This window comes from Erwinia sorbitola, assembly GCF_009738185.1.
Classification (GTDB): Bacteria; Pseudomonadota; Gammaproteobacteria; order Enterobacterales; family Enterobacteriaceae; genus Erwinia; species Erwinia sorbitola.
In genome coordinates, this window is sequence record NZ_CP046509.1 from 3,029,663 (window position 1) to 3,145,005 (window position 115,343).

Annotated in this window: 105 protein-coding genes (2 of these 105 running past the window's edge); 61 read left to right on the forward strand and 44 right to left on the reverse strand. The window is 53.6% G+C overall.

All coding sequences use genetic code 11. From position 1 onward, the window contains the following. The 3 genes from focA to pflA all read left to right on the forward strand — a co-directional run. On the forward strand, window positions 1-677 hold the 3' portion of the coding sequence (focA, locus tag GN242_RS13615; RefSeq protein ID WP_156287661.1) for a formate transporter FocA. It extends 184 nt beyond the left edge of the window; 677 of the gene's 861 nt are visible here — the last part of the coding sequence; its start codon lies off the left edge, out of view; it ends in the stop codon at window positions 675-677. Between the two features lie 85 nt (window positions 678-762). Further along, window positions 763-3,045: a formate C-acetyltransferase gene (gene pflB / locus GN242_RS13620; protein WP_154751942.1), complete on the forward strand. Its 2,283-nt coding sequence runs from the start codon at window positions 763-765 to the stop codon at window positions 3,043-3,045. A gap of 135 nt (window positions 3,046-3,180) precedes the next feature. Then, a complete protein-coding gene (gene pflA, locus GN242_RS13625) occupies window positions 3,181-3,921 on the forward strand; it encodes a pyruvate formate lyase 1-activating protein (protein ID WP_154751943.1) in 741 nt (246 codons plus the stop codon). A 62-nt stretch (window positions 3,922-3,983) separates the two neighbouring features. On the opposite strand, the gene GN242_RS13630 is transcribed toward pflA, so the two are convergent. From GN242_RS13630 to lrp, 6 genes are all read right to left on the reverse strand, one after another. Next, the gene (locus GN242_RS13630) at window positions 3,984-5,135 is read right to left on the reverse strand and encodes an MFS transporter (protein WP_156287662.1); all 1,152 of its coding nucleotides are present in this window, start codon (window positions 5,133-5,135) and stop codon (window positions 3,984-3,986) included. Between the two features lie 334 nt (window positions 5,136-5,469). Beyond that, entirely contained in the window at window positions 5,470-6,762 is a 1,293-nt protein-coding gene (gene serS, locus GN242_RS13635) for a serine--tRNA ligase (RefSeq protein ID WP_154751945.1), read from the reverse strand. Between the two features lie 92 nt (window positions 6,763-6,854). Continuing rightward, window positions 6,855-8,198, reverse strand: coding sequence for a replication-associated recombination protein A (locus GN242_RS13640; RefSeq protein WP_156287663.1), 1,344 nt, complete (start codon window positions 8,196-8,198; stop codon window positions 6,855-6,857). Between the two features lie 7 nt (window positions 8,199-8,205). Next, window positions 8,206-8,817 (reverse strand): outer membrane lipoprotein periplasmic chaperone LolA, encoded by a 612-nt coding sequence (lolA, locus tag GN242_RS13645; RefSeq protein ID WP_154751946.1) that lies wholly within the window; start codon window positions 8,815-8,817, stop codon window positions 8,206-8,208. Window positions 8,818-9,013: 196 nt separating this feature from the next. Then, window positions 9,014-12,421, reverse strand: coding sequence for a DNA translocase FtsK 4TM domain-containing protein (locus GN242_RS22015; RefSeq protein WP_156287664.1), 3,408 nt, complete (start codon window positions 12,419-12,421; stop codon window positions 9,014-9,016). Window positions 12,422-12,540: 119 nt separating this feature from the next. Further along, window positions 12,541-13,035: a leucine-responsive transcriptional regulator Lrp gene (gene lrp, locus GN242_RS13655; RefSeq protein WP_006118610.1), complete on the reverse strand. Its 495-nt coding sequence runs from the start codon at window positions 13,033-13,035 to the stop codon at window positions 12,541-12,543. Between the two features lie 528 nt (window positions 13,036-13,563). Here lrp and trxB point away from each other — a divergent pair. From trxB to GN242_RS13690, 7 genes are all read left to right on the forward strand, one after another. Then, complete coding sequence (gene trxB / locus GN242_RS13660; RefSeq protein WP_154751948.1) at window positions 13,564-14,529, forward strand: thioredoxin-disulfide reductase; 966 nt, start codon at window positions 13,564-13,566, stop codon at window positions 14,527-14,529. A gap of 147 nt (window positions 14,530-14,676) precedes the next feature. Next, entirely contained in the window at window positions 14,677-16,446 is a 1,770-nt protein-coding gene (gene cydD, locus GN242_RS13665) for a heme ABC transporter permease/ATP-binding protein CydD (RefSeq protein ID WP_156287665.1), read from the forward strand. Further along, on the forward strand, window positions 16,443-18,179 hold the full coding sequence (gene cydC, locus GN242_RS13670; RefSeq protein WP_156287666.1) for a heme ABC transporter ATP-binding protein/permease CydC: 1,737 nt from the start codon (window positions 16,443-16,445) through the stop codon (window positions 18,177-18,179). Before cydD ends, cydC begins: the two co-directional genes overlap by 4 nt. A 31-nt stretch (window positions 18,180-18,210) precedes the next feature. Then, window positions 18,211-18,903, forward strand: a complete 693-nt coding sequence (gene aat / locus GN242_RS13675; protein WP_154751951.1) for a leucyl/phenylalanyl-tRNA--protein transferase — start codon at window positions 18,211-18,213, stop codon at window positions 18,901-18,903. Between the two features lie 359 nt (window positions 18,904-19,262). Continuing rightward, entirely contained in the window at window positions 19,263-19,481 is a 219-nt protein-coding gene (infA, locus tag GN242_RS13680) for a translation initiation factor IF-1 (protein WP_002211347.1), read from the forward strand. A 204-nt stretch (window positions 19,482-19,685) separates the two neighbouring features. Beyond that, window positions 19,686-22,160: an autotransporter family protein gene (locus GN242_RS13685; RefSeq protein WP_154751952.1), complete on the forward strand. Its 2,475-nt coding sequence runs from the start codon at window positions 19,686-19,688 to the stop codon at window positions 22,158-22,160. Window positions 22,161-22,167: 7 nt separating this feature from the next. Continuing rightward, window positions 22,168-22,995 carry a lipase family protein gene (locus GN242_RS13690; protein ID WP_231617100.1) on the forward strand — a complete coding sequence of 276 codons (828 nt, stop codon included), beginning with the start codon at window positions 22,168-22,170 and terminating at the stop codon, window positions 22,993-22,995. Between the two features lie 58 nt (window positions 22,996-23,053). Here the strand turns inward: GN242_RS13690 and clpA are convergent, their stop codons facing one another. Beyond that, entirely contained in the window at window positions 23,054-25,330 is a 2,277-nt protein-coding gene (gene clpA / locus GN242_RS13695) for an ATP-dependent Clp protease ATP-binding subunit ClpA (protein WP_154751954.1), read from the reverse strand. 28 nt (window positions 25,331-25,358) lie between these two features. Further along, a complete protein-coding gene (gene clpS, locus GN242_RS13700) occupies window positions 25,359-25,679 on the reverse strand; it encodes an ATP-dependent Clp protease adapter ClpS (RefSeq protein ID WP_156287668.1) in 321 nt (106 codons plus the stop codon). Between the two features lie 321 nt (window positions 25,680-26,000). Here clpS and cspD point away from each other — a divergent pair, with 321 nt between their 5' ends. The 5 genes from cspD (at window position 26,001) to ltaE (ending at window position 32,183) form a co-directional block, all read left to right on the forward strand. Continuing rightward, window positions 26,001-26,228, forward strand: a complete 228-nt coding sequence (cspD, locus tag GN242_RS13705) for a cold shock-like protein CspD (protein ID WP_154751955.1) — start codon at window positions 26,001-26,003, stop codon at window positions 26,226-26,228. Between the two features lie 391 nt (window positions 26,229-26,619). Continuing rightward, complete coding sequence (hcp, locus tag GN242_RS13710; RefSeq protein ID WP_154751956.1) at window positions 26,620-28,272, forward strand: hydroxylamine reductase; 1,653 nt, start codon at window positions 26,620-26,622, stop codon at window positions 28,270-28,272. 3 nt (window positions 28,273-28,275) lie between these two features. Further along, window positions 28,276-29,262, forward strand: coding sequence for an NADH oxidoreductase (gene hcr, locus GN242_RS13715; protein WP_156287669.1), 987 nt, complete (start codon window positions 28,276-28,278; stop codon window positions 29,260-29,262). 131 nt (window positions 29,263-29,393) lie between these two features. Next, the gene (gene poxB / locus GN242_RS13720) at window positions 29,394-31,115 is read left to right on the forward strand and encodes a ubiquinone-dependent pyruvate dehydrogenase (protein WP_154751958.1); all 1,722 of its coding nucleotides are present in this window, start codon (window positions 29,394-29,396) and stop codon (window positions 31,113-31,115) included. Window positions 31,116-31,178: 63 nt separating this feature from the next. After that, on the forward strand, window positions 31,179-32,183 hold the full coding sequence (gene ltaE, locus GN242_RS13725) for a low-specificity L-threonine aldolase (RefSeq protein WP_154751959.1): 1,005 nt from the start codon (window positions 31,179-31,181) through the stop codon (window positions 32,181-32,183). Window position 32,184: 1 nt separating this feature from the next. Here ltaE and GN242_RS13730 read toward each other — a convergent pair whose 3' ends face one another. Both GN242_RS13730 and GN242_RS13735 read right to left on the reverse strand, forming a co-directional pair. Beyond that, on the reverse strand, window positions 32,185-33,027 hold the full coding sequence (locus GN242_RS13730) for an N-acetylmuramoyl-L-alanine amidase (protein WP_154751960.1): 843 nt from the start codon (window positions 33,025-33,027) through the stop codon (window positions 32,185-32,187). Beyond that, entirely contained in the window at window positions 33,027-33,350 is a 324-nt protein-coding gene (locus GN242_RS13735; RefSeq protein WP_154751961.1) for a heavy metal-binding domain-containing protein, read from the reverse strand. The genes GN242_RS13730 and GN242_RS13735 overlap by 1 nt, the downstream gene beginning before the upstream one ends. Before the next feature lie 100 nt (window positions 33,351-33,450). On the opposite strand from GN242_RS13735, the gene GN242_RS13740 reads away from it, so the two are divergent. The 8 genes from GN242_RS13740 (at window position 33,451) to artJ (GN242_RS13775) (ending at window position 42,679) form a co-directional block, all read left to right on the forward strand. Beyond that, the gene (locus GN242_RS13740) at window positions 33,451-33,981 is read left to right on the forward strand and encodes a lipoprotein (RefSeq protein WP_154751962.1); all 531 of its coding nucleotides are present in this window, start codon (window positions 33,451-33,453) and stop codon (window positions 33,979-33,981) included. A 528-nt stretch (window positions 33,982-34,509) separates the two neighbouring features. Further along, on the forward strand, window positions 34,510-35,625 hold the full coding sequence (locus GN242_RS13745) for an efflux RND transporter periplasmic adaptor subunit (RefSeq protein ID WP_154751966.1): 1,116 nt from the start codon (window positions 34,510-34,512) through the stop codon (window positions 35,623-35,625). Further along, entirely contained in the window at window positions 35,618-38,698 is a 3,081-nt protein-coding gene (locus tag GN242_RS13750; protein ID WP_156287670.1) for an efflux RND transporter permease subunit, read from the forward strand. Before GN242_RS13745 ends, GN242_RS13750 begins: the two co-directional genes overlap by 8 nt. A 247-nt stretch (window positions 38,699-38,945) precedes the next feature. Further along, window positions 38,946-39,674 carry an arginine ABC transporter ATP-binding protein ArtP gene (gene artP, locus GN242_RS13755; protein WP_154751968.1) on the forward strand — a complete coding sequence of 243 codons (729 nt, stop codon included), beginning with the start codon at window positions 38,946-38,948 and terminating at the stop codon, window positions 39,672-39,674. Window positions 39,675-39,689: 15 nt separating this feature from the next. Then, a complete protein-coding gene (gene artJ, locus GN242_RS13760; RefSeq protein ID WP_154751969.1) occupies window positions 39,690-40,421 on the forward strand; it encodes an arginine ABC transporter substrate-binding protein in 732 nt (243 codons plus the stop codon). Window positions 40,422-40,424: 3 nt separating this feature from the next. Beyond that, window positions 40,425-41,141 (forward strand): arginine ABC transporter permease ArtQ, encoded by a 717-nt coding sequence (gene artQ / locus GN242_RS13765; RefSeq protein WP_154751970.1) that lies wholly within the window; start codon window positions 40,425-40,427, stop codon window positions 41,139-41,141. Then, the gene (artM, locus tag GN242_RS13770) at window positions 41,141-41,809 is read left to right on the forward strand and encodes an arginine ABC transporter permease ArtM (protein ID WP_154751971.1); all 669 of its coding nucleotides are present in this window, start codon (window positions 41,141-41,143) and stop codon (window positions 41,807-41,809) included. The genes artQ and artM overlap by 1 nt, the downstream gene beginning before the upstream one ends. A 138-nt stretch (window positions 41,810-41,947) precedes the next feature. Further along, the gene (gene artJ / locus GN242_RS13775) at window positions 41,948-42,679 is read left to right on the forward strand and encodes an arginine ABC transporter substrate-binding protein (RefSeq protein ID WP_154751972.1); all 732 of its coding nucleotides are present in this window, start codon (window positions 41,948-41,950) and stop codon (window positions 42,677-42,679) included. A gap of 70 nt (window positions 42,680-42,749) precedes the next feature. Here the strand turns inward: artJ (GN242_RS13775) and rlmC are convergent, their stop codons facing one another. Then, window positions 42,750-43,877: a 23S rRNA (uracil(747)-C(5))-methyltransferase RlmC gene (rlmC, locus tag GN242_RS13780; protein ID WP_154751973.1), complete on the reverse strand. Its 1,128-nt coding sequence runs from the start codon at window positions 43,875-43,877 to the stop codon at window positions 42,750-42,752. Window positions 43,878-43,932: 55 nt separating this feature from the next. Then, on the reverse strand, window positions 43,933-44,406 hold the full coding sequence (locus tag GN242_RS13785) for a YbjO family protein (RefSeq protein WP_154751974.1): 474 nt from the start codon (window positions 44,404-44,406) through the stop codon (window positions 43,933-43,935). Window positions 44,407-44,788: 382 nt separating this feature from the next. Here GN242_RS13785 and GN242_RS13790 point away from each other — a divergent pair, with 382 nt between their 5' ends. From GN242_RS13790 to GN242_RS13800, 3 genes are read left to right on the forward strand one after another with little or no spacing between them, the layout of a single operon-like run. Continuing rightward, window positions 44,789-45,460, forward strand: a complete 672-nt coding sequence (locus GN242_RS13790) for a nucleoside recognition domain-containing protein (protein ID WP_154751975.1) — start codon at window positions 44,789-44,791, stop codon at window positions 45,458-45,460. Next, window positions 45,450-45,923 carry a YjiG family protein gene (locus GN242_RS13795; RefSeq protein ID WP_154751976.1) on the forward strand — a complete coding sequence of 158 codons (474 nt, stop codon included), beginning with the start codon at window positions 45,450-45,452 and terminating at the stop codon, window positions 45,921-45,923. The genes GN242_RS13790 and GN242_RS13795 overlap by 11 nt, the downstream gene beginning before the upstream one ends. 24 nt (window positions 45,924-45,947) lie before the next feature. Beyond that, window positions 45,948-47,051 carry an amidohydrolase gene (locus GN242_RS13800; RefSeq protein ID WP_156287671.1) on the forward strand — a complete coding sequence of 368 codons (1,104 nt, stop codon included), beginning with the start codon at window positions 45,948-45,950 and terminating at the stop codon, window positions 47,049-47,051. Window positions 47,052-47,104: 53 nt separating this feature from the next. Here GN242_RS13800 and potI read toward each other — a convergent pair whose 3' ends face one another. The 8 genes from potI to GN242_RS13840 form a co-directional block, all read right to left on the reverse strand. Then, complete coding sequence (gene potI, locus GN242_RS13805) at window positions 47,105-47,950, reverse strand: putrescine ABC transporter permease PotI (protein ID WP_156287672.1); 846 nt, start codon at window positions 47,948-47,950, stop codon at window positions 47,105-47,107. After that, entirely contained in the window at window positions 47,947-48,906 is a 960-nt protein-coding gene (gene potH, locus GN242_RS13810; RefSeq protein ID WP_156287673.1) for a putrescine ABC transporter permease PotH, read from the reverse strand. The genes potI and potH overlap by 4 nt, the downstream gene beginning before the upstream one ends. A 2-nt stretch (window positions 48,907-48,908) precedes the next feature. Then, window positions 48,909-50,042 (reverse strand): putrescine ABC transporter ATP-binding subunit PotG, encoded by a 1,134-nt coding sequence (gene potG / locus GN242_RS13815; protein ID WP_197094798.1) that lies wholly within the window; start codon window positions 50,040-50,042, stop codon window positions 48,909-48,911. Between the two features lie 127 nt (window positions 50,043-50,169). Next, the gene (gene potF / locus GN242_RS13820; RefSeq protein ID WP_154751980.1) at window positions 50,170-51,279 is read right to left on the reverse strand and encodes a spermidine/putrescine ABC transporter substrate-binding protein PotF; all 1,110 of its coding nucleotides are present in this window, start codon (window positions 51,277-51,279) and stop codon (window positions 50,170-50,172) included. A gap of 463 nt (window positions 51,280-51,742) precedes the next feature. Continuing rightward, window positions 51,743-52,222, reverse strand: coding sequence for a YbjN domain-containing protein (locus GN242_RS13825; RefSeq protein WP_154751981.1), 480 nt, complete (start codon window positions 52,220-52,222; stop codon window positions 51,743-51,745). Between the two features lie 150 nt (window positions 52,223-52,372). After that, on the reverse strand, window positions 52,373-53,275 hold the full coding sequence (gene rimK / locus GN242_RS13830; RefSeq protein WP_156287674.1) for a 30S ribosomal protein S6--L-glutamate ligase: 903 nt from the start codon (window positions 53,273-53,275) through the stop codon (window positions 52,373-52,375). A gap of 24 nt (window positions 53,276-53,299) precedes the next feature. Next, window positions 53,300-54,022 carry an oxygen-insensitive NADPH nitroreductase gene (gene nfsA, locus GN242_RS13835; RefSeq protein ID WP_156287675.1) on the reverse strand — a complete coding sequence of 241 codons (723 nt, stop codon included), beginning with the start codon at window positions 54,020-54,022 and terminating at the stop codon, window positions 53,300-53,302. Further along, window positions 54,006-54,293, reverse strand: a complete 288-nt coding sequence (locus tag GN242_RS13840; protein ID WP_154751983.1) for a YbjC family protein — start codon at window positions 54,291-54,293, stop codon at window positions 54,006-54,008. Before GN242_RS13840 ends, nfsA begins: the two co-directional genes overlap by 17 nt. A 202-nt stretch (window positions 54,294-54,495) precedes the next feature. Between GN242_RS13840 and GN242_RS13845 the strand changes: the two genes are divergently transcribed. Further along, a complete protein-coding gene (locus tag GN242_RS13845) occupies window positions 54,496-54,762 on the forward strand; it encodes a GrxA family glutaredoxin (RefSeq protein ID WP_154751984.1) in 267 nt (88 codons plus the stop codon). Between the two features lie 88 nt (window positions 54,763-54,850). On the opposite strand, the gene ybjM is transcribed toward GN242_RS13845, so the two are convergent. Further along, window positions 54,851-55,231 (reverse strand): inner membrane protein YbjM, encoded by a 381-nt coding sequence (gene ybjM, locus GN242_RS13850; RefSeq protein WP_154751985.1) that lies wholly within the window; start codon window positions 55,229-55,231, stop codon window positions 54,851-54,853. Window positions 55,232-55,535: 304 nt separating this feature from the next. On the opposite strand from ybjM, the gene GN242_RS13855 reads away from it, so the two are divergent. The 4 genes from GN242_RS13855 to GN242_RS13870 all read left to right on the forward strand — a co-directional run bounded on the left by GN242_RS13855 (window position 55,536) and on the right by GN242_RS13870 (window position 60,634). Continuing rightward, window positions 55,536-57,221 carry an aspartate:alanine antiporter gene (locus tag GN242_RS13855; protein WP_156287676.1) on the forward strand — a complete coding sequence of 562 codons (1,686 nt, stop codon included), beginning with the start codon at window positions 55,536-55,538 and terminating at the stop codon, window positions 57,219-57,221. 221 nt (window positions 57,222-57,442) lie between these two features. Then, window positions 57,443-58,180 (forward strand): phosphatase PAP2 family protein, encoded by a 738-nt coding sequence (locus GN242_RS13860; protein WP_156287677.1) that lies wholly within the window; start codon window positions 57,443-57,445, stop codon window positions 58,178-58,180. Continuing rightward, window positions 58,180-58,785 (forward strand): undecaprenyl-diphosphate phosphatase, encoded by a 606-nt coding sequence (gene ybjG / locus GN242_RS13865; RefSeq protein WP_154752521.1) that lies wholly within the window; start codon window positions 58,180-58,182, stop codon window positions 58,783-58,785. Before GN242_RS13860 ends, ybjG begins: the two co-directional genes overlap by 1 nt. A gap of 565 nt (window positions 58,786-59,350) precedes the next feature. Then, complete coding sequence (locus GN242_RS13870) at window positions 59,351-60,634, forward strand: HAAAP family serine/threonine permease (protein ID WP_156287678.1); 1,284 nt, start codon at window positions 59,351-59,353, stop codon at window positions 60,632-60,634. A 61-nt stretch (window positions 60,635-60,695) separates the two neighbouring features. Here the strand turns inward: GN242_RS13870 and GN242_RS13875 are convergent, their stop codons facing one another. Continuing rightward, entirely contained in the window at window positions 60,696-61,901 is a 1,206-nt protein-coding gene (locus GN242_RS13875; protein WP_156287679.1) for a serine hydrolase, read from the reverse strand. A 274-nt stretch (window positions 61,902-62,175) separates the two neighbouring features. On the opposite strand from GN242_RS13875, the gene GN242_RS13880 reads away from it, so the two are divergent. Further along, on the forward strand, window positions 62,176-62,832 hold the full coding sequence (locus GN242_RS13880; RefSeq protein ID WP_156287680.1) for an HAD family hydrolase: 657 nt from the start codon (window positions 62,176-62,178) through the stop codon (window positions 62,830-62,832). A 129-nt stretch (window positions 62,833-62,961) separates the two neighbouring features. On the opposite strand, the gene GN242_RS13885 is transcribed toward GN242_RS13880, so the two are convergent. The 6 genes from GN242_RS13885 to GN242_RS13910 all read right to left on the reverse strand — a co-directional run bounded on the left by GN242_RS13885 (window position 62,962) and on the right by GN242_RS13910 (window position 70,016). Next, complete coding sequence (locus GN242_RS13885) at window positions 62,962-63,627, reverse strand: DUF3313 domain-containing protein (protein WP_156287681.1); 666 nt, start codon at window positions 63,625-63,627, stop codon at window positions 62,962-62,964. Window positions 63,628-63,762: 135 nt separating this feature from the next. Next, window positions 63,763-64,668 (reverse strand): glutathione ABC transporter permease GsiD, encoded by a 906-nt coding sequence (gsiD, locus tag GN242_RS13890; protein WP_154751990.1) that lies wholly within the window; start codon window positions 64,666-64,668, stop codon window positions 63,763-63,765. Between the two features lie 9 nt (window positions 64,669-64,677). Continuing rightward, window positions 64,678-65,598, reverse strand: a complete 921-nt coding sequence (gsiC, locus tag GN242_RS13895) for a glutathione ABC transporter permease GsiC (protein WP_156287682.1) — start codon at window positions 65,596-65,598, stop codon at window positions 64,678-64,680. Between the two features lie 41 nt (window positions 65,599-65,639). Next, window positions 65,640-67,178 carry a glutathione ABC transporter substrate-binding protein GsiB gene (gsiB, locus tag GN242_RS13900; RefSeq protein ID WP_197094733.1) on the reverse strand — a complete coding sequence of 513 codons (1,539 nt, stop codon included), beginning with the start codon at window positions 67,176-67,178 and terminating at the stop codon, window positions 65,640-65,642. 31 nt (window positions 67,179-67,209) lie between these two features. Then, window positions 67,210-69,060 (reverse strand): glutathione ABC transporter ATP-binding protein GsiA, encoded by a 1,851-nt coding sequence (gsiA, locus tag GN242_RS13905; protein ID WP_156287683.1) that lies wholly within the window; start codon window positions 69,058-69,060, stop codon window positions 67,210-67,212. Next, window positions 69,060-70,016: an isoaspartyl peptidase/L-asparaginase family protein gene (locus tag GN242_RS13910; protein WP_156287684.1), complete on the reverse strand. Its 957-nt coding sequence runs from the start codon at window positions 70,014-70,016 to the stop codon at window positions 69,060-69,062. Before GN242_RS13910 ends, gsiA begins: the two co-directional genes overlap by 1 nt. Window positions 70,017-70,280: 264 nt before the next feature. On the opposite strand from GN242_RS13910, the gene moeA reads away from it, so the two are divergent. Genes moeA through GN242_RS13925 form a run of 3 tightly spaced genes read left to right on the forward strand, consistent with a single transcriptional unit; the run spans window position 70,281 to window position 73,877 of the window. Beyond that, window positions 70,281-71,516 (forward strand): molybdopterin molybdotransferase MoeA, encoded by a 1,236-nt coding sequence (moeA, locus tag GN242_RS13915; RefSeq protein ID WP_156287685.1) that lies wholly within the window; start codon window positions 70,281-70,283, stop codon window positions 71,514-71,516. A gap of 1 nt (window position 71,517) precedes the next feature. Next, window positions 71,518-72,288, forward strand: coding sequence for a molybdopterin-synthase adenylyltransferase MoeB (gene moeB / locus GN242_RS13920; RefSeq protein ID WP_156287686.1), 771 nt, complete (start codon window positions 71,518-71,520; stop codon window positions 72,286-72,288). Between the two features lie 35 nt (window positions 72,289-72,323). After that, on the forward strand, window positions 72,324-73,877 hold the full coding sequence (locus GN242_RS13925) for a sensor domain-containing diguanylate cyclase (protein WP_230320672.1): 1,554 nt from the start codon (window positions 72,324-72,326) through the stop codon (window positions 73,875-73,877). Window positions 73,878-73,909: 32 nt separating this feature from the next. On the opposite strand, the gene GN242_RS13930 is transcribed toward GN242_RS13925, so the two are convergent. From GN242_RS13930 to mntR, 6 genes are all read right to left on the reverse strand, one after another. After that, window positions 73,910-75,502, reverse strand: coding sequence for an ABC-F family ATPase (locus GN242_RS13930; RefSeq protein ID WP_156287687.1), 1,593 nt, complete (start codon window positions 75,500-75,502; stop codon window positions 73,910-73,912). Between the two features lie 653 nt (window positions 75,503-76,155). After that, window positions 76,156-77,706, reverse strand: a complete 1,551-nt coding sequence (locus GN242_RS13935) for an efflux transporter outer membrane subunit (RefSeq protein WP_156287688.1) — start codon at window positions 77,704-77,706, stop codon at window positions 76,156-76,158. Between the two features lies 1 nt (window position 77,707). Then, entirely contained in the window at window positions 77,708-79,276 is a 1,569-nt protein-coding gene (locus tag GN242_RS13940; protein WP_154751997.1) for a DHA2 family efflux MFS transporter permease subunit, read from the reverse strand. Further along, window positions 79,273-80,400, reverse strand: a complete 1,128-nt coding sequence (locus tag GN242_RS13945) for an HlyD family secretion protein (protein ID WP_156287689.1) — start codon at window positions 80,398-80,400, stop codon at window positions 79,273-79,275. The genes GN242_RS13940 and GN242_RS13945 overlap by 4 nt, the downstream gene beginning before the upstream one ends. 110 nt (window positions 80,401-80,510) lie before the next feature. Beyond that, window positions 80,511-81,626: an SLC13 family permease gene (locus GN242_RS13950; protein WP_154751999.1), complete on the reverse strand. Its 1,116-nt coding sequence runs from the start codon at window positions 81,624-81,626 to the stop codon at window positions 80,511-80,513. Between the two features lie 127 nt (window positions 81,627-81,753). Further along, window positions 81,754-82,203 (reverse strand): manganese-binding transcriptional regulator MntR, encoded by a 450-nt coding sequence (gene mntR / locus GN242_RS13955; RefSeq protein ID WP_154752000.1) that lies wholly within the window; start codon window positions 82,201-82,203, stop codon window positions 81,754-81,756. Between the two features lie 207 nt (window positions 82,204-82,410). On the opposite strand from mntR, the gene GN242_RS22020 reads away from it, so the two are divergent. Together GN242_RS22020 and GN242_RS13960 are read left to right on the forward strand one after the other, a co-directional pair. Next, window positions 82,411-82,518: a hypothetical protein gene (locus GN242_RS22020; RefSeq protein ID WP_508610811.1), complete on the forward strand. Its 108-nt coding sequence runs from the start codon at window positions 82,411-82,413 to the stop codon at window positions 82,516-82,518. 233 nt (window positions 82,519-82,751) lie between these two features. Beyond that, entirely contained in the window at window positions 82,752-84,332 is a 1,581-nt protein-coding gene (locus tag GN242_RS13960; protein WP_154752001.1) for a phosphoethanolamine transferase, read from the forward strand. A gap of 77 nt (window positions 84,333-84,409) precedes the next feature. Here GN242_RS13960 and ompX read toward each other — a convergent pair whose 3' ends face one another. Then, the gene (gene ompX / locus GN242_RS13965; protein ID WP_154752002.1) at window positions 84,410-84,919 is read right to left on the reverse strand and encodes an outer membrane protein OmpX; all 510 of its coding nucleotides are present in this window, start codon (window positions 84,917-84,919) and stop codon (window positions 84,410-84,412) included. Window positions 84,920-85,295: 376 nt separating this feature from the next. On the opposite strand from ompX, the gene rhtA reads away from it, so the two are divergent. The 5 genes from rhtA (at window position 85,296) to glnQ (ending at window position 89,638) form a co-directional block, all read left to right on the forward strand. Further along, window positions 85,296-86,192 (forward strand): threonine/homoserine exporter RhtA, encoded by an 897-nt coding sequence (rhtA, locus tag GN242_RS13970; protein ID WP_154752003.1) that lies wholly within the window; start codon window positions 85,296-85,298, stop codon window positions 86,190-86,192. 368 nt (window positions 86,193-86,560) lie between these two features. Next, on the forward strand, window positions 86,561-87,064 hold the full coding sequence (gene dps, locus GN242_RS13975; RefSeq protein WP_154752526.1) for a DNA starvation/stationary phase protection protein Dps: 504 nt from the start codon (window positions 86,561-86,563) through the stop codon (window positions 87,062-87,064). A gap of 355 nt (window positions 87,065-87,419) precedes the next feature. Continuing rightward, window positions 87,420-88,166 carry a glutamine ABC transporter substrate-binding protein GlnH gene (gene glnH / locus GN242_RS13980; RefSeq protein ID WP_154752527.1) on the forward strand — a complete coding sequence of 249 codons (747 nt, stop codon included), beginning with the start codon at window positions 87,420-87,422 and terminating at the stop codon, window positions 88,164-88,166. A 93-nt stretch (window positions 88,167-88,259) separates the two neighbouring features. Next, window positions 88,260-88,919 carry a glutamine ABC transporter permease GlnP gene (gene glnP / locus GN242_RS13985; RefSeq protein WP_154752004.1) on the forward strand — a complete coding sequence of 220 codons (660 nt, stop codon included), beginning with the start codon at window positions 88,260-88,262 and terminating at the stop codon, window positions 88,917-88,919. Then, complete coding sequence (gene glnQ / locus GN242_RS13990) at window positions 88,916-89,638, forward strand: glutamine ABC transporter ATP-binding protein GlnQ (RefSeq protein WP_156287690.1); 723 nt, start codon at window positions 88,916-88,918, stop codon at window positions 89,636-89,638. The genes glnP and glnQ overlap by 4 nt, the downstream gene beginning before the upstream one ends. A 230-nt stretch (window positions 89,639-89,868) precedes the next feature. Here the strand turns inward: glnQ and rlmF are convergent, their stop codons facing one another. After that, window positions 89,869-90,798, reverse strand: coding sequence for a 23S rRNA (adenine(1618)-N(6))-methyltransferase RlmF (rlmF, locus tag GN242_RS13995; protein ID WP_154752005.1), 930 nt, complete (start codon window positions 90,796-90,798; stop codon window positions 89,869-89,871). Window positions 90,799-90,901: 103 nt separating this feature from the next. Here rlmF and GN242_RS14000 point away from each other — a divergent pair, with 103 nt between their 5' ends. Continuing rightward, window positions 90,902-91,531 (forward strand): flavin reductase family protein, encoded by a 630-nt coding sequence (locus GN242_RS14000; RefSeq protein ID WP_156287691.1) that lies wholly within the window; start codon window positions 90,902-90,904, stop codon window positions 91,529-91,531. A gap of 103 nt (window positions 91,532-91,634) precedes the next feature. Then, entirely contained in the window at window positions 91,635-92,156 is a 522-nt protein-coding gene (locus GN242_RS14005; protein WP_154752007.1) for a 5' nucleotidase, NT5C type, read from the forward strand. Between the two features lie 48 nt (window positions 92,157-92,204). On the opposite strand, the gene hutG is transcribed toward GN242_RS14005, so the two are convergent. Continuing rightward, a complete protein-coding gene (hutG, locus tag GN242_RS14010) occupies window positions 92,205-92,993 on the reverse strand; it encodes an N-formylglutamate deformylase (protein WP_156287692.1) in 789 nt (262 codons plus the stop codon). Continuing rightward, window positions 92,990-94,207, reverse strand: a complete 1,218-nt coding sequence (gene hutI / locus GN242_RS14015) for an imidazolonepropionase (protein ID WP_156287693.1) — start codon at window positions 94,205-94,207, stop codon at window positions 92,990-92,992. The genes hutG and hutI overlap by 4 nt, the downstream gene beginning before the upstream one ends. A gap of 81 nt (window positions 94,208-94,288) precedes the next feature. Between hutI and GN242_RS14020 the strand changes: the two genes are divergently transcribed. Next, window positions 94,289-95,644 carry a formimidoylglutamate deiminase gene (locus tag GN242_RS14020; RefSeq protein ID WP_156287694.1) on the forward strand — a complete coding sequence of 452 codons (1,356 nt, stop codon included), beginning with the start codon at window positions 94,289-94,291 and terminating at the stop codon, window positions 95,642-95,644. After that, window positions 95,641-96,186 (forward strand): HutD/Ves family protein, encoded by a 546-nt coding sequence (locus tag GN242_RS14025; RefSeq protein WP_154752011.1) that lies wholly within the window; start codon window positions 95,641-95,643, stop codon window positions 96,184-96,186. Before GN242_RS14020 ends, GN242_RS14025 begins: the two co-directional genes overlap by 4 nt. Window positions 96,187-96,744: 558 nt before the next feature. Here GN242_RS14025 and hutC read toward each other — a convergent pair. Beyond that, complete coding sequence (gene hutC, locus GN242_RS14030) at window positions 96,745-97,500, reverse strand: histidine utilization transcriptional repressor HutC (protein ID WP_154752012.1); 756 nt, start codon at window positions 97,498-97,500, stop codon at window positions 96,745-96,747. Window positions 97,501-97,801: 301 nt separating this feature from the next. Between hutC and hutH the strand changes: the two genes are divergently transcribed. The 3 genes from hutH to GN242_RS14045 all read left to right on the forward strand — a co-directional run bounded on the left by hutH (window position 97,802) and on the right by GN242_RS14045 (window position 102,331). After that, entirely contained in the window at window positions 97,802-99,346 is a 1,545-nt protein-coding gene (gene hutH, locus GN242_RS14035; protein ID WP_154752013.1) for a histidine ammonia-lyase, read from the forward strand. A 23-nt stretch (window positions 99,347-99,369) separates the two neighbouring features. After that, entirely contained in the window at window positions 99,370-101,055 is a 1,686-nt protein-coding gene (gene hutU / locus GN242_RS14040; RefSeq protein WP_154752014.1) for a urocanate hydratase, read from the forward strand. 121 nt (window positions 101,056-101,176) lie between these two features. After that, the gene (locus GN242_RS14045) at window positions 101,177-102,331 is read left to right on the forward strand and encodes a M20 aminoacylase family protein (RefSeq protein WP_154752015.1); all 1,155 of its coding nucleotides are present in this window, start codon (window positions 101,177-101,179) and stop codon (window positions 102,329-102,331) included. A gap of 70 nt (window positions 102,332-102,401) precedes the next feature. Here GN242_RS14045 and ybiB read toward each other — a convergent pair whose 3' ends face one another. The 4 genes from ybiB to GN242_RS14065 form a co-directional block, all read right to left on the reverse strand. Further along, complete coding sequence (gene ybiB, locus GN242_RS14050) at window positions 102,402-103,373, reverse strand: DNA-binding protein YbiB (protein WP_154752016.1); 972 nt, start codon at window positions 103,371-103,373, stop codon at window positions 102,402-102,404. 28 nt (window positions 103,374-103,401) lie between these two features. Further along, the gene (dinG, locus tag GN242_RS14055) at window positions 103,402-105,564 is read right to left on the reverse strand and encodes an ATP-dependent DNA helicase DinG (RefSeq protein ID WP_154752017.1); all 2,163 of its coding nucleotides are present in this window, start codon (window positions 105,562-105,564) and stop codon (window positions 103,402-103,404) included. A 102-nt stretch (window positions 105,565-105,666) separates the two neighbouring features. Next, entirely contained in the window at window positions 105,667-106,194 is a 528-nt protein-coding gene (locus GN242_RS14060) for a GNAT family N-acetyltransferase (protein WP_154752018.1), read from the reverse strand. Next, entirely contained in the window at window positions 106,191-106,754 is a 564-nt protein-coding gene (locus tag GN242_RS14065) for a helix-turn-helix domain-containing protein (RefSeq protein WP_154752019.1), read from the reverse strand. The genes GN242_RS14060 and GN242_RS14065 overlap by 4 nt, the downstream gene beginning before the upstream one ends. A 150-nt stretch (window positions 106,755-106,904) precedes the next feature. Here GN242_RS14065 and GN242_RS14070 point away from each other — a divergent pair, with 150 nt between their 5' ends. The 12 genes from GN242_RS14070 to GN242_RS14125 all read left to right on the forward strand — a co-directional run bounded on the left by GN242_RS14070 (window position 106,905) and on the right by GN242_RS14125 (window position 115,240). Next, window positions 106,905-107,636, forward strand: a complete 732-nt coding sequence (locus GN242_RS14070) for a MerR family transcriptional regulator (RefSeq protein ID WP_154752020.1) — start codon at window positions 106,905-106,907, stop codon at window positions 107,634-107,636. 10 nt (window positions 107,637-107,646) lie between these two features. After that, window positions 107,647-108,078 carry a nuclear transport factor 2 family protein gene (locus GN242_RS14075; RefSeq protein WP_154752021.1) on the forward strand — a complete coding sequence of 144 codons (432 nt, stop codon included), beginning with the start codon at window positions 107,647-107,649 and terminating at the stop codon, window positions 108,076-108,078. Next, a complete protein-coding gene (locus GN242_RS14080) occupies window positions 108,075-108,791 on the forward strand; it encodes an SDR family NAD(P)-dependent oxidoreductase (protein WP_154752022.1) in 717 nt (238 codons plus the stop codon). Before GN242_RS14075 ends, GN242_RS14080 begins: the two co-directional genes overlap by 4 nt. A gap of 3 nt (window positions 108,792-108,794) precedes the next feature. Beyond that, window positions 108,795-110,060 carry an NAD(P)/FAD-dependent oxidoreductase gene (locus tag GN242_RS14085; protein ID WP_156287695.1) on the forward strand — a complete coding sequence of 422 codons (1,266 nt, stop codon included), beginning with the start codon at window positions 108,795-108,797 and terminating at the stop codon, window positions 110,058-110,060. Beyond that, window positions 110,057-110,773 (forward strand): DUF1365 domain-containing protein, encoded by a 717-nt coding sequence (locus GN242_RS14090; RefSeq protein WP_154752023.1) that lies wholly within the window; start codon window positions 110,057-110,059, stop codon window positions 110,771-110,773. Before GN242_RS14085 ends, GN242_RS14090 begins: the two co-directional genes overlap by 4 nt. A 3-nt stretch (window positions 110,774-110,776) precedes the next feature. Continuing rightward, window positions 110,777-112,006, forward strand: coding sequence for an SAM-dependent methyltransferase (locus GN242_RS14095; protein WP_154752024.1), 1,230 nt, complete (start codon window positions 110,777-110,779; stop codon window positions 112,004-112,006). Then, window positions 112,003-112,485 (forward strand): DUF2878 domain-containing protein, encoded by a 483-nt coding sequence (locus tag GN242_RS14100; protein ID WP_154752025.1) that lies wholly within the window; start codon window positions 112,003-112,005, stop codon window positions 112,483-112,485. Before GN242_RS14095 ends, GN242_RS14100 begins: the two co-directional genes overlap by 4 nt. After that, window positions 112,482-112,991, forward strand: a complete 510-nt coding sequence (locus GN242_RS14105; RefSeq protein WP_154752026.1) for a hypothetical protein — start codon at window positions 112,482-112,484, stop codon at window positions 112,989-112,991. The genes GN242_RS14100 and GN242_RS14105 overlap by 4 nt, the downstream gene beginning before the upstream one ends. Window positions 112,992-112,993: 2 nt before the next feature. Then, the gene (locus tag GN242_RS14110) at window positions 112,994-113,527 is read left to right on the forward strand and encodes a DUF3833 domain-containing protein (RefSeq protein ID WP_154752027.1); all 534 of its coding nucleotides are present in this window, start codon (window positions 112,994-112,996) and stop codon (window positions 113,525-113,527) included. A 73-nt stretch (window positions 113,528-113,600) separates the two neighbouring features. Next, window positions 113,601-113,705, forward strand: coding sequence for a protein YohO (locus GN242_RS14115; protein ID WP_154752028.1), 105 nt, complete (start codon window positions 113,601-113,603; stop codon window positions 113,703-113,705). Window positions 113,706-113,856: 151 nt separating this feature from the next. Further along, a complete protein-coding gene (locus tag GN242_RS14120; RefSeq protein WP_154752029.1) occupies window positions 113,857-114,588 on the forward strand; it encodes a DUF2384 domain-containing protein in 732 nt (243 codons plus the stop codon). Further along, entirely contained in the window at window positions 114,581-115,240 is a 660-nt protein-coding gene (locus GN242_RS14125; protein ID WP_154752030.1) for an RES family NAD+ phosphorylase, read from the forward strand. The genes GN242_RS14120 and GN242_RS14125 overlap by 8 nt, the downstream gene beginning before the upstream one ends. Window position 115,241: 1 nt before the next feature. Here the strand turns inward: GN242_RS14125 and idi are convergent, their stop codons facing one another. Further along, on the reverse strand, window positions 115,242-115,343 hold the final stretch of the coding sequence (gene idi, locus GN242_RS14130; protein ID WP_154752031.1) for an isopentenyl-diphosphate Delta-isomerase. It continues 432 nt past the right edge of the window; 102 of the gene's 534 nt are visible here — the last part of the coding sequence; its start codon lies beyond the right edge, outside the window; its stop codon occupies window positions 115,242-115,244.

Sequence of the window (115,343 nt, forward strand, 5' to 3'; positions counted from 1 at the left end):
TCCCCTGGGGCCTGGCTAAACTGGTTGGTGGTATCTGCTTTTCACTGGGTCTGATGTTAGTTGTTGTGTGCGGTGCTGACCTGTTTACTTCTACCGTTCTTACGGTGGTTGCTAAAGCAAGCGGTCGCATCACATGGGCGCAGCTCGCCCGCAACTGGATTATCGTCTATGTGGGCAACTTTATCGGCGCCATCTTCTTTGTCGCTCTGATATGGTTTGCCGGCCAATATATGGCCGCCAACGGTGCCTGGGGACTGAATGTCCTGCAAACCGCTGACCACAAGATGCACCATACTTTCATCGAAGCAGTTTGCCTTGGCATTCTGGCAAATCTGATGGTCTGTATGGCGGTATGGATGAGTTACTCCGGCCGTAGTCTTCTGGACAAAATGTTTGCCATGGTGTTGCCCGTTGCGATGTTTGTTGCCAGCGGCTTTGAGCACAGCATCGCCAACATGTTCCTTATTCCCATGGGTATTATCATTAAAGAGTTTGCTACCCCTGAGTTCTGGCAAGTTACCGGGGCTAGTGCAGAACAGTTTTCACATCTGACCGTAGGCCATTTTATTACTGATAACCTGATCCCGGTGACAATCGGCAATATTATCGGTGGTGGTTTAATGGTTGGTTTAACCTACTGGGTGATTTATCTACGTGATGGCGACCATCACAACTAACCCATAGACAGATTATTGCAACCGTCGGTGTGATTTCACCCGGCGGGAACGTACAACGAACTTCACGTTATAAGGTAGGTATCAAATGACCGAGCTTAATCAAAAAATGGCGAAAGCCTGGGAAAGCTTTGCACAGGGTGAATGGCAGACCAGCGTTAACGTCCGTGACTTCATTCAGAAAAACTACACACCGTATGAAGGCGACGAAGCGTTCCTGGCCGGTGCCACAGAGGCAACGACTGCTCTGTGGGACAAAGTTATGGAAGGCATCAAACAAGAAAACCGCACTCACGCGCCGGTTGACTTTGATACTGACCTGCCATCTACCATCACTTCACACGATGCAGGCTATATTAATAAAAGCCTGGAAAAAATTGTTGGTTTACAGACTGAAGCCCCACTGAAACGTGCCCTGATTCCTTTCGGCGGCATTAAAATGGTTGAAGGTTCATGCAAAGTGTATGGCCGTGAACTTGACCCATCAGTGAAAAAAATCTTCACCGAATACCGCAAAACTCACAACCAGGGTGTTTTCGATGTCTATACTCCAGACATTCTGCGTTGCCGTAAATCAGGTGTGCTGACTGGTCTGCCAGATGCATATGGTCGTGGTCGTATCATTGGTGACTACCGTCGCGTAGCACTGTACGGCATCGACGCTCTGATGAAAGACAAATTCGCTCAGTTCACTTCGCTTCAGAGCGATATGGAAAATGGCGTTAACCTGGAAGCGACTATTCGCCTGCGCGAAGAGATTGCTGACCAGCATCATGCCCTTCAGCAGATTAAAGAGATGGCAGCGAAATATGGCTGCGATATCTCTGGCCCGGCTACCAGTGCGAAAGAAGCTGTACAGTGGACTTACTTCGGCTACCTGGCTGCGGTGAAATCACAGAACGGTGCTGCCATGTCCTTTGGTCGCGTTTCTACCTTCCTGGATATCTACTTTGAGCGCGACCTGAAAGCAGGCGTAATCACTGAACTGGAAGCACAGGAACTGATCGACCACCTGGTAATGAAACTGCGTATGGTGCGCTTCCTGCGTACCCCTGAGTACGATGAACTGTTCTCAGGTGACCCAATCTGGGCAACAGAATCTCTGGGCGGTATGGGTGTTGACGGACGTACTCTGGTAACTAAAAATACCTTCCGCTTCCTGAATACCCTGTACACCATGGGGCCTTCACCAGAACCAAACATGACTATTCTGTGGTCTGAAAAACTGCCACTGAACTTCAAAAAATACGCGGCTAAAGTTTCCATCGATACATCATCTCTGCAATACGAGAATGATGATCTGATGCGCCCTGACTTTAACAACGATGACTACGCCATCGCCTGCTGTGTTAGCCCGATGATTGTCGGCAAACAGATGCAGTTCTTCGGTGCACGTGCTAACCTGGCAAAAACCATGCTGTATGCAATCAACGGCGGCGTGGATGAAAAAATGAAAATGCAGGTTGGCCCGAAAGAAGCGCCAATGATGGATGAAGTGCTGGACTACGATAAAGTGTTGGCCCGTATGGATCACTTTATGGATTGGCTGGCAAAACAGTATGTGACTGCGCTGAACGTTATCCACTACATGCACGACAAATACAGCTATGAAGCTTCGCTGATGGCGCTGCATGACCGTGATGTTTACCGTACTATGGCTTGTGGTATCGCTGGTCTGTCAGTTGCTGCTGACTCACTGTCTGCCATTAAATATGCCAAAGTATCCACCATTCGTGATGAAGATGGCCTGGCGGTTGACTTCAAAATTGAAGGTGAATATCCGCAGTTTGGTAATAACGACTCACGCGTTGATGACATTGCCTGCGACCTGGTTGAACGTTTCATGAAAAAAATTCAGAAACTGCAAACCTACCGTAATGCGGTGCCAACTCAGTCCGTGCTGACCATTACCTCTAACGTGGTGTATGGTAAGAAAACAGGTAACACTCCGGACGGACGTCGTGCTGGCGCACCATTCGGCCCAGGCGCAAACCCAATGCACGGTCGCGACCAGAAAGGTGCTGTTGCCTCTCTGACCTCCGTTGCTAAACTGCCGTTTGCCTACGCGAAAGATGGTATCTCTTATACCTTCTCCATCGTGCCAAATGCTCTGGGTAAAAACGACGATGTGCGTAAAACCAACCTTGCCGGTCTGATGGATGGTTATTTCCATCACGAAGCCAGCATTGAAGGCGGCCAGCACCTCAACGTTAACGTGATGAACCGTGAAATGCTGCTTGAAGCAATGGAGAACCCGGAAAAATATCCGCAGCTCACCATCCGCGTATCAGGCTATGCAGTTCGCTTCAACTCACTGACTAAAGAGCAGCAGCAGGACGTGATTACACGTACCTTTACACAGTCAATGTAAGACTCGCGCGCTCTGACAGGCTCCCTCACGGGAGCCTGTTCACCACAGCCGGTTTTGTCAGTCGCCTGATACGGACTACTGCCAAAACAGACTTAACACAGCTAAAGACTGTGTCACCGTGGAGAATTCATCGCAATGTCAGTAATCGGTCGCATCCACTCTTTTGAATCGTGCGGGACTGTAGATGGCCCCGGCATCCGTTTTATCACCTTCTTCCAGGGCTGCCTGATGCGCTGCCTGTATTGCCATAACCGTGATACCTGGGATACGCACGGTGGCAAAGAGATCACCGTTGAAGAGCTAATGAAAGATGTGGTGTCCTATCGCCACTTTATGAACGCTTCTGGCGGTGGCGTAACCGCATCCGGAGGAGAGGCTATCCTGCAAGCCGAGTTCGTGCGTGACTGGTTCCGTGCATGCAGAGCCGAAGGGATTAACACCTGTCTGGATACCAACGGCTTTGTTCGCCGCTATGATCCGGTGATCGACGAACTACTGGACGTTACTGACCTTGTGATGCTCGACCTTAAGCAGATTAATGATGACGTACACCAGATTCTGGTCGGCGTCTCCAACCACCGTACGCTCGATTTCGCCCGTTATCTCTCCAAGCGTAATATTCGTACCTGGATCCGCTATGTGGTGGTACCTGGCTACTCAGATGATGATGATTCCGCTCACCGTCTGGGTGAGTTTACGCGCGATATGGGCAACGTGGAGAAAATCGAACTGCTGCCGTATCACGAACTCGGCAAGCATAAATGGGTGGCAATGGGAGAAGAGTACAAGCTGGACGGCGTTCACCCACCAAAAGCCGATACCATGGAGCGAGTGAAAGGTATTCTCGAAAGCTACGGTCACTACGTGATGTATTAAGCCGCAGACAGTACAGAAGATCAGAGCTGACCTTTGCAGGTCAGCTTTTTTTTGTACTGAGTTTATGCATGAGCCACTGGATTAGCATGGTGATCGGCTTTACGCAGCAGCATCACCAGATAGACCAGCGCGACCCCGGCAATCATGACAAATAATAACCGGTCGGAGTAGCTCTGCATCAGCATTGAAGTCATCGTCGGGCCTGCGAGGCTGCCCAGGGTATAACTCAGTAGCAGCGCCTGATTCATGGCCACCAGTTCATGGTGAGCGACAGTTTCGCAAGCCCAGGACATTGCGACCGGATAAAGGGTAAATCCGGCGCAGCCAAGAATGAACAGCGCAGGTGCCATGGCGGCATTACTCAACATCGCCAGCGCCCCCAGGATAACGACAAATACCTGTACCCGCAGCGCCAGCAGCCGTCCATAACGATCGGCAAGCCGCCCTACCGGCCATTGACCAAGAATCCCCGCACTGACCAGCAGAGCCATCCAGTAGCCAACAGTTGAGTCACTCATACCCTGATGAGAGAGATAGAGAGGCATCAGACCATATAACGAACCCAACACAATGCCCGATATAATACAGCCGTTAATACCCAGACGCGCATTGCGTCGGCGCAGCATCGGCCACAGCCGCCCTGCCGGAGTCTCTTCATTTTCCTGACGCGCAGTCACGCGGCAGAACACCAGAGGCAGAACTGCCGCCAGTATCACACTGCTTACCCATGGCAACACGTGCATCAATTCAGTGGAGACTTTACTGACCAGTAATTGCCCTGCCACGGTACCAATGTAATAAATGATCATATATGCAGCCAGCAGGCGTCCACGGTTTTGCAGCGTTCCGTTACACAGCAATGCGCTTTCCACAACGACCCAAATCAAAGCACAGCCGATACCAGCAACAAACCGCCACAGCGCCCACGACCAGAAGCCCGTCCCCAGCGCCAGGGCAAGAGTAGCCAGAGCAAATATCAGCGATGCCAGATAGTAACTGTGGTTAAAACCAACGCGTTTAATCAGCCAGCCAGCAACCAATGTACCCAGCAGGTTCCCACAGTAGTAAGAGGAGCTGACGATCCCTACCTGCCACGTCGGCAGTGCATCATGCGTGAGCCAGAGCGGCACCAGCGTATTGAGCACGGCAATTGAAACTGTCAGCAGCAGCAAGCCGCACAGCAGCACCAGAACAGGACGTGACCAGATGGACATAATGATGGGGAACCAAAACGAGGGAGATTTTGCGCGCATCATGCCACTCAGCAAGCATTTGGAAAAGCACTATAAAATCCGATCGCACGATTTGCCGCTAACCGATTTAAATTTTTTATCTTCAACAGGTTAGAGCTATTTGACCTCACCCGGTGTGCAAATTTATCTTATTGAATTTACATATAATTAATCGGCGGTTAACGCTTTTGTCCATGATCAATTTTGCTTAATCGCAGACAATAAAAAACCCGCCAGCGGCGGGTCTTTCGATCATACTCTCTTTAGCTATCCTGACCGCCAGTAACTTATATGCGGCACGATTACACTGGAGAGTTTAGCCAATAAATTCCAGGCCTTTCATATAAGGGCGCAGAACTTCCGGCACTTCAATACGACCGTCCGCCTGCTGATAGTTTTCCAGCACCGCAACCAAAGTACGACCCACGGCCAGACCAGAACCATTAAGGGTATGTACCAGGCGAGTCGCTTTTTCACCGCGTGGACGGCAGCGTGCTTTCATCCGGCGGGCCTGGAAATCACCCATATTTGAGCAGGAAGAGATCTCGCGATAAGTGTCCTGCGCAGGCAGCCACACTTCCAGATCGTAGGTTTTGTGCGAACCAAAGCCCATATCACCGGTACACAGCAGAACTTTACGGTATGGCAGGTTGAGCAGTTGCAGCACTTTCTCTGCATGACCTACCAGCTCTTCGAGCGCATCCATCGAATCTTCCGGACGCGTTATCTGCACCATTTCAACTTTATCAAACTGGTGCATACGGATCAGGCCGCGCGTATCACGCCCATATGCCCCGGCTTCGGAACGGAAGCATGGGGTGTGAGCAGTCATTTTGATCGGCAGTGATTCTTCTTCCAGAATCTCATCGCGCACCAGGTTGGTCAGCGGAACTTCTGAAGTCGGGATCAGCGCATAGTTGCTGCTGGAGGCTTCTTCTTCCAGCGGGCGGGTATGGAACAGATCTTCGCCAAACTTAGGCAGCTGCCCCGTACCGTACAGGCTGGCATGATTTACCAGATAAGGTACGTAGGTTTCCTGGTAGCCATGCTGTTCGGTATGCAGATCAAGCATAAACTGGCTCAGAGCGCGATGCATCAGCGCAATCTGGCCCTTCATCACGATAAAGCGTGAACCGGTCAGTTTTACCGCTGCGGCAAAATCAAGGCCTGCGGCCATTTCACCCAGCTCTACGTGGTCACGCACCGCAAAGTCAAACTTGCGCGGTTCACCCCAGCGGCTGATTTCCAGGTTTTCACTGTCGTCTTTGCCGAGCGGAACCACATCCGCAGGGATGTTGGGGATCGCCAGCGAAAAGTCATTGATGCTGGTCAGCAGCGCATCCAGCTCTGCTTTAGCAGCGTCCAGGCGCTCGCCCAGAACATTCACTTCCTGACGCAATGGCTCGATATCTTCCCCACGTGCTTTGGCCTGCCCGATGGATTTGGATCGAGAGTTACGCTCAGCTTGCAGGTTTTCAGTTTCAACCTGCAGTACTTTACGACGCTCTTCATGTGCGCGCAGCGTATCAACGTCCAGCTTATAGCCACGGCGTGCCAGTTTTTCAGCGACTGCGTCTGGCTCAGTACGCAGTAGATTGGGATCGAGCATGCTTGTCCTGTGATGATTGAGTGAATAAAGAAGGGACGCACCGACATATCGAATGCGTTGAATTCATTGCTAACCTTACCGCAACGTCACTGTTAGCGGTAGCGCTTTGTCGGACTATTTTGATCCTGTTCAACCAACCAGGCGAGCTTTTCACCAATCTTACCTTCCAGCCCGCGTGAGGTCGGACGGTAATAGCGGGTTTGCGCCATTTGCTGCGGGAAATAATCCTCACCGGCGGCATAAGCATTAGGCTCATCGTGAGCGTAGCGGTATTCCGCGCCCAGCCCCATTTCCTTCATTAGTTTGGTGGGTGCATTGCGCAAATGCTCGGGAACATCATAATCAGGGTTTTCTCGCGCATCACGCATCGCCGCTTTAAATGCGGTATAAACAGCGTTACTTTTTGGCGCACAGGCCAGATAAACAATCGCCTGCGCTATCGCTCGCTCACCTTCCGCAGGGCCAACGCGGGTAAAGCAATCCCATGCAGAAATCGCTACCTGCATCCCTCGCGGATCGGCATTGCCGACATCTTCTGAAGCAATTGCCAGCAAACGTCGTGCGACATAGAGGGGATCACCACCAGCGGTGATAATACGCGCATACCAGTAGAGGGCGGCATCAGGTGCCGATCCGCGTACCGATTTATGCAGCGCTGAGATCAGATCGTAGAAACGGTCGCCTTTGTTATCAAAGCGCGCGCTCCGTTCGCCAGACACTTCATTAAGCAACTGCGGTGTCAGTTCACGCTTGCCGTTACTGTTCACCTCGGCCATATCTGCCATCATTTCCAGCGTGTTCAGCGCGCGACGGGCATCGCCGTTAACCAACTCGGCGATCATATTGCGGGTGTTTTCCGGCAGGATAATGTTCTCACTGCCGTAGCCGCGCTCACTGTCGTGCATCGCCTGATCAAGCACTGCGGCGATATCTTCGGTGGCAAGGGATTTCAACAAATAGACACGGGCGCGGGATAACAGCGCAGAGTTCAGCTCAAATGAGGGATTTTCCGTGGTAGCACCAATAAAAGTAATAGTGCCGTCTTCTATATGCGGGAGAAAGGCGTCCTGCTGACTTTTATTAAAGCGGTGGACTTCATCAACAAACAGGATAGTACGGCGTCCGGCATTGCGATTCTGTCGCGCACGCTCGATCGCTTCGCGGATCTCTTTGACGCCGGAGGTAACAGCCGAAATACGTTCCACATCAGCCTGACCGTAGTGGCCGATGATCTCTGCCAGCGTGGTTTTCCCCGTCCCCGGAGGCCCCCAAAGAATCATCGAGTGAAGATGACCGGCCTCAATCGCACGCGGCAGCGGTTTACCCGCAGCCAGCAGATGCTGCTGGCCGATATACTCGGCCAGAGTTCGTGGCCGCATACGCGCGGCCAGAGGCTGAAACTCATTGCGGGAAAAATCGAGGGACAGGTTACTCACGCAAACCTCACTGACGCTGGTCGTCCACGGTCACGCCTTTAGGTGGAGTGAACTTGAACTTATCGGCGCTGATACTACCGTTTTGCTGGCTCTTCAGCGTATAGCTGCTGCGCTGTCCGTCCTGCTCAACCGCGCTAAACTGGTTGATGGTTCCGTTGGGTGCCACGTTGATGGTGAACTGCTTCAGATTACCATCGGCATTTTTAGGCGTCAGTGAGAAATCGTCACCTTTCTGAGCAATATTATACTGTTTCCAGTCACTCGACTGGTTACGGGCAATCAGCATAAATGGCGTATTGCTGGTGGCATCTTTCAACCAGCTGGCGCTGACCTGCTCGACAAATGGGTTATAGAACCAGAGTGTTTTACCATCAGAAATCAGGGTACTTTCATCCGGCGCAGTCATATGCCAGTTGAACAGATTCGGGCGCTGAACCCACATTTCCCCTTCCCCGTCCTGTACAGAAGCGCCGCTGCTGTCGGTCACCTTTTGATTAAAGGTGGCATGGAAGCTTTTCACCTTATCAAGGCGCTGTTGTAAATCGCCGGAAGCATCAGCCCAGGCAGCAACAGAAGAAAAAGCAGCCAGCACACAGCAGGAAATCATTAATTTTTTCATTACGGCATCCTTATTGAAACTCTTGTATCCCGTTTCGGGTTAAGCGTGACGTGGATAACTTTAGCCAGGTGCTGATAACAACAACAGGAGAAAAAACCTAATTCCCCCTGGCCGCATCATGCAAATATTGGGGCTGCTATCAGGAATTCAACGGGCCAGGCAATGCCTGGCCCTTGGGTCGTTATCTCTGCAATTTTTAACGCTCGTGCGGTGGTGGTGCCAGCACCTCACGATTACCGTTATGCCCCGGTGACGAGACAATCCCCTGCGCTTCCATCTGTTCAATGATACGCGCAGCACGGTTATAGCCAATACGGAACTGCCGCTGAACACCGGAAATAGAGGCCCGGCGCTTGTCGACCACAAACTCTACAGCCTGATCGAACAGCTGATCCAGCTCTTCATCGCCATCTACACCACCCGCGCCGGACTCAGAGTCTTCACCGCCGCTCAGGATGCCCTCTTTATACTGAGGTCGTTCACGCGCTTTCCAGTCTTTAACTACCGCATGCACTTCCTGGTCACGTACAAATGCGCCATGCACACGAACCGGTATGGATGAGTTCGGTGCCAGATAGAGCATATCCCCCATGCCCAGCAGCGATTCTGCGCCACTCTGATCGAGGATGGTGCGGGAGTCAATTTTGCTGGATACCGTAAAGGCAATACGCGTCGGGATGTTAGCCTTAATCAGACCGGTAATCACATCAACCGATGGCCGCTGCGTTGCCAGCACCAGGTGAATACCTGCCGCACGTGCTTTCTGTGCCAGGCGGGCGATCAACTCTTCAACCTTTTTACCCACCGTCATGATCAGATCGGCAAATTCATCCACCATCACCACGATATAAGGCTCTTTTTCCAGAACCGGTGGCGTCATCTCCATGCTATCGGTTGGCTTCCAGAACGGATCGGGGATTGGCCGCCCCATTGCCTCAGCCATATCTACTTTTTCGTTATAACCCGCAATATTACGCACGCCCAGAGCTGACATCAGCTTATAGCGGCGCTCCATCTCCACCACGCACCAGCGAAGCGCATTAGCCGCATCTTTCATGTCGGTGACCACATCGGTTAACAGATGTGGAATTCCTTCGTACACTGACAGCTCAAGCATTTTCGGGTCGATCATAATAAAGCGCACTTCTTTCGGCGTGGCTTTATAAAGAATACTGAGGATCATGGCATTCACGCCCACCGATTTACCGGAACCGGTAGTACCGGCAACCAGCAGGTGAGGCATTTTGCCTAAATCGGCGACAACCGGATCCCCGGAAATATCTTTCCCCAACACAATCGACAAAGGTGACGGGTTATCACGGAATGCTGGACAGTCCAGCACTTCACGCAGATATACCGTCTGACGGTTAAGATTAGGCAGTTCCAGCCCGACATACGGGCGGCCTGGAATGACTTCCACCACACGCACGGCTACTGCTGACAGTGAACGAGCCAGATCGCGTGAGAGGTTGGAGATACGCGCCGCTTTAACCCCCGGTGCCAGATCGAGTTCAAACCGTGTAATGACCGGGCCTGGTGAATACCCCACGACTTCCGCCTTAACACGATAGTCGGCCAGACGTGCTTCGATCAGACGCGCAGTCTGTTCCAGTGCAAACTGGTCTACCGGCTCAGTTTCGGCTGGCGGCGATGCTAACAGATCGAGCGTTGGCAATGGAGTCGTCGGTTTATAAGTTGGACGTTCATCGCGCATCAGGAACGGGTGAATCAGACTGTCCATATCCGGTTCCTGCGGCCTGACTGGCTGCGTTACTGGAGCAGGAGTGACAGGAGCCGCTGCGGGCTGCCAGGCAGGCGCGGCAGGCTGCACAACAGGTGCCGGTGCAGGAGCGGGCGTCTGCACTGCTTCAGGCTGTTGCCACTGCGACTGCACCGGAGCAGCAGGTTCTGCCTCAGGAGCTGCCGACAGGGTGAATAGCGGCTCTACAGGGCCATCATCCACCAGGTCGTCCATCGGTGAGAAATCAAATGCGCCGGATGTGTCGAGCGTAAAGGCCGGAAGAGGGGTTTGTGCTTCAGACGCATAACGCTGTTGCTGCTGTTCCGCAAACTGACGGGCAAGCGCTGCCTGTTGCAACGCCTCTTCATCTTCGGGAGCAAATTCTTCTCCGTAGCGCTGCTGTTCACGCGCCAGGAATGCTTCGCGCAGCTGGGCCTGCTCTGCTTCATCCTGTTCATCCGGCGACGCAGCCTGCCAGGAAGTGTTATCAGGCACTGCTGCAATTTCAGGTTGGCGCATCTCTTGCTCTTTAGCTTTTTCTTCCGCCATACGCTGAGAAGGTAGCTTAATACCGTAGGAGGCCAGTTCGCGACGGGTAGGCAATTTAACCGGGTTCGGGCGCGGCAGCTCAGGGCCAATCCCCTGCTTAACCTGCGGATTGAGATCGTCACCGCTGGTTGCCGTAAAGCCCGGCATAAACGGCGTGTTACTACTGGCAGAGTGAGCGACAGCACCAATAGCAGCACCAGTCGCGGCAGCTGCTACAGAAGCAGGATGCGATGCATGTTGGGTAGAGAAATCAAACGGTGATGTTGATGCATTCTGCCAGTTGCCCATCTTAGGGCCATCATCATCAATTGTATGATCCGGGGCTGGTGTTTCAGCTTCCGCCGGAACTTCGAAGCGATACAGCGAGGGCTGCGGCGGTGCTACCGGAGTGGAAACCTGAACATCGGCAGGTGCGGCATGCTCCTGAACCGGCGCTGTGACCGGAGCAGCAGGTGCGGCAGGTGCGGCAGGTGCAACAGCAGCAGGCTGCGAGGCAGGAGCTGAAGGAGTGACGCTGACTGAGGGTTTAGCCAGCAGCGGGTCACCCTGTTCTTCTTCATCATCTTCCGCATACAAAGGCTGGGGTTTGGTTAGCAGCACGTCGTCGCTGTCGTCAGTACGCGTCTGCGCACTACGTTTCGCCACCGGCTCTTCAACTTCATCATCGTAGTCATCTTCATGCCACTGTTCATCGGCACGTGAGCGGTTGCTGGCAAAAGTCAGAACGCCCATCACCACTCCACCAATTTTTTCAGCGATGGTAAGCCAGGACCAGCCGGTATAGAGAGTCAGCCCGGCAGCCCAAATACACAGCAACGTCAGTGTGCCGCCTGGCCCGCTAAAGTACGGAGCCATTGCACTGCTTAACAGGCTGCCGATCACCCCGCCAGAGGCGAAGTACCAGATATCATCAGCATTCAGTGCGGCAAGACCACATGAGGTTACCACCAGCGCCAGCACGCCAATCAGACGCAGGGCGACAGCAAAGTAATCGATGTATTCCTGGAAATGGCGGCGGCTGAAGGTGATCCAACAAAGACCTAATATTACCGGGGGAAGGGCGTAAGCCATCACGCCAAAAATAAAGAATAGCGTATCTGCCAGCCACGCGCCCACCCCACCACCGAGGTTGTGAATAGGTTCGTGCCAGGCGGTTTGTGACCAACTGGGATCGGACGGATTGAAGCTCACCAGTGCCACCATCAGATAGATGGCGAAAAGAGCAACAACAATTAATAACGCTTCCAGCAGGCGACGCCCGCTGCTCAACGGTTCTAATGAAACGTCTTTATCTTCTGTGTATTCCTGGCTCAAGAGTACTCTCCAGGTGCCTGTAAACTATGGAGGCAACAGCGCCGGGCATGCCCGGCGCTGAACCTGTATGAATTCACAGGAGTGTACCGAAAACTAACAGGTTTTGCACCTGCCCTGTGTTACCGAGTTTTAATCACTAACCGGTTACTTTGTTTCACTTCTTCCATCACTACGTAGGTACGGGTATCGTTCACACCCGGCAGACGCAGCAAGGTTTCACCAAGCAACTTGCGGTACGCAGACATATCCGGCACACGCGTTTTCAGCAGATAGTCAAAATCACCGGAAACAAGGTGACACTCTTGAGTTTCCTCAAGTTTTTGTACAGCGGCGTTAAATTGCTCAAACACATCCGGCGCACCACGATTCAGAGTAATCTCAACGAATACCAGCAGTGACGCATCCAGATAATGCGGGTTTAACTGCGCGGTATATCCGAGAATAAAGCCCTGACGCTCCAGACGACGAACACGTTCCAGGCATGGCGTTGGTGATAAGCCTACGCGCTTGGAAAGCTCGACGTTCGAAATTCGCCCATCCTTTTGCAGTTCATTCAGGATATTGCGGTCAATTCTATCGAGGTCTTTACCCGGCCGTTTTTTATTGTCTACCATTATTATTGTCTCTCTTAAATTCCTTCCCTTTACCCGCCATACCCTGAACGACTTAATGTAACAGGGTTGATCTAAGTGAAGACATTGAGCCTGTGACGTTGTTAAACGCCCTATCTGCATGACGCATGTTGTCTGTCCACACCATGCGTCATTCCAAATAACAGGCTAAGTATATCGGGCAATAAGTGCAAAATTCGGGATGAAACCCTGCTATGCACGACCAGATACACCCTGCTCCCCATAATGTTTTCGCAAAAGCGCAGCCGATTGTCAAAGCAAAACAAACAAAATCAGTACAACATGCCAAAGTGAATGCTGTCTGTCTGTTTTTTAATGACAATTTAGCCGCTTAAAATGCCCGTACGTCAGCAAAATGCAGCTTTTTTCAGCAGTACTGTCTCCTGCCCTCACTGTTGATTGATGAAACCTTTTTCATTAATTGTTAACAAAATCGCAGAACGCTTTTTTTGCCTCGCCAAATTCCCTACAATCCAGAGATAGGTTCGCCAGTTAATTAATGAGGGTTTCATGGGTACGGCTAAACACAGTAAATTACTGATTCTGGGTTCAGGACCGGCAGGCTATACCGCCGCCGTGTACGCAGCCCGCGCTAACCTGAACCCGGTGTTAATCACCGGTCTGGAAAAAGGCGGTCAGTTGACCACCACCACAGACGTGGAAAACTGGCCTGGCGATGCTAACGAGCTTACCGGGCCACTGCTGATGGAGCGTATGCACGAACATGCGGTGAAATTTAACACCGAGATCATCTTCGACCATATCCACAGTGTTGATCTGCAAAACCGTCCATTCCGCCTGACCGGCGATGAAGGCGAGTACACCGCAGATGCACTGATCATCGCTACAGGAGCTTCAGCACGTTACCTGGGGCTGCCGTCTGAAGAGGCGTTCAAAGGTCGTGGGGTCTCAGCCTGCGCCACCTGTGACGGTTTCTTCTACCGTAATCAGAAGGTCGCGGTGATTGGCGGGGGCAACACCGCAGTGGAAGAGGCACTTTATCTGGCAAATATCGCAGCCGAAGTGCACCTGATCCACCGCCGTGACAGCTTCCGTGCGGAAAAAATTCTGATTGATCGTCTGAATGAGAAGGTCAAAAATGGCAATATCGTGCTGCATACTGACCACACGCTGGATGAAGTGCTGGGCGATCAGATGGGCGTCAGCTCTCTCCGCCTGCGTTCAACCAAAGACGATCAGACCAAAACGCTGGACGTCGCGGGCCTGTTTGTTGCCATCGGCCACAGCCCTAACACCGCAATTTTCAACGGTCAGTTAGCGCTGGAAAATGGCTATATCAAAGTGCAGTCCGGTATTCAGGGGAATGCTACCCAGACCAGCATCCCAGGTGTCTTCGCCGCAGGCGATGTGATGGATCATATCTATCGCCAGGCGATTACCTCTGCCGGAACCGGCTGTATGGCCGCTCTGGATGCCGAGCGCTATCTGGATGGTTTAGTTAAAAATAATAAGTAAGTTGTTAAAACTCTGAGCTAATATTGCCAAAGGCGACGTACAACTGTCGCCTTTTCACCCTCCGCATTGTAACATTGCCACGCTTGACACCAATCTTCCAGGGGCCTTTGCCTCTCTACTGTTTACGTCAGGGCAATCCGGCAACAGATGAATAAAACACGACAACAACAACTCACCCGCTGGCTGAAAAGTCAGAGTGTGCATGGCCATCGCTGGCTACGCCTCTCATTCCTGCTGGGCACCTTAAGCGCTCTGCTTATCCTCGCTCAGGCCTGGTTTCTGGCCTCGCTGCTTCAGGCGCTGCTGGTAGATCACCAACCCCGGGACAGTCAGCTACTGCATTTCATTCTGCTGCTTGCCTGCTTTGCTGCACGTGCCCTTCTGGCATGGCTGCGCGAAAAAATCGGCTTCAAAACCGGTCAGGCTATTCGTCAGACTTTGCGCCACCAGGTGCTGAACCGTCTGTCAGATCTCGGCCCGGCCTGGATTCAGGGTAAACCTGCCGGCAGTTGGGCTACGCTTTTGCTGGAACAGATTGAAGAGATGCAGGATTACTATTCGCGCTATCTGCCACAGATGATGCTGGCCGGCGTCATCCCGCTGCTGGTGCTGATCCTGCTGTTCCCGGTTAACTGGGCTGCATCGTTGATCCTGCTGGCGACTGCGCCATTAATTCCGCTATTTATGGCGATGGTTGGCATGGGAGCTGCCGATGCTAACCGCCGTAACTTCCAGGCGCTGGCGCGTCTGAGCGGTCAGTTCCTCGATCGCCTGCGCGGGCTGGAAACACTACGTCTTTTCCACCGCGCTACGGCTGAAACTGCCTCAATTGCCGAAGCATCCGATCAGTTTCGTCAGCGTACAATGGAAGTGCTGCGAATGGCATTCCTGTCATCGGCAGTACTTGAGTTCTTCGCATCCATCTCGATTGCGCTGATCGCTGTTTATTTTGGTTTCTCTTATCTCGGCGTCTTTGACTTCGGCCACTACAGCGGCCCGGTTACGCTGTTTGCCGGGTTCCTTGTATTGATACTCGCCCCTGAATTTTACCAACCGCTGCGCGACCTCGGTACTTACTACCATGCCAAGGCACAGGCAATTGGCGCTGCGGATGCGTTGCAAACCTTCCTTGAGGAGAGCGAAACCGCTTCTGTTGAGCGTGGCTCCCTGACGCCGGAGCTGGGTGAGGGTTTCAGCCTCGTGGCTCAGGATCTGGTGATCGCTACGGCCGACGGCACCACGCTTGCCGGCCCGCTGAATTTCACTTTAGAACCAGGAAAGCGCGTAGCGCTGGTCGGGCAGAGTGGCGCCGGTAAAACATCCCTGATGAATGTGCTGCTGGGCTACCTGCCCTACCGGGGTTCTTTGCTGATTAACGGTATCGAACTGCGTGATATTGCTCTGCCGCACTGGCAGCAACAGCTGGCATGGGTGGGGCAAAACCCGCACCTTCCAGCCGGAACAATCAGGGAAAATATTCTGCTGAGTGGTAATAACGATGAAGCGCGCCTGCAACAGGTGCTGGAGCTGGCGGGAGTGAATGAATTCCTGCCACGGCTTCCTGCGGGTCTGGACAGTGAAACGGGCGACCAGAGTAGCGGCCTTTCGGTTGGTCAGGCACAGCGTATTGCTGTCGCGCGCGCCCTGATGAAACCGTGCAAACTACTGCTGCTGGATGAGCCAGACGCCAGTCTTGATGCCCATAGCGAGCAGCACGTTAACCACGCACTGTTACAGGCCTCTCATAATCAAAGCACGCTGCTGATCACCCACCAGCTCGACCGTCTCGATCAGTGGGATGAAATCTGGCTGATGCGTAAAGGTGAAATTGTTCAGACTGGTCGCTATGAAGAGCTGGCTCATCAGCCGGGGCCGTTTGCCGACCTGATGGCCCAGCGAGGAGGATCGCTCGAATGAAAAGCCTGCTGCCGTTTTTAAAACTCTATCGCCGCCATATTGTGCGATTGCTTGCCGGTATTCTACTGGCAGTAGTGACGCTGCTGGCGAGCATCGGTCTGCTGACGCTGTCCGGATGGTTCCTCGCCGCCACCTCACTGGCGGGTGTTGCTGGAATCTACTCCTTCAACTATATGCTGCCTGCTGCCGGAGTACGCGGCGCGGCCATCAGCCGTACCGCTGCGCGCTATCTGGAGCGTCTGGTCAGCCACGACACCACCTTCCGCGTTCTGCAACATCTGCGGGTATTCACCTTCAGTAAGCTGCTGCCGCTCTCCCCTGCCGGAATTGCCCGTTTTCGCGAGGGGGAGTTGCTCAACCGTCTTGTCGCCGATGTAGATACGCTGGATCATCTCTATCTGCGCGTGATTTCTCCGCTGGCTGGCGCGCTGGCAGTGATTGCCGTGGTAACCGTGGGCCTCAGCTGGCTGGATAGCAGCCTGGCACTGACGCTTGGCGCACTGATGCTGTTAACGCTGCTCGTGATACCGCCGGTGTTTTACCGCGCCGGACTGCCGGTTGGCGCTGATTTAACCCGCCTGCGAGGCGAGTATCGCAGCACTCTGACACGCTGGCTTCAGGGGCAGGCAGAGTTAAGCCTTTACGGGGCCGCCAGCAAGTTCCGTCGCGGTATGGACGCCACTGAACAGGCGTGGCTCGCCGCGCAACAGCGCCAGGCCAGCCTGACCGGGATGTCTCAGGGCCTGGTTATGCTGATGGGTGGTATCGCCGTTACGCTGCTGCTGTGGCTGAGTGCTGCTGGCATCGGGGGCGATCCCTACCCCGGTGCCTATATAGCGCTCTTTGTCTTTTGTGCACTGGCAGCTTTTGAAGCGCTCGCTCCGGTCGGAACCGCATTCCAGCATCTCGGCCACGTGATGGCCTCCGCCAGTCGTGTTTCGCAGATTATTGAACAGCGTCCGGCCGTCAGTTTCCCGGCAGCGAGTGCAGCATCGCAATCGCACCCTACAGGCGCATCTATTACCATCAAAGATGTGAGCTTCCGCTACGGTGATGGCCCATGCGCCATTGATGGATTGACGCTTGAGATTGGCGCGGGCGAACATATCGCCCTGCTTGGCCGTACCGGCTGTGGCAAGTCTACTCTGCTGCAACTCCTGACCCGTGCCTGGGATCCGCAGCAGGGCACCATCCAGCTGAACGGTCAGCCGCTGGCTAACTGGAGCGAGGCCGATCTGCGCGCCCGCACCTGCGTAGTGACTCAGCGTGTGCATCTGTTTAGCGCCAGCCTGCGGGATAACCTGCTGCTGGCAGCGCCAGGTAGCCACGATGGGCATCTGTGTGACGCGCTACGCCAGGTCGGTTTGGAGAAGCTGCTGGATAACGATCAGGGACTGAACGCCTGGCTGGGTGAAGGGGGTCGCCAGCTTTCTGGTGGTGAACTGCGTCGCCTGGGCCTGGCGCGTGCGATATTGCACGGCGGCGACCTGATGCTTCTTGATGAGCCAACCGAAGGACTGGATGCTGAAACCGAGCAGCAGATCCTCGCGCTGTTGCGTCAGGTGGCTGGGGGGAAAACCCTGATTATGGTGACTCACCGTCTGCGCGGTCTGGCATATTTCGATCGAATTTGTGTTATGGACAATGGCCAGGTTATCGAACAGGGAAATCATCAGGAATTAGTCTCAAAACGGGGCCGATACTGGACATTTCTGCAACGCTTTGCGCTATAGTCATTAGCTCTCGTGTTATTGAGACCGCCCGATGCGCCTGATACAACTTTCACGTGAATCTCTTAATTTCCCGCCGCCAGAAATGGCGCTGCGGGAACCGAATGGTCTGCTGGCTATGGGAGGCGACCTCAGCCCTCAGCGGCTGCTTAACGCCTATCATCGGGGTATCTTTCCGTGGTTCTCACCCGGCGATCCTATTCTCTGGTGGTCACCCGATCCGCGCGCGGTTCTGCTACCGGAAAACTTCCATCTCAGCCGGAGCATGAAGCGCTTCCATCAAAAATCACCTTATCAGGTCACCCTGAATCAGGGGTTTCAACAGGTGATCGAAGGCTGTGCCAGCGATCGTCAGGAAGGCACCTGGATCACCAATGAGGTGAAACGAGCCTGGCAGAAGCTACATGAAATGGGTCATGCGCACTCCGTAGAGGTATGGCGCGCCGGTGAACTGGTGGGCGGGATGTACGGACTGGAACTGGGGCAGATATTCTGCGGTGAGTCGATGTTCAGCCGTAGTGAAAACGCCTCAAAAACGGCGCTGCTGGTTTTCAGCAATTACTTTCAGCAGCAGGGCGGTAAGCTGATTGACTGCCAGGTGTTAAATCCTCACACCTTCTCTCTGGGCGCGCAGGAGATCCCTCGCGTTGACTACCTGCACTATGTCCATTCCCTCGCAAATCAGCCACTTTCGGCTGACTGCTGGCTGCCGGGCCAGCTTTTTTAATGCGATCTTTCGATGTTTTCCACGCAACGCCGTGAGAACAGTGATATAATATGCGCGTTTGGTATGTCGTCCGCCTTTCACCGGTACAAGATGGTGATGCGGAATACCAGGCTGGGAATCTCAACGCACCTTTTCAGAACTGTTTTAATCGTGCGACTAAAGCATATTTAAACAGATTCTTAGCCCGCTGTTCCCCCACGCTGACGTCATTGACTCCAGATTTTTTCGTAATCCGTCTGCGCCAGGTGTGCGTGTGAGGGGTTGATGTGGATGAATTCATCCGCAATTCTTTACTTAATACGTGAAATTCGGCATTATCTTGCCGGTTCAAAACTAAGGTAGTCCACCTAGAGGATTCGATGGCCAAAGAAGACAATATTGAAATGCAGGGTACCGTACTTGATACGTTACCTAACACCATGTTCCGCGTTGAATTGGAAAACGGTCACGTGGTTACCGCTCATATCTCCGGTAAAATGCGCAAAAACTATATCCGCATCCTGACGGGCGACAAAGTCACTGTAGAGCTGACCCCGTACGACCTGAGCAAAGGCCGCATTGTCTTCCGTAGTCGCTAAGTTACCCATTTTATCGTGCTGCCGTCTTCGTTGCCCGCAGCACCTGTAATCCAAACCGGACTGATTTCAGTCCGGTTTTTTTATGCGCAAAAATATATTATTCAGCCCCTCTAAAGTGCCTATTTGCCCTGCCGATAAATCAGAATACTCCTAAAAAAAACGACTGATTCAATCAGTTCTGATAACTCAGATGGTGGCAAATCAATGAATAAATCGCTGTATTCTTTCCCACTAAAGCCGCTGGTTGTTGCACTGGCTGCCGCACAATGCTTTACCTCTCTTGCACACGCTGACCCGGCACAGACCACGCAGACGGTTGATGGAAGCTACACCACCAGCATGCCTCTGACTATCAGTACCGACGTGCTGAATATCACCAGTGAGGGCATTATTGACACCACCGGCGATGCTGTTCTTAACAATCGCGCTACTACGCTGATAGATAATCAGGGGAAGCTTACCTCGCAGCTCTTTTCAGCACTGCGTAATCAGCTCACTATTGATACTCTGAACAATTCCGGAACCATCAGCGTTGGCAATATGAGCTTCCCGGCCCCGGGACAAAGCGCGATTGTCAACGAGAGCGGTGCCACAATTAATACACTGCTGAACAGCGGCACAATTATGACTGGCAGCGGTTTCGACCCTATCATGTCTCAAACGCTGGTGGGCATCACCAACTCCGGTACTATTGACTCGCTGATCAATGAAGCACAAGGCACCATCTCTGGTAGCCGGGCGGCTATCGTCAACAGCGGTACGCTGAACGAGCTGAACAATGCCGGTACCATCACCACCTCAAATAATTTTTTCCTGGGCAACACATCTGATGCCATCGTCAACAATGGCGTGATAGGCAGCATCAATAACAGCGGTACCATTGCAGGGAACATCAGAAATAATAGCGCTAATGAACTGGTGATTAACGGCGGCAAAGGCGATCGTGGCACCCTTACCGGTACCAACAACTTATTTCTGATGACAATGCCATCTGTCACTCCGGTTGGATTAATTTACAGTACGGGTGCCGACGTTCGTTTGCAGAAAGGTATGCTTCTGCTGAACGATAACGTTGATTTGGGCGGTGTTCATACGCTGACCAACAATGCCGATGTGATGATCACCCAGCCGTTAACCGTCACCGGTAACTATCATCAAACAGCTAACGCTATTTTGAATATCGGCGTCGCTGATAGCGCAACTGCCCTGGGTACAACAATCGATGTTGGCTACGGTCGCCTTAATGTCAGCGGTAATGCATCCATCGACTCCGGATCAACTATCCGCCTGAGCCGCACCGGCAGCAGCTACGGCTTTGCCAGCGGCCAGCGCTATCTGGTAATCACCGCAGCGCACGCCGACTATAACGAACAGACCCTGAACTATGTTGCCGATAATTTTAACGGCAGCGTGAAGGGACAGCTGATTAACGACGGCAGCACCACTGGCCTTGCACTCTATCTGAAAGATAAGCAGCCTAACGACGGTGGCAACAATAGTGGTGGCAACAACAATGGTGGCAACACGCCAACCGTAACGGCAAAACCACTGCCAACCACCGGCAACGCAATCTCCTCTCTGAACGGGCTTTCAGGTTACAACGGCTTTTCCACCGGCCTGTTGAATCTGTTTAACGCCTCAAAAACCATTACCACCGAAGCCGAAGCCAACCGTATTGGCGAGCAGCTGGCACCAACGCAGAACAGTATGGCATCAGCCGCCACTTCCGCAGCATCGATGGATGCCCTGGGCGTTATCGGCGGACATCTGGATGGTCTGCGTATCACCCCGGGAGCCAGCGCGCGCGGTATTGCTACCGGTGATGACAGCATGGAGTGGGCAGCCTGGGGTAAACCGTTCTACGGCAGCGCTCGTCAGGGAATGGTTGATAATGTCAGCGGATACCGGGCGCATTATGCCGGTATGATTCTGGGAGCCGACCGTCAGTTACTGGATAACTGGCGTGCCGGTGCTGCACTGAGCTACAGCCGTACGTCTGTGAAAGGGGCTGATAACCTGAAAGGTAGCAACAGTGATGTTGACGCCTGGGGCGGGATCCTTTACGCCACCTATAGCGGCGATCCATGGTTTGTTAACCTCAGCACCAGCCTGACACGCCAGACTTATGACAGTCAGCGCTCCGTAGAGTTTACCGGCTTTAGCGATAGCGCCAGCAGCCACTTCCACGGCCAACAGGTGGCAGTGAAAGGTGAAGCAGGCTATCCGATCGCACTGGGCCTGAACACCACGCTGACGCCGCTCGCCAGCCTGAGCTATAGCTATCTGCATCAGGGCAGCTATGAGGAAAACAGCGAAAGCGGCAGTGCCCTGAGCGTTGACAGCGCCCACAGTCAGTCGGTGGAAAGTAGCCTTGGTGGTAAACTGGCGCACAGCTGGTCGACTCCAGCCGGAGACCTGTCTCCGTTTGTACAACTGATGTGGACGCATCAATATGACCGCAGTCCGATGACCACTAACTCTGGTTTCAGCGCGGATAGCCTGGGTGAAACACGCTTTACTTCCCAGGGCGCTCGCCAGGCTTCAGACAGTGCAGAGACCAGCGTCGGCGTTGCCCTCGCCCATGCTGACGACCTGACGCTGGAAGCGCGCTATGACTTGCAGACAGCGCCGCATTTCGACGGACAGACTGTCAGCCTGCAAGTGCGTAAACTGTTCTAAGCCACCGGTGAGATATATTCACCTTTGCAGTGGGTTGCTGTGGTGTAGCCTGGTTACAGGCTGCGCCACAGAGAACCGTGTTGCGACTGCCGACGCCATCGCGCGTCCGGCGGGTTTGCAACAGGGTGAAATCCACGCAGCTCCTTTTGTACTCAGCTGGTGGGGGAAAATACGCGATCCCCATCAGCCTGTGCATCTCTATATCGAAGGTGATGGCTTTGCCTGGGTTACCCCCAGCCAGCCCTCGCGTGACCCTACTCCGCTTAATCCACTGGCGCTGAAACTTGCCGCAGCTGATCCTGCCGCTAACGTGGCATATCTGGCTCGCCCCTGTCAGTACATTCCTATGGAACGCAACCCGACCTGCAACCCGAGCTGGTGGACGGATCGCCGTTTCGCTCCGCAGGTTATTGAGGCAATGAACGACGCAGTCAGCCAGATACTGCAACAGGCACCCGGGCAGCAGCTGGTGCTGACAGGCTACTCTGGCGGCGGTGCAGTAGCAGCACTGATAGCGGCACGGCGCAGCGATGTGCTGTCACTGCGCACCGTGGCAGGCAATCTGGATATGGATGAAGTTAACCGTCTGCATCATGCCAGCCCGATGCCGCTGTCGCTAAATGCGAAGGATGTCGCTCGTACGCTGGCAAAACTGCCGCAGATTCACTTCTCAGGCAGTGCCGATCGGGTAGTCCCACTGCGTGTGGCGGAAGGATATGCTCATGCCAGCCATTCTGAATGTGTAGAGGTTGTCAGCGTTTCGGGGCTGACGCACGGCGGTAACTGGGAACAAGAGTGGCCGGCATTGCTGAAACAAAAGCCAGCCTGCAAATAGATAAAAAAAAGCCTGATGAGCAATCATCAGGCTTTTTTATTACCGTAAGAGCGGCAGATTAATGCACAGTCCCTTCCGCTTTGCGCTTCTCTGCGCTGAGGAAGTGGTAGGTAAGCTGGTTTTTATCTTTATCCAGCGCTACCGACACTGAACCACCATCAACCAGTGAACCAAACAGCAGTTCATTCGCCAGTGGTTTTTTCAGGCTTTCCTGCACGGTACGAGCCATTGGGCGTGCACCCATCGCTTTGTCGTAGCCTTTCTCTGCCAGCCAGTCGCGGGCATCGTCGCTGACTTCCAGCGAAACGCCTTTAGCATCCAGCTGCGCCTGGAGTTCGACGATAAATTTGTCGACCACCTGATGAATCACAACCTGGTCGAGATGTTTGAACCAGATAATGTTGTCGAGACGGTTACGAAACTCTGGCGTAAAGATCTTTTTGATCTCTTCCATCGCGTCGGTGCTGTTGTCCTGCTGGATCAGCCCGATAGATTTACGTTCCGTTTCGCGAACCCCGGCGTTGGTGGTCATCACAACTACCACATTACGGAAGTCTGCTTTACGGCCGTTGTTATCGGTCAGCATCCCGTTATCCATCACCTGAAGAAGCAGGTTGAAGACATCAGGGTGCGCTTTTTCGATTTCATCCAGCAACACTACCGCATGCGGATGTTTAATCACCGCATCAGTTAACAGGCCGCCCTGGTCGAAACCAACGTAGCCAGGAGGGGCACCAATCAAACGACTGACGGTGTGACGCTCCATATACTCGGACATGTCAAAACGCAGCAGCTCAATGCCCAGCGCTTTCGCCAGCTGCACCGTAACCTCGGTTTTCCCGACACCGGTCGGACCGGCAAACAGGAAGGATCCAACGGGTTTACGATCCTGACCCAGACCTGCGCGGCTCATTTTGATCGCTTCGGTCAGCACTTCAATGGCATTATCCTGGCCGAACACCAGCATTTTCAGGCGATCACCAAGTGTTTTCAGTGAATCGCGATCGGAGGCTGAAACGCTCTTCTCAGGAATACGCGCAATACGCGCTACCACTGTTTCGATATCCGCAACGTTAACAGTTTTTTTGCGTTTGCTGACCGGCATCAGACGTGCGCGAGCGCCCGCCTCATCAATCACGTCAATGGCCTTGTCAGGCAGATGACGATCGTTGATATATTTCACCGCCAGCTCAACCGCCGCACGCACGGCTTTCGCAGTATAGCGAACATCATGGTGCGCTTCGTATTTCGGTTTCAGGCCGTTGATGATCTGCACGGTTTCATCAACCGTAGGCTCAGTAATATCGATTTTCTGGAAGCGACGTGCCAGCGCACGGTCTTTCTCGAAAATATTGCTGAATTCCTGGTAGGTAGTTGAACCCATCACACGGATTTTCCCGCCAGAGAGCAGCGGTTTAATCAGATTCGCTGCATCCACCTGGCCGCCAGAAGCTGCACCCGCACCGATGATAGTATGAATTTCATCAATAAACAGAATGCTGCTGCTGTCCTGCTCAAGCTGCTTCAACAACGCTTTAAAACGTTTCTCGAAGTCACCGCGGTATTTGGTACCCGCCAGCAGCGAACCAATATCCAGTGAATAGATGGTGCAATCTTTCATCACTTCAGGCACATCGCCCTGAACAATACGCCAGGCAAGACCTTCCGCAATTGCCGTTTTACCAACACCAGATTCACCCACCAGCAGCGGGTTATTCTTACGGCGGCGGCAGAGAACCTGAACTGCACGTTCAAGCTCTTTATCCCGGCCAATCAGCGGATCAATACCGCCTACACGGGCAAGCTGGTTAAGGTTGGTGGTGAAGTTTTCCATACGATCCTCCCCGCCTGCTTGCTCTTCATTAACCGGATTTTCAGCACCCGATGCCGGGCCTGGCTCATCCTTGCGTGTACCGTGCGAGATATAGTTCACCACATCAAGACGGCTGACTTCATGTTTGCGCAGCAGATAAGCAGCCTGCGACTCCTGCTCGCTGAAAATCGCGACCAGGACGTTAGCGCCAGCCACTTCGCTGCGGCCAGACGATTGCACGTGGAAAACAGCACGTTGCAGTACGCGTTGGAAACTGAGCGTCGGCTGTGTGTCGCGCTCTTCTTCGCTAACCGGCAAGACCGGGGTGGTTTGTTCAATGAAAGCTTCGAGCTCCTGCCGCAACGCGACGATATCCACCGTACAGGCTTCCAGTGCCTCTCTGGCCGACGGGTTACTGAGCAAAGCCAGTAACAAATGCTCGACGGTCATAAACTCATGTCGGTGCTCGCGCGCTCTGGCGAAAGCCATATTTAAACTGAGTTCCAGTTCTTGATTGAGCATAGGCACCTCCCCCAATAGATCGCCTTATTCAGGCTTTTTCCAGCGTACAAAGCAACGGATGCTCATTTTCCCTGGCATATTTGTTCACATTAGCGACTTTAGTCTCTGCCACTTCGGCAGTAAAAACACCACAGATCGCCTTTCCCTGGTAGTGAACCGCGAGCATCAGTTGCGTTGCACGTTCAACATCATAAGAAAAGAACTTTTGCAGAACGTCAATAACAAATTCCATAGGCGTATAATCGTCATTATTCAGAATAACTTTACACATCGATGGTGGCTTGAGCTCCTCACGAACTTTATCGTCTGCAAGTTTCTCAAAATTAAGCCAGTCGTTTGTCTTTCCCATACATACCCAGTGTGATCAAGATTACTTACTTACGCCACATTAACACTATTCAGGTTAGGAATAACATGAACACAATGTTGTACAGCGTAGTGGAAATTGTGTACAGAAATCACCAATCGCGACCTTCATCACAAAATTTGCAATAGCGTTAACTGCTTCAAATTTTGGTGATTTCATCCCCATCATAACCGCCCCTTTGCTTGACCCTTGAAGCCAATTCTCTACAGTACAAACACAGGCTGAATGAAGTTTAACCAGCCCTCAGGTTTTGTAGTCTGACACCTCACCCAATTTAGAATGTCTTGCGAGGGATGTAGAAGCATGGAGACGGGTACTGTTAAGTGGTTTAATAACGCCAAAGGCTTCGGTTTCATCTGCCCGGTGGGCGGCGGCGACGATATTTTCGCTCACTACTCAACGATTAAGATGGACGGTTACAGAACGCTAAAAGCCGGGCAACAAGTCCAGTTTGATGTGCATCAGGGGCCAAAAGGCAATCATGCCAGCCTCATCGTTCCTGTTGAAGAGGCCATCGCTATCAGCGCATGACCCTCTATTCATTCTGTACAACCCTGCGACAAAATGCCAGCCACTGATGCTGGCATTTTTATACCTCTACCGGCCACCCTGTTAATATGGGTGGGCCTGGAGCAATTTCAACCCTGCCGCGATACCGCCCCGTGGAAAAAAACAAAACATCACCTTTTACCTACCGCTTGCCTACCACCTTCACCGCTATCCAGGTCACACTGGGCGAAGATCAGGTGATACGATGATAGACCGCTACAAATCTCGTCTTGTACAGGAAATGCTCCCGTCCCGGTGTGGGTAATTGCGTCAGATCAAATCAACCTGCGTTAATTATTTCTGCTGCTTGTATCTCAGGCCGTAATCTCATACATAAGATGCATATTAAATACATCTTATAAAGGGTGAGACTATGTTCTGTATTCAATGTGAGCAAACAATGCGTACTCCAGCTGGTGACGGCTGTGCTTACGCGCAAGGTATGTGCGGTAAAACAGCGGAAACCTCCGATCTCCAGGATCTGCTGGTAGCAGTGCTTCAGGGGCTGTCAGCCTGGGCTTTACAGGCGCGCAGCCTGGGAATTATTGACCACGAAGTGGACAGCTTCGCCCCACGTGCGTTTTTCTCCACGCTGACCAACGTCAACTTTGACTCCGGGCGTATTGTTGATTATGCATTTGAAGCCATTACTCTGCGCGAACGTCTGCAACAGCGTTGCGTACAGATGGGCGGCAGTCTGTTTCTTGATCACCCGCTGGCCGCACTGACGCTGGTAAGCCATGATATCGCTGCACTACAGCAGCAGGCCGCGCAATTCGCCCTCAACGATAGCGGCACAGATGCAGATACCCTCGGGCTGCGCCTGCTCTGCCTGTATGGCCTGAAAGGCGCTGCGGCGTATATGGAGCACGCCCACGTGCATGGCCGTTTCGATAATGATGTTTATGCTGAATATCATCAGATTATGGCCTGGCTGGGAACAAAACCAGATAACACCGCCGAACTGGTGGCCTGCGCCATGCAGATTGGCAAAATGAATTTCACCATTATGGGCATGCTGGATGAGGCGCAGACCACGGTATATGGCGATCCGCAGCCTGCTACCGTCAATGTGCGCCCTGTTGCCGGTAAGGCGATTCTTATTTCCGGCCACGATCTGAAAGATCTGCAACTGCTGCTTGAGCAGACCGCAGGCAGAGGTATTAACGTCTTCACTCACGGTGAGATGCTGCCAGCCCACGGCTATCCGGAACTGAAAAAATACCCTCATCTGGTGGGCAACTACGGCAGCGGATGGCAGAACCAGCAAACGGAATTTGCCCGTTTCCCTGGCCCGATTGTCATGACCTCCAACTGCATTATCGATCCCCTGGTAGGCGATTATCAGCATCGTATATGGACGCGCAGCATCGTCGGCTGGCCTGGCGTCAATCATCTGGACGGTGAAGATTTCTCCGCCGTTATCGAACAGGCAGACAGTATGCCAGGCTTCCCATGGAGTGAGATCCCCCATGAGATCACCGTTGGCTTCGGGCGTAAGGTTCTGGTGGACGCCTGTGACAGCGTGATTGACCTGGTGAGCCGTAAAAAACTGCGCCATGTGTTCCTTGTGGGTGGCTGCGACGGTAGCCGCGAGCAACGCAGCTACTTCACCGATTTGGCGCTGGCTATTCCGCAGGACTGCCTGGTGCTTACGCTGGCCTGCGGTAAATACCGCTTCAATAAACTGGAGTTTGGTCATATTGAAGGGTTACCGCGTCTGCTGGATGTGGGCCAGTGCAATGACAGCTATGCAGCAATTATGCTGGCGGTAAAACTGGCAGAGAAACTCAACTGTGGCGTCAACGATCTGCCGCTGTCTCTGGTACTTTCATGGTTTGAACAGAAGGCGATTGTGGTACTGCTGACGCTGCTATCGCTGGGGGTAAAAAATATTCGTACCGGGCCAACCTCTCCGGCATTCCTCACCGACAACCTGCTGGCACTGCTACAGAAAGAGTTCGGTTTAATCCCGGTCACCAGCGTAGAAAACGACCTGGCAACTATTCTGGGCAAGGGGGAGTAACCTATGAGCTCATCTACACTGTGTCCCTGGCGTATGCAGGTTCACCATATCCAGCAGGAAACCCCGGATGTCTGGACGCTGGCGCTGATTAACCATGATTTCTACCGCTGGCAGGCGGGCCAGTTTGCCCTGGTGAAAATCGGTAACAGTGATGAACTGCGCGCTTACACGCTCTCATCCACACCCGGACAAAGTCCGTTTATCACTCTGACCATTCGTCATATTGAACAAGGTAAAGGCTCCGGCTGGCTGACACAGCATGTACGACCCGGTAATGATATCTGGCTGTCGGATCCTCAGGGAGATTTCAGCTGTGAACGCCACCCTGCAAGCCATTACCTTTTTCTGGCAGCGGGCTGTGGTATCACGCCAATTATGTCGATGTGCCGCTGGCTGAAGGCAAAACAGCCTGACTGTAACGTGCAGCTGCTGTACAGCGTGCGATCGCCGCAGGACATTATTTTTGCTGATGAACTGCGCACCATGCAGCCATGGTTAACGCTGACGATTATCGCCGAAAACAGAGCTACAGATGAGATGCTATCTGGCCGACTTGACGGGCAGCGTCTGGCGGCGCTGGTGCCTGACATTAATCGTCGTACGGTGATGATCTGTGGGCCACAGCCCTATATGGACGGCGCGCAACAGAGTGCGCAGGCGCTGGGGGCAGAGAAAATCTTACTCGAGCAGTTCAATCCAACTGACAGCGCAGAGGCCAGCGCCGGTGATGTACAGTTTACGATCCGCAGTCCGAAGCTGTTACAGGGCGCTACCTTTCCGTCGGGATGGTCATTGCTGGCGGCGATGGAACAGCATCAGCTGCCTGTCGCCACAGCCTGCCGCTCCGGCGTATGCGGCTGCTGCAAAACCCGCATTGCTGAGGGGAACTATCGCACCAGCAGCCAGCAGACGCTGACTGAAAGCGAAATCAATGCAGGCTATGTGCTGGCCTGTAGCTGTTTCCCGCAGAGTGATATTGTCCTCGCCTGATCCTCTCTTTTTTGCCGTGTGAAACTGCTTGTTTCACACGGTTTCTACTTTTCAGTGATGCTTAAACTAAGCTTGTGGCAGCAATCTCCACCTTCCCGCTGAAGGATATCTCCACAACTGAGGAAAAAAGCATGAAGCAAACTGTTGCGGCCCTGGTGGCAAAAACACTGGAAAGTGCAGGAGTGAAACGGATCTGGGGCGTTACGGGTGACTCACTGAACGGTCTGAGTGACAGCCTTAATCGCATGGGTACCATCCGCTGGATGCCTACCCGCCATGAAGAGGTTGCTGCTTTTGCTGCCGGAGCAGAAGCGCATCTTACCGGCGAGCTGGCGGTCTGCGCCGGTTCCTGCGGGCCGGGTAACCTGCATCTGATTAATGGCCTCTTCGACTGCCACCGCAACCATGTACCGGTGCTGGCGATCGCTGCCCATATTCCTTCGGCTGAGATCGGCAGTAACTATTTCCAGGAGACTCATCCGCAAGAGCTATTCCGCGAATGCAGTCACTATTGCGAGCTGGTTTCCAATCCGGAGCAGCTGCCACAGGTGCTTGGCATCGCCATGCGCAAAGCAATCCTTAATAAAGGCGTATCCGTTGTGGTTCTGCCGGGTGATATTGCGCTACAGCTGGCACCAGAAGGAGCCTCATCCGAATGGTATCCTCCGCAGCTTCCGCAGGTACAGCCCGTTGCTGCGGAGCTGGAAAAACTGGCAGAGGTGCTCAATCAGGCCGGTAATATCACCCTGCTGTGCGGCAGCGGCTGCGCGGGCGCTCACAGTGAAGTGGTGGCACTGGCAGAAACGCTAAAAGCCCCGGTCGTTCACGCCCTGCGCGGTAAAGAGCATATCGAATACGATAATCCTTATGACGTAGGCATGACCGGATTGATTGGTTTTTCCTCCGGTTATCACGCCATGATGAACGCTGACACCCTTTTGGTTCTTGGCAGTCAGTTCCCGTACCGCGCTTTTTACCCGGCAGATGCCAAAATTATCCAGATTGATATCAATCCCGGCAGCCTTGGCAGTCACTGCCAGCTGGATATGGCGCTGGTGGGGGATATCAAATCGACTCTTAGCGCCCTGCTGCCTCAGCTGGAGGTCAAAACGGATCGCGGCTTCCTGGATAAGGCGCTGGAGCACTACACGAAAGCGCGTAAAGAGCTGGATGACCTTGCCACAGCCAACGATAAACAGCCCATACACCCGCAGTATCTCGCACAGCAGATCAGCCACTTTGCCAGCGATGATGCGATCTTCACCTGCGATGTAGGTACTCCGACCGTCTGGGCTGCCCGCTACCTGAAAATGAACGGCAGACGACGCCTGCTCGGCTCCTTCAGCCACGGTTCAATGGCCAATGCCATGCCGCAGGCAATTGGTGCGCAGGCCATCGATCCTCAACGTCAGGTTATTGCGATGTGCGGCGACGGGGGATTCAGTATGCTGATGGGGGATTTCCTTTCGCTGGCCCAGTTAAAGCTGCCGGTTAAAATCGTGGTATTTAACAACAGCGTACTGGGTTTTGTGGCGATGGAGATGAAATCCGGCGGTTATCTCACCGACGGTACCGATCTGGAAAACCCTAATTTTGCGGCGATTGCTGAAGCCTGCGGCGTTAAGGGATTCCGTGTAGAGCAGGCATCCCAACTGGATAATGCACTACAGCAGGCACTGGCTCACGACGGACCGGCGCTGATCGACGTGGTCACAGCCAAAGAGGAGCTGGCCATGCCGCCGCAGATCAAACTGGAGCAGGCCAAAGGCTTCAGCCTGTATATGCTGCGGGCAATTATTAATGGCCGTGGTGATGAGTTAGTTGATCTGGCAAAAACTAACTGGCTACGGTAAAAATGTGAAGGCCTTTTATACGGACGCTGCGGCGTCCGTTTTACCGTTGACAGGAGAATAAGCTTGATTGATCTGCGTAGTGATACCGTTACCCGCCCCACCCAGGCGATGCTAAATGCGATGATCCAGGCCGAAACCGGCGACGATGTGTACGGTGATGACCCTACGGTGAATAAACTGGAAGCAGAAGCCGCCCGACTGAGCGGCAAGGCCGCAGCACTGTTCCTGCCAACGGGTACCCAGGCTAACCTGGTGGCTCTGCTCTGCCACTGCCAGCGCGGAGAAGAGTATATCGTCGGCCAGCTGGCGCATAACTATAAATATGAAGCAGGCGGCGCGGCGGTGCTGGGCAGCATACAGCCGCAGCCGATTGCTGCCGCCGCTGACGGCACGCTACCGCTGGATGTGGTCGCGCAATATATCAAACCAGATGATGTGCATTTCGCTATCACTCGCTTGTTAAGCCTTGAGAACACCCATAACGGCAAAGTGCTGCCGGTTGAGTATTTGCAACAGGCGTGGACTTTTACCCGTGAACGCAATCTGGCGCTGCATATTGACGGTGCACGTATTTTCAACGCAGCAGTGGCGCTGCAAGTGCCACTGGAAGCGCTCGCCCGCTATAGCGATACGCTGACCATCTGCCTCTCTAAAGGACTGGGAACGCCGGTGGGGTCGCTGCTGTGTGGGAGTGAGGAGTTTATCCGGCGCGCACGCCGCTGGCGTAAAATGACCGGCGGCGGGATGCGTCAGGCGGGCATTCTGGCGGCAGCAGGACTGTATGCCCTGGAGCACAATGTGGCTCGCCTGAAAGATGACCATGATAACGCAGCATGGCTGGCGGAAGCGCTACGTGATATCGGCGTTGATGTCACCCGCTGTGACACCAATATGGTGTTTCTGCGCCTGCCAGAAGCGCAGGTCACCACGCTGGGGCCATGGATGCAGGAACGCGGTATTCTCATCAGCCCTGGCGCGATTACCCGCCTGGTCACTCATCTGGACGTCAACCGCGAGGCTTTGCAACAGCTGGTCAGCCAGTGGCAGGCATTTTTAGCTACGCAGTAACTCAGTCAGAACCGTATTTTTCCAGCAGTGCAGCGGCGATGGCTTCTGTTTCAGCATCGGCCATACCGCTGTAATCTGACGGACGAAAGTGCATCTGAAACGCTGCGATGAGCGCCTGCTGCTGATACGGTTTCATCTGCGACGTAACCTCATAGCCATAACGGGCCAGCAGACTCAGCAGACGGGCCTTATCCACCCGCTGCGTCGGGACACGGCCCGCCAGCCAGTATGTCACCCTTTCGGCATCAGGCCAGGCTCCCACGCCCTGTTGGGCAAACCACTGCCAGGGAAACAGCGGGCCTGGATCCTGCTTGCGCAATGGGGCAATATCACTGTGTGCCACCACATCTTGTGGCCGGATCCCGTAGCGCTGGACAATATCGCGCATCAGCGGCAGCAGTGCATCCATTTGCGACTGAGGGAAAGGCTGCCAAATCACCACCCCGCTGTCACGACGCCAGCCCCGGTTTTCAAGCTCGATACCGATCGAGGTGTCATTTAAGCGCGTGGCACCGCGCCAGAAACTCTCGCCAGCATGCCATGCCAGCATCGACTCAGGCACCAGTCGCCACACCATCGGCTGACCGTCATATTTCGGCGGCGAGGCCGGTAACAAATAGTGCGCACTGACGCTGCGATCGGTCAGCGTGTTCAGTGAGCGCGGAAAATCCCCTGCGGTGTAATGAATGACTAACACTTTAACGCGAGGACGCGCACCGTAAGCTTCCTGACGGGTGTCCACCATATATCCCTGGTGCTGTTGCAGCCCTTCCGGGGTGATGGAGGTGTACAGAAAAATCGCCAGCAGCAGCAACAGCGGGCGGACAATTGACAACGGGCTCATCAGTGGTGCAGTTTAACAGCGGTACCGCTAACGCTGACCATCAGCATGCTGCTGTCTTTGCCCACGGTTTCGTAATCAATATCGATACCGACTATGGCATCGGCTCCCAGCGCTTTTGCTTCCGTTTCCATCTCAGCAAAAGCAATCTGACGCGCCTTACGCAGCTCTTTCTCATACGCACCGGAACGACCACCGACGATATCGCGGATCCCCGCGAAAAAGTCCTTAAAAATATTGGCACCGAGAATCGCTTCGCCAGTTACCACGCCACAGTATTCAGTAATCGGCTGGCCTTCTAACGTTGGCGTTGTGGAAAATTTCATATCGCTCTCCTTTTCAATGATCGCATCGCTCTTGTAAATATCATGAACGGCTATACTTTAATGATAAAGCACACCCGCTGATAACAATAAGGAAATCAAAATGAAATACCAGTCATTTGCTGCCGTAGTACCCCTTGCGCTGCTACTCAGCGCCTGTACTACAGTAGAACCCGCCTACAAGGATATTGGCACCCGGGTGGCCCCCTGTGCCGATGGCGGCCCGGACAGCGTAGCGCAACAGTTCTACGATCTGCGCGTCCAGCAGCCAACGCAGGGCATACCGGATGCACAACTTCTGGCAAAATATCGTCCGCTACTCAGCGAGTCCCTCTACCAGTCGTTGATCAATGCACAGACTAAACCGAATAAAACGGCACTGCTGCGCGGCGATATCTTCTCAAGCCAGAGCCAGGGCCCAACTTCAGCCAGCGTGGCAGACGCCTCAACTATCCCCAATACCGATGCGCGTAATATTCCGCTGCGAGTCACGCTGAAGCGCGGAGATACCAGCTGGCAGGACGAGGTACTGATGGTTCGTGAAGGCACCTGCTGGTCGGTCAGCGACGTGCGCTATCTGGGCCATAACCCGCATTTATCCGGCGGTTCGCTGGTTCAGCAACTGCAAAGATAAAGGCATTATCACTGCCGCTGGCGCAGGCTGGCGGCGGACTCTCCTGCCCGATATATCCCCAAATGCTTTCCTCTATCTTCCGCCAAATAATTTAAAAATCATGGTTTTACTATTCATGTTAACCCTCTATGGCCGTACCTTGCTGTGTACGGTTTCATTAATCTTATTAATCATTTAACCAACTGATTAATGCTATATACACCCTGATAATATCGATAGTATTGGAATAGAAATAGTTGGTAAATCAATGGAGGTAAATAACAGAAAAAACGGGTAAAGATGAATATATTTACGAACCAGTTAATGACAAACAAAACGAATCACTAAAGTGGCTCATAAAAGAGCTAACTGAGACGTTAAATGTTTCAATGAATGAAATATACCGCCATCCTGAAATAGGTAGAAAAAATGCAACAGAGGCTAGCACTGCGAGATGGTAAATATAAAAAATATTCAATTATATTATCACTCATTTTTTCAACCATATATTACCAATTCGTTAAATATTAAAATTAAGTAAGGGATGACATGTTCCAGCTGCGGTTAGTCTCAATTATCATTGTTCTGATGTGCATAACCGGCTGTGATGCCCCGCCAAAAGAAACAGATCCCCGAACTGAACCACCGCTGGTTAGAGTTACTAAAGCTATTCATGTCACAGATTTTTCTCGCTCTTTTACGGGCGTAGTGGCTTCACGTGTTCAGAGTGATTTAGGGTTCAGAATTGCAGGAAAAGTGCTTGAGCGGATGGTTGATACCGGTCAAACCGTCAAAAAGGGTCAGGCGCTGATGTTGCTGGATCCAAAAGATTTAGAATTGCAGGTAAAATCTGACGAACAGGCTTTAGCCGCTGCGCAATCACGCGCCAGACAGGCTGCTGCTGATGAAGCACGGTATAAAAAACTATTAACTATCGGCGCAATCTCCTCTGCCACTTATGATCAGGTTAAAGCTCAGGCCGATATAACCAAAGCTGAATTACGCGCAGCTCAGGCCCAAACGAACGTTGCCAGAAATGCTACCGAATATTCGATACTAACAGCAGATGCTGACGGAGTTATCGTCGAGACCTTTGTCGAGCCAGGCCAGGTCGTTTCCGCAGGGCAAACAGCGATCAGGCTTGCCAGAGCAGGGCAGCGTGAAGCAGTAATAGATCTGCCCGAAACATTACGGATCCCACTTGGAACTATCGCATCTGCTAAATTATATGGTTTCAGCCAGGAAATTGGTCAGGCAACATTAAGGGAGCTGTCTGATACTGCCGACCCTATGACACGCACATTTAAAGCGAGATTTGTACTCACTCCTCCCCTTTCATCAGCTCCATTAGGAAGCACTATCACATTACAAATATCGCAGAGTGAACACCCGTCTGAACAATTAAAAGTTCCTTTAAGCGCAATAATAGAATCCGATAAGGGAAAAGGCCCCGGCATATGGGTTATCGCGGGAGAACCACCGAAAGCATCATGGCGGTCGGTAAAAATAACCAGAATTAGTGACGACAACGCTATTGTTTCAGGAGATATCAATCCCAAAATAGAGATCGTCTCACTGGGTACTCATTTACTCCGGGAAGGTGAGGAAGTGAGACTGGAAAAAAATAAAAATAACTCGTCACAGGGAGGTCAGAATAATGAGTAACTATAAATTTAACCTCTCAGCCCTGGCCGTACGTGAAAAGTCGATTACACTTTTCTTGATTATAATTATCTCCATTTCAGGGGCCATCGCCTATTTAAAACTTGGACGTGCTGAAGATCCCCCTTTCACAGTGAAACAACTGACTGTCATTACTGCATGGCCCGGTGCGACGGCGGATGAGATGCAGAATCAGGTAGCGGATCCGCTTGAGAAGCGCATGCAAGAGTTAAGCTGGTATGACCGTACCGAAACCTATACCCGCCCGGGACTGGCATTCACCACGGTCTCGCTAAAAGACAGTACCCCTCCTGCGGAAGTTCCTGAACAGTTTTACCAGGCGCGAAAGAAAATAAGCGATGAATCGCACAAACTTCCCGCAGGAATAATAGGGCCGATGGTCAATGATGAATATTCGGATGTAACATTTGCCTTGTTCGCACTCAAAGCTAAAGGTGAACCTCAACGACAGCTGGTACAGGAAGCAGAAAAATTACGACAGCAATTCTTACATGTACCCGGCGTTAAGAAAGTCGATATTATTGGTGAGCAAACTGAGCATATCTTCATCTCCTTTTCCTTTGAACGGCTGGCAACACTGGGTGTCACTCCCCAGCAAATTTTTTCAGCCCTGCATGATCAGAATGCACTCACTCCCGCAGGCTCCATTGACACTTCCGGCCCATATATCTTTATCCGCCTTGATGGTGCGTTCGATAAACTGGATAAGATTCGAGAAACGCCCGTTGTGGTCGAAGGTAAAACGCTCAAATTAACCGACGTAGCCACCGTGGAACGGGGCTATGAAGATCCTGCCACATTTATGGTGCGCAGTAATGGCGAGCCAGCGTTACTATTAGGGATCATCATGCGTGACGGCTGGAATGGGCTGGATCTCGGTAAAGCACTGGATTTAGAAACACAAAAAATTAACCATCGTTTACCCCTCGGTATGGCTCTAACCAAGATCACCGACCAGTCAGTAAACATTCGTTCTGCCGTAGATGAATTTATGATGAAATTCTTTGTGGCACTGCTGGTTGTTATTGGGGTGTGCTTCCTGAGTATGGGCCTGCGGGTAGGAATTATCGTGGCAGCAGCGGTACCTCTTACACTTGCAGTGGTCTTTATTGTCATGGGTGCCACAGGGAAAAATCTCGACCGCATCACACTTGGCTCATTAATTATCGCACTTGGGTTACTGGTTGATGACGCGATCATCGCCATCGAGATGATGGTTGTGAAAATGGATGAAGGCTACAGCCGGATTAAAGCCTCTGCCTGTGCCTGGAGCCTCACTGCCGCACCAATGCTTTCCGGAACGCTAATCACCGCTATTGGATTTATGCCTAATGCATTTGCTGAATCAACCGCTGGTGAATATACCAGTAATATGTTCTGGATTGTCGGTGTTGCCCTGATTGCATCCTGGATAGTGGCCGTAGTATTCACGCCTTACCTTGGTGTGGCTTTATTGCCCGATAGACAAAAAACTAAACAGGGCAGAGACTCCATCTATAGCAGCAAAAACTACAATAAGTTCAGAAAGTTGCTTATATCAATCATCACGCGCAAATGGCTGGTAGTTTTCTTGGTTACAGGCTCCCTTCTGCTGGCGGCTCTGGGCATGGGCCTGGTGAAGAAACAATTTTTCCCAATATCCGACCGCCCGGAAGTACTTGTCGAAATTCAGATGCCTTACGGAACCTCTATCAGGGAAACATCGGCAACGGTCAAAGCAGTGGAAAACTGGCTGAACGATCAGAAAGAAGCCCAGGTCATCACCTCTTATATCGGACAAGGGCCGCCGCGTTTTTACCTTGCAATGTCGCCAGAGCTTCCCGACCCTTCATTCGCGAAAATGGTGATTCTTACTGAAAATGCAGAGGCCCGTGAAGAACTTAAGTATCGGCTGCGCCAGGCAATCAGCGACGGACGAACACCCGCTGCAAAAGTCCATGTAACACAGCTTGTTTTCGGCCCTTATTCCCCCTACCCGGTGGCATACCGAATTATGGGGCCAGAACCGAAGATACTGCGCCAGATTGCGACTAAAGTGGAAAAAGTAATGCATAACAATCCATCCATGAGAACAGTGAATATGGACTGGGGTTCTAAGGTTCCAACATTACATTTTTCGCTGGATCAAGACCGCCTGCAGGCACTGGGATTAACCACAGCGTCTGTTTCTCAGCAGCTGCAATTTCTGCTGTCGGGTCTCCCTGTTACAGAAGTCAGGCAAGATAACCGTACTGTACAAGTGACGGGCAGAGCCAGAGACGATACCGGAACCAATCTCAAAAAGATTTCGGCGTTCACATTACAAGGTTCTTCAGGGCAGAAAATTCCCTTATCTCAGATAGGAAAAATCGAGGTTTTAATGGAGGAACCGATTCAAAGGCGCAGAGACAGAATACCGACATTAACGGTACGCGGCGATGTTGCTGAAGGTATCCAGCCGCCTGATATCTCGAAGGTAATAATGAGAGATCTCCAGCCGATTATTGCAGAGCTGCCGGCTGATTACAGAATTGAGCAAGCCGGATCGATAGAAGAGTCGGAAAAATCCAGCGATGCCATGCTCCCTCTCTTCCCCATAATGATCGCATTGACATTATTGATAATTATTCTGCAAGTACGATCGATTGCGGCAATGATCATGGTGTTCGCCACCTGTCCGTTAGGGCTGATTGGCGTAGTGCCAACCTTACTGATTTTTCAGCAACCTTTCGGGATTAGCGCCCTCGGGGGGCTAATTGCACTGGCGGGAATATTAATGCGCAACACTCTCATACTGATCGGCCAGATTCATCATAATGAAAGGGCGGGGCTCGACCCGTTTAACGCGGTTATTGAGGCCACCATCCAGCGCGCACGCCCGGTTCTGCTGACGGCACTGGCCGCCATTCTGGCCTTTATACCCCTCACGCAGTCAGTATTCTGGGGGACGCTTGCTTATACCCTGATTGGCGGAACATTCTGCGGAACTATTATGACACTGGTGTTTTTGCCTGCTATGTATGCGATTTGGTTTAAAATTCGCCCGAACAGCACACTCAGTGAGCAACGCGGTTAATCTCCTGCCGGTACATCTGGTGCGCCTGCAAAGGCGCACTAAATAGTGTTCAACTTCTACAATACGATCTCACCCACACATTTGCATAACGGTGAAGCAACATTGAGGTGAAAACCGTTACATCACGCTATGTTGTGCTACTATTCAATCACCCTGCCCGCATAAATAAATTTTAACGCACAATGATTGCATAACTATGCTGTCGACGTTAAGATTTGCGGCATCAATTGCTATTCACTTTTTGCGCATGAGTATTCAACTAAACGGTATTAACTGCTACTACGGTGCCCATCAGGCGCTTTTTGACATTCAGCTGGCTTGCCCTCAGGGCGAGACGCTGGTATTGCTGGGGCCTAGCGGTGCCGGGAAGAGCTCACTGCTGCGCGTGTTAAACCTGCTTGAGATGCCGCGCTCCGGTACGCTTGAAATTGCAGGCAACCGCTTTGACTTCACTAAACCCCCTACGGACGGCGCGATACGCGAGCTGCGTCAAAACGTCGGTATGGTGTTTCAGCAGTACAATCTTTGGCCGCACCTGACTGTCGTTCAGAACCTGATCGAAGCTCCCTGCCGCGTGCTGGGTTTAAGCAAAGCGCTGGCCCATGAACGGGCAGCAAAATTGCTCGATCGCCTGCGTCTGACGACCTTTGCCGACCGTTACCCTCTGCACCTGTCCGGTGGACAGCAGCAGCGTGTGGCTATTGCCCGCGCGCTGATGATGGAACCGGCTGTTCTGCTGTTTGACGAACCTACCGCCGCACTGGATCCGGAGATTACCGCCCAGATCGTCAGTATCATTCGTGAGCTGGCGCAGACCAATATCACCCAGGTTATCGTCACCCATGAGGTGGAAGTGGCACGTAAAACTGCCAGCCGCGTGGTGTATATGGAAAACGGTTATATCGTCGAACAGGGTGATGCCAGCCGCTTTACACAGCCGCAAACCGAGGCGTTTGCCCACTATCTTTCGCATTAATTGCAGGACATAACGATGAAAAAAGTTGTCATTGCCGCACTGTTAGCCGGTTTCAGCCTGAGTGCCAGCGCCGCTCAGACCCTTCGTTTTGCCACTGAGGCGTCATACCCTCCTTTTGAATTCGTGGATTCTAATAATAAGATCCAGGGATTTGATGTCGATCTGGCCAATGCCCTGTGCCGGGAAATTGGTGCCGAATGCACCTTTACCAATCAGGCATTTGACAGCCTGATCCCCAGCCTCAAATTCCGCCGTTTCGATGCGGTGATGGCAGGAATGGATATTACGCCAGAACGTGAAAAGCAGGTGCTGTTTACCAAAGCCTACTACGACAACTCTGCGCTATTTATTGCCCAGAAAGACAAAGTTGCCAACGTTGAAGCGCTGAAGGGGAAACGTGTTGGCGTACAGAACGGAACCACTCATCAGAAATATCTGGGTGAAAAACTGTCTGGAATCAACGTCGTGCCTTACGACAGCTATCAGAATGCGATCCTTGACCTGAAAAATGGCCGTATCGATGCCGTCTTTGGTGACACTGCGGTGGTTAATGAATGGCTGAAGCAGAATCCTAACCTGACCCCGGTCGGTGAGAAAGTGACCGACAAAGCCTATTTTGGTACCGGCCTCGGCATCGCAGTTCGCCAGGGCAATACCGAGCTTCAGGGCAAATTCAACGCGGCGCTGGACAAGGTGAAAGCCAACGGCACCTATAAAACTATTTACAGCAAGTGGTTTCAGCAGTAATTAATGGACGAACTTTATACTCTTGCCAGCGCCGCCGGGATGACCGTCGGCCTGGCCGTTTGTGCACTAATCGCCGGTTTGATACTGGCGATGATTTTTGCCGTCTGGGAATCTGCACGCTGGCGCCCCCTGGCCTGGCTCGGAACCGGGCTGGTGATGCTGTTCCGCGGGCTGCCGGAAATCCTTGTGGTACTGTTTATCTACTTTGGTGCCTCGCAGCTGCTGCTGACGCTTTCAGACGGCTTCACCCTTAATCTGGGTTTTGCGCAGATACCCATTCAGGTCGCCATTGAGAATTTCGACGTCAGTCCATTCCTTTGCGGAGTCATTGCGCTGGCTATCCTCTACTCCTCTTATGCCTCACAAACACTGCGCGGTGCGCTAAAAGCGGTGCCCCTGGGGCAGTGGGAGTCCGGACAGGCGCTGGGGATGAAAAAGACCGCTATTTTCTTCCGCCTGATTATGCCGCAGATGTGGCGTCATGCCCTGCCGGGGCTTGGCAACCAGTGGCTGGTGCTGCTGAAGGATACGGCGCTGGTGTCACTCATTAGCGTGAACGATATTATGCTACAGACCAAGAGCATTGCCACTCGCACCCAGGAACCCTTTACCTGGTATATGATTGCCGCAGCGATTTACCTGCTGATTACCCTGTTCAGCCAGGCGATCCTTAAGCGTATCGAGCTGCGTACAACGCGTTTTGAGCGGGGAGAGAGCTGATGCTGAGTTATTTTCCCGAGCTGCTTAAAGGTCTGAATACCAGCCTGATGCTCACCGTAGCGTCACTGCTGCTGGCGCTGGTTCTGGCCGTGATATTCACCGTTATTCTCGCGCTGAAAGTCCCGGTGCTCAACCTGGTCACCCGCGCCTATATCACTCTGTTTACCGGCACCCCGCTGCTGGTGCAGATATTCCTGATCTACTACGGCCCCGGCCAGTTCCCGGCGATTCAGAATATTCACTGGCTTTGGGCGCTTCTTTCCCAGCCCTGGCTTTGTGCGCTGCTGGCGCTGTCACTGAACAGTGCCGCTTACACCACGCTGCTGTTCCACGGTGCGGTGCGCGCCATTCCTGACGGACAGTGGCAGGCCTGTGCGGCGCTGGGGATGAACCGCCGCGATCAGCTGCGAATTTTGCTGCCTTATGCATTTAAACGTGCGCTCTCATCTTATTCCAACGAAGTGGTGCTGGTGTTTAAAAGCACTTCGCTGGCCTATACCATCACCCTGATGGAAGTCATGGGCCATGGGCAGCTGCTGTACGGTCGTACCTATGATATTGGCGTGTTTGCCGCCGCTGGCGTCATCTATCTTTGCGTTAACGGGATACTGACCCTGATGATGCGCTTGATTGAGCGTCGCGCTCTGGCGTTTGAACAGCGTAACTGATGCCTGCCGATGCCAGATCCCGCCCAGCGGCTCTGGCATCGGTGAAGAAAACACCTTCGTGGCCCTTTAATCAGCGGATAACTAACGGCATCCGTCATCGATACTGGTCAGGACAATGAGACCGCAAGGAAAAAACAGATGAAAAAAATCGTTCTGGCAGCACTGCTGGCCAGCGTAGCCTTTGGAACCCAGGCCGCAGACAAGATTCGTTTTGCCTCCTCAGCGACCTACCCTCCTTTTGAATCCCTGAACAGTGATAATCAGATTGTCGGTTTTGATATCGATCTGGCTAAAGCCCTGTGTAAGCAGATGAAGGCGGAGTGCAGCTTCACCAATAATCCTTTTGACAGCCTGGTACCGGCGCTCAAATTCCGCCGCTATGACGCGGTGATCTCCGGTATGGATATTACCGAAGAGCGCCAGAAGCAGGTCAGCTTTACTCAGCCCTACTACGCTAACTCAGCGATTATCATTGCGCAAAAAGGCAAATTCACCAGCCTGGAGCAGATGAAAGGGAAACGTATCGGTAGCGAAAACGGCACCACGCACCAGAAATATCTGCATGATAAGCATCCTGACGTCACGGCCGTCGCCTACGACAGCTATCAGAACGCAATTCTTGACCTGAAGAATAACCGTCTGGATGGCATCCTGGGGGATACGGCGGTGGTCGGCGCATGGCTTAAGAGCAACCCTAACCTCAGCGCCGTAGGTCAACATATCACTGACAGCAGCTATTTTGGCACCGGACTGGGTATTGCCGTGCGTAAAGATAATGAAGCGCTGCTGAATAAGTTAAACAGTGCGCTGGAGGCCCTGAAAGCTGACGGCACCATTGAGAAACTCAACAAGCAGTGGTTCCCTGAGTAATTCCGCTAAAAGGGCGCGGCATGCCACGCCCTGATCATTCAGAGGCTAATGCGGGCATAGCTGGCCCGCTTTACACCCGCTGCAACAGCGTCAGCACTTCATAATGTGCGGTGTGCGGAAACATATCAAATAGCTGTACGCGAACAATCCGGTAAGATTGCAGACGACCAATATCGCTGGCCATGGTTTCTGCATTGCAGCTGGAGTAGAGGATCCAGGGCGGTGCCATCTTTTCCAGATAAGCACAAAGCTCCGCGCCAATTCCCCGGCGTGGTGGATTCACCAGCACCAGCTCGGGTACGCTCCCTTCTCCGGTGGCAAAAGCGGTTGAGTCCAGTGCTGCAAAACTCACCTTTTTCAACCCCATTCGTTCGGCAGAGCGCTGCGCACAGGCAATCGCCTGCTGGCTGATCTCAATTCCGGTCAGCTGCATCTCAGGCGTGGCGCAGTGCAGACCAAACCCTCCGACCCCGCAGAACAGATCCCACATGGCGCTAACCTGTAACTCTTTGACCCATTCACGCGCCGTGGCATACAGCCCGGCAGCCACCTGTGGATTTGTCTGGAAAAAGCTTTTCGGCAGCACCGACAGCGGCACGTCGTTTAACTGTTCGGCAAGCACCTGATTATCGGTGAGCGGGATCTCTTCTTCCCCTTCAATAATCGCCATCGCCACCGGCTGAATATTGGCAGAAACTACCGCCAGCTGCGGCAGTGCGCGCTGAAGTTCAGGCAGTGCGGCACGCAACTGCGCCACTTTTGTTGTTGAGCGCAAAACGAAACGCAGCATCAGCTGCCCGTTATGCTGGCTTTCGGTTAACAGAATATACTTCAGCTCACCGCGACGGCGTGCAACGTTATAGGGCGTCAGCCCGGCACGGGCAATAAAGGGACGCAGCTGCGCAAACACCGCTGCAAAACTGTCAGGATAAAGCGGACAGTCACTCAGATCGACCGGCGTACCATCACGATGCAGCATTCCCAACAGCGGGCGCTCAACGCTGCCACTGACAACCATTTTGGCTTTGTTTCGAAATTTTTGCGGCTGCGAGAGCACTGGCGGAAGCCACTGCCCTACCGGATGAGATTCCAGTAACTGCTGTAAATGAGACTGCTTTTGGGAAACTTGCTGAATATACGGCGTTTCCAGCCACTGGCAGGAACGGCAACGCCCGGCGTCATAAAGCGCGCAATGCATGATTAAAGCCTGGTTTGGGTAGCGAAATGCAGTCAGTCAGTATAGCAGTGGAGGATTAACGATAAAACTGCCGACTGTTTTTTGGTGCGAATAGCAGCAAAATCACCAATACATCAGGAAGCTTCTGTAACAAAAGTGACGATACGACCTGACTATCACTCCCATTGCTGATACTGAAAATCTCCGGATAAACCCATCCCATTGAGGCGACAAACATATAGATCAGAACCAGCAGCTGCGCCGCCAGGTACCCCCAGCGTCCCCAGTTATGGCCACGCATCAGGGCAATAGCGCAGCGTAACTCGATAAAGAAAATCAGCTGGCTGGCAATAAATATCAGCGTGGAGTCCCACGCCTGCGCGCTGCGATGGACGAAATTCATCAATTCCGCCAACCCCAGTTCATTGACCAGCAACACAACGCCAAGGCAGCGAGTGGCAATAATAGCGATCCCGGCAATCCACACCGGCACCGGAATACTCTCCATGCCGCGGAACGGGGTTTTGTCCTCTCTCAACACCTCTGACATCTCTTCCTCCGCCCTGCTGCCGCTGCGCCCTGTGATGGTGCAACTGAACCATCATGGTGTCTCTCTGTTGCGCTGATAAGAATATTCCCACTGAGAACAGAAAAAAAGAGCCTTTTAATTTATCGCTGTAAATAAATAATCTTTTTTTCACCTTTATCTGATAGCGGAAATAACCGGTGCTGCCCCGGCTTACGGGGAAGATTAATGACATTAATCAATACTGGCACGATATCTGCAATACGAACCCGGTGGTTCAATGCTTATCGGCATCAGCTACGTTATTTTTAGCCCAGACTGGTCAATAATTCCACTATATGGAACGAAAAAACACTTATGGGCTATTTTGCATAACCTTTGGTCAATATCGGGGAGCAGGAACAAGATGTCTGAAGATAAAATGACCCACCCGGGTGAAAAGTGGTCAGTCGGCGGCGGTGCCTGGCTGGCGTTAATATTAGCTATTCTGTTTTTTTCCGGCCTGTTGTTTAACGTTGAGGGTAAGGCCTGGCTGGGAGCATTTGATTTCACTACTCTGGGTGGCAGTTTCGGCACCATGAAAGACCCGGCCCATAATACCTTCGTCGGCGCTGGTGGCTTAAGTGCGAAAGCCGGTTTCCTGTTCGCGCTCTCGCTGGTACCTACCGTTATGCTGGCCCTCGGGCTGCTGGAGATCTTCACTCATTACGGCGCCATTCGTGCCGCGCATAAGTTACTTACCCCGTTATTACGACCGCTGTTAGGGATTCCCGGACGCACCGGCCTGGCGTTAATTACCGATTTACAAAGCACAGATGCCGGAGCGGCATTAACCAAAGAGCTGTACGACAACAAGCAGATCAGTAAAAAAGATGTGGTGATAATGGCCGCCTGGCAATATTCAGGTGCAGGTCTGATTAATAACTACTTCTCCATCGGCTCGGCGTTATTTGCCTCTCTGGCTACGCCGGTGCTGGTACCACTGGTACTGATGTTCATACTGAAATTTGTTGGCGGAGCTTTTGTGCGCCTCATGCTGAATACCGTTTATAAGCGAGATTTCCACCATGCAGAATAATCCTCAGGTTAGTGTCTCTAATAATCCGTTCGATATCTTTGTTATTGGCGCACGTAAAGGTTTTCATATTGCCATTCACAACTTAATGCCAAACGTGGTGATGGCCTATGTGATTGCAGAAGTGCTCAACCTGCTTGGCGTGATGAAACTGATTGGTACCCTGTTTGCGCCCGTAATGGGACTGTTCGGCCTGCCCGGCGAGGCGGTAACGGTGCTGCTGACCGCGTGGCTCTCATCCTCTGCCGGTACCGGCGTTGCCATCAGCCTGCTGGCGAAAGGCGTACTGACCGGAGGTGACATCACCATTCTTGCTCCGGCGATCTTTTTGATGGGTTCTCAGTTACAGTATATGGGCCGCCTGCTTGGCGTCTCGGACGTGCCGAAAAAATACTGGCCACTGCTGATGCTGACCAGCATTATGAATGCGGTCATCGCCATGCTGGTCATGCGGATCTTTGCGTAACAGAAGCTGAATGGAGTGTATAACGTGTCAAAAGTGTTAGAACATTACCACTACCTGCATGAAATTCCGGAACTGGGTTTCCAGGAGTTCAAAACCTCAGCCTATATCAGTCAGCAGCTGAAAGCAGCGGGCTATGCGGTGCAGGATAATTTCAACGCCACCACGGGTATCGTAGCGGTGCTGGACAGCGGTATTCCCGGCCCGACGCTGGCACTGCGCGCTGATATGGATGCTCTGGGGCATATCATTAACGGTGTACCCTGTGCCCGCCATACCTGCGGCCACGACGGCCACTCCTCCGTAGTACTTACCGCCGCTCAGGAATTGATTGCTGAAAAAGCGGTTAAAAAAGGCCGTCTGAAGCTTATTTTCCAGCCTGCCGAAGAGCTGGGAACAGGTGCACTGGCAATGATTGCCGGTGGTGCGATTGATGATGTAGATATGATCCTTGGTTTTCATGTGCGTCCGGCAGAAGAGTGCGCGGTTGGCACGGCGATCCCTGCCGTTTATTACTCTGCATGCGTCACCGTGGAGGCTATTATACGCGGCCAGACCGCGCACGGCGCGCGCCCGCATCTTGGCATCAATGCGCTGGATGCCGCCGTCAGCGCAGTGCAGGCTGTGAACGCCATCCATATGGCACCGAACAGCGTCTGGAGCGCCAAAGCGACGCGTTTCCTCTGTGATGCCGGCGTGACCAATTCGATCCCTGATGAAGCTCGCGTGGTGTTCGATCTGCGCGCCGCTAAAAATGAAGATATGGTTGAGCTGCAAAGTCGCGTACAACGGGCGATTGAGCACAGCGTCGCCGCCTTTGGTGCACGGGCTGAAGTGCTGGTGCTGAAAGCGATGCCCGCTGCCGAAATTGACGAAGAAATGAGTGCGCTGATCTCCGACGCCATTGTCGAAGTACTGGGAAAAGATGCGTTAATGGAAACCCGCTCCACGCCGGGCAGCGAAGATTTCTTCCACTATCCGGTGCAGCGGCCGTCGGTCAAAGCAGGTTTTTGGGGGCTGGGCACCGGATTAGTTCCCGGCTTACATCATCCCGATATGCGCTTTGACCTGAATGCACTGCCGGTGGGAATTAAGATTTTTAAGGCGTGTGTGAAGAAGGTGCTGGGGTAAATATCGCTGATAGAAAATATCGGGACGGGTTTGCCCGTCCCGATAGTTACAGATTAATGTCCGCTGCGGGCCTTCTGAATATCCTTCAGGCGCTGTTTCTCTTCATGCGCCATCAGCCGCCAGGCAATAAAGCCGACAATTCCTACCACCAGCAGAATCAGGGTAGCCAGCGCGTTGATCTCCGGGTTAATCCCACGGCGCACAGTCGCAAAAATCTGCATTGGCAATGTATTCGCTCCCGGGCCGGTAACAAAGTTAGAGATCACCAGATCGTCAAGTGACAGGGTAAACGCCAGCAGCCAGCCGGTAACAATCGCCGGCGCAATCATCGGTACGGTAATAACAAAGAACACCTTCAGCGGAGTGGCACCCAGATCCATCGCCGCCTCCTCAATCGAGCGATCCAGCTCGCGCAGCCGCGAGTTAATGACTACCGCCACATAGGCCGTACAGAAGGTGACATGGGCCAGCCAGATAGTCAGCATCCCGCGTTCCGCAGGCCAGCCGAAGGCATTTGCCATTGCCACAAACAGCAGCAGCAGCGACAGCCCGGTGATCACATCCGGCATCACCAGCGGAGCCGTCAGAATAAAGGCAAATCCGGTAGAACCTTTGAAACGCCCGAAGCGCACAATCACCATCGCGGCGATAGTGCCGAGAATCACCGCCGCCGTCGCCGACAGCCCGGCCAGCGACAGGCTGAGTGTGACCGCACGAATCATCGCATCATCGTTAAACAGCACGTGATACCAGCGCAGGGAGAAACTCTCCCATGCTGCCAGCTGCGACGAGTTAAACGAATAGATAACCAGCAGCAGCATTGGCGCATATAGAAAGAAGAAGCTGACTGCGAGGATGGCAGTACGCCACTTTGAGCGAATAACCGGTAGCTGACTCACGCCTTATCCCCCTCTTTGTTCTGATGTTTATGGAACCAGATAATCGGCAGGATCAGGATCAGCAATATAATTACCGCCAGCGCCGAGGCAACCGGCCAGTCACGGTTATTAAAGAACTCCATCCATACCACTCGCCCGATCATAATACTGTCAGGGCCGCCCAGCAGTTCCGGGATCACGTACTCCCCCACTGCCGGAATAAATACCAGCATCGAACCGGCAATAATTCCGCCTTTCGTCAGCGGCACAATAACGCTGAAGAAGGTTCTGATCGGACGAGCACCAAGATCGAGCGAGGCCTCCACCAGCGAATAATCAATACGCGTCAGGGCGGTATAGATCGGCAACACCATAAACGGCAGATAGCAGTAAACAATACCGATATAGACCGCCACGTCGGTATACAAAATAGTCAGCGGGTGATCGGTGACACCGATCCACATCAGGAAGCGGTTGAGGATGCCGTTATTGTTGAGAATGCCCATCCATGCATAAACGCGCACCAGAAACGATGTCCACGAAGGCAGAATCACCAGCAGCAGCAGGATATTACGCGTAGACGGCGCAGCATGCGCTACCGCCCATGCCAGCGGGTAACCAATCATCAGACAGATTACCGTTGCAATGCCCGCCACCTGCAATGAGTGCAGATAGGCATCGATATACAGCGGATCTTCCGTCAGCGTAAAGTAGTTACCGAAGTTCAGCGCCATATTCAACTGCCCGTCAGCCCAGCTTAACAACTCGGTGTAAGGCGGGCTTGAGCGCGCAATATCAGCAAAGCTGATCTTCAGAACAATCAAAAATGGCAGCAGAAACAGCAGCAACAGCCAGAGGTACGGCAGGCCAATCACCAGCTTACGGCCATGCGCCATCGACAGGCGGGTCAGAAAGCCTTTAATACCGGTTTGCTGTCCGCTGGGCGGCTCAGGTGGACGTTCAGAAAATTGGCTCATGATTATACCGTTAACACTACACAGCTATCCGCATCCCAGCAGAGACGCACTTCGTCACCCCAGGTTGGGGTGTCCTTACGGAAGCGATAGGCATTCTGCAACTGGGCACTGATCATCTGCCCGCTATGCAGCCGTACGTGATAAATCGACAAATCGCCCAGATAGGCAATATGTACCACTTCGCCCACGGCAAAGTTGCAACCATCGGCAGGGATCTCATCGCAAAGCATCACTTTTTCCGGACGCAGCGCCACAGAGACCGGCACCCCGTCAACCACCGATACATCAGTGGTTACTTTCAGTGGATGAAGCAGGCCGGGGCTGTCAATAATCAGCCCGTCATCCTGACGCTCGCGCAGCAGCCCTTCGAACAGATTAACTGAGCCGATAAATTCTGCGCTGAAACGGGTAGTGGGATGCTCATAGATCTCTTCAGGTTCACCAATCTGCACAAACTTGCCACGATTCATAATCGCAATGCGGCCCGCCATGGTCATGGCCTCTTCCTGATCATGGGTCACCATGACGCAGGTCGCCCCAACGCGCTCAAGGATATCAACCACTTCATGCTGCATCCGGTCACGCAGTTTCTTATCCAGCGCGCCCATAGGCTCATCCAGCAGCAGCAGTTTAGGACGCTTCGCCAGACTGCGCGCCAGTGCCACACGCTGACGCTGGCCGCCAGAGAGCTGATGCGGTTTACGTTTGGCGAACTCCTGCATATGCACCAGCGTCAGCATCTCGGCCACGCGTTCGGCAATTTCCGCTTTCGGCAGGCGATCCTGCTTCAGTCCAAAAGCAATATTTTGCTCTACTGTCATATGGGGAAACAGTGCGTAAGACTGGAACATCATATTGATGGGACGCTGATAAGGTGGCACATGGGAGAGATCCAGGCCGTCGAGTACAATCTGCCCCTGCGTAGGAGCTTCAAAACCCGCCAGCATGCGCAGCAGCGTTGACTTACCGCAGCCTGAGGCACCCAGCAGGGCGAAAATTTCGCCTTTATAGATGGTGAGGTTCACATCATCCACCGCATGCTGACCATCAAACGATTTGGTCAGGTTGCGGATCTCCAGCAGCGGCGTCAGCGCCTTACCTGCTTTGCTTTGAGGACGGGGGATCGCGTCATTCACTACCATTATACTCCGGCGGTAAAAGGAGGGCTGCTGTGCGGTTTTACGTTTGCCCTGACCTAAAAATAACAAAACAGAGGCCGGTAACCGCACCTCTGTTGCTTAACGAGTGTGAAACAGTGGTTAATTACTTACCACTTTTAACTTTAGTCCATGCACGGGTACGCACACGGTCAAGTTTTGGCTCCTGCACCTTCAGAGTGAACAGTTTCGCCATGGTTTCCGGAGTGGGGTAAATCCCCGGATTATTACGGATAGCAGCATCAACAAACGGCAGGGAGGCCTTTACGCCGCTGGCGTAGAACACCGTATTAGAGATCTGCGCCATCACTTTAGGCTCCATCAGATAGTTAATAAACTGATAGGCCTCGTCGACATTTTTCGCATCTTTCGGAATTGCCAGCATATCGAAGAATGCCAGTGCTCCCTGTTTAGGAATGCTGTAAGCGATATTTACACCGTTTTTGGCTTCAACGGCACGGTTTTTGGCCTGCAGGATATCCCCCGCCCAGCCAATGGCAACGCAGGTATTCCCATTCGCCAGGTCATTGATGTACTGGGAAGAGTGGAAATAGCGAATGCTCGGACGCAGCTTCATCAGCAGGTCGGTGGCCGCTCCGGAGTAGTCTTTCGGATCTGAACTGTTCGGATCTTTGCCGAGGTAGTTCAGCACGGTAGCGAAGATCTCTTCAGGTGCATCAAGGAAAGAGACACCGCAGCTCTTCAGTTTTTCGAGGTTCTCTGGCTTCAGCACCAGATCCCAGCTATCAACCGGGGCATCTTTACCCAGCGCGGCTTTTACTTTCTCGACGTTATAGCCAATACCGGTGGTGGCCCACAGGTAAGGGATAGCATATTTGTTGCCCGGATCGTGCTGCTCAAGCTTCTTCATCAGATCGGGGTCGAGGTTTTTATAGTTTGGCAGTTTGCTTCTGTCCAGCGGCTGGAACACGCCTGACTGGAGCTGACGCGCAAGGAAGCTGGAGGATGGCACCACAACATCATAACCGGTGCTGCCAGCCATCAGTTTGCCTTCCAGCACCTCGTTGGAATCGAATACGTCATACACCACTTTAATACCGGTTTGCTTTTCAAAATCCGCCACCGTACCCGGCGCAATATAATCAGACCAGTTATAAACGTGCAGCGTCTTGTCTGCGGCCAGTGAGCCTGCTGAGATCGCCATCAGCGTACCCGCAACCACACCTGACAACCATTTTTTACGTTGGTTGAACATTTTCTATCCTCCTGAACAGAGATAAACTTTTGCCGGGCAGGTGAACCGGTAAGCACCCGCCTTCTCGATATATAATTTTTGTCCAGCCTGGGAGCCAAATAATGAATCAATATTCACTGACTCTCTCATACTAAAAACCTATATATCTGGGGACGTTGCACGCATGATGCAGCCACGCAAGAATAGCCCCACTCTCAGGTTCAGGCCAGCCCCTAGCGTAAAAAACGCCTTTTATCGATTTTTTATGCACGTTTCCTCTATGTGATACGCCAAAGACGGCATAAACAGCGACAGATATCTGGCGATATAGGGCAAAATGCAGAATAAAAAATGGTAATTACTTTGCAGGAATTGCTGCTAAAAACAGCAGTTGATTCAGAATGTGAAGGGTATCGGATGGAGTGAGATCAAAACGGGCGGAAACAGTATCCGCCCGGAGATAATATCAGGTCGAAAAAACGAATTAATGCAGTACAGAGTGGCCGCCGATCATCGGCGTCCGATCGTCATCTTCACCGATCATCAGCAGATGATTCGCAAAGGCTTCCATGACCACCATGGAGATCTGTTCTTCGCTCTGCTTCATAAAATGCACAAACTGACCGTAAGTCAGCCCGGCGGTCACGCTGAGTGACTGGCAAACAATCAGCTTTGGCAGGTTATCATCCTGAATATCAAGGAATGCCTTCACCGTTAGCGAACTGGCATTAATCTGGGAGAGTTCCCCCAGCAAAGGAATGAGCGCGGTAGGCTTAACCTCCGCCAGCGCAGAAAACAGAATCACGTTGTCTACCAAATCGAGTTTGGCGTCGAAAACCCCGTCAAAATTCTGCATATGCGGCAGATGTAGTGCCTGGCATGAATCACACTCAAACCAGGTAATGCTTTGCTGATCCAGCCAACGTCGCAATACGTCGAGATCCGGAACGACGAGTGAATCCATATTCTTTGTCTCTTGCCGCAATAAAATTGCGCCTAAGCTTACGTAAAAATCCCGCCAAAAACCATGATTACGACAGAAATATGACGCTAACAGCTGGTTTTAAGAATCCAGCCAGCACGGCACTCTCTTTGTGATTGCACATCGCCCGCCTTATCCGCCGGTTTTAAGACAAAAACCAGGGCGAGCCTGCTCTTCAATCCAGCCGACCATCATCGCCGCAATATCCAGACCGGTGGTTTTTTCGATACCTTCCAGACCCGGAGATGCATTCACCTCCATCACCAGCGGACCACGGGCAGCACGCAGGATATCCACGCCTGCCACATCCAGCCCAAGCGTAGCCGCTGCTTTAATAGCGATCGCGCGCTCGCTGTCGCTGATCGTGACACGCCGCGCCGTGCCGCCACGGTGCAGATTGGAGCGAAAATCGCCCTCTTTCGCCTCACGTTCAATGGCCCCGACCACTTCTCCGCCAATCACCAGGCAGCGCACATCGCGCCCGCGTGCCTCTTTAATAAACTCCTGCACCAGAATATGGGCGTTGAGGCCACGAAAAGCATCAATCACACTCTCTGCCGCCTGACGGGTCTCCGCCAGAACCACGCCAATCCCCTGGGTACCTTCTACCAGTTTCACGACCAGCGGTGCACCGCCAACCATTTCGATCAGGTCGCGGGTGTCATCCGGTGAATGGGCAAAACCGGTGATCGGCATAGCAATACCTGCTCTTGCCAGCAGTTGCAGAGAGCGCAGCTTGTCACGCGCTCTGGCAATCGCCAGCGACTCATTCAGCGGGTAACTGCCACACATTTCAAACTGACGCAGCACCGCAGTACCATAAAAGGTGATGGCCGAACCGATACGTGGGATAACCGCATCATAATGCCCCAGCTGGCGGCCGCGATAATGAATAGCCGACGAACCAGGGTTGATATTCATATAGCAGGAGAGCGGATCGATCACATCGATGCTGTGACCACGCGCTCGCGCAGCTTCCAGCAAACGCTTACACGAATAGAGCGAACCATCGCGGGAAAGAATGGCAATTTTCACCTGAAGCCTCCGGGGCCAAAAGGATTAGCGTGTAGCCCAGCCCTGCTGATGCAGGTAGTCAAGAATAAACGGACGGCTCTCTTTGATCAGCGTCTTCTGAATATGCTCGCTCCAGCTCTCCGTACGGCGGTTGCTGTCGCGTGACTGATAATATTCCACCAGCTGATTGTCATACTGCGCCAGTAGCGTGGTATCGAGCGGCTGATAGTGATTTTCATGCACCAGCATCCCCACTGGCATCCGTGGCTTAGTATCCGGATCCTGCTCCGGACTGCCCAGACAAAGACCAAATAACGGCAGCACAAATTTAGGCAGCTTCAACAGCTCAGTGACGCCTGCGATATTGTTGCGGATACCGCCGATATAACAGCCGCCAAACCCGAGCGATTCCGCTGCGACCAGCGCATTCTGCGCCATCAGCGCGGTATCAACGCAGCCCAGCAGCAGCTGTTCTGCCAGCCCTAACTGCGCATCAGGGCAAATTTGCTGATTACGGTTGAAATCGGCACAAAACACCCAAAATTCTGCGGCCTGGGCGACATATTGCTGACCGCCGCTCAGGGGGACCAGCGCGTTACGTACTTCGGGATCTGAAATGCGAATAATGGAGGAGCATTGTAAAAAACTGGAGGTGGAAGCCGACTGCGCTGCATTAAGGATCGCTGCACGCTGTTCTGCGGTAATTGGCTGGTCACTGTAAGCGCGAATCGAACGATGTGAACGCATAAGCTCAATGGTCGGCGTCATGGGAATCTCCTGGTTTAGACTTGTCACGCGAAACGCGCGTGTTGAAAAGTTCGGGTGCCATCACTTTTGCCGTACGCCACATCATCACCGTGGCGGCGGGAAGCATCAGGGCAATTCCGGCAAAAATCAGTACTGTTGCCGCAAGTTTACCGGTAAAAGGCGCTGGCAAGAGTAGCATTTCATGTAACGTGAGGTAAGACAGGATGAGTAGCAAAATGCCGAGAACTTCAAGGATTAATACCGAACGGGGTAGATGAGTAAAGGCACGCATGATAACTCTCCTGCTGACAGCGATTTTCACGCTTAGTGGAGGTAATTAAAGCGCAGATTGTGCCCTTATGCATAGGTGCGGCGAATCAGACTAACAGGTAATTCCTTCTTCCTTTCGCCGGGGGATGCGGGCATCATAAGCGCCATTGAGTAATGAAATGTGATAGTAATCACATAAAATTCTATCCTTTGAGGAGAAATCTATGTTTGCAGTGATCTTTGGACGCCCTGGCTGCCCTTACTGTGTACGTGCTAAAGAGCTGGCTGAAAAACTGACTGAAGAACGTGAAGACTTCAATTTCCGCTATGTGGATATTCACGCAGAAGGGATCACCAAAGCCGATTTAGAAAAGACTGTGGGTAAGCCGGTTGAAACCGTACCGCAGATCTTCCTCGACTCTACGCATATTGGCGGCTGCACTGATTTTGAAGCCTATGCCAAAGAAAATTTAGGTCTGTTCCAGCAATAACCTGCGCTTATCTACCGCAGCTGCGGTTAATTGCCTGAAAATCAAAAAGGCCGATCGTAACGATCGGCCTTTTGCTTTTATCACGACGCTACAGCCGCCTTTTTCCATCCTGCTGATGATGCATTTCCATCAGCGTACGCCAAATCATCACGCCTAACGTACCGGAGCCGCACCAGAATACGGCACTGGCAATAAAGGCGATCTCCTGACCCAGCCCGACCCGGTTAAAACCTCCTGACTGCATCAGTATCAGGCAGGGGGGCGATGCCAGCGCGATAGCAATCACCATCGCCGTCAGGGGTGAATCTTTGGACGTCAGCGCAGCCAGAGCGCCGGGCACCACAAACAGCAGCAGCCCTAACTGAGCATGGCCAGTATAGTCTGCGGGTAGCGGATAGCGTATGGCGATATAGATCCCACCATAAAGCACGCTACAGGCGATCAAACCTGTCCAACGGATACCTTTCATCCACACGAGAATTTTCTCCAGGTTATTTTCAACCCAATTCAATTCGAGGCATCAACTAACCACGTTACTGACTATGGATAATTGCCGCTTTTGGTCAGGAAATTTGCTAAAAACAAAACCGGTAACAAATAAGCGTGCCGGAGGCTGGCTGTCAATCAGCATAGCGATTAACATAGTGAAGCAATTTATCTGTCTGCTGGTGTGGCTCTGTTAACCAGTAGCGGTAAAGTGACTGCCACCGGGTGAAATCTAGCGCATAAACCCCTTTTCTTCAATAGGTTACTGGTAAACAAGAAGTTAAACCGTGAATATAAACATCGCAGATTTGTTAAGTGGAAATTACATTCTGTTATTATTTGTCGTGCTAGCTCTGGGGTTGTGTTTAGGCAAACTTCGGCTTGGGCCTGTTCAACTGGGTAATTCTATTGGTGTTTTAGTCGTTTCATTACTACTCGGTCAGCAGCATTTTTCGATTAATACTGAAGCGCTGAATCTCGGCTTTATGTTATTTATTTTTTGTGTTGGTATCGAAGCCGGACCGAACTTCTTCTCTATATTCTTTCGCGATGGAAAAAACTATCTGATGCTGGCGATCGTGATGGTCAGCAGTGCGGTAGTGCTTGCCCTCGGACTGGGCAAACTGTTCGGCTGGGATATCGGCCTGACCGCCGGGATGCTGGCAGGGTCGATGACTTCAACTCCGGTGCTGGTAGGTGCTGGCGATACCCTGCGGCAAACGCTGACCGACAGCAAAAGTCTTACCCTGGCGCAGGATCATCTTAGTCTCGGCTATGCGCTGACCTATCTGATGGGTCTGGTAAGTTTGATTATAGGTGCACGATACCTGCCTAAATTACAGCATCAGGATCTGCCAACCAGTGCGCAACAGATCGCCCGCGAACGCGGACTTGATCCCGACAGCCAGCGCAAGGTCTATCTGCCGGTCATCCGCGCCTACCGCGTTGGCCCGGAGCTGGTCGCCTGGAGTGACGGTAAAAACCTGCGCGAGCTGGGGATCTATCGTCAGACAGGCTGCTACATAGAGCGTATCCGCCGTAACGGCATTCTGGCTAACCCCGATGGAGATGCACTGCTGCAACCCGGCGATGAAATCTCGCTGGTGGGCTATCCTGACGCCCATTCGCGCCTTGACCCCAGCTTCCGCAATGGCAAAGAAGTGTTCGATCGCGACCTGCTGGATATGCGTATCGTCAATGAAGAAATTGTGGTTAAAAATAATAATGCGGTAAATAAGCGCCTGAGCCAGTTAAAGCTGACGGATCATGGCTGCTTCCTCAACCGGGTGATCCGCAGCCAGATCGAAATGCCTATCGACGACAGCATTATCCTGAATAAGGGTGATGTGCTGCATATCAGCGGCGAAGCAAGGCGCGTTAAGTCGGTGGCAGACCGCATTGGTTTTATCTCGATTCACAGCCAGATGACTGACCTGCTGGCATTTTGCGCCTTCTTTACCATCGGCCTGATGATCGGCATGATCACCTTCCAGTTCAGCAGCTTTAATTTTGGCATCGGCAACGCGGCTGGCCTGCTGCTCTCCGGTATACTGCTGGGATTCCTGCGTGCCAACCATCCTACCTTTGGCTACATTCCCCAGGGGGCACTGACCATGGTGAAAGAGTTTGGTCTGATGGTGTTTATGGCAGGCGTTGGCTTAAGCGCTGGCAGCGGCATGAGCCACGGCCTGGGTGAAACCGGCCTGCTGATGCTCGGGGCCGGGCTGGTGGTCAGTCTGGTTCCGGTGATTATCTGCTTCCTGTTCGGTGCCTGGGTACTGAAGATGAATCGTGCCCTGCTGTTTGGTGCCATTATGGGGGCGCGCACCTGCGCCCCGGCGATGGAGATCATCAGCGATACTGCACGCAGTAACATTCCGGCACTGGGCTACGCAGGAACTTATGCTATTGCTAACGTATTGCTGACGCTGGCGGGGACATTAATCGTGATAATCTGGCCAATTTTGGGCTAATAAAATAATTAATCGATTTCGCAGAACTTTTGTAGCGGCGCGAAGTCTTAATTAGTGCCACTGCTTTTCTTTGAAATCCCCATATTGAGGAGCCCGTTAATCTTTTGATTTTCGGGTTTTTTTCTTTTCTACCCCCGCACAAATTCCCTTGCCTGTTCTTAATGTTTCCTTAAGCCCCTCAGGGCAAAGTAGCTGCATCGTTCCCTGGTAGCTCAACTGTCATGAAAACATCATTTATCCTCAACAAAAGCCAAACGGATTACGCAATTAAGAGTGATTCTCTTTACCCCCTGCCCGCAGGCTTTTACCTTAAGCAATTCGTGCTACTGATTCTCAGCGCCATGCTCTTTATCTGGCTGTCCCGCAGTGAAAGCATTGATATGGCTCTCACCCGCATGTGGTTCGACCCGCTGACACATACCTTTCCGTGGAAAGATAATTACTGGCTGGATGTGGTAAACCACCGTCTGCTCAAGCAGATAGTCATCGGTGTCGGGATCGTGCTGTTGCTGGCAGGAGTGATACGCCGTCAGCCACGCTGGGTGCTGGTTGCTCTGCTGATGGGCATTGGTCCGCTGGTGGTCGGTGTGCTGAAAGCCACCAGCGCTCACTCCTGCCCGTGGGATCTGATCGAATTTGGCGGAAAAGCAGTCTCTTACCCCCTGCTGGGCGTGACTCCCGCCAACAGCGGGCCGGGTCGCTGCTTCCCCGGGGGCCATGCTTCCAGCGGTTTTAGTGCACTGGCGCTGTTTTTTCTGTTCTATCCACGGCAGCCGCGCCTGGCCTGGGCTCTTTGGTGGACAGCCATGGTGATTGGAATGCTGATGGGTTTTGGCCAGATTATGCGTGGTGCCCACTTTCTTTCCCACAATCTGTGGGCGGCATGGTGGGTCTGGCTGACGCAATGTATGACTTTCGGATGCGTGACGCATCTGCTTAAAAAGAGGAAAACTATATGATGGAAGATCTAAACCGGGCGCTGTTTCTATGGGTTAACGCCAGCACGGCGTCACCCGGATGGCTGATCGACCTTGCCACCTTTTTCGCCCGTGATGTGATCGCCATTGTCCCTTTGCTGATTGTCGGTCTGTGGCTGTGGGGGCCTCGCAGCCAGCTCACCTCACAGCGCGTTCTGGTGCTTAAAACCGGGGTAGCGCTACTATATGCACTGGCCATTTCCTGGTGCCTTGGCCACTTGTTCCCTCATCCACGCCCTTTTGCTATTGGCCTCGGTCATCAGTTCCTTTCACATGCGCCGGATGACTCTTATCCCAGCGATCACGGTACGGTAATCTTCACCTTTGCCATCGCCTTTATCTGCTGGCACCGTATATGGTCAGGGGTGGTGCTGATGATAGCTGGTGCAGCTATTGCCTGGTCGCGCATTTATCTCGGAGTGCACTGGCCGCTGGATATGCTCGGCGGCATGCTGGTCGGTCTGCTCTCTTGCCTGTTTGCGCAAATATTATGGCAGTACTGTGGCACAACGTTACTGGCACGCCTCTCTTCTGTTTATCGGGCACTGTTTGCCTTTCCAATCAGCAAAGGCTGGATACGCGATTAACCTGCGATTATGGATCTGATTATTTGGATCCATTTACTTTGATGCAGATCATCCCCCGCTCCGTTTTAATTAAAATACCCGCTTATATTCCTGACAGGTTTCTTTTCTCTTATTGCGCAACGTGAGGGGCATCCCTCACATTTATTATTGTTGTTGCGCAAGCGTTCAAATTATCCGCATCTATAGTAACCAGCATGTATGTTAATTAATTGATAATTATACCTTTTCATAAAAATAAGCCGCTATTTTCACCAGAAGAGCTCACTATTTAACCCATTAAAAAACCATAAAAATCAGTGTAAACACCTGTTTAAACATCATTTCCCTGGTCATTAACCCCTTCAAAAAACCGCATTGCAGATATTCCCACTAAAAAAGGTAGTGAAAATGTGATTACGATCACCAGTACCCCCTAAAACAGTGCTTTATTCTATTTTTCCTGATGGTAAAGTGTGCGCCATAAAATCAGAGTAATTAATTAAAGCCTTAATTAGCTGTTAATTCTGATGGCGTAAATAAAATACGATTTAGTTAATTATTTTAACATTTTCACACTGGAGAAATCATGGACACATCTCAAACGGCGGTGTTAAGCCCCGAAGCGACGCAGAGTACCAGCGCGTGGCGTAAAACCGACACTATGTGGATGCTTGGCCTGTATGGCACGGCAATTGGTGCGGGTGTACTGTTTCTGCCAATCAACGCCGGAATCGGCGGTCTGATCCCGCTGATTATCATGGCGGTGCTCGCTTTCCCGATGACCTTTTTTGCTCACCGTGGACTATGTCGTTTCGTTCTCTCCGGGCGCAAACCAGGCGAAGATATCACCGAAGTGGTGGAAGAGCATTTCGGTGTTGGTGCCGGTAAGCTGATTACCCTGCTCTACTTCTTCGCCATCTACCCTATTCTGCTGGTCTACAGCGTAGCGATTACCAATACCGTTGAAAGCTTTATGACCCACCAGTTGCAGATTCAGGCACCGCCACGCGCACTGCTGGCACTGATTCTGATTGTGGGCCTGATGACGATTGTACGATTTGGTAAAGATATCATCGTCAAAACCATGAGCGTGCTGGTTTATCCGTTTGTACTGGTGTTGATGGTGCTGGCGCTGTATTTGATCCCACACTGGAGCAGCGCGATTTTCGACAACGCCAGCATGAGCGGCAGCGGTAAAGGTCTGATGATGACTCTGTGGCTGGCGATCCCGGTAATGGTATTCTCATTCAACCACTCACCGATTATTTCCGCCTTTGCCGTTGCCAAACGTGAAGAGTATGGCGATCAGGCAGAACCAAAATGCTCACGCATCCTGGCATACAGCCATGTGATGATGGTGCTGACGGTGATGTTCTTTGTGTTCAGCTGCGTACTGAGCCTGTCACCGGCGAATCTGGCAGAAGCAAAATCACAGAATATCTCTATTCTCTCCTACCTGGCTAACCACTTTGACACCCCGCTGATGGCGTGGCTGGCACCGATCATTGCGATGGTGGCTATCACTAAATCATTCCTGGGCCACTATCTGGGCGCACGTGAAGGCTTTAACGGTACGGTGAATAAGATGCTGCGCAGCCGGGGTAAAACCATTGCCGAGCATAAACTGAACCGCTTTACCGCGCTGTTTATGCTGGTGACGACCTGGATTGTGGCGACGCTGGATCCAAGCATCCTCGGTTTAATCGAAAGCCTGGGTGGCCCGATCATTGCCGTGCTGTTGTTCCTGATGCCGATGTACGCAATCAACAAAGTACCCGCGATGCGTAAATACAGCGGTAAACTGAGCAACGTGTTTGTTGTGCTGGTTGGCCTGGTGGCGATTTCCGCCGTGGCTTACGACCTGTTCTAACAGTTGAAAGGGCTGACCAGCCATTGCCGGTCAGCCCTCGCTGTAAGTCACTTTCACTGCATTAAGAAAACCATTTCCCGAACCAGCTATCCATCTTCATCATCACGTAGTCCCACATACGGCCAAAGAAGCCCCCCTCTTTTACCTCATCCAGAACTACCAGCGGGCGTTGCTCAATCGATTTACCATCAAGCTGGAAATCTATGGTACCGACCACCTGATTTTTAGCCAGCGGTGCCGTCAGCTGTGGTTCCGCAAGCGTAAAACTGGCTTTCAGGTTTTTTAACTGCCCTTTTGGCAGCGTAATTGCCGCATCCTTCGCTACGCCAAGCTTCACCTCTTTCCGATCGCCAAACCAGACTCGCTGCGTGGCAAAAGCATTACCCGCCTTGATTGGAGTTACGGTTTCATAGAAACGGAACCCCCAGGTCAGCAGTTTTTCACTTTCACGGAAGCGGATAGCATCGGTTGCCGCCCCGAGTACCACCGAGATCAAACGCTGATCGCCATCAACGGCAGAGGCCACCAGATTGTTTCCGGCACCCGAAGTGTGGCCGGTTTTGATACCGTCAACATGCAGATTAGTACTCCACAGCAGGCGGTTACGGTTGTACTGACGAATTTTATTGAAGGTAAACTCTTTCTGCTGATGCAGCGCATACTCTTCCGGCACATCGCGGATCAATGCCTGGCCGATAAGCGCCATATCGCGGGCGGTACTGTACTGACCGGATGAGTCCAGACCGTGTACCGTTTTGAAATGGGTATTTTGTAATCCCAGCGCCTTCACATAGTTATTCATCAGGCCGACGAAGGAGTCCTGACTGCCCGCCACATGGTCGGCCAGCGCAATACTGGCATCGTTACCCGACTGGATGACAATACCTTTGTTCAGCTCGGAAACCGGGATGCGGTCACCGGGCTTAAGAAACATCAGGGAAGATCCCTGCAATATCGGGTTGCCGGTCGCCCAGGCATCTTTACCAACGGTAACCATATCATCGTTGGTGATCTTGCCCGCTTTCAGAGCCTGTCCGGTGACATAGCTGGCCATCATTTTCGTCAGGCTGGCCGGATCAAGACGCTGATCGGCGTTAGACTCAGTAAGAACTTTGCCGCTGTTGTAGTCCATCAGCACCCAGGCTTTCGCATCAATTTGCGGCGCGGCAGGTGCCTGCTCTGCTCTGACGGAAGAGAGCGTCAGTAACAGCAGCGTGGAGGTGGTAGCCAGTGCGCAAGCACGGGATGACAGGGGAGTATTCTTCATGTCGTGACCAGATATCCATTTGAAAGACAATGATTAAAAAAGTGAAATCAGAATGTTAACTTTCCTACACTAAGGCGTTACATCCAGAAAAAAAACAATTTTACCGTAAAGATTTTTAGAGTTTATTCATTTTGGCAGATTTTGCCTCTATCAATGCTCAATTATCGTCATTTGTGCGTTGAGTAAAACGGCGGTAAATCTGATTTTGCTGCAAACAGTTAAGTCTGTCACAAAATTCCGCTAATCTGTGAAAATCCGCATGAGGAGTCAAAAGATGGATTTAGCGCTGTTCGATCTCGATGAAACACTGATTTGCGAAGACAGCACCGGCCTGTGGCTGCGCTGGCTGGTATCACAGGGTTTTGCCCCCGCCGCTCTGATCGATGAGGAACGAGCACTGATGGAGCAATACTATCAGGGTTCGTTGTCGATGGAAGAGTATATGAACACCACGCTCTCTCCACTTGCCGGAATGGCAACCACCACCGTTTCCGGCTGGATACGTCGTTTTATCCATCGGGACATTCTGCCACGGGTCTATCCCGCCGCCCGCGAACGCCTGAACTGGCATCGGGAACGTGGCGATACCGTGCTGATAATCTCCGCGAGCGGTGAACATCTGGTCACCCCGATTGCACAACAGCTGGGGGCATGCGGCGCACTGGCTATTGGGGTCGAGATGGTCGATGACCGCTACAGCGGCCAGACCTACGGCACCATGACCTACAAAGAGGGCAAAGTCAGCCGCCTGAAAGACTGGCTGAAGCAGGAACAGACGGCAGAATTCTCCCGCACCTGGGCGTATAGCGATTCACTTAATGACCTGCCGATGCTGGAACACGCGGATCACGCCTGCGTTATTAACCCTGACGGACAGCTGAACCAGCTGGCGCAGCAGCGCGGCTGGGAAATCTGCCACTGGAACAGGTAAGCAGGTTGAAAGATTGAAGCTGCGGATAAGGGATCTGATGAAAACTGCGGGTCAGTTATTGCAGATAGCTAACCTGAATAAACAGAGGGCGGGCCATGCAGCGGCCCGCCCGGACTGAATCAGCAAGGATTACTGCGCCGGGAAGGTGACCACATCCCGCACCATCTCATCGATGGCACTTTTCAGCTCTGCTTCATTAATGGGCGTACTGCTGTTGGGCACGGTTTTCCCGTAGGCCTTACGTACCACTTCCACCACCGGTTTACCGGTTTTTGCATCAAGCAGTTCAGCTTCCAGGAACAGCACGCTGTTCTGCGTACGATGTCCGGATGCCGCCATAGTACTGGCAACGACAGCCGCGACCGGCACTACTTCATAGAATTTCATATCCTGATTTTCGGCATTCACGGCAGTGATAGCCGTTTTCATCACCAGCGTGCCGGGACCAGCCTGATTGACCAGCGGCTTACGCTCGGCAACCGCCGTTTTTAGCTGCTGATCGAGGTAAGCTCGTACTTTATCCAGCGTAGCCTGGCTGACGCGGGCTGTAGGTTTCGCCGCCGGGTAGTAGACCACCGGCGTATAGTAGATGCCGCGATAATCAGAGAGTTTAAAATCGGGTGAGACCCAACGAAGGGTCTGGTGACCGCTCGGTGATTCTGTTGGTTTCAGTTTGGAATAATCCGCCAGATAGCCGGAGTACTGCGTGGTGTCAGCCACTTTAGATGAGCAACCAGCCAGCACCACACACAACGTTGCCAGCCCGGCGACCAGAGGAAGACGCATTTTCCGCATAACCCAATTCCTTGCTTAGTGAAAGTTATACAAGCATAGAGTGCGCCGGTCGATTCACCAGCAAGATCAACAAAATATTTGATCGCAAAGCGGTGATATAGCCGAAAAATTTCAGCTGGCAGTAAAACTGCGATATCAGGTTTTTAGCCTGGGATCCAAAGCATCGCGTAGCCCATCGCCCAGCAAATTAAATGCCAGCACCGTGAAGAAGATGGCAAGGCTGGGGAAAATGGCCACATGCGGAGCCAGCACCATATCGGCCTGAGCCTCATTCAGCATCGCCCCCCACTCCGGTGTAGGTGGCTGCGCGCCCAGGCCTAAGAATGACAGGCTGGCGGCGGAAATAATCGAGGTTCCGATACGCATGGTGAAGTAGACTACGATTGACGACAGCGTTCCCGGCAAAATATGGCGCAGAATAATGGTGAGATCCGATGCGCCAATGCTGCGCGCAGACTCAATATAGGTCAGATGTTTCAGCACCAGAGTATTGCCGCGCACCAGACGGGCAAAAGCCGGAATACTGAATATCGCCACCGCCAGAATCACATTCGACATACCGTTGCCCATTACCGCTACGACGGCAATCGCCAGCAGAATGCCGGGGAAAGCGAACAGCACATCGCAGATACGCATAATAATGCGATCCCACCAGCCCTCATAGTAACCCGCCAGCAGACCCAGCAGAGTACCGATCGCCGCGCCCACCGCCACGGAGAAGAATCCCGCCACCAGCGACAGCCGACTGCCCAGCAGTACGCGACTAAAGATATCACGCCCCAGCGCATCCACACCAAACCAGTGCACCATAGACGGCCCTTCGTTCAGCCGGTCATAATCAAAAAAGTTTTCAGCATCAAAAGGGGCAAGCAGCGGCGCAAACAGCGCAATCAGGATCAAGAGCAGCACAAACACTGCCGCAATCATTGCCACATGCTGACGGCGGAAACGCCGCCAGAATTCGCGCCAAGGGGTACGGACGCGATTGGGGCTGATACCCGGCAGCGCAGAGATGACGGCGTTACGTCGCCAGTTAATCATTGTGCATCCTTACTTGTAGCGAATGGCGGGGTTGATCGCTGCATACAGCATATCGACCACCAGGTTAATCAAAATAAACTCCAGTGAAAACAGCAGTACTTCAGCCTGAATAACCGGGTAATCACGCATTTCCACCGAATCCACCAGCAGTCGTCCAAGCCCTGGCCAGTTGAACACCACCTCGACCACGATTGAACCGCCAAGCAGGAAACCAAATTGCAGCCCCATCATGGTGACCACCGGGATCATCGCATTACGCAGGCCGTGTTTGATCACCACCACCGATTCACGCACGCCTTTTGCCCGCGCGGTACGCATATAATCTTCCTGCATCACCTCAACAAAAGAGGCGCGAGTAAAGCGCGCCATCACCGCCGCGACGGCAGCGCCAAGGGTAATCGAAGGGAGAATATAGTGCTGCCAGCTATCTGCACCAACGGTCGGCAGCCAGCCAAGCTCCACGGAAAACACCTGCATCAGCAGGATGCCCAGCGCAAACGCCGGAAAAGAGATACCCGATACCGCCAGCGTCATGCCCAGCCTGTCCGGCCAGCGGTTGCGCCATACGGCTGAGATAATGCCAATCGCCATGCCAAAAATCACTGACCACACCATGCTGGAGAGCGTCAGATACAGCGTCGGCAGAAAGCGCTGGGCAATCTCAGCCGAGACCGGGCGTCTGGAGACCATTGAGATGCCAAAATCACCGCGCAGCGCGTGGGAGATGTAGTGCCAGAATTGCTGCGGCAGCGGCAGATTCAGCCCAAGCTGTTCGCGCACCATCGCCACCACCTGCGCATCCGCTTCACGTCCGGCAATCAGACGCGCCGGGTCGCCGGGCAGCAGATGAACAAACAGGAACACCAGCACCGCCACAATCAGCAGCGTGGGAATCAGCCCCAGTAAGCGTTTGAGAAAATAGTTAAGCATTTTTTACCCTGCACCTCCCCAAAGGGAGGCGCGTTAGTCGGTTACTTCAGGTCAGCCTCGTCAAAGCTGAACGAGGTATCCGGCATCACATAGAACCCGGTGAGGTTTTTGGTATTAGCTGAAACCAGCTTTTCCACCACCAGCGGTGCCCACGGCTGATCTTTCCAGATGCGATCCTGAGCATCTTTGTACAGCGCAGCTTTTTTCTCGCTGTCGGTAGTATTCAGTGCGTCAGCGAGGTCTTTATCCACCTGAGGGTTGCTGTAGAACGCGGTGTTAAAGATGGTTGGTGGCCAGGACTGGGTGGCAAACAGCGGCGTCAGCGCCCAGTTAGCTTCCCCGGTTGAGGCTGACCAGCCGGTGTAGAACATACGCACACCGCTCTCTTTCTGGCCTTTATCTTCAACCTGTGCCGCACGCTGGCCGGCATCCATCGCCGTCAGCTCCACTTTGATCCCCACCTGCGCCAGCTGCTGCTGTGTAAACTGCAACACCTTCTGCGCAGTGCTGTGGTTATGTGAAGACCACAGCGCGGTGGTAAAGCCGTTCGGATAGCCCGCTTCCTTCAGCAGCTCGCGCGCTTTAGCCGGGTTATATTCCGGAGCCGGGTAGCTTTGTGAGTACTGGATCGACGGTGGCACAATGCCGGTTGCCGGTGTGGCATAGCCTGCAAAAGCGACTTTAGCCAGCGCCTGGCGGTTAATGGCGTAGTTAATCGCTTCACGCACTTTTGGATTATCAAACGGTTTCTGGGTGACGTTAAAGCTGATATAGCGCTGCATGATGGATGGCGATGTAACCAGATCCAGCTTGCTGTTTTTCTCCAGCAGTTTGGCCTGTTCAAACGGGATCGGGAAAGCAAAGTTAGCTTCTCCGGTTTGCAGCATAGCGGAACGGGTGTTGTTATCCACCACCGGACGCCAGGTAATGCTGTCCAGCTTCGGATAGCCTGGCTTCCAGTAACCGGCGAATTTCTTCACTTTGACAAAGTCAGTCTGGTTCCAGGTGACGAATTCGTACGGGCCGGTACCGACCGGATGGAAGCCGATATCTTTACCGTATTTCTTCAGCGCATCCGGCGAGATCATCGCCGCTGCCGGGCTGGCAAGGGTGTTAATAAAGGCGGAGAACGGCTGCTTAAGGGTGATCTTTACCGTGCTGTCATCCACCGCTTCGGTGCTGGCGATGGTTTTAAACAGGTTATAACGTTTGAGATGATTGTCCGGGTTGCTGGCGCGATCGAGGTTTGCTTTTACCGCTGCGGCGTTAAACGGTGTGCCATCCTGAAACTTAACGCCGCTTTTCAGTTTGATGGTGTAGATCAGCCCATCCGGGCTGGCCTGGTAGCTCTCTGCCAGCACATTTTCCAGCTTCATCTCTTTATCAAAACCAAACAGCCCCTGATAAAATGACTTTGCCACCGCCTGCGAAAGGGTGTCATTAGCGTCATACGGATCAAGGGTGGTGAAGTTTGAAGCTACGGCAATGGTGACATCTTTCGCTGCCCATGCAGGCAGCGCAACAACCGTGCCCAGCAGGCCGGCGGTTAACAGTAACTTACGCGTATATTGATTCATCATCTCTCATCATCCCTTCTTCTAAGTAGTCGTTTCAACTGCGATTAATAACATGACGCGCCACGTAGTGCCCGGCGCTCACCTCGACCAGCGGGGCCACGTCCGGCTCGTCACCAAGATCGCGGATGGGGCTGGGTATTTCATCAACCAGCAGTGCGCGTTCACGTCGGCGATGTGCCGGATCGGCCACCGGGACGGCAGCCAGCAGCTTACGAGTGTAAGGATGCTGGGGATGTTCAAAGACCGCCTGGCGCGGGCCAATCTCTACAATCTGCCCGAGGAACATCACCGCCACACGATGGCTGATACGTTCAACTACCGCCATATCGTGAGAGATAAACAGAAACGCGATGCCAAATTCGCGCTGCAAATCGAGCATCAGATTAATAATCTGCGCCTGGATGGACACATCCAGCGCCGATACCGCTTCATCAGCAATCACTACTTTTGGATTAAGCGCCAGGGCTCGTGCAATGCATATACGCTGCCGCTGCCCCCCGGAGAACTCATGAGGATAGCGCTCTGCGTGCTCCGGCAGCAGCCCGACGCGCTCCAGCAGAGCGGCAACCCGCTGTTCCGCCTCACGACCACGGGCAATGCCGTGTACCAGCAGCGGCTCCATAATCGAGAAACCTACCGTCAGGCGGGGATCGAGCGAGGCATAAGGATCCTGAAAAATAAACTGAATATCCCGGCGGAGATGCGACAAAGCCGCACCGGATAAATTATCGATGCGTTTGCCGTTAAAGGTAATGCTGCCCCCCTGACTCTCTACCAGCCGCAGCAGTGAACGCCCGGTGGTGGACTTGCCACAGCCGGATTCACCTACCAGCGCCAGCGTTTCGCCGGGGCGCAAATCAAAGCTGACTTTCTCTACGGCATGCACCCGTCGATGTACCCGGTTGAGCAGCCCGCTGCGAATATCAAAACGGGTGATCAGATCGCGCACCTGAAGAATCGGCGTATCCTGCGGGTTCACCGTATTATAAGTCGCCTCTTCCACCGGTACGCCATCGCGGATCAGCGGAAACTTTGCCGGGCCGCTGCGTCCGGCCATGGCTCCCAGCTTCGGCACGGCGGCCAGCAGCGCACGGGTATAAGGCTGCTTTGGTTCGCTGAAGATCGACTCCACGCTGCCGGTTTCCACCACATCACCGCGATACATAACCTGCACGCGATCGGCCATTTCTGCCACCACACCCATATCGTGAGTGATAAAAATCACGCCCATATGCATCTCTTTTTGCAATACGCGGATCAGCTGGAGTATTTGTGCCTGAATAGTGACATCGAGCGCAGTGGTAGGCTCATCGGCAATCAGCAGCGACGGACGGCAGGAGAGCGCCATCGCAATCATTACACGCTGACGCATACCGCCGGAAAGCTGATGCGGATAGCGCGACAGCACGTTTTTTGCCTCAGGAATACGCACCAGATCAAGCATACGCTTCGCTTCAGCCAGCGCTCCGGCATGGCTTTTACCCTGGTGCAGACGGATGGATTCGGCAATCTGCTCGCCCACCGGAAATACCGGATTAAGCGAGGTCATCGGCTCCTGGAAAATCATTGCCATATCAGCACCGCGAATAGTACGCAGCTGCGATTGTGGCAGTACAGCAAGGTTGACCTGCTGCTGATTACGCCGGCGCAGCCATATCTCTCCGCTGTCGATAGTGCCCCCGCCCTGCTCCACCAGCCGCATCAGTGCCAGAGAAGTGACGGACTTACCCGAACCAGACTCCCCGACAAGCGCCAGCGTTTCGCCCTGACGAACCGTCAGCGACAAATTATTTACCGCCTGAATGCGCTGGCCTTCATGCTGAAAGCTGACACTGAGATCGCGCACTGACAGCACCGCATCATCCTGATGGGGTAACTCACTCATCAATGCTCCTCCCGATAAATAGCCACCACCGGCAGCTCGCCTGCCACCCCATAGCCGCGGTACATACCCTCGCTATTAAACGGCAGCACCACATTGCCGGCAGCATCGACGGCGATTAGCCCGCCGCTGCCTCCCAGCGCAGGGATATTTTCATGGATAACTTTATCGCTGGCCTGCTGTAAGGTCAGACCAGAATAGTCCATCATCGCGGCGACATCATAGGCTGCCAGCGTACGCATAAATACTTCTCCGGTTCCGGTACAGGAGACAGCAACGCTGTTGCTGGCATAGCAGCCGGCTCCCGGAATTGGCGAATCACCTACCCGCCCGACCTGTTTATTGGTCATCCCGCCGGTAGAGGTCGCCGCCGCAAGGTGGCCCGCCATATCGAGCGCAACCGCACCGACCGTGCCAAATTTACGGTTGGGATCAAGCGGTTCACCGGGCGATGTGCCGTCGTGATCCAGTAACATTTGTTGAGTGGAGATCGCATGCTCAAGCTGGGCGCGACGTTCAGGAGTGGAGAAAAATGAATTTTCGACCATTTCAAGGCCATTTTCCGCAGCAAACGATTCCGCACCGCTGCCAATAAATAACACATGGGGGCTGTTTTCCAGCACAGCGCGTGCGGCAAGTACCGGATTACGTACACGACTGAGACCCGCCACTGCACCGGCTTCACGTGTGCGCCCGTCCATTACGCAGGCATCCAGTTCGTGGGTACCATCATGGGTAAATACCGAACCGATCCCGGCATTAAACAGCGGGCACTCCTCCAGCTGGCGTACCGCCTCGGTGACCACATCCAGTGCACTCCCGCCCGCCGCCAGCAGCGCCTGTCCGCTGGCAACGATCTGCAACAGCGCCTGACGGTAGAGCAGTTCTTTATCTGCATCCATGCTGGCACGCGCGATAGCACCTGCACCACCGTGAATTGCAATCGTCGCTATAGCCATAATTCATTTACCCTGTGGACCAAATCAGCATGAAAAACACTGAGTTAGAAAAGTTTTGTCGAAAAATAGCAGTTTTTGACTATAGGCAGGCAATATAACGATGTAAAGCAGAAAGTTCGCACCCTGATAATAACCAATTGTTCTAAGATAAACCTAAGAGCAGTTAGCGCGACGGCTTACCCGTTCAGGCAAACGTGACCCTGGGGCGGATTCACGCCATAATGCTGCCATCAGTTTTTGCCTGAATTCTGGAGAAATGACTCAATGGAAGCTTTCACTGCGGGATTGATCTCGCTGGATGACGCGCTAAATACCCTGCTGGCACGCATTGCCCCTGTTCAGCAACAGGACAAGGTTTCCCTGCCGGATGCCGCAGGCCGCATTACCGCCAGCGCGGTGATCTCCCCGATTGATGTGCCACCGTTCGATAACTCCGCCATGGATGGCTACGCCCTGCGTATGGCGGATCTCACCGCAAACCACGCTCTGCCCGTGGTGGGGAAAGCCTTTGCAGGCACTCCTTTTAGCGGCGACTGGCCTGCCGGTACCTGCATTCGTATTATGACCGGTGCTCCGCTGCCAGCAGGCTGTGAGGCGGTGGTTATGCAGGAGCAGACCGAACTGGAAGGCGATGCTATCCGCGTAACTGCCGACGTCAGAAAAGGACAAAATATCCGCCGGACAGGTGAGGATATTCGCCAGGGAACTCAAGTACTGGAAGCCGGAGTTAAGCTGGGTGCGGCCGAACTGCCGCTGCTGGCATCGCTGGGGATTGCGCAGGTCGCCGTGCTGCGCAAACTGCGCGTCGCCCTGTTCTCCACCGGTGATGAATTACAACCCGTCGGGCAACCTTTGGCCGCCGGCCAGATTTACGATACCAACCGTTTCGCCGTGCAGCTGATGCTGAACAAGCTCGGCTGCGAGGTGACCGATCTCGGTATAATCCGTGACGACCCCACCGCTCTGCGTGCCGCATTTGTCGAGGCCGATAGCCGCGCTGATGTGGTCATTAGCAGCGGTGGTGTCTCAGTGGGTGAAGCGGATTACACCCGCCTGATGCTGGAGGAGCTGGGTGAAGTCGGCTTCTGGAAGCTGGCTATTAAGCCCGGAAAACCCTTTGCCTTCGGTCGCCTGTCCAATAGCTGGTTCTGCGGCCTGCCCGGCAATCCGGTATCAGCAGTGGTCACCTTTTACCAGCTGGTACAACCGTTGCTGGCAAAACTCGCCGGACAGCAAGGCCCGTCACTGCCGCCGCGCCAGCGGGTGCGTAGCGCCAGTTCCCTGAAAAAATCACCAGGCCGGCTCGACTTCCAGCGCGGTATTTTACAGCGCAACGCACAGGGCGAACTTGAGGTGCAGACCACCGGCCATCAGGGTTCGCATATCTTCAGCTCTTTCCAGCAGGCTAACTGCTTCATTGTTCTGGAACAGGGCCGTGGTAACGTCGAAGCGGGAGAATGGGTGGAAGTGGAACCATTCAACTCATTACTGGAAGGCTGATATGTTACCCGAACTGAACGATGAGGAGATGCTGCGCTACAATCGCCAGATTGTGCTGCGCGGCTTCGACTTTGACGGCCAGGAGCGGCTCAAGGCATCGCGGGTACTGATTGTGGGGCTGGGCGGCCTCGGCTGTGCCGCCGCTCAGTATCTCGCTTCGGCCGGGGTGGGACATCTGACGCTGCTCGATTTTGACCAGGTGTCAGAGTCTAATTTGCAGCGCCAGGTGCTGCACGGCGAAGCGCAGGTCGGGATGGCGAAAGTGGACTCAGCGCGGGCACGCCTGAGCGCTATCAACTCACTGATCGGCATTGCGGCTATCAACGCGCGGCTGACAGATGCGCAGCTTGATAAGCAGATCGCCGACCATCATCTGGTGGTGGATTGCTGTGATAACGTGGAGACGCGCGAACAGCTCAACCATCTGTGCCATGCGCGAAAAATTACGCTGGTCTCCGGCGCGGCGATTCGAATGGAGGGCCAGGTCAGCGTCTTTAGCTGGGGCGATAACGAACCCTGTTACCGCTGTGTCAGCCGTCTGTTCGGTGCAGCAACGTTAAGCTGCGTTGAGGCCGGCGTCATGGCTCCGCTGGTGGGGGTAATCGGCTCACTACAGGCCATGGAGGCTATTCGCGCCCTGACCCACTACGGCAAACCGGTGGCGGGCAAACTTCTTCTCTACGATGCGATGACTTTTCAGTTCCGCAGTATGACGCTGACTCAGGATCCTGCATGTGAAGTGTGCGGCATTGCCAACCAGCACTATAGTTAAGCTGTTGCCTGGATGCATAAAGGATTGATTAGCACATGATTGATGAAGACAGTGCGATAAATGAGAGCGAAAAGTCATCACTGCGTCAGCTGATGATTATTTTCCTGCTGGTCATTGTGACCGCCGTTATTGCCATTAACGGCTGGATTGTCTGGAGTTCATGGAACCGCATGATCTCCACCTCACAGATCGATGCCCGTAATCTTTCCCAGTCATTGTCGAGGCAGGCTGAAGACTCTTTCTTACAGGTTGATCTGACCTTACAGGATCTGCGCGATCGCATCTCCCTGATCGGTGAACGCGACGATCAAAGCGAATACCTGCATGAAATACTGACCAATCGTAAAGCCAGCCTGCCACAGCTGCACGGCCTGTTTATCTTTGATGCCAAAGGTAACTGGGTGGTCACTTCCGCCGGAAATGTTCCGAAACGCGCCAATAACGCCGATCGCGAATATTTTAACTATCATCAACAGCACAGCGGCAGTCAGGTTCATATTGGTAACGTTATTCGTAGCAGAAGCAGCGGAGAGCTTATTATTCCCGTCTCTATGCGCCTTGATAACTACGACGGCTCCTTTCGCGGTGTACTGCTTGCCACAATACGTCTCGATTTCTTCAAACAGATTTACAGCTATTACAACCTTGGTGAGCGCGATGTGCTGGCGCTGATGCTAAAAGACGGCACTATTCTTTACGTACGCCCGTTCTCGGATAGCACGATAAATCGTAACTTGTCCGATAGCCCGCTGTTTACCAACCTGTTGAAGAATGCCTCCAGCGGTACAGCAATCTATAAGTCTGCGCTGGATGGTATTGAGCGGGTGTTTGGCTACGCCAGCCTGAAGCGTTACCCGCTGGTGGTTGCCGCCGGCTACGATAAACAGCAATTGCTGGAGGCGTGGTTCTCCGATATCAGCATCTATATCACGCTCTGTACCATGCTGCTGCTGGTGATCTTCCTGCTGGGCTTCCTGGTGCTGCGCCATATCTCCCTCAATCTGAGAAACCAGCGCGAGCTGACAGAGGTGCGCGATCGCCTGACCTCAATGAACCGTACGCTGCAAACCCTGGCGCTGGTGGACGGTCTGACCGGATTGGCGAACCGTCGGCAGTTTGATCTCTATCTGCAACGCAGTGCAGAACGGTCGGCCAAGCTGCGCACTCCGCTAGCCCTGCTGATGATCGATGTCGATAATTTTAAACTGTTTAATGATACCTACGGACACCTGGCAGGTGATGAGTGCCTGAAGCTGGTCGGCGACACGCTGGCACACCTGCCACGCCGGCCTGAAGATCTGGTAGCGCGTTACGGCGGTGAAGAGTTTGCGGTTGTGATGCCGGGAGCCGATAGCGCTGCTGCACGGCGTTTTGCCCATCAGGCTGTTGCCGCCATCGCCGATCTCGCCATTCCCCATAAAAAGGCAGCCCAGACGGGGTACATTGTGACAATAAGCGTTGGGATGCATGTGATAAACGCCGAACGTAACGTTGACGTCAGTCTGGCACTGATTTTTGAGGCAGATAAAGCACTATATACAGCGAAGAAAGCGGGGAAAAACCGGGTGGAGGAGGTTAAAGCGGGCTGACCATAGCTACGGCCAGCCCGAATCTTGCAACCTTAAACGATGCCCTGGCTACGCAGGTAATCTTCGTAGTCGCCGGTAAAGTCGTTGATTTTGCCCGGTGACATCTCAATCACACGGGTTGCCAGCGAGCTGACGAATTCACGGTCGTGAGAAACGAAGATCAGCGTTCCTTCGTACATCTCCAGCGCCATATTCAGCGCTTCGATGGATTCCATATCAAGGTGGTTGGTTGGCTCATCCATGATCAGCACGTTAGGCTTCTGCATCATCAGCTTACCAAACAGCATACGGCCCTTTTCACCACCGGACAGCACCTTCGCAGGCTTTTTGATATCGTCCTGAGTGAACAGCAGGCGACCCAGAATACCGCGTACGGCCTGCTCGTCATCACCATCCTGCTTCCACTGGCTCATCCAGTCAAACACGCTGAGGTCTTCGGTAAAGTCGTGGGCATGATCCTGAGCATAATAACCAATCTGTGCGTTTTCAGACCATTTAACCGTACCGTTATCCGGCAGCAGTTCGCCTACCAGCGTTTTCAGCAGCGTGGTTTTACCAATACCGTTCGGGCCGAGAATCGCCAGCTTTTCGCCCACTTCAAGCAGCATATTGACGTTTTTGAACAGCGGGCCGTTGTCGAAACCTTTGGTGACGGCTTCCAGCGTCAGCGCGTTACGGAACAGCTTCTTATCCTGTTCGAAACGGATAAACGGGTTCTGACGGCTGGAGGCTTTCACTTCGTCCAGTTTGATCTTATCAATCTGTTTAGCGCGTGAAGTCGCCTGACGAGATTTAGAGGCGTTAGCACTGAAGCGGCTGACAAAGGATTGCAGTTCGTTGATCTGCGCCTTTTTCTTGGCGTTATCTGACAGCAGACGCTCGCGGGCCTGGGTAGCCGCCGTCATATATTCGTCGTAGTTGCCCGGATAGACGCGCAGTTCACCGTAATCCAGATCCGCCATATGCGTACACACCATATTCAGGAAGTGACGGTCATGCGAAATGATAATCATGGTGCTGTTACGCTCGTTCAGCACCTGCTCCAGCCAGCGAATAGTATCGATGTCCAGGTTGTTCGTTGGTTCGTCAAGCAGCAGGATTTCAGGGTTAGAGAACAGCGCCTGTGCCAGCAGCACACGCAGTTTCCAGCCGGGAGCGACTTCGCTCATCGGGCCGTAATGTTGCTCCAGCGGAATACCCACGCCCAGCAGCAGTTCACCGGCACGCGCTTCCGCGGTATACCCGTCCATCTCGCCATACTTCACTTCGAGATCGGCGACTTTGTAGCCGTCTTCTTCGCTCATTTCCGGCAGCGCATAGATCGCGTCGCGCTCTTCCTTCACTGCCCACAGCTCACCATGGCCCATGATGACGGTATCCAGAACGGAATACTCCTCAAAGGCGAACTGATCCTGGCGCAATTTACCCAGGCGCTCGTTCGGATCGAGAGCAACGTTGCCGCCTGAAGGCACCAGGTCGCCGCCCAGAATTTTCATAAAGGTGGATTTGCCGCTGCCGTTGGCGCCGATCAGGCCATAGCGGTTGCCGCCGCCAAATTTGACAGAGATATTTTCGAACAGCGGCTTACTGCCAAACTGCATGGTGACGTTGCTGGAAACTAGCACAGAGATGACCTTTCGTTTGCGATGTGATTATGTGAGTCAGCGCGCATTATGCCAAAAAAAAGGCGCGGGGCATACAGTGGTCTGGCAGGGGGAATAATGGCGAGGAGAGAATATTCAGGCCGGGAGACCCCTACGGTGGCGAGCAGCATCGGGAATGCAAGGGAAATAAGGAGTTTTGCCATGGTGATTACTGTGGCCTCTCATCAACCTGGTCAGTGAGTACAGAGCGATAAATCATTATTGAGCCAATAAAAACACACTCTGGTGATCCGTATAGCAAAAAAAATCCGAGAATGTTTCATCTTAAATGAAATACCAACCCTTTATTTCATTTTAAATTAGAAAGGATGACAGAAGGGCAACAGGAGCATACCCAGAGATGCTGATTGCTTAATTTGAAAAACATATATATTTCAGGTTATTAATTCAATAATAACTAGCTTTCACCGCATAATATTAATCTATCATCACGATACTTCTGCGTAGCTATAGTTGGCAGATTTCAAAGCTATATACAGGAAGTAAATGGCTTTCTGGTATTAGTTACTCACAGAAGACTCTCAATTCTTTCTTTTTATGAGAGAAATGTTTTTTGCTAATAAAAAAAGCGCGGCAATCTGGTGAAAGCCGCGCCCTGCCATTTAAGATGATTCTTACCCTGGATTTTCTGCCGGGCCAAATACCGCATATTCCGGCAGCGCCACGTTTTGCCACCCTTCCCAGCCGCCACCGAGCGCTTTATACAGAGCGACCAGATCAAGGCTGCTCTGTACCCGCGCCTGTTCCGCCTGCTGCTGCGCCTGTGCCAGCTGGCGCTGGGCGTCCAGCGCCTCGATAAAGGTCGACAATCCCTGACGATAGCTGTCACTGGCGAGATTAAAGGTACTTTGTAAGGCCGCTACCGTATCATCCAGCCCTTCAACCTGCTGCTGGTCACTACGATAGCTGACCAGTGCATTTTCCACATCCTGTAACGCTGTCAGCACCGTCTGACGATAGCCCAGCGCGGCACTTGCCTGCTGCGCCCGTGCCAGTTTCACACTGGAAACCAATCTTCCCCCCTGGAAAACAGGGATGGTGACCGACGGCCCGAAACTGTAGAAATGGCTGCTCCAGTTATCGAGATAGCTGGCATCGCTGTTGCGCATGCCAAACTGCCCGGTAAGCGACAGGCTGGGAAAGAGCTGCGCTACGGAAACGCCGATATTGGCGGTTGCGGCGTGCAGGCTGGCTTCAGCTTCACGTACGTCAGGGCGACGGCGCGCCAGTTCAGAGGGCACCCCCACCGGCACCGCTTTGGGCAGCGCGGGCAGCGGTTTGGCAGCCATCAGCTCGGCATCCAGCGCGCCGGGCACTCTGCCGGTCAACACAGCCAGGCCGTTCATCGCCTGATGAATCTGTGCCTGATACTGCGGCAACTGAGCGCGCAGTGAGTTGACCTGCGCCCGCGCATTTTCAACGTTGGTCTGTGGTGCCAGCCCGTTGCGCTGCTGGCTCTGGGTCAATTCCAGCGTCTGCTGCGCGACGTCAATCTGCGTCTGCAAAGTCTGAGTAATCGCCTGTGCTCCGCGCAGTTGCAGGTAAGCTCTGGCAACTTCTGCTTCCAGCGATACCAGCGCATCATTACGACTTTCCACCGACTGCTGCTGGCGCGCTCCGGCTACTTCAACTTCACGCCGCACCTTGCCCCACAGATCCAGCTCCCAGGAGGCATCAAAGCTACCCTGATACAGGCCGACCGGTTTGGTCAGGCTATCGAGCGCCGGGCGCAGGTCAGTCTCGCTGCCCACCTGTTCAAGCTGATCATAGACACCTTCAGACTCCAGCTCGCCTTTGATACCCAGCTGCTGGCGTGTAAACCGCGCATTACCGCTGACCGACGGTGCCCATGCCCCCCGCGCCTGATTGAGCTGCTGGCGTGCTCCGGCAATACGCAGCACCGCCTGTTGCAGTGACAGATTGCCCTGAATCGCCCGCACGATAAGGCTGTCAAGCTGTGGATCGTTAAACGATTTCCACCAGTCTGGATTGGTTGCTGCCGCCAGCGGTGCCGATCCAGCGTCCGGCTGCATGCTGTTAAAATGTGCCGGAGTGGCAGGCTTCGGGGCCTGATAATCCGGGCCAACGGCACAGGCACTCAGCGTCAGTGCTGCCGCCACCAGTACGCCACTGCGCGAACGCAAAAAGGAAGAGGGAACGTTCATGTCAGTGTGCTCCTGCACTGCCCTGGCTCTTGATTGGCGCCAGTAGCAGACAAAATGGAATAAGAACCAGGGCAAGGATGCTGAGGCCCATAAATACATCGATATAGGCGAGGAAGCGCGCCTGCACGATCATCTGTTTATACAGCTGGCCGGTCGCCAGCGTCACCGGATCACCCGCCATATGCACAAAGTCCCGGATACCCTGCGCCCAGCGCTCCACGGTCAGATTGAACGGCTCGTTCAGCGGTGTCATGTTATGCACCATCTGCGCGCTGCGCGCCTGGGAACGCTCGGTGATCATGGCAGTAGAGAGCGAAATACCAATCGAACCAGCGACGTTGCGGAACATGGTAAACAACGCCGAGGCATCGGCATTAAGCCGCTGGGGAATGGTGACAAAGGCGATGGTAGTGAGCGGCACGAACAGGAACCCAAGGCCAATGGTCTGGAAGCTGCGCATTAACACCAGTGAGGCAAAGTCGATATCCGGCGTCAGCCGCGACGAGTAGATAAACGACACTCCAAGCAGCATAAAGCCGAAGGCGATGAGCAGGCGCGTCTGCACGATCGGCATCAGTTTCAGCACCAGCGGGATCGACAGCACAATCAGCACGGCCCCGGGCGACAGCACCAGTCCGGAGAGGGTGGCGGTGTAGCCCAAATCCTGCTGTGCCAGCTGAGGGATGACTACCGAACTGCCGTAAAGTATCGCCGCCATTCCCGCCATCAGCAGACAGGCCACGGCAAAGTTACGGTCTTTCAGCACGTGCAGATCGACCACCGGTTTCTTAGCATACAGCAGCCAGTAAATTGCCCCGACAATACCCGTCAGCGCCAGCAGACCGAAGGTGACAATAAAGCCTGACTGGAACCAGTCCTCATCTTCACCGCGATCCATCATCACCTGCAAACAGCCGAGCCCGAGAGTAATCAGGCTGATGCCGATATAGTCGATGCTCAGTTTGCCCTTAGCCCATTTACGCTCCCACGGCGGATCTTCCAGCAGCTGATAAATCGCCAGCACGCTGAGGATCCCTACCGGGATATTAATAAAGAATACCCAGCGCCAGCTGTAGTTATCGGTGATCCAGCCACCCAGCGTCGGACCAAGTACCGGAGCTACGATCACCGCGATTGACGACAGCCCGAAAGCCTTACCGCGATCTTCCGCTTTAAAATAGTCCAACAGCACCGACTGCTGTACCGGCTGCAAACCGCCGCCGAAGAAGCCCTGTAGCACACGGAACAGAATGATCTGCCACAGCTCAGTGGCAATGCCGCACAGAAACGAACAGACGGTAAACATCACAATGCAGATCAGGAAAAACTGTTTGCGCCCCAGCAGACGGCTGAGAAAGGCGGAGATGGGCAGTACGATACCGTTAGCTACCAGATAGGAGGTCAGCACCCAGGTGGATTCGTCGTAGCTGGCCGAGAGCGAGCCTGCCACATGCGGCAGGGCCACGTTAACGATGGTGGTGTCGAGGATCTCCATAAACACCGCCAGCGTGACGGTCATGGCGACCAGCCACGGATTACTGGCTGGCTTCCAGCTCTGGCCGGAACTCATTCCAGCGTGACCTTAGGTTCAACGGACAGGCCAATCGGCAGCGGGCGGTTCGGATCCAGCCCTTTATCAATCACGATTTTGACCGGCACACGCTGGACGATTTTCACATAGTTACCGGTGGCATTCTCTGAAGGGAAGGTAGAAAAGCGTGATCCGCTGCCCATCTGCACGCTGTCTACATGCCCTTCCAGCTTCATATCCGGCCAGGCATCAACGCCAATTTCCACTCTGTCGCCCGGTTTCATCCGTGCCAGCTGCGACTCTTTGAAGTTCGCCACGATCCATACGTCCGGCGAAACCAGTGAAAACAGCGACGATCCGGCCTGCACCAGGGTCCCCACCTGCACATTGCGTTTGGTGACAAAACCATCGTATGGAGCACGCACCTCGGTATAGGATAAATTCAGGTTAGCGGTGTTGAGCTGCGCCTGAGCCTGTTGCACCTGACTTTGACGTGCTTCTACGTTGGTTTCCTGCTGACGAATTTGTAATGCCACCTGCGAGGCTACTTCGACCTGTGCCTGTGCATTGGCCAGCTCCGCCCGGGCACTGCGCAGCTGCGCGTTTGCTGCATCAATATTACGTTGTGAGGTCGCTCGCGGGTCAACGCCACGCTGACGCTTATCGTCAGCCTGAGCATTAAGATAGTTTGCCTGCGCCCGGGCTAACTGCGCCAGTGCCTGATCTTTCTGCGCCGGGTACTGCACTCGCGCCAGTTCTAACTGGGCCTGGGCCTGATGCAGCTGGGCCTGAGCCAGACCAAGCTGCGCCTGCGCCTGATCGCGCTGGGCAGCCGTATCACGCGGATCAATTACCACCAGCAGGTCGCCCTTCTTCACCCGCTGGTTATCTTTGACACGTAGCTCAGTGACATAACCAGAGGCTTTCGGCGCAATAGTCACGGCGTCTGCTTCAGTAAAAGCATCGTCAGTGGTTTCGATATTGCGTGTAGTCAGCCAGAACCACAGCGCCACAATCAGCATTACGAGCACAACAATGGCCAGTATTATGAGAGGCTTTTTACCAGGGCGCTTGCGGGGAGTTTCTTCATCTTGTGAAGCATCATGCTGATGCAGATTTTCATCATCGGGTGCAGAGGGTGTTTGATTAGCCATAATATCCATCTGTAAAAGGCTGCCCCTGCAGGAGGGGCGCAATAATTCAGTCTGGTTTAAACATAGGGCCTAAATTGACAAATGCCAGGGTTTACTGACAAAACCGGAATTGCCTGAGGTCAGGCCGCATAAATAAACAAAAACAGCGCCCATCCACTGATCAGGGCCCAGAGTAACATCGGCAGCGAATAGAGATGGAAGTGCCACCAGATAGCGCGATCTTTTGCCATCCGCAGCGCAATCAGGTTCGCCAGCGAGCCGGGCAACAGTCCAAAACCACCGATATTTACTGCCCATGCCAGCAGCACCGATGGCGGCAGGCTGCTCAACAGCAAAATGGTCGCCGGGACGTTACTGATCACCTGCGATAGCCCTGCCGCAAGCAGAAACTGCCCACCCGCGGGTAGCTGCTCTGCCAGATGCAGGGAGGACTGAATGAGCGGCAGTCTGGTTAGCAGGAACACATCAACGAACATCGCGATAAAGACTACCAGCAGGCTCCAGTCGATGCTTAACAGGATGCGGCGTGCCAGAATCAGGAAAGTGACGAACACCAGCAGCAGCCCCCATATCGCGAGGTTCATCTCCAGCGCCGTGATAAACAGCAGATAGAGCAGCGCACTGGCAAACAGCAGGCGGTGCTCCCATGGGGGCGTCTGCTGCGTCTCATGCTGCTCAATTTTCTTTGCACGAAAGCAGCAGGCTGTCAGCAGCAGCAGGCTGACAACCAGCCAGGCGGCGAGCGGAAGCATCTGCCAGATAAAACCAACAAAGCCCGCGTCACCGTGACGCCACAGCAGAATATTTTGCGGGTTGCCGATCGGCGTCAGCAGCGAACCGGCATTGACTGCCAGCGCTTCAAAAATAATTAATCTCGCGATGGGCAGCGCGGAATATTTACGTAGCGAGAGCGTCAGCGGCACCAGAATAAACAGCGCAACATCATTGGTCAGAAAGGTCGAGAGCAGTGCCGCAGCGGCAACCAGAAACAGCGCTAACTGACGCTGATGGCGAAATCCCTGCACCAGGCGGCGTCCGAGCACATCAAAATAGCCGCTGGCTTCAATGCCTTTGGTCAGCATCAGCAGGCCGCAGAGTGTGATAATAGTCGGCCAGTCAACCGCGCCGGGCAAGTCCGCCAGCCGGAACGGAACAAAGCAGGCCAGTATCAGCCCCAGAATAACCAACAGATGCAAAAAACGATCGTGCAAAAAAGGTCTGAGCAGAGAGGTCATACTGGCGCGCCATATTAATTCCCTTTATCGCTGACGCTATACTGTTTGACCGCTTCACCTTCGCTTTTAGGGCAAAGTTGTTCAGAGCCACAGCAGATAACGTCAGTGAGTGGAGGAGTGGAGTTGATTAACGACTTTCGCTAAATTTTCTGAAGATCAACAGCGTTTCATCGCTGACGTGATGTTCAATGCCTTCGGCATCGCGGCGCGCGGTATCCGGGCTGATACCCAGTGCCAGCAGGAAGGACTCAACAATGTGGTGACGTTCCCGGCTCTCTTCTGCCAGGGTTTCCCCTTCTGGCGTCAGAAATACGCCACGGTAAGGCACCTGCTCAACCAGCCCGCCAGTAGCGAGACGTTTCAGCATTTTAGCCACGGTTGGCTGCGATACTCCCAGTCGGGCGGCCATATCTACCTGACGGGCCTCGCCAAACTCGCGGATAAGATCGGAGATCAGCTCTACATAGTCATCGATTAATTCACGACGGTGCGCCTCACGTACCTGGCGGAAGCCCTCGACATGCTCTTCAATATCTTTCAGTGGCGCGGGCACTGCAACTTTTGCGCGACGACTCATTAAACTTCCTCTTCTTTTCAACCGATGGAGTATATACCTAAACGTCTTGATGACGGGTAAACGGCCGCACCGATCTGTTGTGTGCCACATTGTAAACGAACCGCAGGCCAGCACAAAATTTAGCGTATTAGCTATGGCTATAAGATATAGCCTGTGCTATACCTGATGATAATTCGTTCATATCCTGATTGACCGGAGGAGCATCAGATGAAACTCCCACTGTTATTAAGATTATTTTGCCGCTCACCGTTTACACTCCGGCTGATGCTGCTGGAAATGCTGCTTAATCCGAAGCCTGCACGGCAGGCTTCTTAAGCCGCTGATACCCCGTCGAAACTATTTTGTTTGTTACTTCACAGAACTTATTGATATTGCTGGTTGCCTTTCAGTAAAACAGCGATTATCGTGCCAGCCTTTCGTAAAGAGTGCAGGCCGATTGGGCTTCATCCCTCCCCATCCCCCATGATCTTACGAGTTGTATCGGGCAGTTTGCCACTTCAGCGTCGAACTGAATGGCCGCTATAAGCTTTCCCTAATAAGAACCAATAATGAATCTGACACTAATTAAAACTGCTACAGCAGGCCGCTACCGTGCCTGGGTTAGCCCGTATGTTGGGCTGTATTTGTTGTTATCCGTCCTGATTAACCTGTCCTTCGGCTATCCGTTAAGCGGTTTGTACAGCCTTGCGTTCACGGCGCTGCTCATGCTGCTGGCGGCGGTGGCCCCAAAAACGCAGAAAGTGTTGATAGCCGTCGCCGCGTTAATTGCGGGATTTTATTATCCTTTTGGTCAGGTCTACGGCGCGCCCAACTTTAATACCTTGCTGGCGCTGCATGCGACCAACGTGGAAGAAGCCAGCGAGATACTGCTGATCTTCCCGCTGCACGACTACTTTATCGGCTTGGCAATTCTGGCGGTGGGTGTGGTGGCGTTAAAGCGCAAACCGCTGCCAAAACAGAAGTGGGGGCATGCGGAAAGCGCCTGTCTGGCTTTTGTGCTGGTTGCATGGGTGACGCAGCCGGTGATGAACCAGCTTACCGGTGGCGTGTTTAATCTGAAGGACACGGGCTTCCCGCTGGCGCGATTTGTCAAAGATACGGTGGAGAGCAAGCTGTCGGTGGATAACGAGATCGACCGCATGAGTCAGCTGGCTACGCTGAAAGATGACTGGCATGTAATTGGTGTTAAACCACAGCAGCAGATTTACGTGGTGGTGATTGGAGAAAGCGCACGTCGTGATGCGCTGGGCGCTTTTGGCGGACGCTGGGATAATACGCCGTTTGCCAGCCAGCTTAACGGGCAATTTTTTACCCGCTACACGTCGGCAGCATCTTCCACCCAGAAATCACTGGGTTTAACGCTCAACCAGGTGGTAGACGGTAAGCCAGAGTATCAGAACAACATTGTTACCCTCGCTAATCGCGCCGGTTTTGATACCTGGTGGTTATCGAATCAGGGCCAGATTGGTCAGTATGATACGCCGATTGCCAGCATTGCGCGCCGGGCCAAAAATGTACATTTTCTTAAAAGTGGCGACTTCGAAGCAGACAAAAGTACCCGTGATGAAGACCTGCTGAGTTATACCCCTGAGGCGCTGGCACGCCCGGTAGATCGCCCACGCCTGTTGATCTATCACCTTGTGGGTTCACACCCTAAGGCCTGCGATCGTACCCGTGGCCGCTTTGTTGAGCGCCTGAACTCACTGGAAACGTCCTGCTATCTCTACAGCATTACGCAGACCGATGGTTTCCTGCAACAGCTCTGGCAGCAGTTACACAGTAGCGGTTTAACCTTCTCGATGATCTATTTTTCCGATCACGGGCTGGCCTTTAAAGAGAAAGGGACGCGCAACGAATATCTGGCCCATGATGATAAGTATCGTCAGAATTTCGAAGTGCCAATGTTTATCAGTTCAAGCCAGGACAACCGCCATCAGGTCATTGATACGCCGCGCTCCGCCAATGACTTTATGGCGCTGTTTTCGCAGTGGACAGGAATTCAGACACAGGAGATTAAACCGGGCTATCGCTTTGTATCGCGGGAGAAAGCTCCGCCGATTGAGGTGACCAACTTTGCTCTGAAGCGCCTGCCCTTCAGTCAACTACAGCAGGATCCCTTCGGTAAATAATTTTCAGACAAAAAAAATCCGCCCCGAAGGGCGGATTCTTCAACGTGAGTCCGGAATACGGACTTGCGGTTAACAACTTAGAAGCTGTAACCTACGCCAGCAGTCCAGGTGCCAACGTCAACGTTGCGGATACGGCTCTGCTCGTAACCCACGTCCAGAGCAATGTTCTGGATTGGGTTAAACTGCATGCCAGCACCGTAGGAGAAACCTACGTCGCTTGAATCATATTTTTCACGGTTTGGTTCGTTGTACTGGTATTTGCCATAGCCGATACCCACAACACCGTAGATGCTTGCCCAGTCATTCAGACGGTAAGCTGGACCACCAGTAACGCCATAGTACTGGCCCTTGATGTAGTCGCCTGCATCGGTACGATCTTTCTCAGTGTAAGTGAAAGAGCCGATCCAACCCAGTGCATCGCTACCGTTCTCGTAACGGTACTTCAGGTTGAAACCGTTAGCTTTGTTAGCTACGCCCTGATAGTCGCTCTGAGCGTAACCAGCGGAAACGGTGCTCTGTGCCATTGCTGAACCAGCAGATACTGCCAGTACGCAAGCTAATGCTGAAAGACATGCAATTTTTTTCATAACCACCTCAAATGTGAAAGTACTACTCTCCTGACAACGCTGAAAATATAACAAAAATCAGCAAGAAACTCTGCCCCGATTTTGTTGTCTAACAGAATGTTTGGTGTAACAGAAAGTTAATGATGCTTTCTATGTCATTCATTCTACTTATATTTGTTGTTTTCTTCTGCCTTCTATTTTATCTGTAAAAAAACCGTCATTAAGATAATTCCTAATAAAACCTGACAGTTCTTTACTGAATTGGATCTGTTTTTTGCCGATCTGCCAGATTTTTTTTCACTTTTTTTCTCTCATTACTGGGTTTAGCACCACCTTCCAGTACACTGTCACAGTAAGATTTCCCCCCCGAACGGATCAACAAAGGCTGGATTACAGGATGTCTTCTTCACACGTAAAAAACGCTATCTGGCTACCAGTGCTGGTGCTTCTTATCGCCATGACCTCAATCCAGGGCGGCGCAGCTTTAGCAAAAACGCTGTTTCCTACCGTGGGTGCTCCTGGTATCACCGCTCTGCGTCTTGGTTTAGGAACCATCATCCTTTGCGCTATTTTTAAACCCTGGCGTTTGCGTTTTCAGCGCAACCAGATATTGCCACTGGTGATTTATGGTCTGGCGCTGGGAGGGATGAATTACTCATTTTATCTGTCCATACGCACTGTGCCGCTGGGTATCGCCGTAGCGCTGGAGTTCACCGGTCCGCTGGTGCTGGCCCTGGCCGGTTCACGGCGTCCGCTCGATTTTCTCTGGGTAGGGCTGGCAGTACTTGGGCTTTATTTCCTGCTGCCTGTCGGGCACAGCATCGACAGCGTTGATCCGCTTGGCGCACTCTATGCACTCACGGCGGGGGCGCTGTGGGCAGTGTATATTATTACCGGCAAACGGGCAGGCAGCGAGCACGGCCCGGCGACCGCAGCGGCTGGTTCACTGATTGGCGCACTGGTATTCGTTCCACTGGGGCTGGTTTACGCCAACCCCGGGGTCTGGAGCCTGTCTCTTATTCCTGTTGGTCTCGCGATTGCGGTGCTCTCCAGCGCACTCCCCTACTCGCTGGAGATGGTGGCACTGACGCGCCTGCCCGCGCGCACCTTTGGTACGCTGATGAGTCTGGAACCGGCGATGGCTGCTATTTCCGGCATGCTGTTCCTGGGAGAAGTGCTGACGCTGCCGCAATGGCTGGCGCTGCTGGCAATTATCACGGCCTCGGCTGGCTCCACCATGACAATGCGTCCGGCTAAACAGGCGATTGATCCGGTGGGAGAAATTAAAGAGTAAATGGCACTGTTCTGCGGGAAGATAATTTCCCGCTGAAGAATAACGCTAAGGTTTTTATTTCGCAGACAGCTTTATGACAGTCAGGTTAATTAAACCCTGTTGAAACACTTTGATACTAATATCGCTTAAACCATCGCTGCACCCACAGCCGCATTAAATACCCATTTAAAATCATCAAGATAAAATCAAAAAACAAATGACAATCATTCGTATTTTTATTATTCCCTGCTCACCAATGCTTTTAATTTCATCAACAGATACGCGCTATTCCATCAATAGGTAGCAACTTTTCTGCAAGGTCAGAATGCGGTGCTATACTTAATCCCGTATTCAATTAGGACAACCTGACTATCAAGAGGATATTAATGATGAGTACCGCTAAACTGGTTAAAGCAAAATCTTCTGATCTGATTTACACCCGCAACGATGTGGCCGATGACGAGAAAAAAGCCACTATTGAGGTGCTTAATCGTCTGGTTATCGAATTTATCGACCTGTCGCTGATTACTAAACAGGCTCACTGGAACATGCGTGGCGCTAACTTTATTGGCGTACATGAGATGCTCGACGGTTTCCGTACAGCCATCACCGAGCACCAGGACACCATTGCAGAACGTGTTGTACAGCTGGGCGGCGTTGCGCTGGGTACCACTCAGATTGTGGCCGACAAGACTCCGCTGAAAAGCTATCCGCTGAATATTCACAGCGTGCAGGATCATCTGAAAGCACTGGCAGAACGTTATGCCATTGTTGCTAATGACACGCGTAAAGCCATCAGTGAAGTATCTGATGAAGATACCGCCGATATCTTTACCGCTGCATCACGCGATCTGGATAAATTCCTGTGGTTCATCGAGTCTAATATCGAATAAGTTCATAATGCTGTAATGCGATCATGCTCTCAGGCAGATGGTTATCCATCTGCCTTTTTTTTGCTAAAATGTTGCCAAAGTAAGCACTGTGTGACAATAAATTAATTCCCATCGATACTATCAGTTGTTTTTATCGCGTAATTTGCTAAAACTGCATCTGCACCACAATGAACACAGCGCACCATAGTGGGGCACCATAACAGTGCATCACTTTGAGCCTTGCCAGCCTGTTGAAGAAAAATCACTTTTAACCCGCTGTTTTTCATTGTTTTTGAAAAACTGGCACGATTCTTTCATAGGGCTGCGGGCATTTAATCGGGAAAGACCTTTCCCGAGAAGCGATAAGGATAAAATGATGAAGTCAATTTTTAAGGTTTCTCTTGCTGCGCTGACTTTGGCGTTTGCTATGTCTTCCACGGCTGCTGACAAAAAACTGGTTGTTGCTACCGATACCGCTTTCGTGCCATTTGAATTCAAACAGGGTGACAAATATGTCGGATTCGACGTTGACCTGTGGGATGCGATTGCTAAACAACTGAAAATGGAATACACCCTGAAGCCAATGGACTTCAGCGGCATTATTCCCGCCCTGCAAACCCGCAACGTTGACCTGGCCCTGGCCGGTATTACCATTACCCCTGAACGCCAGAAAGCTATCGACTTCTCTGACGGCTACTACAAAAGCGGCCTGTTGGTGATGGTAAAAGCTGGCAACGATGCGGTTAAAAGCATCAATGACCTCAACGGTAAAGTGGTGGCAGTGAAGAGCGGCACCGGATCTGTTGACTATGCTAAACAGCACATCAAGTTTAAAGATCTGCGTCAGTTCCCGAATATCGACAATGCCTATATGGAACTCGGCACCAACCGCGCTGATGCGGTTCTGCACGATACACCAAACATTCTTTACTTTATCCACACCGCAGGTAAAGGCCAGTTCAAAGCCGTAGGTGAATCTATCGAAGCCCAGCAGTACGGCATTGCCTTCCCTAAAGGCAGCGACGAGCTGCGTGAAAAAGTGAACGGCGCACTGAAAACTTTGCGTGAAAACGGCACTTATAACACCCTGTACAAGAAATGGTTCGGCAGCGAACCAAAATAATAAGAATATAAAGGTATGCCTTTAACGACAGGAGCGTTAAGCTCCTGCGTTTTTCCACATCAACAAAAATGGTATTAGATCCGGAGAATAAACATGCAGTTTGACTGGAGCGCCATCTGGCCTGCTATTCCAATCCTGCTTGAAGGCGCCAAAATGACCCTGTGGATTTCAGTCCTCGGTCTGCTTGGCGGCGTGATCATCGGTCTGGCGGCTGGCTTTGCCCGCGCCTACGGTGGCTGGCTTTCACGCAATATCGCGCTGGTTTTCATTGAACTGATCCGTGGTACCCCGATTGTGGTACAGGTGATGTTTATCTATTTTGCACTGCCAATGGCACTGCCCGATCTCAGGATCGACCCGTTCACTGCCGCAGTAGTGACCATCATGATTAACTCCGGTGCCTATATCGCTGAGATTACGCGTGGTGCGGTACTGTCGATTAACCGTGGCTTCCGTGAAGCCGGTCTGGCACTGGGCCTCTCCAGCCGTGAGACATTGCGCTACGTGATTATGCCGCTGGCGCTGCGCCGCATGCTGCCACCGCTGGGTAACCAGTGGATTGTCAGCATCAAGGACACCTCACTGTTTATCGTGATCGGCGTGGCAGAACTGACCCGTCAGGGGCAGGAGATTATTGCCGGTAACTTCCGCGCGCTGGAAATCTGGAGCGCCGTTGCCGTGATCTATCTGATTATTACGCTGGTGCTGAGTTTCGTTCTGCGTCGCCTTGAGAGAAGGATGAAAATCCTGTGATTGAATTTAAAAATGTTTCCAAGCACTTCGGTGCAACCCAGGTTCTGCATGATATCGACCTGAAAATCAACCAGGGCGAAGTGGTGGTGATTATCGGCCCGTCCGGCTCCGGTAAATCCACGCTGTTACGCTGCATCAATAAGCTGGAAGAGATCACCAGCGGCGAGCTGATCGTTGACGGAAAAAAAGTCAATGACCCGAAAGTAGACGACCGCCTGATCCGTCAGGAAGCGGGTATGGTGTTCCAGCAGTTCCATCTGTTTCCACAGATGAGCGCGCTGGATAACGTTGCCTTCGGCCCCATCCGCGTACGCGGGGCAAAGAAAGCCGAGGCACAGCGTCTGGCACGTGAACTGCTGGGCAAAGTGGGTTTAGCTGAACGCGCTAACCACTTCCCTTCCGAGCTGTCTGGTGGCCAGCAGCAGCGCGTAGCGATTGCCCGTGCGCTGGCGGTTAAACCGAAAATGATGCTGTTCGATGAACCTACCTCTGCACTGGATCCGGAACTGCGTCACGAAGTGCTGAAAGTCATGCAGGATCTGGCTGAAGAAGGGATGACAATGGTGATCGTCACTCACGAAGTAGGCTTTGCTCAGAAGGTTGCCTCGCGCCTGATCTTTATCGATAAAGGCCGTATTGCTGAAGATGGTAACCCTGACGAGTTGATCTCCAACCCGCCCAGCGCCCGTCTGCGTGAGTTCTTACAGCACGTGTCATAATCTTTCAGGGGCGGATGCATATTCGCCCCTGCTTTCATCTTTATCTCAAAATTTGCCGTTTCCCATTCTGACCTGACTGAAGGTTGATACTTCTGTGCTGTGCGCCATGACAGGAGACTTTGGTGCTGCGGGAATTGAAGCTGCGCACCAGACGATGCAGTAATACAGACAGGAACCTGTATTGACGGTGCCGCCAGCTTTGAATCGCTGGCAGCAGTGAAATAGTGCGTTTACTTATTCAGTAGTCTGGTGCGCTGTGGTTGCTCCATAAAGCTCCAGGCAACAAACCGGCTTTGCTTCTGCCCTTGCGCCATTTCCACGGTGCGCATGGCTGCCACATCGGCCTCTTCCAGCGCGCGCCACAGCTCGGGCAGGTGCTCCTTGCGTGAAACTAATGTTGTGAACCATACGCACTGACGTCCGAAGCTGGCGCTTTCGTCGATCATACGTTTGATAAATGCCACTTCCCCACCTTCACACCACAGCTCATCCTGCTGCCCGCCGAAGTTTAGCGGAGAGTGACGATCCAGCCCCAGATTGCGCAGCTTACGCTGGCTACCCTGGCGGGCATCGGCGGCGGATGCATGGAACGGCGGATTACACAGCACGGCCTGATACAGCTCGCTTTTGTGAATCACTCCGGTGAAAATCGCGTTAGTATCTTTCTGACGACGCAGGCGAATGGCGCGGTTAAGGCCGGGATTCCCGGCAATAATGGCATTAGCAGAGGCAAACGCCTGCTCGTTGACTTCACTACCGGTAAAGCGCCACTGGTATTCGCTATAGCCGATCAGCGGATAGATCAGGTTAGCGCCACAGCCGATATCCAGCACGTTAATTTCACGAGGTATCACGCGGCGGTTATCCTCCGCCAGCAGGTCAGCCAGGTGATGAATGTAGTCGGCACGCCCCGGCACTGGCGGGCAGAGGAAACCTTCCGGGATGTCCCAGTGGGCAATCTGATAAAAATGGCGCAGCAGCGCCTGGTTCAGCGCCTTTACCGCCTCAGGATTCGCAAAGTCTATGGACTCGCTGCCCCAGTTATTGACCGCCACAAAAGGTGCCAGGGGCGGATGGCTGGCAATCAGCGCAGCAAAATCATAGCGACCGCTATGGCGGTTACGTGGGTGAAGAACATTTTTTTCAGCAGGGGTTTTCATTGGCCACTCTCTTGTCAGCAGGCGCGTAAGATACCTGCTGTGGTAATAATGGTAAACCATCGGTGACGTTTTTCCGTCTCATCTTGTCTATTTTGGAGCTTGTATGTCCCGCACCCGTCATTTCTATCAGCCCAAAGAGGGCCACGGCCTGCCGCACGATCCGCTCAATGCGATTATTGGCCCACGTCCGATTGGCTGGATCAGTTCACAGAGTGCTGACGGGCAGCGCAATCTCGCGCCCTACAGTTTCTTTAACTGCTTCAATTACCGCCCGCCGATCATTGGTTTCGCCAGCAGCGGCTGGAAAGACAGTGTGGCAAATATTGTTGAAACCGGGGAATTTGTCTGGAACCTGGCCACTCGTTCGCTGGCGGTGCCGATGAATGAGAGTTCAGCGTCTCTTCCTCACGGTGAAGATGAATTTGCCTTTGCGGGGCTGACCGCCCTGCCCGCCAGCCTGGTGAACGTCAGCATGGTGGCCGAAAGCCCGGTTAATTTCGAATGTCGGCTCTCGCAGTGCATCCAGCTGCACACCGCCGATGGTGAGCAGATCCCCACCTGGCTGGTGCTGGGCGAAGTGGTGGCGATCCATATAGATCTGGATCTGCTGGTCGACGGCATCTATCAAACGGCTAAAGCAGAGCCGATCCTGCGGGCGGGTGGCCCCTCCGCCTATTATGGTATCAGCGAAGCGTTGCGATTTGATTTGGTCAGGCCTGATGCGCGCAATTAACGATTTTCTGTAGCTTTTTCCTCGCAGCCTCCCCCGCAGTGTGCTCCCTGCGGGCTTCTTTGCTATTATCCCCGGTTCAAAAACAATTTGTCATGGAGTGATTATGAAACGCATTGCTATCGATATGGATGAGGTTATCGCTGATTTTCATCCTAAGATGTTAGCGACCTGGAATGCTCATTTTTCACAGCAGCTGACGCTGGACGAGCTGAACCTGTTTAATCTGCATCAGGATGATCCGGATAAACTGGTAGAAATATTTGAACTGGTTGGTGACCCGACCTTCTTTGCCGATTTAGGGGTAATCGCCGACAGTCAGCGGGTCATTGCCCGGCTGAGTGAACATTATGAGATCTTTATTACCACCGCAGCGATGGAAGTACCGACCTCATTCAACGCCAAGTTCCAGTGGCTGAAACAACATTTCCCGGCAATCAAACCCAGTAACATCGTCTTCTGCGGCAACAAAAGTATCATTAACGCTGACTATATGATTGATGACAATGTGATTAACTTTGCCAATTTCTGCGGGGAAGGCATTCTCTATTCGGCCCCCCACAACCGCCATGTGACGGGCTACCGACGCGTGGAAAACTGGCAGGAAATAGAAACACTGCTGCTGTAATCGCTGTCGATAAGCCAGGGCGCAGCGTACTCGCGCCCAGAGATTTTCTTATTTTTTGTGATGCTGTAGCATCGTCTCAATCAGCTGCTTCAGCAGCGGCTGTAGCGAGGCCGCTTTGTCGCCGCGCCAGTTAAATGGCGGCTGCTCATCCATATAATTACACTGCGCCAGCTCCAGCTGTATTGCATGCTGGTTATCCTGCGGCTTACCGTAAGCGCGGGTAATGTAGCCCCCTTTGAAGCGCCCGTTCAGCACCCAACTGTAGCGCGACTGTGCGGCACAGCATGCGGTTAGCTGTTGCGCTATGGCTTCGCTACAGCTTGCGCCATCATTGGTTCCCAGGTTCAGATCCGGCAGTCTGCCATCAAATAAACGCGGGATAACCGATGCGATCGAATGCGCATCAAACAGCAACGCATAACCAAACTGCTGCCTGATGCGCGCCAGCTCCTGCTGAATTTTTTCATGATACGGCTGCCAGATCTGATGCAGGTAACTATCACGTTGAGCCGCTGTTGGGGTTTTACCCGGCGCAAAAGTCGGCGTGCCATCAAAAAGGGTTTCCGGATAGAGTCCGGTGGTAGCCGTGGTGTAGAGCGCCTGATTATCCGGCGGACGGTTCAGATCAATAACAAAGCGTGAGTAGTTCCCCACCAGCACGCTGACGCCCATTTCACGGGCAAAATCATACAGCTGCGGAATATGCCAGTCGGTATCACACAGCCCTTGTGCAGCGGCGCTCAGACCCGCCTCAACTTCTGGGGTCAGCATGGTGCCTGCATGGGGAATACTCAGCAGCAGCGGCAGTGAACCACCGCTGAATTGATAAGCGTTCATCGTTGTTCTCCACGAAAGATTACCCGGCAAGGCAGCTGCCCGCCAAGCCAGTAAACCAGTTCAGCCGGACGTGCCAGCGGCCAGTGGACAAAATCCGCCAGCTTGCCAGCCTCCAGCGAACCAAGACGATCGTCAAGGCCCAGCGCACGCGCACCGTGCAGCGTTACGCCAGCCAGCGCCTCTTCTGGCGTCATGCCAAACAGCGTACAGCCCATATTCAGCATCAGGCGCAGCGACAGAGCCGGTGACGTGCCCGGATTCGCATCGCTGGCCAGCGCCATTGGCACCTGATAGCGGCGGAACAGCTCAACAGGCGGGCGCTGGGTTTCCCTCAGAAGATAGAAAGCACCAGGCAACAGCACGGCAACGGTACCGTGCTGTGCCATAGCAGCCACATCGCTTTCTGTAGCGTATTCCACATGATCTGCCGACAGCGCATTAAACTCTGCCGCCAGCGTACTGCCGCCCAGCGACGAGAGCTGCTCGGCATGAAGCTTCACCGGCAGCCCAAGCCGCTGTGCCGCTGTGAACACCCGCCGCACCTGCTCCGGTGAAAATGCCAGATGCTCGCAGAAAGCATCCACCGCATCCGCCAGACCTTCTGCCGCCACCTGAGGCAGCAGCTCATCACAAATCACATCTACCCAGGCATCGGACTGCTGCTGATATTCGGGAGGTATTGCGTGAGCCGCCAGACAGGTCGCCTCAATTTGCACGGGAACCTGCTGTGCCAGCTGGCGTATAGCCTGCAACATACGCAGCTCACTGGCGACTTCCAGCCCATAGCCCGACTTAATTTCTACGGTGGTAACCCCCTCCGCCAGCAGATGTTCCAGGCGCTGACGTGCACTCGCCACCAGCTGCGCCTGCGATGCGCCACGGGTCGCACGTACGGTAGAGAGTATCCCTCCGCCCTGGGCAGCAATCTCGCTGTAACTGACCCCATTCAGGCGTTGTTCAAACTCATGACTGCGATCGCCGCCGAATACCAGATGGGTATGGCAATCCACCAGGCCAGGGGTGACTATCCCCCCGCCCAGGTCAGTGCGCTGGCTGGCCTGAATCTGTGAGCTTTCTGCATAAGGGCCGACCCAGACAATCTCTTCACCGCTGACGGCTATCGCACCCTTTTCAATAATGCTGTAGCGGCCATCCTGCATAGTGACAATATCAGCCCCATACCAGAGATGGTCACAGTTGAATTGCTGATTCATCGGCTCTCCCACGTTGCGCACTTTACTGTTGATCTATAAGTATGTATATGTATATACAACCTCATTGCTCAGGAAGCAACCATGACTCGTTTTTTTGCGACCCGCGCCCTGCTGGCCGATGGCTGGCAACATAATGTACTGATTGACGTCGACAACCAGGGCATGATTACCGCCACCACCGCCAACAGTTCGCCCGAGGATGCAGAGCGTCTTAATGGTGCCGTACTGCCTGCAATGGCCAATCTCCATTCCCACGCCTTCCAGAGGGCGATGGCCGGACTGGCTGAAGTAGCGGGTAATCCGCAGGATAGTTTCTGGACATGGCGCGAACTGATGTACCGCATGGTTCAGCGCCTGTCGCCTGAACAGACAGGTGCCATCGCCAGCCATCTCTATGTTGATATGCTGAAAGGCGGCTACACCCAGGTGGCCGAGTTCCATTACCTGCACCACCAGCCTGATGGCCAGCCCTACGCTGACGATGCCATGTTACGCCAGCTTATCCATGCTGCTGAACGCAGCGGTATCGGCCAGACGCTGCTGCCGGTGCTCTACAGCTACAGCGGCTTTGGCAGCCAGCCCCCACAACCAGGACAGAAGCGTTTTATTCAGGACACTCAGGGCTATCTTGATCAGCAGCAGCGCCTGCAACAGCTGATTACAGGACGCCCGTTACTCAATCACGGCCTGTGCTTCCACTCTTTGCGTGCAGTCAGCGAAGAGCAGATGCGTGAAGTTCTGGCAGGCAGCCCTGACGATCTTCCGGTACATATTCATATTGCCGAGCAGGAAAAAGAAGTTAACGACTCGCTGGCCTGGTGCGGAGAACGCCCGGTCAGCTGGCTGTTGAATCGCTTCGCAGTGGATGAACGCTGGTGCCTGATCCACGCCACACATCTGGATGAACAGGAGATCGCAGGTCTTGCTGCCAGCCGTGCCGTCGCCGGATTATGCCCGACCACCGAAGCTAATCTCGGCGATGGTATTTTCCCCGCCACCCACTATGTTGCACAGGGTGGCCGCTGGGGAATTGGCAGCGACAGCCACGTTTCACTGGATGTTGTTGAGGAGCTGCGCTGGCTTGAGTATAGCCAGCGCCTGCGTGACCACCGCCGTAACCGTATCGTAACCGCACAGCAACCCTCAGTGGGCGAAGTACTGTATCAGCAGGCACTGGCAGGGGGTGCCCAGGCCTGTGGCGTGAAAATTGGCAGCCTGCAGCCAGGCTACCGCGCTGACTGGCTGGTGTTAGGCGGCGATGCGCAGCTGGAGTTCACTCAGGATGCCTCCGTACTCAACCGCTGGCTGTTTGCCGGCAACCGCAGCCAGATTCAGGACGTGTTTGTCGCCGGGCAGCAGCGCATCTGCGCCGGGCAACACGCACAGCAGGCAGAAATTGATGCCGGACTGCGTGAAGCTCTGGAGGCATTGCAATGATTCATCTGTACGACAGCAGCAGACTCCCCGCCAGCCGATGGCGTAACGGCGGCGGAGAAACTCGTGAAATTGTCAGCTACCCACCCGGTCTGGCCGACTTTGAGTGGCGCATCAGCATTGCCACTATTGCTGCTGACGGCGACTTCTCACTGTTTCCCGGCATTGATCGCATCATCACGCTACTGAGCGGCGAAGTAGCGCTCTATCGTCACGGTAATCTTTACCACCAGCTGGGTCTGCACCAGCCCTTTGCTTTTGCCGGAGAAGATGCGATCAGCGCCCGCCTTGCTGCCCAGACCAGCACTGATTTTAATATTATGGCGCGACGCGATATCTATCAGCCTGAGGCCGGTATCACTACCGCCCCCTTCTCACCTGTAGCGACAGCCGCCGGAGTCGTTTATGTCCTTGCGGGTCACTGGCAGCATCAGCAAACCCTGCTGGCAGCAGGTCAGGGAGCCTGGTGGGAGAATAACGCCGGGACATTTATTCCGGCTTCGGCGAATGCGCAATTGTTATGGGGTAAGCTAATCCCTCGATAGAAAGTGCCAGGAGTGGATTCAGGCGAAGAATAAAGTCTAAATATCTTAGAAATATTTTAGGGATATTTTAGGGATATTTTAGGGATAGCCTAAATAATTCGAGATGCAGCAAGGCGGCAAATGCGTGAGTCCCGATGAGCTTACATCAGTAAGTGATTCGGGCGAGCAAACGCAGCCAACGCAGCTGCGGCTCGAAGTATGACGATAAAATAGCCTAAATAATTCGAGATGCAGCAAGGCGGCAAATGCGTGAGTCCCGATGAGCTTACATTAGTAAGTGATTCGGGCGAGCAAATGCAGCCAACGCAGCTGCGGCTCGAAGTATAACGGCTATCTGAGCTTACATCAGTAAGTGATGCGGGCGAGCAAACGCAGCCAACACAGCTGCGGCTCGAATTATGACGGCTATCTGAGCTTACATCAGTAAGTGATTTGGGCGAGCAAACGCAGCCAACACAGCTGCGGCTCGAATTATGACGGCTATCTGAGCTTACATTAGTAAGTGATTCGGGTGAGCAAATGCAGCCAACACAGCTGCGGCTCGAAGTATGACGGCTATTAGCCATGACCTTTAAAGCGGCCCAACAGCTTATAGCGGGATCCGGGATACAACAGGCGTGCGTAAGTAACTATCTTACTGTCACTCCAGGTCTGACGCCGTATCAGCAGGCAGGGTTCGTGGGGTTCAATGGCTAAATGGCGGCACTGCCGGGCATCTGGCAGCACTGCTTCTACGATATGTTCGCCTGCCGTAAGGGGCGCTACGCGCATCAGGTAGGTGTATGGCGTCTGATTATCATAATCCTGATGCAGATAATCCGGGGCCATCTGAGGATTCACCAGCCGCTCTTCGAGCTGCACTGGCTGCTCGTTTTCGTAATGCACCATCAGCGACTGAAACACCGACTGGCCGGTGCTTAATCCCAGCACTGCCGCCTGCTCAGGGTCTGCTTTGCATTCCCGCAGCGTAATAATTTTGCAGCTGTGACGATGTCCACGCTGGGCGATCTCTTCCGCGATGTTATGCACTTCCAGCATCGCTGTGTAGCCCTTCACCTCGGCTACAAAAGTGCCCACCCCTTGCATACGAATCAGGTAACCTTCGCTGGTCAGCTCACGCAGTGCGCGGTTAATGGTCATCCGGCTGACGCCAAGCTCATTGACCAGCTCACTCTCTGACGGCACACGCTGATTAGCTTTCCAGACTCCTTCGGTAATCTGGCTGATAATTGCCTGCTTCACTCGCAGGTATATTGGTGCAGGCTGATCGCTCATGGCTGCTGAAAGTTGTGAAATGGCAGTCTGCGCAACCATAGCGGATTCCTTAATGATCTAATAACGGCAGTTTACTGGCTAAATTCTGATATGTATAGACATCCTGGCTGCACCAGTACCGGGCAATATGCCTGTGAATGGTGCAGCCAGGGATGCCTGCTGTTAGTGGTTTGTTGAACTATTCCCTTCGATGCCGCCTCTTACCTGTATCACTTGTTTTGTGACGTAGCTGGCACAACTCTTGCTGGTTGTATAGACAAGACTATACACATGTGATTCACTCGTCTTCGACTTCATTACAAACATTTCACAACTCAAGTTGTCTATACAGGAGTATACCATGTCACTGACTACGCATCATTGCCTGCTGACACCGGGTAAGGTGGAGCTGGCCACCCTCAAAGCTATCTATCGCGGGGGCGTCACACTGGCGCTGGACGAAACGTCGCGCAACCGTATTCAGCAGGCAAGTGCTACCGTGGCCGCCATCGTTAAAGAGGGCAAAGTGACCTACGGCATCAACACGGGCTTTGGCAAACTGGCGCAAACCACCATTCCAACGGAGCGCCTGGCTGAATTGCAGCGTAACCTGGTGCTGTCACATAGCGTTGGGCTGGGCGATCTGTTACCGGATGATGTGGTGCGCGTGATTATGGCCACCAAGGTGATTAGCCTGGCGCGCGGTCATTCAGGGATCAGGATCGAGCTGGTCGATGGGCTTATCGCTCTGTTTAATGCCGGTATTATGCCGTGCATCCCGGAAAAAGGGTCAGTCGGAGCCTCGGGCGATCTGGCCCCGCTGGCGCACCTGTCGCTGATGCTGCTGGGTGAAGGCGAAGTAAGGGTAAAGGGTAAGCTGATCCCGGCAACAGAAGGGCTGGCACTTGCCGGACTGCAACCCTTTGTACTGGGGCCAAAAGAGGGTCTCGCGCTGCTGAACGGTACTCAGGTATCGACGGCGCTGGCGCTGCGCGGCCTGTTCGAGGGAGAGAATGTGTTTGCCGCCGGTCTGGTGGCGGGTGCTCTGTCGCTGGAAGCCATTAAAGGTTCGATTAAACCTTTCGATCACCGTATCCATGAAGCTCGCGGCCAGCAGGGGCAGATTGAGGTTGCCGCAGCGGTGTCTTCGCTGCTCGAAGGGAGCGAAATCCTCGTTTCACACGCTAACTGTGGCCGCGTTCAGGATCCTTATTCGATCCGCTGCGTCCCGCAGGTGATGGGTGCGTGTCTGGATAATCTTAACCATGCGGCAAAAGTGTTGCAGATTGAAGCCAATGCCGCCTCCGACAACCCGCTGGTGTTTACCGATACCGGCGAAGTGATTTCCGGCGGTAACTTCCACGCCGAGCCAGTAGCCTTTGCTGCCGATATTATCGCGCTGGCCATCGCCGAAATTGGTGCCATCTCTGAGCGCCGTCTGGCGCTGATGCTGGATACCGGCCTTTCCGGTCTGCCACCGTTCCTGGTCAATGACGGCGGGGTTAACTCCGGCTTTATGATCGCACAGGTCACGGCGGCGGCGCTGGCCTCTGAAAATAAATCCCTGGCTCATCCCGGCAGCGTCGACAGCCTGCCAACCTCGGCCAATCAGGAAGATCACGTGTCGATGGCGACCTACGCCGCACGCCGTCTGGGTGCCATGTGCTTCAACACCGCCGCCGTCGTCGGTATTGAAGCGATGGCCGCCGCCCAGGGCATTGATTTTATCCGCCCGCTGCAAAGTTCCCCGCTGCTGGAACAGATTCTGGCGACCATCCGCGAGCGCGTACCTTACCTGGAAAAAGACCGCCTGATGGCACCGGATATCGAGCAGATGCGTCTGTGGGCTGGTGCAGATCAATGGCCAGAAGCTATCGCTGCCCTGTTACCTGCGCGTGCGCATTAAGCCTGTATTGAGAGGAATAAACCATGACTGAATCCGTAAAAAAAGCTGTCGCACGTACCGTGCGTGCCCCGCATGGCAGTGAGCTGAATTGTGCCAACTGGCTGATTGAAGCGGCTTATCGCATGATCCAGAACAACCTTGATCCGGATGTGGCTGAACGTCCGGAAGACCTGGTGGTGTACGGCGGTATTGGTAAAGCGGCACGTAACTGGGAGTGCTTTGAACAGATCCTGCGCTCACTGAAAGCGCTGCAACCTGAGGAAACGCTGCTGGTGCAGTCCGGTAAGCCGGTGGGAGTGTTCCGCACCCATGCTGATGCGCCGCGCGTGCTGATTGCTAACTCTAACCTCGTGCCACACTGGGCTACCTGGGATCATTTCCATGAGCTGGATAAAGCTGGCCTGATGATGTACGGGCAGATGACCGCCGGCTCCTGGATCTATATCGGTGCTCAGGGCATCGTGCAGGGAACCTTTGAAACCTTTGTGGAGGCAGGCCGTCAGCACTATCAGGGCGACCTGGCTGGCAAATGGATCCTGACCGCCGGATTGGGCGGCATGGGCGGCGCACAGCCTCTGGCGGGCGTGCTGGCCGGTGCTTCCGTGCTGGCAGTAGAGTGTCAGGAATCGCGTATCGATTTCCGGTTGCGCACCCGCTATCTCGATTATAAAGCTTTCACCATTGATGAAGCATTGGCGATTATCGACAAAGCCAATAAGGAAAAACGCGCTATTTCCGTCGGCCTGCTGGGCAACGCCGCAGAGATCCTGCCGGAACTGGTAAAACGTGCCAAAGCCGGCGGTATGAAACCAGATATCGTCACCGACCAGACCTCCGCCCATGATCCAGTTAACGGCTACCTGCCCGCAGGGTGGGATCTGGCGCGCTGGGAATCTACCCGCCAGTCCGATCCGAAAGCTGTCGAAAAAGCGGCACGCGCCTCAATGGCAGTGCACGTGCAGGCAATGCTCGACTTCTGCCATATGGGTATCCCTACCGTAGATTACGGCAATAATATCCGCCAGGTTGCGCTGGATGAAGGGGTGAAAAATGCCTTTGATTTCCCGGGATTTGTTCCGGCCTATATTCGTCCACTGTTCTGTGAAGGCAAAGGGCCGTTCCGCTGGGTCGCTCTGTCAGGCGATCCGGAAGATATCTTTAAGACTGATGCCAAACTGAAAGAGCTGTTCCCGGATCACACCAACCTGCACCGCTGGCTGGATATGGCGCAGGAACGCATTGCCTTCCAGGGGCTGCCTGCACGTATCTGCTGGCTTGGGCTGGGAGAGCGTCATCTCGCCGGGCTGGCCTTTAACGAGATGGTGCGCAACGGTGAGCTGAAGGCTCCTGTGGTTATCGGACGCGATCATCTTGACTGCGGCTCGGTGGCATCACCAAACCGTGAAACCGAAGCGATGATGGACGGTTCGGATGCAGTTTCCGACTGGCCGCTGCTGAATGCCCTGCTTAACACCGCAGGCGGTGCTACCTGGGTCAGCCTGCATCACGGCGGTGGCGTAGGGATGGGCTTCTCACAGCATGCGGGGGTGGTCATCGTCGCCGACGGCACCCCGGAAGCCGATGTGCGCCTTGGCCGCGTACTGTGGAACGACCCGGCCACCGGCGTCATGCGCCATGCAGATGCGGGTTATGAGAATGCCAAAGCGTGCGCCCGTGAGCACGAACTCAATCTGCCAATGATTAAATAACCCTGCGCGGGCCTGTCCTCAGGCCCGTTTTTCTCACCGCCTCCCCTTTCTTTCTCCGTTTTATGCTAACTTATTTTTGTCCGCTAACTGGAAAGCACAGCCCCTGACAGGAGAAGTAACCATGGTCATTCCCGTTTCGCTTATTGATGAAGCTACCGGCTGGCGCCGGGCATTTCATGCCCGCCCGGAGCTGGGCTATCAGGAGCATCATACGTCGCAATCGGTAGCGGAACAGTTAACAGCGATGGGGCTTCAGGTACACCGCGGACTGGCAGGAACGGGTGTGGTCGGGACGCTGGAAAACGGCCCCGGCCCGACCATTGGTCTGCGGGCAGATATGGATGCGCTGCCGATGACTGAGCTGGGTCAGCCTCCTCACCGCTCAACGCAGCCGGGAGTAATGCACGCCTGCGGCCACGATGGGCATACGGCAATTCTGCTGGCAACGGCCAGACACCTCAGCAACACCCGCAATTTTAGCGGCACCGTTCACTTCGTCTTCCAGCCTGCTGAAGAAAATCTCGGCGGTGCGCGTCGCATGGTTGAAGAAGGGTTATTTACCCTGTTCCCGATGGATGCTATCTACGGCATGCATAACTGGCCCGGCCTGCCTGCTGGCCATGTGGCGGTCAATGAAGGAGCGATGATGGCGTCGCTGGATTCATTTGAAATCACCCTGAACGGACGCAGCTGCCATGCGGCGATGCCCGAAAACGGTGCAGATCCCATTGTTGCCGCCGCCCAGCTGATTCTGGCTCTGCAAACGATACCGGCCCGTCGTCTTTCACCGCTGGCATCAGCGGTAGTCAGCATCACTCAGATTAACGGTGGCGAAGCGGTTAACGTGATCCCGGAAACGGTAACGCTGCGCGGCACGCTGCGCTGCCTTCAGGCGGATGTCCGCGTGCGGGTTCGCCAGATGATCGACGAATTTGTTACCACCTTCACCCGTCCGCTGGGGATTGAAGGCAGCATTATTTATCAGACCGACTATCCGGTTACCGCCAACCATCCGCAGGAAGCCGCAAAGGTGCGCGACTGTGCGCTAACGCTGCTTCCCGCAGAGCAGGTTCACTGGAACCTCAGCCCGTCAATGGCCTCGGAGGATTTCGCCTGTATGCTGGAAGCCTGTCCGGGTGCCTATTTCTGGCTGGGAGCCGATGGCACCACACCTTCTGCGCCATTGCACAATGCGCGTTATGATTTTAACGATGCATTAATCGGTCCGGGTATTGCTCTGTGGACGGCGCTGGTCGGGCAGTTATTGCCCCGCTAGTTCCGCACATTCCACTCCGCAGTAGATACACACCGGGGGCGGACATTCCGCCCCGAGGCCTGCGCGGGTATCAATATCCTGCGGAATCGATCTGTGCTAACGCACCATCCAAATCAATTGCCCGTCCGGTTGCCAGATAACAGCAGGCGATTTGCAGGCGCAGCGACTGCGGTACCGGCACTTCACGATCGAGACAACGGCGGATCCATGCGGCGGTAGTGGCTGCATCTTTGGCAGCAGGCAGACAATCGTCTCCCGGCGCGATCTCTTCCTGGCGCGAGAGCAGCATCAGCGTCTCTTCCCCGGCTATCTGTGTGATCGAAGGGCAACGCTGTGGATTAGCGTACACTTCCCCTTCGGTACCATTCAGAAGCAGACCACGGCCGCCAATGGCGCTGAAAAACGTTGCTACGCGCGGAATATATTCCGGATGAGATACGCTGGCGAGGCGCAGCGCTGCATCTTCGGCAAACGGCGTTGCCAGTTTAGCAAGAGTATGCGCACTATTGCGTACGCCCATACGCCAGCGCAGAGCAAGCTGCTGCTCCATCGGCTGGCACAGAGTACCTACGGTGATAAATACCAGTTCACCCGCATCCAGTTTTGCCTGTGCTTGTTCAGGTGTGGTTACCGCAGCAATATCCAGCGCCGCAAACACCTGCTCACTGGTGACACGGGTAGGATCGTCGCTCACGCCATGAACCACCACCGGGAAGCCAAGACGCGACAGCAGCAGTGCCAGCAGCGGGGTAAGATTTCCCTGACGACGTGCGCCGTTATAGCTGGGAATGACCACCGGCATTGGGCGCTGCGCAGGTGGCGTCAGGCGCAGCATCTGCTCCTGCATCGCCTGGTAGAAACCCAGCATCTCCTCCTCGCCCTCTCCTTTAATGCGCAGGGCAATCAAAATCCCTCCAAGTTCAAGATCCGGCACTTCACCGTTCAGCATGCGGCGATAAAGCTCGCGAGCGGTTTCCATATCGATATCGCGGGCATGATTCTTACCACGTCCGATCTCTTTAATAATTTTTTTAAATTCCATGCTTATGCTCTTTACTCAGTAAGACGGATTAACGGCGACGGCGGAATGTGGGTTTCTTTTTCACCGCCGGAGTGACAGCTTTCGGCAGCTCGCCTTCCGGCATCGGTGGTTGCGCTATCGGGAATACCGGCAGCGCGCCCAACAGACGTGCACCATAGCTTTTACTGATTAGCCGCCGATCATAAATTACAATTTCGCCATAGCAGTCATGGCTGCGGATTAACCGCCCCACCTGCTGAATAAGGTTAAACGAAGCGCTGGGCAGGCTTTGCACTTCAAACGGATAGCGCTTCAGGCTTTTCAGCCACTCTCCCTCAGTCAAAATAACCGGACTGTCTATCGGGGGGAAGGCGATTTTATGAATATGCACCTGTGAAAGCAGATCGCCTTTCAAATCCAGCCCCTCGGCGAAGGATTGCAGCCCGACCAGAACGCTGGTTTCCCCCTGCTCTACGCGTTTACGATGCAGTGCCACCAGCGCCGGGCGCGGCTTATCCCCCTGCACCAGCATCATCAGCCGCAGCTCGGGCAGATAGGCCAGAAACTGATGCATGGCCCGGGCGCTGGCGAACAGCACCAGAATGCCTTTATGGGCAGCGAGCTTAATCTGATGACGGAAGAAGTGCGCCATCTCCGCAAGATGCAGCACCTCGTTTGCCAGCATCGGTTCATACTTCATCTGCGGAATAATCAGCTGGCCCTGGGTGACATGATTGAAGGGTGAGTCGAGGGCGACAAAACGATCGCCCGCCTTTTCGCTCAGGCCGGACATCTCCTGCAATCGCTGAAAACTGTTAAGAGATCGCAGCGTGGCAGAGGTCACCACCACATGGGGAATTTTACGCCACAGCAGCTTTTCCAGCTGTTCACTGACGCGTATCCCGGCGCAATGAAACATCAAATGCGCGCTGCCATCGCGAATTTCCCGCGTCACCCATTTCGATACCGGCGCTCCGGAAGCCTGCTCCATCGCCGCCAGTCGCCACAGCTTGCTGCTGGCTTCGAACCAGCCCAGCGCACGGTTCATCTGGATCAGCGTGCGATGCAGACGTACCACGTCAAACTGGCCGCTCTTCTCGCTGAGGTCGTTCATCATCCCTTCGGCCAGACCCCGCAGCGCATCGCTGAGTTTAAACAACCGGGCGCAGATGGTCAGGATCTCTTCAGGCAGCAGCCCCATCTCGAAGCGGAACTCCCCCTCCTGACCTTCCGGCGGCAGATAGAGGCCGAGGATCTGCGACAGCATCTGTAGCTGTTCGCGCACCTCTTCACAGTGCGCCTTGAGTTTATCCGGATGACTGAGGGACGGCGGGCGTTTCGGCTGAAACTGCGCCAGGCACTGCTCCACGAGGCGACAAAACAGGTCAAGCTGTAGCACCGTCCAGCCGGGGGTGATCTCACCGCTCATCTCCAGCGCATCACGCGCGACATCCGGCAGATGATGACCTTCATCCAGCACCAGCAGCAGGTTTTTTGGCGGAGGCAGCACCGATTCTGTTTCCAGCGCGGCCATCACCAGCGCGTGGTTCGCCACCACCACATCCGCATTTTCAATTTCACGCCGCGCCACATAAAACGGACATTCACGGAACCAGTGGCAGTTACTGCCCAGGCAGTTGGCTTTATCCGTACTGAGGCGCTGCCAGAGCGAGTCTTCAATATTTTCCGCGCAGTGGTCGCGCAGGCCATCCCACTGGTAGCGTTTAAGGGATTTCTCCAGCTCGGTACAGATTGCACGCTCATCTTTGCTGGCGGTCATATCGTCATCAAGGAACAACAACAGGTCGCCCTGATTTTCTTCATCTGTTGCCAGCGCAGAGAGGTTTCGCGGGCACACGTAACGTCCGCGACCAAACGCTGCGGTAAACTTCAGCTCGGGAATGATTTTCTTCAGCAGCGGCAGATCTTTGCTGAAAATCTGATCCTGTAGCGCCACGTTAGCGGTACTCACCACCAGCGGCTTTTCCTCGGCACGGCTGACGGCAATGCCGGGGATCAGGTAGGAGAGGGTTTTTCCCACACCGGTGGGAGCCTCAATTGCCAGATGACGACCATCGTCCCCCGCCAGCGTCTTCGCTACCTCGGCAATCATCTGCCGTTGCGGCGCACGCGGAATAAAATCGGGAACTTCCTGTTGCAGGGCTTTATACCACCCGGCAATTTGCGTTTTTAACGCAGCAGTTAACGCCATGACCATCACTTCCAGCTAAACAAGGCTGTATTTTTACACAGTATGGCGGCGACGTCAGCCTGCAAACGCTAATCTCCAGAGGCCGCTCGCAATTTAAGCAGGCTAAGGCTGCTCAATCTCCTTATACATTACCGTTGTGGCGTCCATCACCCCTGCGGTCGAACGGGCATAGTGTGGGATCTGTCCGGCGACCTGCCAGCCAAGTGAGAGATAGAGAGATTCAGCAACATCACCGCTGCGGGTGTCCAGTACCAGCAGGCTGCGCCCCAGCTGACGAGCACGGGCTTCCGCCTGCTGCATCAGCTCGCGGGCAATCCCGCTGCGGCGCGCATCCGGGTGAACCAGCAGTTTGATCACTTCGGCCCGGTGCTTCCCGTTTGCAGGCATCGCCAGGGCCAGCATGATGGTGCCGACAATACGCCCTTCCCTGCGCGCCACCAGCAGCTGTTTATCCCCACAGGCGAGGTTGAGAACCACATCCTGCCAGAAATGAGTCATTTGCTGCCGATCGCGGCTGATAAAGCCGATACTTGCTCCCTGCGCTACGCAGCTATCCAGCACCTCATACAGTGCCGGGATTTCCTGTTGTGTCTGTCCGGCTTCCAGCCATTGATAGGTGATATGAGTCATGGGCGGGCCACCACCAGCGCGTAGTGCACCCCGGCAGCTTCAGGGGCATGGAAACAGGTACGACCGAAGAGATGAAAGCGCAGGCAGTCTCCCTGCTCCAGCCGCCAGGAGCGATCATCCATATGGAACTCCAGTACGCCATCAAGAATCCAGATATGTTGCTCAAGCCCTGCCAGCGGTGGAATGTCGTACTCAATACGCGCACCGCCGTCCAGGCGCGCCTCGACTAACTCGGCATGAAATGCCTGCGCAGGCGGTGATAGTGAGCGGCGCTCATAGCCATTTTCAACGTCGCGCCAGACGCTTTGCTGCGCAGGTCGCAAAAGTTGTACAGCTCCCTGTTCAACTTCACTTAACAGCCGTGACATCGTCAGTCCGTAAGCACTGCACAAGCGGTTCAGCAGAGAGGCGGTAGGACTTGTCTCAGCACGCTCAATGCGGGATAGCGAAGCGCGGCTAATCCCGGTAAGCTCGGCAAGAGTCTCCAGCGACCAGCCTTTTTCTAAGCGCAGATCGGCCAGTCGTTGTGCAAGCCGTTGTTCCGTTGGAGTCTGTTGCATTTGATATTCTCATATTAGGGAATAAATCTCTTATATGAGATATATCGTTTAATTTTGGTCTTTTCAACTTGTACAATAAATAATACTTTGTACAACCTGTTATTATTGGTTAGGCTGATAACAGGTCTGACAGTCAGTAAGAGGTAATTCATGGCACTGTACAGCATCGGCGACGTCGCAGAACGCTGCGGCATCAACCCGGTCACGCTGCGCGCCTGGCAGCGTCGTTATGGTCTGCTTAAGCCACAGCGCACTGAAGGTGGCCATCGTCTGTTTGACGAAGACGATATTGAGCGCATCGAAGAGATTAAACGCTGGATTGAGAGCGGCGTGCCGGTTGGTAAGGTCAAGGCCCTGATCGAAGGCGAAAACGTTAATATTGATGATGGATGGTTTGCACTCCAGGAAGAGATGCTGGCGGTGCTTCGCCTGGTACGCCCGTCAAAATTGCGCACAAAAATCGCCACTATCGGCAAGGAAAACCCGGCAGAGATGCTGATAGACCATGTTTTCGTTCCTATTCGCCAGCGGCTGGGTCTGGATCAAAATACTGCCCGGGCTATGTGTAGTTTATTAGATGGTGCTTTAATTGATTACATCGCCTTCTGTTTAACCGGTTCACGCAAGAAGGCCGGAAAAGATGCATTGCTGATCGGCTGGGGCCTGACTGACCGCACGCGGTTATGGCTGGAAGCCTGGCGGCTTTCCCAGCAGGGGTGGCGTATTGATGTGCTTGCTGAACCGCTGGATTCTCCGCGACCGGAGCTGTTCCCCGGCCAGCATATTTTCGTTTATACCGGCAAAGCGTTCACCAAACGCCAGCAGGAACAGATAAGCCACTGGCAGGCGCAGGGATTCTCTATTACCGCACACGGCCATTAAGGAATCGGGTATGACGCAGCAGGTCGCATTACAGCAGTTAGTTACTTTTTATCAAACGCTGAACAGCGACAGGCTAAGTATGCTTGCGCAGATTTACCATACAGATATCTGTCTTAGCGATCCGGTGGGAGAGCATCGCGGGCTGGCGGTGGTGGAGAACTACTTTGCCAGCCTGTTGAAAAATATGCGCTATTGCCGTTTTGTGGTCACGCTCACCCGTGAGTTTGAAACCGATGCACTTTTACTGTGGCGGATGGAGTATGCCCACCCGTCCTTACAGCGCGGTGCCGATCAGACGCTGGAAGGCAGCAGTTACCTGCAATTTCGAGACAATAAAGTCGCGTTTCAGCGCGATTATTACGATATGGGCGCGATGCTTTACGAAAAGCTACCGCTGCTGGGCAGTGCCATCAATCTGATCAAAAAGAGGCTGCAACCATGAAACGCGTTTTGATCACCGGAGCCAGCTCCGGCATTGGCCTGCAGCTGGCCAGGGATTATGCCGCTGACGGCTGGCACGTCACCGCCTGTGGACGCAACCCTGAGCGACTGGACGAACTGCGCCAGCACTATCCGCAGATTGAGATCTGCCTGTTCGACATCACCGACCTCGCCGAAACGCGCGCCGCACTCAGCGGCAAGCTGGCCGATCTGGCAATCCTCTGTGCAGGCACCTGCGAATATCTCGATCATGGCATTGTCGAAGCCGAAAAAGTACACCGCGTGATGCTGACCAATTTCAGCGGCCCGGTGAACTGCCTCGACAGCCTGCTGCCACAGATGCAGCCCGGCAGTCGCGTGGCGCTGGTGGGTTCCACCGCCAGCATGGTTCCTCTGCCCCGTGCGGAAGCCTACGGAGCATCAAAAGCGGCGCTGGCCTATTTCGCACGCAGCCTGGCGCAGGATGTCAAACGCCAGCAGATCGGTATCACTCTTGTGCTGCCTGGTTTTGTCGACACTCCGCTGACACAGCGCAACGATTTTGCCATGCCGATGATAGTCGATGTGGTTCAGGCCTCGCGCTATATCCGGCACGGGCTGGCAAAAGGCAAGGCTGAGATCGCTTTCCCGCCGTTATTTGCTTTTATCCTGCGGGTAACATCCAGACTCCCCCTGGTTCTTCAGCGTCTGTTAACGCAAAAAATAGCGAGGTAATTCGTGCGCGTTGCGATTATTGGCAGTGGCATTGCTGGCCTCAGCTGTGCGTGGAAATTAGCCTCCCGTGCCGAGGTACATCTTTATGAAGCAGGCAGCACACTCGGTGGTCATACCGCCACGGTGGATGTTGAACTGGACGGTAAAAGCTGGGCTATCGATACCGGATTTATTGTCTTCAACGATCGCACTTATCCGCGTTTTCAGGCGCTGCTGGCCGAGCTGGGGCTGGAAGGTCAGCCGACGGAGATGAGTTTCTCAGTGCGTAATAACCGCACCGGGCTGGAGTATAACGGCCACACGTTAAGCAGCCTGTTCGCCCAGCGCAGCAACCTGCTGAAACCCTCCTTCTATCGTTTTCTGTTGGAAATTGTGCGTTTCAACCGCCTTGGCAAACAGTGGCTGGAACAGCAGCAGGAGCAAGGCACTCTCAACGATTTTCTCAGCGCGAACGGCTTTAGCGAATTTTTTGCCCGCCACTATATTCTGCCAATGGGGGCCGCCATCTGGTCTGTCTCACTGAGTGAGATGCGACGTATGTCGCTGACGCAGTTCCTGAATTTCTTTAACCATCACGGCCTGCTGGATTTAACCCACCGCCCGCAGTGGTACGTGGTGCCCGGCGGATCCCGTGAGTATATTCGCCGTATGATGCAGCTGGCGGGCGGGCGGATGCAGGTGTACCTCGACACTCCGGTAACGCATGTCACCCGTGATATGGATGGTGTCACGCTGGAAAGTTTGCGCGGCGCTGAACGCTATGACCAGGTGATTTTTGCCTGCCACAGCGACCAGGCGTTACAGCTGCTGGGCGATGCCTCTGCCAGTGAGAGCGAAATGCTGGCCGGAGTACCCTATCGCGCCAATGAGGTGGTATTGCACACCGACACCCGCCTGCTGCCGCAGAGCCGCGCCGCCTGGGCCAGCTGGAACTATCACCTTGAAGATGGAGCCAACGACAGCGAAAGCCAGGGTGCCAGCGTTACCTACAATATGAATATCCTGCAAGGTATTCAGTCACCTCATACTTTTTGCGTCAGTCTCAACCCGACACAGCCTGTCGATCCCGCTAAAGTACTCCGCCGCTTTGAGTACCACCACCCGCAGTTTGGTACCCGCAGCATGATCACGCAGGAGCAACGGGTGATGCTGAACGGACTTAATCGCACCTGGTTCTGTGGTGCCTGGAGCTATAACGGCTTTCATGAGGATGGCATTCGCAGCGCCCTCGATGTGGTGGTGGCGATGGAACAGGCGGGTCTGCTATGAACAGCGTGCTGTACAGCGGCCACGTACGCCACCGCCGTTTCACTCCGGTAGAGCATCAGTTCAGCTACCGCATCTTTATGCCGCTGATTGATCTGGATGAGCTGCCGCTGCTGAAAAGCGTCGGTATTGGTAACCGTCGTCTGTGCGCCGCCAGCTTCAGTGAGGACGACTTCCTCGGCGGTGGCGGCAATATCAAGCAGCGTGCACAGGCGCGCATTGCCGCACTGACCGGTGAACAACTCTCCGGCCGGGTGATGCTGCTGACGCAGCTGCGCTACTTTGGCTGCTCGTTTAATCCGGTCAATCTTTACTATCTCTACGATGCGGCTGACACCCTGCGCTGGATGCTGGCCGAGGTCCGTAATACGCCGTGGAATGAGCGCCATACCTATGCGGTCAAACCCGACGGTAGCGAAACGACGAACAAAGCATTTCACGTCTCGCCTTTTAACCCCATGGAGATGGTTTATCACTGGCGGCTGTCCCCGCCAGCTAAATCTTTGATGGTGCATATTGAGAACCACCGTGAAGGGCGTGAGTTTGACGCCACGCTTCATTTACGTCGTCAGCCACTGACCCGGCAAACGCTGCGCTATTTTCTCTGGCGCTTTCCGCTGATGACAGTTCGTACCGCGCTGGCAATTTACTGGCAGGCGTGGAAACTTTGGCGCAAAGGTGCGCCGGTATATGACCACCGTAAGCCGGAGAAATAATCCATGACTGGCACTGAATTCAGCCTGACACGCCGTGAAAAAACGGGTAAACGTTTCTCCGCATCACGCCGGGTGATCTTTTCCCTGCTGAGTGCGCTCGAAGGGGCCGGATTAACGCTGCATGACCCGCATCTTGGCACCCAGTTTTTCGGCGATGCCCAGGCGGCGCTCCAGGCGGAAGTGATGGTGCATCATTCACGCACCTATCGCCGCATGCTGCTGGGCGGCAGTATTGCTGCGGCAGAAGCCTATATGGATGGCGAGTGGGAAACCCCGGATCTCACTGCCGTGATTCTGACGCTGGCACAAAACAGCCGTGTCGCCGATAAACTGGAAGCACGCCTTAGCTGGCTGACCGCACCGTTTAATCAGCTGTTACATGCGCTGCGTCGTAATAATGTGCGCCAGGCGAAACGTAATATTGCGGCTCATTACGATCTCGGCAACGACTTCTATACAACATTCCTTGATGAGGCGATGCTCTATTCCAGCGCCTGGTTTTCGCAGCCGGAGATGACGCTGGAGCAGGCTCAACAGGCCAAGATGAAGCGACTGTGTGTCAAACTGGCGTTAAGCCCCCATGACCATCTGCTGGAGATCGGCAGCGGATGGGGTGCCATGGCTGAGTTTGCCGCGCGGGAATATGGCTGTCGGGTCACCACCACCACAATCTCCCGCGAGCAGTATGTTTACTGCTGTCAGCGAATCGCTGCGGCCGGTCTCAGCGACCGCGTAACGGTACTGTGCGAGGACTACCGTAATCTTAGCGGCCAGTATGACAAAATCGTCTCAATCGAGATGATCGAAGCGGTAGGCAAAACTTATATTCCACTGTTTATTCAGCGCTGCCAGCAGTTGTTGAAACCGGGGGGCCGCCTGGCACTTCAGGCGATCACTATCAGTGAAGAGCGCTTTGACAGCTATTCTCGCGGCGTGGACTTTATTCAACGCTATATTTTTCCCGGCGGTTTTTTGCCGTCGGTCAGCCTGCTGCAAAACACGCTGCGCGAGGTTAGCGATTTCAGCGAAATTGACCAGCTTGAAATCGGCATGGACTACGCGCAAACCCTGCAACTGTGGCGGCGGCGCTTTGATAATGCCTGGCCGCAGCTGGCGAAGGGACGCTTTGACGAACGATTCCGCCGGATGTGGCTTTTCTATCTGTGCTACTGCGAGGCAGGATTCCGCGCTCAGACCATCGGCACCATACAGCTGACGTTACAGCGCGCATGAGCCGCTTGCGCTTCTGGCTGCTGACCTTCTCCTTCGATATCTACTGGGGGCTGGCCGTGGGGCTGCGGGAGCGTATCTGGCTGCTGCTGGGCGGTAGCGCGCTGTTCGCCTGGCTGCTGTGCCCGCGTGATATTAAGCTGCGGGTGCTGCTGGCTGCGCTGGGCGGTATCGCACTGGACAGCCTGTGGCTGAAGCTGGATCTGTTCAGCTTTAGCGGCAGCGCAGGCTTTCCTGCCTGGATGCTGGCACTGTGGCTGATGTTTGCCTGCTGGTGGTGGCTGACCCTCAGCCGCTTTGCGCTTAACCGGCGCTGGCAGGTGGCCATCGGTGCTCTGGGCGGGCCATTTTCTTACCTTGTTGGAGAGCGATTGGGCGGCCTTCAATGGCATCAGCCACCGGTGGTTGTGCTGACTGCGCTGGCCGTTGGCTGGGCGCTATATCTCCCCTTCGCCAGTAGTTTGCTCAGGAGAAAAGAATGAAAAAACTACTGCTGTTACTCCTGTTTTGCTCACCGCTGCTTCAGGCCGCTGAGTGGCTGCGCTGGCAGAATGTCGGCCAGGCAACGCTGACCTGGGGGCCGTTTACCGTGTACGATTCGCAGCTGCTGACGCCAGACGGCCGCTGGCAGCCGCAGCAGTGGCCGCTGGCGCTGGTGATTACCTATCGTCGGGACATCAGCCGTCAGGAGCTGCTGGATGCCACGCTGGAGCAGTGGCAGGCGCAGAATACCGGCAGCCGCGAACAGCAGCAGCAGTGGCTGCAACAGCTGGCAAAGGTCTGGCCCAACGTCAGCGATGGCAGCCGTCTTGCGTTTCAGGCCGAGGGCAACGGCGGGCAGTTTTACTGGCAGCCAGCAGGTACACAGGCAGCCATCACCGCTATCGGGCCGCGCTTTGATGCAGCCTTTCGCGACGCGTTCCTCAATATCTGGCTGTCGCCGGATACGACTTACCCCGATATCCGTCGGGAACTTACCGGAGGTTAACCATGTGGAAATCCCTGATACTGGCTCTCAGTTTGCTGCTCGCTGGCTGCGGCACCACGCTGGATGAGTACCAGCAGGCCCAGCCCAAAATTGATATTTTTAGCTGGTTTAACGGTGAATCCCGCGCCTGGGGAATGGTGCAGGATTACAGCGGCAAGCAAATCCGTCGCTTTGAGGTGGCGATCAGGGGCCAGGTGGTAGGTGAAACGCTGACGCTGAACGAACAATTTGTTTATGACGACGGCGAGAAGCAGACGCGTGTCTGGCATATCCGCCGCCTGGCCGACGGCAGTTATGTGGGCACCGCGGGAGATATAATCGGCACGGCGCAGGGGCATGCCAGCGGTAACGCCTTCAACTGGCGTTATACCATGACGGTAAAAACCGATGACAGCAGCTACAAACTTAACTTTGACGACTGGATTTACCAGCAGGATGCTCAACATCTGATGAACGTGACATCAATGAAAAAATTCGGCATTGAAGTGGCGCGCGTCACTCTGTTTTTCTCCAAACAGCCCGTTACGCCACAATAAAACCTCGACCCCGGCTTAATTCCGCCGGGTGAAAGCGCTATACTTCGCCCTCCTTAAGAAAACAGGCGACGTTATGAACTGGCAAAAGATTGGTGTGGTGTGTATTTTTCTGCTGATGGCGCTGGGCGGAGTTGGCGGTGTGATGCTGGCCGGGTATACCTTCATCGTTCGCTCCTGATCGTTATCGCCCCCCCCCCGGCGGATACTCTGTAAGCAAATTACCCATCGCTTTCATCTGTTCCATGTATGGAAGGCGATGAAATTTTAGACACCCTGATTGATATGCTATATATTCAATATATGCAATATATACAGATCAGGGGTGCGCTATGTCAGTAAAAACTACGCCAGAAATACCGGACACGATTAACCTGTTCAACGGTCAACAGTTGCGCAATATGGCAGCTGAAGAGAGCGCTGAATATCTGGTTATTAATGTTAATCAGTTTAAAGACGCCACCCCACCCGCTGGGGGAAATGGTGACGTCTTACGTAAAAAACTGGAGAAACTGGTTAGTAACCCACTGCTCGACCCCTCCCTCGCTCTGGCTTTCTTCGAGATCGCCCAAAAACTGCTGGTGCCTGCACGTCGAAAAACACGCATCGCTCCCGCAGTCAGCAAACAAAACACAATTTTCGATGGTTATGAGCAATTCAGGGCCAATAACACCCAGCGACAGCAGGATATTCGCGCCCTTGTTCTGAGTGAAGGAGAGTGGCTCAGTTCCGGTGAGCTATCCGATCGCGCCCACTTTACGAATGCTAACCGCAGCGCCGGACCGAATGCCTGGAAACGGCGCGGTAAAACCTTTGCCATCAGTATTGAAGGGCATGATCGCTACCCTGACTACGCGTTTGATGAGGCCTGGCAACCCCTGCCAGTGGTAAAACAGGTGCTGGAAATTTTCGAGGGGACGCGTACCTCCTGGTCACTCGCCGCCTGGTTTATCAGCGAAAACAGCTGGCTGGCCGGGCGCAGGCCAAAAGATTTGCTGAACAGCGATCCTCAGGCAGTCATTAAAGCCGCCCAACAGGCAAGATCGGGGGCACAGCATGGCTAAGGAGAGCAGCACTGAAAAGGGATTTTCGACGCTATTACCGCCAGGTGCGTCAGTCGATATTAACATCCGGAGGCTGCCAGCCGGCCTTTGCCTGTATCGTATCCATCGCCAACAGTTCGCTGGCGACAGCTTTAACAATACCGTTACGGGCAACGCCCGCTTTAGTCCGATTTTCGATCGGCAAGGTAATGTTATTCCCACGCTGTATGCGGGAGACACCACCAAAGTAGCGCTGTGTGAGGTGATTTTTCACGATATGGATATCTCACAAAGCGCTATTGTCTATCCGGTCAGCGAACTGAATGCTTTTCGTCACAGCCAGCTGGTGACGGCTGCCCCACTACTGCTGGCCAGCCTTGACTTACCTTCGCTGATAAAAATGCGCGCAGGGAAAAAGCTGATTCATTCCGATGCCAGCGATTACCAGATTACGCGCCAGTGGGCCGAGGCGATTCACTATCAATATCCGCAGGTGCATGGGTTAACCTGGCCTTCACGCCAGCATGAAGGTGATGCCTGGCTGTTTTTTGGCGACCGGATTAACGGTGAGTTGCAGCTAAACGGCAGGGGAACGCAGCAACTGACCCGTTATCCGGTCGTTGGCGAACTGCTCTCTCTGGCTGACCGAATGGGGATATATCTGGAGGAGTGACCTACTGCTGCGCAATAAAACGCGCCAGCTCGGACGGAATGCGGGAAAAGGTCAGCAGAAACCACGGTGTAAACTGTGCCGGGTTGGCCTCTATTTCACACTC

Bases quoted from the DNA above. Each gene is read 5' to 3' on its own strand.
- pflB (WP_154751942.1), top strand. From the start codon at position 763: ATGACCGAGCTTAATCAAAAAATGGCGAAAGCCTGGGAAAGCTTTGCA.
- pflA (WP_154751943.1), top strand. From the start codon at position 3,181: ATGTCAGTAATCGGTCGCATCCACTCTTTTGAATCGTGCGGGACTGTA.
- GN242_RS13630 (WP_156287662.1), bottom strand. From the start codon at position 5,135: ATGTCCATCTGGTCACGTCCTGTTCTGGTGCTGCTGTGCGGCTTGCTG.
- serS (WP_154751945.1), bottom strand. From the start codon at position 6,762: ATGCTCGATCCCAATCTACTGCGTACTGAGCCAGACGCAGTCGCTGAA.
- lolA (WP_154751946.1), bottom strand. From the start codon at position 8,817: ATGAAAAAATTAATGATTTCCTGCTGTGTGCTGGCTGCTTTTTCTTCT.
- lrp (WP_006118610.1), bottom strand. From the start codon at position 13,035: ATGGTAGACAATAAAAAACGGCCGGGTAAAGACCTCGATAGAATTGAC.
- trxB (WP_154751948.1), top strand. From the start codon at position 13,564: ATGGGTACGGCTAAACACAGTAAATTACTGATTCTGGGTTCAGGACCG.
- cydD (WP_156287665.1), top strand. From the start codon at position 14,677: ATGAATAAAACACGACAACAACAACTCACCCGCTGGCTGAAAAGTCAG.
- cydC (WP_156287666.1), top strand. From the start codon at position 16,443: ATGAAAAGCCTGCTGCCGTTTTTAAAACTCTATCGCCGCCATATTGTG.
- aat (WP_154751951.1), top strand. From the start codon at position 18,211: ATGCGCCTGATACAACTTTCACGTGAATCTCTTAATTTCCCGCCGCCA.
- infA (WP_002211347.1), top strand. From the start codon at position 19,263: ATGGCCAAAGAAGACAATATTGAAATGCAGGGTACCGTACTTGATACG.
- GN242_RS13685 (WP_154751952.1), top strand. From the start codon at position 19,686: ATGAATAAATCGCTGTATTCTTTCCCACTAAAGCCGCTGGTTGTTGCA.
- clpA (WP_154751954.1), bottom strand. From the start codon at position 25,330: ATGCTCAATCAAGAACTGGAACTCAGTTTAAATATGGCTTTCGCCAGA.
- clpS (WP_156287668.1), bottom strand. From the start codon at position 25,679: ATGGGAAAGACAAACGACTGGCTTAATTTTGAGAAACTTGCAGACGAT.
- cspD (WP_154751955.1), top strand. From the start codon at position 26,001: ATGGAGACGGGTACTGTTAAGTGGTTTAATAACGCCAAAGGCTTCGGT.
- hcp (WP_154751956.1), top strand. From the start codon at position 26,620: ATGTTCTGTATTCAATGTGAGCAAACAATGCGTACTCCAGCTGGTGAC.
- hcr (WP_156287669.1), top strand. From the start codon at position 28,276: ATGAGCTCATCTACACTGTGTCCCTGGCGTATGCAGGTTCACCATATC.
- poxB (WP_154751958.1), top strand. From the start codon at position 29,394: ATGAAGCAAACTGTTGCGGCCCTGGTGGCAAAAACACTGGAAAGTGCA.
- GN242_RS13730 (WP_154751960.1), bottom strand. From the start codon at position 33,027: ATGAGCCCGTTGTCAATTGTCCGCCCGCTGTTGCTGCTGCTGGCGATT.
- GN242_RS13735 (WP_154751961.1), bottom strand. From the start codon at position 33,350: ATGAAATTTTCCACAACGCCAACGTTAGAAGGCCAGCCGATTACTGAA.
- GN242_RS13740 (WP_154751962.1), top strand. From the start codon at position 33,451: ATGAAATACCAGTCATTTGCTGCCGTAGTACCCCTTGCGCTGCTACTC.
- GN242_RS13745 (WP_154751966.1), top strand. From the start codon at position 34,510: ATGTTCCAGCTGCGGTTAGTCTCAATTATCATTGTTCTGATGTGCATA.
- GN242_RS13750 (WP_156287670.1), top strand. From the start codon at position 35,618: ATGAGTAACTATAAATTTAACCTCTCAGCCCTGGCCGTACGTGAAAAG.
- artP (WP_154751968.1), top strand. From the start codon at position 38,946: ATGAGTATTCAACTAAACGGTATTAACTGCTACTACGGTGCCCATCAG.
- artJ (WP_154751969.1), top strand. From the start codon at position 39,690: ATGAAAAAAGTTGTCATTGCCGCACTGTTAGCCGGTTTCAGCCTGAGT.
- artQ (WP_154751970.1), top strand. From the start codon at position 40,425: ATGGACGAACTTTATACTCTTGCCAGCGCCGCCGGGATGACCGTCGGC.
- artM (WP_154751971.1), top strand. From the start codon at position 41,141: ATGCTGAGTTATTTTCCCGAGCTGCTTAAAGGTCTGAATACCAGCCTG.
- artJ (WP_154751972.1), top strand. From the start codon at position 41,948: ATGAAAAAAATCGTTCTGGCAGCACTGCTGGCCAGCGTAGCCTTTGGA.
- rlmC (WP_154751973.1), bottom strand. From the start codon at position 43,877: ATGCATTGCGCGCTTTATGACGCCGGGCGTTGCCGTTCCTGCCAGTGG.
- GN242_RS13785 (WP_154751974.1), bottom strand. From the start codon at position 44,406: ATGTCAGAGGTGTTGAGAGAGGACAAAACCCCGTTCCGCGGCATGGAG.
- GN242_RS13790 (WP_154751975.1), top strand. From the start codon at position 44,789: ATGTCTGAAGATAAAATGACCCACCCGGGTGAAAAGTGGTCAGTCGGC.
- GN242_RS13795 (WP_154751976.1), top strand. From the start codon at position 45,450: ATGCAGAATAATCCTCAGGTTAGTGTCTCTAATAATCCGTTCGATATC.
- potH (WP_156287673.1), bottom strand. From the start codon at position 48,906: ATGAGCCAATTTTCTGAACGTCCACCTGAGCCGCCCAGCGGACAGCAA.
- potF (WP_154751980.1), bottom strand. From the start codon at position 51,279: ATGTTCAACCAACGTAAAAAATGGTTGTCAGGTGTGGTTGCGGGTACG.
- GN242_RS13825 (WP_154751981.1), bottom strand. From the start codon at position 52,222: ATGGATTCACTCGTCGTTCCGGATCTCGACGTATTGCGACGTTGGCTG.
- nfsA (WP_156287675.1), bottom strand. From the start codon at position 54,022: ATGACGCCGACCATTGAGCTTATGCGTTCACATCGTTCGATTCGCGCT.
- GN242_RS13840 (WP_154751983.1), bottom strand. From the start codon at position 54,293: ATGCGTGCCTTTACTCATCTACCCCGTTCGGTATTAATCCTTGAAGTT.
- GN242_RS13845 (WP_154751984.1), top strand. From the start codon at position 54,496: ATGTTTGCAGTGATCTTTGGACGCCCTGGCTGCCCTTACTGTGTACGT.
- ybjM (WP_154751985.1), bottom strand. From the start codon at position 55,231: ATGAAAGGTATCCGTTGGACAGGTTTGATCGCCTGTAGCGTGCTTTAT.
- GN242_RS13860 (WP_156287677.1), top strand. From the start codon at position 57,443: ATGAAAACATCATTTATCCTCAACAAAAGCCAAACGGATTACGCAATT.
- ybjG (WP_154752521.1), top strand. From the start codon at position 58,180: ATGGAAGATCTAAACCGGGCGCTGTTTCTATGGGTTAACGCCAGCACG.
- GN242_RS13870 (WP_156287678.1), top strand. From the start codon at position 59,351: ATGGACACATCTCAAACGGCGGTGTTAAGCCCCGAAGCGACGCAGAGT.
- GN242_RS13875 (WP_156287679.1), bottom strand. From the start codon at position 61,901: ATGAAGAATACTCCCCTGTCATCCCGTGCTTGCGCACTGGCTACCACC.
- GN242_RS13880 (WP_156287680.1), top strand. From the start codon at position 62,176: ATGGATTTAGCGCTGTTCGATCTCGATGAAACACTGATTTGCGAAGAC.
- GN242_RS13885 (WP_156287681.1), bottom strand. From the start codon at position 63,627: ATGCGGAAAATGCGTCTTCCTCTGGTCGCCGGGCTGGCAACGTTGTGT.
- gsiD (WP_154751990.1), bottom strand. From the start codon at position 64,668: ATGATTAACTGGCGACGTAACGCCGTCATCTCTGCGCTGCCGGGTATC.
- gsiC (WP_156287682.1), bottom strand. From the start codon at position 65,598: ATGCTTAACTATTTTCTCAAACGCTTACTGGGGCTGATTCCCACGCTG.
- gsiB (WP_197094733.1), bottom strand. From the start codon at position 67,178: ATGATGAATCAATATACGCGTAAGTTACTGTTAACCGCCGGCCTGCTG.
- gsiA (WP_156287683.1), bottom strand. From the start codon at position 69,060: ATGAGTGAGTTACCCCATCAGGATGATGCGGTGCTGTCAGTGCGCGAT.
- GN242_RS13910 (WP_156287684.1), bottom strand. From the start codon at position 70,016: ATGGCTATAGCGACGATTGCAATTCACGGTGGTGCAGGTGCTATCGCG.
- moeA (WP_156287685.1), top strand. From the start codon at position 70,281: ATGGAAGCTTTCACTGCGGGATTGATCTCGCTGGATGACGCGCTAAAT.
- moeB (WP_156287686.1), top strand. From the start codon at position 71,518: ATGTTACCCGAACTGAACGATGAGGAGATGCTGCGCTACAATCGCCAG.
- GN242_RS13925 (WP_230320672.1), top strand. From the start codon at position 72,324: ATGATTGATGAAGACAGTGCGATAAATGAGAGCGAAAAGTCATCACTG.
- GN242_RS13935 (WP_156287688.1), bottom strand. From the start codon at position 77,706: ATGAACGTTCCCTCTTCCTTTTTGCGTTCGCGCAGTGGCGTACTGGTG.
- GN242_RS13940 (WP_154751997.1), bottom strand. From the start codon at position 79,276: ATGAGTTCCGGCCAGAGCTGGAAGCCAGCCAGTAATCCGTGGCTGGTC.
- GN242_RS13945 (WP_156287689.1), bottom strand. From the start codon at position 80,400: ATGGATATTATGGCTAATCAAACACCCTCTGCACCCGATGATGAAAAT.
- GN242_RS13950 (WP_154751999.1), bottom strand. From the start codon at position 81,626: ATGACCTCTCTGCTCAGACCTTTTTTGCACGATCGTTTTTTGCATCTG.
- mntR (WP_154752000.1), bottom strand. From the start codon at position 82,203: ATGAGTCGTCGCGCAAAAGTTGCAGTGCCCGCGCCACTGAAAGATATT.
- GN242_RS22020 (WP_508610811.1), top strand. From the start codon at position 82,411: ATGAAACTCCCACTGTTATTAAGATTATTTTGCCGCTCACCGTTTACA.
- GN242_RS13960 (WP_154752001.1), top strand. From the start codon at position 82,752: ATGAATCTGACACTAATTAAAACTGCTACAGCAGGCCGCTACCGTGCC.
- ompX (WP_154752002.1), bottom strand. From the start codon at position 84,919: ATGAAAAAAATTGCATGTCTTTCAGCATTAGCTTGCGTACTGGCAGTA.
- rhtA (WP_154752003.1), top strand. From the start codon at position 85,296: ATGTCTTCTTCACACGTAAAAAACGCTATCTGGCTACCAGTGCTGGTG.
- dps (WP_154752526.1), top strand. From the start codon at position 86,561: ATGAGTACCGCTAAACTGGTTAAAGCAAAATCTTCTGATCTGATTTAC.
- glnH (WP_154752527.1), top strand. From the start codon at position 87,420: ATGAAGTCAATTTTTAAGGTTTCTCTTGCTGCGCTGACTTTGGCGTTT.
- glnP (WP_154752004.1), top strand. From the start codon at position 88,260: ATGCAGTTTGACTGGAGCGCCATCTGGCCTGCTATTCCAATCCTGCTT.
- rlmF (WP_154752005.1), bottom strand. From the start codon at position 90,798: ATGAAAACCCCTGCTGAAAAAAATGTTCTTCACCCACGTAACCGCCAT.
- GN242_RS14000 (WP_156287691.1), top strand. From the start codon at position 90,902: ATGTCCCGCACCCGTCATTTCTATCAGCCCAAAGAGGGCCACGGCCTG.
- GN242_RS14005 (WP_154752007.1), top strand. From the start codon at position 91,635: ATGAAACGCATTGCTATCGATATGGATGAGGTTATCGCTGATTTTCAT.
- hutG (WP_156287692.1), bottom strand. From the start codon at position 92,993: ATGAACGCTTATCAATTCAGCGGTGGTTCACTGCCGCTGCTGCTGAGT.
- hutI (WP_156287693.1), bottom strand. From the start codon at position 94,207: ATGAATCAGCAATTCAACTGTGACCATCTCTGGTATGGGGCTGATATT.
- GN242_RS14020 (WP_156287694.1), top strand. From the start codon at position 94,289: ATGACTCGTTTTTTTGCGACCCGCGCCCTGCTGGCCGATGGCTGGCAA.
- GN242_RS14025 (WP_154752011.1), top strand. From the start codon at position 95,641: ATGATTCATCTGTACGACAGCAGCAGACTCCCCGCCAGCCGATGGCGT.
- hutC (WP_154752012.1), bottom strand. From the start codon at position 97,500: ATGGTTGCGCAGACTGCCATTTCACAACTTTCAGCAGCCATGAGCGAT.
- hutH (WP_154752013.1), top strand. From the start codon at position 97,802: ATGTCACTGACTACGCATCATTGCCTGCTGACACCGGGTAAGGTGGAG.
- hutU (WP_154752014.1), top strand. From the start codon at position 99,370: ATGACTGAATCCGTAAAAAAAGCTGTCGCACGTACCGTGCGTGCCCCG.
- GN242_RS14045 (WP_154752015.1), top strand. From the start codon at position 101,177: ATGGTCATTCCCGTTTCGCTTATTGATGAAGCTACCGGCTGGCGCCGG.
- ybiB (WP_154752016.1), bottom strand. From the start codon at position 103,373: ATGGAATTTAAAAAAATTATTAAAGAGATCGGACGTGGTAAGAATCAT.
- dinG (WP_154752017.1), bottom strand. From the start codon at position 105,564: ATGGCGTTAACTGCTGCGTTAAAAACGCAAATTGCCGGGTGGTATAAA.
- GN242_RS14060 (WP_154752018.1), bottom strand. From the start codon at position 106,194: ATGACTCATATCACCTATCAATGGCTGGAAGCCGGACAGACACAACAG.
- GN242_RS14065 (WP_154752019.1), bottom strand. From the start codon at position 106,754: ATGCAACAGACTCCAACGGAACAACGGCTTGCACAACGACTGGCCGAT.
- GN242_RS14070 (WP_154752020.1), top strand. From the start codon at position 106,905: ATGGCACTGTACAGCATCGGCGACGTCGCAGAACGCTGCGGCATCAAC.
- GN242_RS14075 (WP_154752021.1), top strand. From the start codon at position 107,647: ATGACGCAGCAGGTCGCATTACAGCAGTTAGTTACTTTTTATCAAACG.
- GN242_RS14080 (WP_154752022.1), top strand. From the start codon at position 108,075: ATGAAACGCGTTTTGATCACCGGAGCCAGCTCCGGCATTGGCCTGCAG.
- GN242_RS14090 (WP_154752023.1), top strand. From the start codon at position 110,057: ATGAACAGCGTGCTGTACAGCGGCCACGTACGCCACCGCCGTTTCACT.
- GN242_RS14095 (WP_154752024.1), top strand. From the start codon at position 110,777: ATGACTGGCACTGAATTCAGCCTGACACGCCGTGAAAAAACGGGTAAA.
- GN242_RS14100 (WP_154752025.1), top strand. From the start codon at position 112,003: ATGAGCCGCTTGCGCTTCTGGCTGCTGACCTTCTCCTTCGATATCTAC.
- GN242_RS14105 (WP_154752026.1), top strand. From the start codon at position 112,482: ATGAAAAAACTACTGCTGTTACTCCTGTTTTGCTCACCGCTGCTTCAG.
- GN242_RS14110 (WP_154752027.1), top strand. From the start codon at position 112,994: ATGTGGAAATCCCTGATACTGGCTCTCAGTTTGCTGCTCGCTGGCTGC.
- GN242_RS14115 (WP_154752028.1), top strand. From the start codon at position 113,601: ATGAACTGGCAAAAGATTGGTGTGGTGTGTATTTTTCTGCTGATGGCG.
- GN242_RS14120 (WP_154752029.1), top strand. From the start codon at position 113,857: ATGTCAGTAAAAACTACGCCAGAAATACCGGACACGATTAACCTGTTC.
- GN242_RS14125 (WP_154752030.1), top strand. From the start codon at position 114,581: ATGGCTAAGGAGAGCAGCACTGAAAAGGGATTTTCGACGCTATTACCG.